This is a genomic window from Trichocoleus sp. FACHB-262 (assembly GCF_014696035.1).
Taxonomy (GTDB): Bacteria; Cyanobacteriota; Cyanobacteriia; order FACHB-46; family FACHB-46; genus Trichocoleus.
Genome location: NZ_JACJPK010000086.1, coordinates 460,685 through 573,940 on the forward strand (window position 1 = coordinate 460,685; position 113,256 = coordinate 573,940).

The following is a 113,256-nucleotide window of genomic DNA, read 5'->3' on the forward strand; positions in this document are numbered from 1 at the left end:
CACATGCACGCCTGCCTGTAAACAAGCCATACCCACGGCATGGTGGAGTCGGGTGGGCACAGCCACACAAACTGCATCTACGTGCTGGAGCAAGTCGTGGTAGTCCTCGAAAAACCTTACTCGGTATTTACTGGCTGTGTCTAAGCCTCGCTCCACGTTGACATCGGACACACCGATCAGTTCTACATCTTTTAGCAAACTCAAGACGCGAGTATGATGCTGTCCCATGTTGCCAACCCCAATCACCCCCACACGAATGGGTTCTGGCTGGTTGCGTTGCGAACCGACATTCGAATGCGTCGATGACATGTTGTTCTGCACTCCTATACCTCCACCACCACAGGGATCAAGCAGATTGGCTACACTGAGCCGCCTCAAACCATCCAGATAGTAGCACAGCGGCTCTCTTTATGAAGAATTCCAAAGTTTAATCTAGGTTCCTGAAACTCAGGTAAAGTTTTGCTCAAATCGTGCTTTTCTATCGTGCATAGTAGAATTTGGCAATCCCTGGCTATCTCTAAAGGCACGAATGCACGCTTTTCTTCGGTCAAAGTGGCTGTATCCAGTGAAGCAACGATCGCTCCTCGTAGTCTGGGCGATGCTTTTGAGCTTTCTACCTGGAGTGAGCGCGATCGCCACTACTCATATCGCTACTGCCAGCCCAGTTCCGAAAGCCACTGCCACTGCCAGGGTAGAGCAACGGCAAAAGCAGGTCCGCTTAGTCCAGCCAGAAAACTACGACCTCAACCGCTACCCCGTCACCGATGCGAATGAGTGGCATTGGCGCACAGTGCTTTGGGCTACGGCGCTGAGGGAACCGCAACCAGCCCAGGTAGCCCAGGCGTTGCAGGGGATTTTGGCTCTAACCAGTCGCCCCAAGCTCTCGCAGCCCCAAATGCGTACCGTAGATATGGCCATGCAGGTAGGAACGCAGATGTATCTGCACTTCCCGGCTCGGTACGGTAGTTTAGAGTTGGCATTTCGCCAAATGATTGAGCGCAGCCCTGACCCGCAGTGGGTAGCAATGGCGCTATCTGCTCTGGCTCAGGGAGACTCAGCTCCAGAAGAGTTGCAATCACTCAGCGATCGCGTGCAGCAGCGTTTTCCTCGGTGGTCGCAGGATGTGTGGCTGCAAACAACTTTACGAGACGTGGCGGAGCGCGTTAATCCTCCTGCTATGCCGCCGTTACGAGATTTGTTGCAGTGGACGATCGCGCCCCAACAACCTCATCTGTATGTGCTCTGTCCTCGCGATCGCGGCTTACTCTGTCGTGCCGTTTTGAAAGATCAATCAGGGCAATTTGTGCAGCAGTCTAGTCAGCTTTGGTCGGTGCCTCTGTTGTCGCGATCGCTCCACGATTTAGCCTGGAACTTTGAACGCGGGGAAACACCGCAAGGCATTTATCGGATTGAAGGTGTGGTGCCGCAACCAGATTTTGATTTTTTTGGCGCTTATGGTCAGTTTGCTTTAGTAAAACTATTCGTGCCTTTTGAGTCAGGCGTGCGATCGTTTCTTCCTGGTCAGCAAGGACAATTCAAGGGTACGTTAGCTGCTTATCAAGCTTTACTGCCACCTGCTTGGCGCAACTATTTTCCCATTCAGCAAACTTACTGGGCTGGCAAGGCAGGGCGATCGCTGTTCCGCATTCATGGCAGTGGGGAAGCGACTAATTTCTTCAGCGGCAAGGAACGCTATCCTGCGAGTGCTGATTGGAATCCAACGATTGGTTGCCTATCTGCTTTAGAGATCTATGACGAGTCTGGTCGTTTGCAACAAGCTGATATGCCCAAGATTTTGGCTGCCCTGACTGCAACAGGCGGCAAAAACTTCTCCGGTTATATGGTCGTGGTTGAGGTTCCTGATACCATGCAAATCTCCTCAACCGCAGCGATCGCCGCAGTGGTCAACGAAACTACCAGCCCCAAGACGAGGAGATGATTTCCTTCATCTAGCAATCTGAATCTAGAGATTGCTGTAACTTGTCATAACTCTCAAAAATTACTTCCGCCAGAGCTACTGATGCTGAATCATAGTTGAGATGGTTGAATGCGAGGTGCGGAGATTGACTGTGAAAGCTGTAATTTTGTTGTCGGGAGGGTTAGACTCCTCTACCGTGCTGTATCAAGCCAAAGTTGATGGCTGCGATTGTTATGCTATCTCCTTTGACTACCAACAACGACATCGCCGAGAACTGGAATCGGCTGCTGCGATCGCCCAGGTTGCAGGCGCAATCCAGCATCAGGTAGTGAGTTTTGATCTGCGTCTTTGGGGCGGCTCTGCTCTCACGGATGACAGCATTGCAGTACCGAGCGATCGCTCCTTAGTAGAGATGGCCTCTCACATTCCTGTTACCTACGTGCCTGCCCGCAACACCATTTTCTTGAGCTTTGCCCTCGCTTACGCCGAAGCTATAGAGGCGGAACGAGTTTACATCGGGGTGAACAGCCTAGATTATTCTGGCTATCCAGATTGCCGCCCCGACTATATTCAAGCCATGCAGGAAGTCTTTCGTTTGGGCACGAAGCAGGGGCGCGAAGGACAACCGATTCAAATTGTCTCACCCCTGATTGAGCTAAAAAAGACTGAAATTATCCAGTTAGGCGATCGCTTGGGAGTGCCTTGGGAAAAAACTTGGTCCTGCTACACGGGTGAAGCAGTAGCTTGTGGTATCTGCGATTCTTGTCGCTTGCGTTTAGCGGCTTTTTCCGAGCTGGGACAAGTTGATCCACTTCCCTACAAAGCTTAATTGTCTTGATCGAAACCAAACTCTTGACCGGAAGCATCTGAGTTTGGTCTATCCACCTGACGACTGGAACGGGGCGTTTCGTTTGCTGCCGTCTCTGAAGCCGCGATCGCTTCATTTAGCTCCTCCAAGAATTGCTCCGTTTCCGGTTCTTCTAACCGCCGAATCCGAATTTGGTCTAGGCGAGGGCCTTCAGCCGAGACCACAGACAACTCCAAGCCCTTGTAGATCAGCACCTCACCTTCCGTAGGAATTTTCTGCATTTGATCAATCAAAAAACCGCCCAAGGTTTGGTAATCATCTGTGAGCGGCAAGCTCAGATTCAGAAGTTCATTCACTTCTTCGAGATCCATTTGAGCCTGGACTAAAAACGTCTGGTCTTCTAAGATTTGCACCGTTAAGTCTTCACTGCTCTCAGATTCAGGCGTCTCACCAATAATCTCAGCCACCAAATCGGTTAAGGTGACCAGACCAGAGGTGCCACCAAACTCATCCACCACCATCACCATCATTTGCCGCGATCGCTGCATCATGGTCAACAGCTCGCTCAACAGCATGTATTCTGGGACAAATCGCGCCGGATGGATCCAAGGCTCAATTTTAGTTTCAGGAGTGAGCAATCCCTGAGCCATCGGTTCGGCTAATTCCTTGAAGGAAAGAATGCCGCGAATGTCATCCAAAGACTCTCCCATGACCGGATAATAAGAATGCCTCGATGCAGCGACTTCTTCTAGGACTGCTTGAAAGGTGGCATCGCAGGAAATAGCGGCAATGCTGGTTCGAGGCACCATTGCTTCTTCCGCCAAGACTTCACCAAACTCAAACACATTGTTGAGCAGTTCCCGTTCCTCAGCCTCTAACCCTGTGGACTCTGACGAAGTGGCAATGATCAGTTGCAACTCCTCTGGGGTGACTTGGTTGTACCAACCTTGTCCAGTGTATTGAATCCCTACAAGCTTCAGTAGCCAACGAGTTGATTGATTGAGAACCCAGATAAAGGGATTAAAGAAACGCGCAATCGCCAAGCTTGGTGGACCTAGAAATCGAGCAAGTTGCTCCGAATAAAGCAACGCTACCGACTTCGGACACAACTCTCCCAATACGATTTGCAAATAAGCAATCAGTAGAAAAGCCACTGGCACCGCAAAAGAATGAGCTAGCGTTTGGCGCAGAGCCGCAGGGGCAGGTAATTGAGCTAACCAATCTGCCATTAAAACGGCCATTGTGCTCTCACCAATCCAACCTAAGGCCAAGCTAGACAACGTAATGCCGAGTTGGGTAGTGGAGAGTAGGCGATCAATACTTCTTTGCAGGTCCTGGACCGTCTTAGCCTGCACATCCCCTGCACCGACCAGTTGATTGATGCGCGATCGCCGGACAGAGACAATCGAAAACTCAGCCGTAACAAAAAAGCCATTAATCGCAATTAGCAACAAAACTGCCAACAAGCGCAGCAGGGCCTCTCGCCCTGTGACAGGTAGGGAATTACTCGTCGCCAGCGCAAAGACAATAGGGGCAATCATCTGTAAAACCGGACCAACGGGCTATAGCGACTCCAAAACTTACCTGGTAATTGGAATACTAGATAGCTTCAGCTGTAGTTTTTGCTCTGGGTAGTCAGTTAAAGTCATCGAGAGCTTGTCAGCTCCGTCCAACAAAGACATGGGGACACTTACAGTACCAGAAAATGGACCACTAGCGGGTGGTAACTCTTCTGGCAACCCTTCAGCGGTAGCACTCAAAGCTCGTCCCCGCTGATCCGTTATATTCAAAAAGCTGTAGAGAAACCGCACGTTTTGCTTGCCCTCGTTCCGCATCTTGACGTTGAGCAGCAAAGAACCACCTTGTTTCTGTACGGTATCGACTTCTAAGCTGACATCTTGATCTCGACCCACAACCGGGAATCCAGGCTGGGCGATCGCAGTCTTAGAGCCTGAATCAGAGCTAGCCCCATCACTCAACGCTTTACTGCGGTCTTTGTTAGCAGGGGCATCCTCCGCCTTATCCTTGCCCTCAATGCGACCTTTAACCCGTTTCAAGATGTCCTCTTCTTTGAGAATCATCACCTCTTCCCGGCGCAGTGGCTTATTTTTATCTCGACCTACCAACTTGCTTGTCGGTCGGACATCGGGTTGAGTAATTCCCCTGAGGGCTTGACGACCAAGCGCAAATCCCCAAGCAGCACTAACTAAGCCTGCTCCAAACATCAAAGTCAGCAGAACTAAGGTAAGGGCCACATTTGCATTTAGTTTCATTGCTAATGATGGGGGTACGTGATTACAAGATTGATGCCACTGAAAAAATACGTTAGAAGAATTAAAAAAGATGCAAATTGAGAGAAGATTATTTCATAACATAATATGGATAGAAGATACCAAAGGCTTCGATACAGAAGGTTGGGTATCAGGATACAATCAAAAAGCTTAACCAGGGTTGGCCGAGCGGTTGAGGCAGCGAACTCATAATTCGCGATAGGCAGGTTCGACCCCTGCACCCTGGATCAATAAATAAATCCTATTTCTAAACCCACTGCAACTACTTGGATATGAATTTCTAATGGGTTGAGGTTTCAGCCGTTTAGAGGGAGATTCAGCATCGTCTGTGTCAGTGCCGAATCTCCCTTGCCAAACCCTATAGCTTAGCGAGGCGGTAGTGTTTCAAACTGTAACTCGCCACCCTGAGGAAGAGCATCGGAAGTCAGGCGGTTGACGTAGATAGTCGGGTTGACCAGTACCGATGTATCGTAAGGACTTGCTAAGTCTGGAGTGCGAATCAAAGGGCCGTCAGAAGCTTGTTGCTCTAACGCATCCCGATACAGAATATTAACGAGTCGGGCGTCCCGGGTAATCCGATTCTCGGCAAAAGAGTTACGAACAATTGACCCTTGACCTAGAATCGTATTCGTCTGGTTGAGTAATCCTTGCTCTCTAAAAAAGTTACCTGAATTGGTGTAGAGAGCTCGATTAAAAGCATCGTTAAGCTTTTCTGTGCTAATGCGATCGCTAACTGTTACCTGCTCTTGTGCCACTGCGGCAGAGGTAAAGACTGTGGACGCTGTAGCAAGCACTAATAGACTAACTAGACCTTTAAACCTCATACCCATAGCACTACTCCTCAATTTTTCGGTTAAATACTAACTCACCCTTGAGTTTAAGATCATTAGCTACAGACCTTGGTGATCTGCTGCATCTTACGGTTCTTCAACTCTACCTGCTCATACCATGACTGACGGAATTTTAGTGCAAAATCGCGAGTTTTCTTCACTAGTCACTGCTGATTTACCCCAGGTGCGTCAGCAGTTGTTAGACCTCCTATGTGAAGTTGCTTACAAAGAAGGTAATTTCACCCTTTCTTCAGGGCAGCAGAGTTCTTATTACATCAATGGCAAGCAGGTGACGCTTCACCCCTATGGAGCGGTTGGCGTGGGTCGAATTTTACTTTCATTGCTCCCAGAGGATACCCAAGCTGTCGCGGGATTAACGCTAGGAGCAGACCCAATTGTGACCGCAGTGAGCGTGGTCGCAGCCTACGAGGGACGGGCAATCGCGCCGTTGATTATTCGTAAGGAGGCTAAAGGGCATGGCACTCAAGCTTATATTGAAGGCTTAACCCTACCTGCCAACAGTTCTGTCGTAGTTTTAGAAGATGTAGTAACGACGGGTGGCTCGGCGATGAAAGCTGTGGAGCGGTTGTGGGATGCGGGTTATTCGGTTGAGCAGGTGATTTCCCTAGTCGATCGCCAGCAGGGAGGTGGGGAGCTATACGAGCGTGAAGGCTTAAAGTTCCAAGCGGTATTTACAATCCAAGACCTCCAAGCCCACTGGAAACAATTGCAGGCATAACAGTAAGGGTGCCCCTTGTAGGTACCCTCTTCCCATCAATATTGCTGCAAAGAAAAAGGGCAGGCACGAGACCTGCCCCTACGTGAGACGTAATGTATTGAACAGGCTAATTAGCCTTGGGTCACGGGTTCTTTGGCAAGGAACTTCTCTAGCTCGGTGAGGGCATCTGCATCGACCTTGGTCTGCATGGGGCAGAACTTAGGCCCACACATGGAGCAGAACTCAGCAGTTTTGTAAATATCAGCGGGGAGAGTTTCGTCGTGGTACTCTTTGGCTCGCTCTGGGTCAAGCGACAGCTCGAACTGGCGGTTCCAGTCGAAGTTGTAGCGAGCTTTAGAGAGTTCATCGTCGCGATCGCGAGCACCCGGACGATGACGAGCAATATCTGCCGCGTGAGCCGCAATCTTGTAGGCAATCAAGCCATTCCGCACATCTTCAGCGTTGGGCAAGCCCAAATGCTCTTTGGGGGTGACGTAGCAGAGCATGGCTGTGCCGTACCAACCCGCCATTGCGGCTCCAATTGCGGAGGTGATGTGGTCGTAACCAGGGGCAATATCGGTAACGAGAGGACCGAGTACGTAGAAGGGCGCTTCTGAGCACTCTTCCATTTGTTTGCGCACGTTGAACTCAATTTGATCCATTGGTACGTGACCAGGACCTTCTACCATCACCTGGACATCATGCTCCCAAGCTTTCCGAGTCAGTTGGCCTAGGGTTTTGAGCTCAGCTAGCTGTGCTTCATCGGAGGCATCGTGGGCGCAACCGGGACGCAGCGAGTCACCCAAGCTAAAGGAGACATCGTATCGCTTGAAAATCTCAATGATGTCGTCGAAGTGAGTGTAGAGGGGATTCTGCTTGTGGTGCGCCAACATCCACCGAGCCAAGATACCGCCACCACGCGACACAATTCCCGTAATCCGATTTCTCACCAAGGGCAAGTGCTCAATCAGAATTCCGGCGTGAATCGTCATGTAGTCCACACCCTGCTGGGCGTGCTTCTCAATGATGTGCAGGAAATCATCGGGGGTGAGCTGCTCAATATTGCCGTGGACCGATTCCAATGCTTGGTAGATGGGAACGGTACCAATTGGTACGGGCGAAGCATTGATAATGGCGGTGCGAATCTGATCTAAGTTGCCGCCCCCGGTGGACAAGTCCATGACGGTATCAGCGCCATACTTCACTGCTAGGTGCAGCTTGGCAACTTCTTCGTCCATGTTGGAGGAGTTGGGCGATGCACCAATATTGGCGTTGACTTTGCACTTGGAGGCAATGCCGATCGCCATTGGTTCGAGGTTGGTGTGGTTGATGTTGGCGGGAATAATCATCCGACCCCGTGCCACTTCATCCCGAATTAGGTCTGCTGGAAGATTTTCGCGCTGAGCGACGTAGTTCATCTCTTCCGTGATCATTCCCTGACGGGCAAAGTGCATTTGAGATACATTGCTCTGCCCGCGACGCTTCGCGACCCATTCTGTCCGCATATTAAGTTCCTCGATAAACAGCTTCCCTCCGCTGGTATTACCCAGGTTCAGGTTCTAAGGGTCTGATCTCAGCCTGTCGCTCCAGGCACCCCTAGCTTGGTTAACGATTGTATCACCTGGGTCTGAGACGGATCGCCGAGTTCTCAAATCTACGAAAACCTCAGCGTTTTGTAATCAAGGGCGATCGCAACTCATTTTTTGTCAACCTATTTTGGTTGAGCCTCTACGACTTATTTGAGGTTAAGTATAATCTTCTACTAAATTTATTTTTGGCATGTTGTATAAAGCGGTAGTCATCTCTACCTACGGGTAGATGATTTCGTGAAAGCTGTGGGCTCAAAAACATAAATATTTGTTATTCTCAGTACATTCCAGATTTTCTAAGTGTAAAAAGTTTTGGAATCGCTCTAGACCTCTAGCGCGATCGCAACTACTCATAGCATCTATTTGTCCTCGGCCCCTGAAAGCCACTTCTGCGTGATTGCTACCCCCTGAAACCGCATGAAGTGAATTTGCTTTTTAGTCGTTGCAACCGAGAGCCGATCAGTACCAGAGTCAGCGCGATCGCTAGAGGACAACTCCAGCTACCTGTAAGCCAAAATCACAATGAAGAAAGGACTTTGGAGCCTGCTACTTGCGCTACTCATACTTTGGTCATTTTCGTTGCCAACCTTTGCATCTCCAGCTCCGGGGCTGAGTCAAGCTCAAAACAATACTTCTGAGAGCCTTGCTCAGGGCAATTGTTCTAGGCAGCTCCAAAGTGCGATCGCTTCAGAACCACTGTCAGCAGCTCTTAGGCTCAGTCCTGAAGTTTTGCCTCGCATTGGCGTAGCTCGAATTCGCTCTGGTATTCTCCCCGGTGTTGTCATTGGGGGACATCACGAAGGCGTTCTCAAAATTCTGCAACAGCACTACACCGCTTCTGGACAATTGGATGAACAACTAGAAGATGCAGCTTTACAAGCGATCGAGGATGAATTGGTGGATGCTGGCTACAACGTGGGCAGATCAGAGCAGCATTCGTTGTTTGATGAGCAACTGATGGAAGAATCTGAACCCGTTAGATTCTTAGTAGGAGGCAAGATTACCAAAGTAGAACTGAATTCTTACAGTTCTTTCTTCAACAGTAGAACGGCAGACCAAAGAACGATTCAGTGGGAAATCTTTGATCGCGACACCAACAAAGTGATTGTGCGACAGGCAACCACAGGTCAAGCTGAAGCTGAGGGCATTGATAATCCTGCGGCCACCTATGAAGCAATTCGAGCCAGCTTTAAGACCCTCCTCGCTCAACCCAGTTTCACAACCTCACTCCAGCAGGTTGTGGGACGAGATTTAGCCCCAACTTCCACCAAAACTTACCAAATTGCGGCTCTGCCTAGCTCGCAACTACCGCTTTCTACAGAGCAAATTGCTAGCCATACGATTCCTTCTGTGGTTTGGATTCGCACGCCAACGGGACGCGGTACAGGTTTTGTGATTGACTCATCGGGTTTGATTTTGACCAATCAACATGTCGTAGGTTCCTCGTTCTCAGTCAAAGTAAAGCTGTACGATGGCTCCACCCAAACGGGACGAGTGCTGAAGCGCAACGCTGCTTTTGATGTCGCGTTGGTCAAGCTCGAAGGGGAGGTTAGCGATATTCCCGCCTTGCCGATCGCGGATCTTAGCGCGGTCAAGGTAGGAGAAGAAGTAGTGGCGATCGGCAATCCTATCGCTTATTCCAACACAGTTACCAAAGGCATTGTCAGCGGTATTCGGACTATTGGTAGCCGAGACCTAATTCAAACAGATGTAGCCATTAACCCTGGCAACAGTGGCGGCCCGCTCCTCAATCAGCAGGGAGCTGTAATCGGGATTGTGACCGAAAAAATGGTGAGTCGAGGCATTGAAGGACTGGGCTTTGCCCTCCCGATCAGCGAGTCCTTGCAGAATCTAGATGTGTTTGTGAAACCATCGAGATCTGTAGGTTCTATGGCGATGTAGGGGCTGTGGCTGAGTAATCTAGCTGAGCGCGATCGCTCCCCAGCACGGCCTAACGCTGCCAAGTGATCGGCACGTGGGGTTGAGAGGGCCAATTGGCAGAGGGTCTGGTTTGGGTTTCTTCGTCTAAAACTTTGACCACTCGGTTGTAGATGTCTTCTGCTTGCTGAAGCGAGTTGCCAATGCTAGTGACTCCCACTTTGCCAAACTCAGACAACGCTCCCATGAGGTGGAATACAGTTCCCGTTTCGGTGCTGCTGTCAAAGTGCAGCTGATGGTGAGCGATGATGTCCATCAGGTCGTTGGGGAGCAACCCGCGATAGCGTTCTTTTTGCAGGTTGTCGGTGGCCATGTAATACTTAGGGCGCCCTTGTTGGCTGTAGAACAAGCCACTAGAGAGGTCATAGCGACCGTTGGTGAGAAACTTTAGGGTCATGAAGGGGTGAGTCGTTCCCCCTTTACGCAAATTAATTTCGATCGCCTGCAAATCCCATTGGGTCTGTTCGGTCCGGGAGTTGTAATGCGGCACTGCCAGGAAATCAACCCCAAATCGCTCTAAAACCCCTTTCGCCGCTAAATTCTTGCCTACTTGCCGTCCTAGCTCTTGCAGTTTTAAGCGGTAAGACTCATCGGCGGGAAAGCTACAACCTAGATAAATTTGTCCATCAGGGCCACCGAGAATTTGGTCATGGGTCGAGAGAATTTCCACCTCGCCTGTGGGAGTAATGCGACCTTGTACGCTGGGCGATCGCTTTTCCTCCCCTTCAATAAATGCTTCAGCGATCGCTCCTAGTTCTGGAATGCGGGTACTAAAGTTACTCCAGACCTCAGACTTTGCTTGAAAGCTCATGCCCTCAAAGCGATCGCGGATAGCACTCACTCTTTCTGCGTGAGTTGCCTGTCCCGGAGCTAAGCTAAGAATGGGTCGAAGATCTAGCAGGGCATTGCCTTCACCTGAAAAGCCCTCATTCAGCTTGATTACCATCCGCTTTAAGAGAGGTTGGCGCTCCCACAACTCTGCCGCCACCACGGCTAGTTCATCCACGCTCCGTACTAACTCACTGCCATCCGGGCAAGGAACCCCAGATTCCGCAAAGATTTGGCGGCTGCCGCTTTTTGTCCCCCAGTACAACAAATCTGGATCAAGGGCATACAGGGGTACATTAAGCTGACAAGACAAATCCCGCTCCAAGGGGCTGGAGTTGTAGCAGATCATAAAGGTCTTGTCGGGCCGCAATGCCTGCCGAATCCGCTCCATCAATCGCGGACGCTCCAAAATCTTCTGAGTCAACGAAGTGGACGCAGAATCGTAGGTCGAAAACAGCAACAGGCGATCGCGAGCATGGGAGAAGGGAATCCCAGGCAGCAGTTGTAGATAGTAATCAATAATGCTGGGATGCAGCGGCTGCGACGTGACATAGATCAAACGAGTCCGGGGGTTACGCAGCCGAATTAGTGAGAACAGTAACCGCTCTTCGTAGTGGTGTACCCCTTGAATTTTTAGCAACTCTCGCTGATCTAAGCTGAGGGAGGGAATGACAATAATATCCGCATCGCTGGGATCAAACGATTCTATCGCCTGCCAGCGATCGGACAACAAAGCCTGTAGATGACGAAACTGCTCTGCCTGCTCGGAGGAGGAAAAATCAAGAGTTTGCATGAGCTTCTAAGGCTTGCCCTGCCTCAGCGATTCTTACACCTGCGATTTTAGCTGGATAAGGCAAATTACACCTCTATCAATCGACTGGCAGAAGTGATGAAACGCTAAAATTTATAGCTCAGAACCCGGACGACAGAACCTTCTGGGGGCAGGTCACCCGGTTTGATGGTGATGGCATCATTTTGCACTTGGCGAATATTAGCGCCCTCCATCAAGGCCAGAAACTCATCTACAGAAGTTAAGTCGCAGCTTGCGCCATCGGCAGCAGCCGTACGGTAATGAGTCGGAATAATTACCTTCGGATTTAGAATCTGCACTGCCTGCTTAGCTTCCTGTGGATTGTAAGCTTTAGGGCCACCCCCGACTGGAATCAGCAACACATCAGGCCGACCCATCAGAATTTTTTGCTCAATGGAAATGGGAGCCGCTGCTCCACCAAGATGCATAACGGTGATGCCGCCTTGCTGCCAGCGCCAAGCCACATTAGTACCAAAGCGCTTTCCTCCCCGGCGATCGTGGTCAATGCTAATGCCCTGGAGCTGAAGACCCGCTACCTGATAAGCCCCTGGTTGATACAACAGCTTGGGGTTGCCGGAAAGTTCCTCAACGGCTCCTTCATCCAAAAGTTGACTGCTGATCAACACTAAATCCGCACTCACTTTTGGGCTGCGATAGCCTGCTGTGCAACCCAGTTGTCGAAACGGATTAGTCAGGATACGCTGGCCGCTACCTGTAAATAAAAATGCGGTATGCCCTAGCCACTTAATTGACAAGCCATTGCTGGTTTGGGCTTGATAAGCTTCAAAACCAGAAGCTAAACCTAGGCCCCCAGCAGCCAACAAACCCGCCTGCGCGTAGCGCATGAACTGTCGCCGTTTCATCTTTCTCCTCACGTCCCCTGTGTTTGCATCTAAATCGCAATTAGCAATCAACTGTTAGCGATTCGTGGGTAAGCTTAGCGCCATCGCTGGAGCAGGATTAAGGATTAATGATCCTCAATTCGCCTCCGTAAATAGGCTACAAGATTTTCTGGCCCTAACTGCTAAGCGTTAGTGGCTAAGCGCTAATTGGCGATCGCCAACCGACAACAGAAAGTTCCGCAATAGCTGCTTACCCGAATTAGTCAGAATACTCTCTGGATGAAACTGGACGCCCTCAATGTGAGGATAGTTCCGATGTCGCACCCCCATAATCGTGCCGTCATCCACCCAGGCTGTGACTTCTAGCGTGTCTGGGCAGGTTTGTGGCTCAATCACCAAGCTATGATATCGGGTTGCTGTCAAGGGATTTTCTAAGTCCCGAAAAACTCCTAGCCCTGTGTGATGAACTTGCGAAGTTTTGCCGTGCATCAACTCTGGAGCGCGGACAATATTGCCGCCAAACACTTGACCAATACTTTGATGGCCTAAGCAAACTCCCAAGATAGGTAGGGTGGGGCCTAGCTGACGAATCAGCTCTAGCGAAACGCCTGCATCCTCTGGGCGACCTGGCCCTGGAGAAATCACCACTGCATCAGGTTGGAGTTGCTGCACTTGCTCTAGAGAAATTTTGTCGTTGCGATAGACTTGGACTTCAGCCGCGACAGGTAATTCGGCACCAAGTTCACCTAGGTACTGCACCAAGTTGTAGGTAAAACTGTCGTAGTTATCAATAACAAGAATCAAGATTGACTCCTAGGAGTAAGAACTAGGGATGCATTAGCTAACCAACTGCCGCTGGTTTTGCCGATCTCTAGCGTAAAGTAGATTGCAGCAAGGTTAGGAGTGGCGGCAACAGCAGGGAACCCGCGACCAAAATGGCAGCGATCGCCGAAATCAATACTGCGCCTGCCGCACAGTCTTTGGCAATTTTAGCGAGCTCATGGTAGGACTGCTTCACCGTTAGGTCAACCACTGACTCTAGGGCTGTATTGAGCAGTTCCATCGCCAGTACAGCTCCGATCGTCAAGCTAATGATTGACATCTCCACTGCACTCAGCCGTAAAAAAGCACCCAAGCCGATCGCTAGACTGCCGACGATGACATGGATTCTAAAGTTGCGTTGGGTGCGGAAGGCGTAGCTCAAACCCGCCCAAGCATATTTGAAACTAATCCACAAATTAGCAGCAACCCGCCAGGATAGATCCCGATTCGGTTTGGCAATTACCTTATCACTCACTTTGTTAGAGGTTTGAGTTGAGAGATCTGGGGACATAGGCAGGGAAGCACAGGTGTTAGTGGAGTTGGGCAACAGGCTCTCCTTTGGAGTAGCAGTCTATCCTGTTCTAGTAGCAAAACCAACCACTTGCAACAGAGTTTCTTGCTGACTTAACATTCGCACCAAACTGTCATCGTCAGGATGGTCCCAGCCTAAGAGATGCAATAAGCCGTGAGCAGCTAGCCACGCTAATTCGTAAGTCACTTCATGCCCTTGTTGTTCTGCTTGGCGCTGAGCAGTATCTACAGAAATTACAATGTCTCCTAGGTACAGAGGCAGCGATCGCATCTCCTCCGACTGTGGGCTGTCTACTTCTAGGGCGGCAAATGCTAGCACATCGGTTGGCCGATCGATTTGGCGATACTGAGCATTCAGAGTTTGGATTTCAGCATCATCCGTTAATCTCAAACTCAATTCATAAGCTTGGTCTAGCTCTAGCAGAATTTGATCTGCTTGATCTATCTGGCTCAAAGTTTCCAGCCAACTCTGAAACCAAATGTCCCACTTTTCGGTCGCAATGGGGTTGTTGGCGATCGCCCCAGTTTGATTCGCTTCCGGGTGATCCAGTTCTGGCAATTTGGACTCTAGCTCGGCACTTTCAGGCTCAGGAGATGAGTAGAAGCAATCCTGAACACTCACTTCAACTTGCACGCTTGAGTCTCCCCATCAATCCCAATCAGTGGATAAAAATTCTTTAGCGGGTCAGATAAGCCAAACCAATCAGAACGGCAAATAAACCAACGGTGGTCAAGGTAAAGTGCCACAAGGACTTACCCCGTTTGCGGACCATGTTACGCATGGCTAATTTGACGTAACTAGGCTTCGGAGAAGTTTCCGCTTCCGGTGATGCGTTGTCAATTTCAGCATCAGTAGCGGGCGGAATACTAGGTTCGACAGGCAAAGGATCTGAATTCATAGGGCTCGTCAAAGCAATGTGTGTCAGTTCAAGTGACTGTTGACTGTAAAACTAGGGGTGACCTGTAAAACAGCCACCAGCCTATTGCCTAAATGTAACAATTTGTTTGCAGATTGATCACAATCATCGTTGCTCAGGCAACAACTCCTAACTAAGCACTTTGCCTCTACTGGGACAATTCCTGCACAAAGGGCGCGATCGCTTGGACAAATTCGGTGGTTGTTTCATAGGGCATGACATTGCGACCTGTCATCTTGAGGCTACGGCCTTGAGGGAGATGGGCGAGATAGTCAGCAATGCGTTGATCGGGAGTTTCCTGTTTGCCAGAGCGGCTAATGCTGGAGGCAGTTTCCCCGACTACAACTAACGTGGGTTGCTGAATTTTGGCGATCGCCTGCTCGTAATTTTGCCGCCAAAAGCCCGCGAGGAAAGCAAACACCGCATGACGACTGGCGGGATCTTGAGCGCCTTGTACTAGCATATCTACCCATTCTTGATCCACCGCTTCAGTGCGATCGAACAGTTGTTTGGTAGAGAACGATCGCAAAAATTGCGGACGACGAGCATACCGGAAGAAGGCTATACCCAAGGGAGAGTCAAAGAGATTCCAGGAGAGTCGTTGCTGCCAAGGCTTGGAAGCTTTAGTCATCACGGGCCAAGCTGGAGGGCCAGAGAGCACTAAACCACGAATCAGATTGGTTCCGGTTTGTAGCTGGGTCAAGGCGATCGCAACTGGAAATAACGCTCCCTGCACCACCAGAATTACAGGCTGCTGAATCACTGTTTGCAAAAAGTACTGCAATTGCTCCGCCCAATCTTCGGGGGTATAAGTCACGTGAGGCATATCACTGTTGCCACAGCCCAACAGATCAGGGTTGTAGATAGGGTTACGATGCTCCGCTTGATACCACTCTCTCCCAAAGCGCTGCCAAAAGTGCCGTGACAAGCCCACACCGATCGGATGAATTAATAACAAGGGTGTTCCAGTTCCCGTGGATGCGTCAGGGGGAGTTTGCACCTCATAAGCGCAACGATATCCTTTCCAGGTATAAAGCTGCGTGGGAGAGACAGTCTGGTTTCCAGGGGCTGAAGTTTGAGATTGCATAAAAAATTCTGTAGGGGGCTTGAAGCCCTCTCCGCGTCGGGGAGGGTTGGGAGGGGTTATTCTTCCCGCATTCTAGAATCAATATCCGCTCAACAAACCTCGTTGTTTAGCTCGGCGTTCGGCTTGCCAAAACAGCAGCACCCCAACTACTAGATATACAGCTCCGTTGATAAAGGCGATCGCCAACTCGTTCCAATCTAGGGCTTGTCCTTCTGCCATCAGTTCTCTCAGCACACCTGCCCCAGTCGTCATCGGCAAAATGTTCGCTAGAACTTGTTGGGAACCTGTCCACTTTTCGGTGGGGGTTGCAATTAGGAACAACAGCGCGAACTGAAAGATGCCCAACAGTTGTTGCACCCGTTTTAGCAAGAGGGATAAAGCGCCTAGAGCAAACGCCAAACCGTAAGCGCCCAACAGGATGGTTCCCAACGGTAGCAACATCGTAAAGCTGAAATTAGGCCGAGCGCCCGTGATCGCCAGAATGATCAACAGTATAGTGAGGGTCAAAACTAAGCGAAGGGTGAGGCTGGCGATCGCCCGCATCAAGAAGACTCGCGCCGCTCCAAAGGGAGATAGAAATAATTGTTCTAATGTCCCTGTTTGAGCTTCTGACTGTAAGCCAATGGCGATGTCGTTCATGATGAAGATCAACAGCGTCCACAGCACATAGTCAACGATCGCTGAATCTAGGCGATCGCCAAACTGGATAGTAGGGCCAGCAATGTAACGAACACTGGAAAACAGCCCGTAAAACACCAGCGTGATGATGAAAATTCCGGCGATCGCGTCGGCAGGGTAACGAATGAACTGAATCCAACTCCGCCGTAATTCTGCCCAAAACAAATTAAGCATCTCGCCCCTCCCGTACCAGTTTCAAAAAGATGCCTGTCAAATCAGCTTGGTCTTTCTTCACCCGCAGAATCGGCAAGGGCTGCAAAATAGCAAACACCTGATACAACGTTTCAGCACCCTGAACATATACGGTTTGTTCAGTTTCCAATACTGCCCCCAGATCTGCGATCGCCTGACTCTGCTTGGCATCCATTGGGCTTTCGAGTTCAACAGTGTAAGCAGAACCGGAGAACTGCCGAATTAGCTCACGAGTGGGTTCCTCAGCAATGATTTCACCTGCTTGAATAATCGCTACGCGATCGGAAAGCTGTTCGGCAATGTCGAGTTGGTGGGTGGTGAGCAGAATGGCTCGTCCCTCCTGGGCAATCTCCCGCACCAAAGCTTTGACGTTTTCTGTGGCTTCTACGTCGAGGCCGAGGGTGGGTTCATCTAATAGTAAAAGCTGCGGTTGATGTACCAAAGCCACGGCGATTGCTAGTTTCTGTTGCATTCCTCGTGACAGCGCTTGCACTGGACTCCGACGTTTATCCATCAAGCCAAAGCGTTCTAGCAGCGATCGCCCATACCGTTTCGCCTGACGTTGATCCAGCCCCCGCAACATACCAAAGTATTCCAGATTTTCTTCCGGGCTGAGTCGCCAGTAGACATTGCGGTTGCCTTCCAAAACTGCACCAAGCAGCTTTAAGGCGTGGGGGTCGCGGTGGGGGTTACTGCCAGCAATTTTGACAAAGCCAGTGTCGGGACGAATTAAGCCCGCAATCATTTTGATCGTGGTGGTTTTGCCTGCCCCGTTTGGTCCTAGAAACGCGAGAACTTCTCCGGGTTTGATGGTTAAGGAAACGTCGCGCACGGCTTGAATCTGTTTGCCGCGATCGCGATAGGTTTTGCTCAGGTTGTAGGCTTCGAGTGCAATCATGTCGCTTACACTAACCAACCTGTCTCGTCGCGTTCGTGGCGTTCGTGCCGAGCTTGGGCAAACGCTAGTCGTTGTTGAGCGGATTGTTTTTCGCACCACCAGCGCAAACCTTCAGCAATGGCGCGATCGCGATCGCTGGTCAGTTGGTCTACCTGTTGCACCAGTGCTGCATCTAAGGTGACAGAAATTGTCTGCTGTGAAGAATCCACCGAGGACATGGTCGAGAATGCCAATAAGGGTCAGGGTTCGCGATCGCTTTGTTACTATATCAACTCAAATGGCATCTCCGATTTAGCTCTTAGCCTTAGGTGATGTAGATATTCTAGTATTAAGGATATTGACAAATGCGCTGTTGGTTCTAGCAAGGGATCTTGAGCGGACAGAACTGAGTTGAATAAGTTAAGTTTTTATTTTGAAATTAAGTTAATAAGTTTTTATTTTGAAATTAAGTTAATCCTTGTTGTCTAAACTGTATTAATTTGGCTGATTATGCTCTTGTATCATGCTGGCGGCGCACGTGACGTTGAATTAATTCGTAAGCAATTTTCTGCTGAAAGTTGGACTAAATTGCGTGATAGTGTTATACGACTTTTGAAGTCAAGAAACCTGGATTACCCAGCAGAACTGCTTGAAACAATTCCTTTCGATATTTATGAGGCAACTAATGGATTTCAAGATAAATTTTCAGTGCTAAATGCAACAGTAGAGCTTGACCTATATACCAAGCTTGTACATCTAATGGGCAATTCAGGGACGAAGCTTATTTTTAGGACAATTGCAGAGACAGTTACTGAGGTGGGTTCTTTTATTCGCTTCATTATTGTTGATCTAAAGGTAGAAAATGAAATCAAACCTGTAGCATCACCATCTCCCCAGATTACCTCAGAAGTCCTGGAGTATACGCTTGCTGATGCAGAACAACTTATTCAAAGTCGAAGCGCAGTAAGCGGTGTTGATAGAGTACACACCAGCTTCCATGCATATCTTCAGGCAGTTTGTACTAGTAGCGGGTTGCCGATACCAAAAGACGCTAGTATTACGCAACTATTTAAAGTTATACGTACTCAACATCCAGCGCTTCAAAGCCATGGGCCACAAGCTGATTCTATTGAGCGAATTGTTCAATCAACTGCCACAATTCTAGATGCTTTAAATCCAGTGCGAAATCGCGCCAGCCTAGCTCATCCCAATGATCAAATCTTAGATGAGCCTGAAGCAATGCTTGTAATTAATAGTGTTCGTACGCTCCTGCATTATTTAGATAAAAAAATCAAGTGAATGTAACTAGTTGCTTGGCTCAGGATAGGCTCTTGTGCTCGCTGAACGATAATCTACTGCAATATTAACGTTGAGTCTAATAGCTATTAAAGATTCATGAACCTAAAATCGCATTTCCTCACGATCGCAAAATATAATGCTTGGGCAAATGCCAGACTCTACAAAATGGCTCGTGAATTGCCCGATGAAGCTTATTGTAGAAACGTGGGTGCGTACTTTGGCAGCTTGCAAGGAACCCTCAACCACATCCTTACTGCCGATCGCATTTGGATGCGGCGCATAACTGGAATTGGAGAGCATCCTGATAAGTTGAACGCGATCGCCTTTGATGACTTGCCTTCCCTCCAAACCGCCAGAGAAACCGAAGACGATCGAATTCTGCAATTTGTCGAACAGTTAACCGAAGCAGACCTTAATCAAGAGTTGAGCTACCACACCCTTGATGGCGCACCTCACCGCCAACCTCTGGGCGAAATTCTCTCTCACTTCTTTAATCACCAGACTCACCATCGTGGTCAAGCTCATGCCATTCTCACCATCCTCGGTGTTGCTGAGCCCGTATCCCTTGACCTTTTAATGATGTTCCGAGAGGCTAAGGGTTCGTAAAGCGATCGCCATGCATAAAGCCAGCAGCATGAGATGAGCAGAAATAAACCCAGCTTCTGGTTGGTTAGAACGTGTCCATCGCCATTTATAGTGGAATTGCAGTCAATTCTTAAGCGATTGTGAAAGCAATTACTCTCCTCGGCTCCACTGGCTCGATTGGTACGCAAACGCTAGACATTGTTTCCCAATATCCCGATCAATTTCGGATTGTTGGGTTAGCGGCTGGACGGAATGTCGAACTACTGGCGCAACAGATTCGGCAATTTAAGCCAGAAATTGTGGCCCTGTGTGACGAGGAGAAACTCCAAGAGCTGAAAGAGGCGATCGCAGACCTCAACCCCCAACCGATTTTGCTCACCGGGGATGCAGGAATTGTCGAGGTGGCACGCTATGGCGACTCAGAAGCCGTCGTCACTGGGATTGTTGGCTGTGCAGGTTTGTTACCCACGATCGCCGCGATCGAAGCAGGGAAAGATATTGCCCTTGCGAATAAAGAAACCCTGATTGCAGGTGGCCCCGTAGTGCTGCCCTTAGTCGAGAAGCATGGCATTAAGCTCTTGCCTGCCGACTCGGAACACTCCGCCATTTTTCAATGTTTACAAGGGGTTCCCAAGGGTGGACTGCGACGGATTTTGTTGACTGCTTCCGGTGGAGCTTTCCGGGATTGGCCTGTCGAGAAACTGCCTCAGGTGACGGTCGCTGATGCGCTCAAGCACCCAAACTGGTCAATGGGGCGGAAGATTACGGTAGACTCTGCCACGTTGATGAACAAGGGCTTAGAAGTCATTGAAGCGCACTACCTTTTCGGCATGGACTACGACGACATCGAAATCGTCATCCATCCCCAAAGCATTATTCACTCGCTGATTGAACTGCAAGATACGTCTGTCTTGGCCCAGCTTGGTTGGCCCGATATGCGCCTACCTCTGCTCTACGCTCTCTCTTGGCCCGATCGCATCTACACCAACTGGGAACGCCTCGATTTAGTCAAAGCAGGCGACCTCACCTTCCGCGCTCCCGATCACCAGAAGTATCCTTGTATGCAGTTGGCTTATGCTGCGGGTCGTGCGGGTGGCTCGATGCCAGCGGTTCTCAACGCTGCAAATGAGCAAGCAGTGGCCCTGTTCCTCGACGAAAAGGTTCGCTTTTTAGATATCCCTCGCCTAATCGAAACCGCTTGCGATCGCTACCAAACCCAAAACTCAGCAACTCCGACCTTAGAAGATATCGTGGCGGCTGACCAGTGGGCTAGACAAGCCGTTCTGCAAGCAACAGAAGAACTCAACCAAGGCGATCGCCTGATTTCTCTGCGCTAACATCGACTCATTCCAGTCATTCATTAGCAACAGGCAGGCTCAGGCCGATCTAAGTTTGGGCGATGCCTGAAATTGGAGGTGAGATGATGGGTGGAGAACTGATCCTGATCCTCGCTGCCCTCATCGTGGCGGCACTGGTTTTTACGGCTTTAATTAACCTTGTCAAAACCACAGTCAAAACGGCCATCTTGGTCGCTTTAGTGATTTTGGCTCTGCAACTGCTCTTTGGTATTGGTTTCCAAGAAGTATGGGATCAAGTTCTCCAAATCGTTCAGGCTGTTTGGCAGTTCCTGTTTGGCAGCTAATTGCAAGCTCGTTAGCTCACACCTACCAATCGAGCCAAGGCATCTTTGACAGCGGGCGGCAGTCTCCGCATAATTTTGCCTTTTTCCCGATCAACCGCTACCAAGATCACCCGCGCTGTCAGGTACAGTTCCGCGCCGTCCGGAGATTGAATCTGATAATCCCAGTTAATTCGCACTCCATCGACATCGGCCATCCGAGCTTTAACGATCGCCGACATGCCTAGGCGGAGGGAGCGATGATAGCGCACTGACAAATCCACTACAGGTAAGTCACAACCCAACGCAACTAGGTCAGCATAATCAATGCCGATCGCCCGTAGGCATTCAATCCGAGCTTCTTCCATCCAAGCTACATAAGCACCGTGCCAAACGGCTCCAGCATAGTCAGTATGGTTAGGATGAACCCGCACCGGGTACTCAAACCAACTTCCCGATGCGAACAACGGTGGGCTTTGAATTGCTCCCGAAGCAGGAACTTGAGGTTGTATTTGTTTACTTTCCGACACGTTGCGATCGCCTAAAAAATCTAAGTTTTACATTAATTTCTAAACTAATTTTTACACTAATTGTTCAGATTATTTAAGTTCGCCTAGACCCAATTTTGCTGAATCAATTCAAACTGTCGATTTTTACTTCCAACCCAGAATGAAAACTGAGTTTGATTACTACAAATCCTTTACACAGGTACTTTTGACCTAATAATCGTGACACTTCTTAACAAGAAGTTGGAATCACAAATCTTTAAGAGAATAGGACCATTCACTATCCGTAGATATGATGATCTTGTGAGAAGAAGGCTAAAGTTTTTGAGCCATTCGATCATTCAACTTAATGAATGATTAAAAGGTGTTACCAATCACTGAACTGTTCAGGCATCAATTTAAGAAACTAGACAATTTTGTTGGGCACGAGGCGAAACCATGATTGAGAGAATTTTGCTGGCTGATTCCGGAAATGGACACTCTGAAGAGATGCTCAAGGCTTTAATGGCCATTCCGTCCATGCAACGGGCATCTGTTACAGTTCTCCACGTAGTACAGCCCCAAATTACGGCTGAAGCAATGGCTGCAAAGCGGGAGCAAGGCCAACAGCTCCTAGAGGCGGCTGTGCAATCCCTGCACCTTGATTCGGGCCATGTTACGACGATTCTACGGGAAGGCAATCCTAAGGATGAAGTCTGCCGTGTCGCTGACGAGATTGATGCCGATCTCGTGATTATGGGTTCCCGTGGCCTCAAGCGCCTAGAGGCAATTTTAGAAGACTCTGTCAGCCAGTATGTGTTCCAAGCTTCTTCTCGCCCCATGTTGTTCGTCAAGGACGACATTTATGTAAAGCAAATCCATCGCGTCATGGTAGCAATGGATAACTCTGACTCGGCTAAAAAGTCACTCGACTTAGCGACCTTCTTGCTGCGTGATGTGAAGGGAGGACAATTGCTCCTAACTCACGTTAATCCCAAGAAAGAAAGATCCGGTGTGACCATGCACAATCCAGAGCAAGATCCTGTCTTGGCCCCTGCTGTAGCAGCGGCGAAAAAGTGGGGCATTGCCTACCGTTGCATTTCCACCAGCGGTAAGCCCGGAGAAGAAATTTGTCGCTTAGCCGAAGAGATGAGCGTTGACCTGTTGATGTTAGGCTCTCCCGATCGCCGTCCTGCAATTGGCAAAGGCTTGCCTGATCTCGATCGTCTGCTAGGCGGCTCCCTATCTGATTACGTGCGGGTTTATGCCAATTGCCCGGTGCTGCTAGAGCGTACAGTCGGTTAAGTTTGCAGTTAATTGAGTTGAGTTAACCAACCTGGGCTAGAGGCAGGCACTCCTGAAATCTAGTCCAGGTTGTTGCTTTGTGAAGCAAAACTTCTGAGCGGTTTTGCAGACGCTACTCTAGAGCCAAGCCTGTTTAGAGGGTGAAATGTGGCAGAGAGAGTCAGAGCCGCTCGAAATCGTACCCTGACGTTGACAGAAGCGGAGCGATCGCATTACCAATCCCAACTGTTGCAGTTAAGTGGTCCAGTTACCACTGATACGCTGCTTAACCAAACCATCTGCCAAGACTTGTTCCAAGTTCTGGACTGGTTACCAGATCAATTTGTGGATTTATTGGTGGTTGATCCTCCCTATAACCTCACCAAGCAGTTCAATCAGCAATGGGTGAAGCAGCGATCGCTAGAAGACTACAGTGATTGGGTGGATAGCTGGTTGTCTCGCCTAGTGCGGGTGCTGAAGCCCACAGCTTCGGTTTATCTTTGTGGTGACTGGCAATCTTCTCTAGCCCTCTACACGATCGCCTCGCGCTATCTCACAGTCCGCAATCGCATCACCTGGGAACGTGAAAAAGGTCGGGGAGCCAAAGCCAATTGGAAAAACTGTGCCGAAGATATCTGGTTTTGTACCGTCTCAAAAGACTACTACTTCGATGCTGAGGCAGTGCAACTGAAGCGTCAAGTTCGCGCTCCTTACACCGATGGGTCAGGGCAACCCAAAGATTGGCAAAATACCTCAGAGGGAAACTTTCGGTTGACCGCAGCCTCCAACCTCTGGACCGATATGACCGTGCCCTTCTGGTCCATGCCGGAAAACACCGACCATCCCACCCAAAAACCAGAGAAGCTAATTGCCAAAATTATCTTGGCTAGCTCACCCGTGGGTGCTGTGGTTCTCGATCCATTTCTTGGCTCTGGAACGACTTCTGTGGTCGCGAAAAAGCTGGAGCGGCAGTTTGTAGGAATTGAGTTGGATGAATATTATGCTTGCTTGGCAGCTAAACGTTTAGCTCTAGCAGAGAGCGATCGCCACATTCAGGGCTACTGCGATCGTGTCTTCTGGGAGCGCAACAGCCTACCCCACCAAAGAACTTTGCTCAAACGAAGAGTTTGATCGCAGCCATAGCAAAAGCGCCACACTCCATAACAAGTAGGCGCTTAGCAGTATCAATCCAATTCAGTTGATCAGAAACGTAAATTACCCCAAGTTTTGCAGCCGTCGAGAGGAAAGTAAAAGCACAACCCAACGTCTCTACGATCTCTCAAGCAAACTATTTGTCTTGGTCTGCTGATTGTCGGCTGGCAGTTTGGATATAGAGAATCAGCAAAAAGACTGCTGGAACCAACACAAACAGAATACTTGCGACAAAGCCTAATTCATTAACTTCCATTACCCAGCCTCAAATTCATTTCAAAGTTACTGACAGGCCCAGCTCACTCAAGTAAACAAGTTGCCGCCACTGGCAATGCTGTTGTTAGAACTGGGCTTTGAAAGAGCCTTCAGTGCTCTGTCTATCTTGTATCACAGATAGGTTGCCTGCCAACACCTACCCTCAATCTCTCCTTAAGAGCTTTTAGGCTTAGTGTTCACGCTCACAGGCCCATTTACGAGGGCTTGGCAAGCTAGTCGATAGTTATCAGGCTTCTTTTTGAGTTTACGATCCTCCACCTCAGTGCGAGGAGAGAGATGATCTAGCCCTTCTACAACCTCGACGATACAAGTACCACATTGGCCATACCCGCCGCAGTTCGTCATCTTACCAATGAAGGTATAAATATCAATCCCATTCTCGATCGCCTTAAATCTCAGGTTGGCTCCATCCGCTGCGATGATCTCTTTATTCTCTTTAATGAACTTAATATTTCCCATACCCGATACCCGTTCCCCTCTTTGTCCCTTCGTTACATTCACCCATCATCACAAAAGCTGCTCTATCCAAGTGGCATGGGCATTGCAGCAAAAATGTATCAGCTTAGCCATTCAAGGTTCAAGAAATGCAAATTCTTTCTCAGAATCAAAGCTTCCCGTTTCTAAGCTAACAAATGACTTGCTGCTGATCTGACCCAGGAGGCCCATTCTGCCAGCTTCTAGTTAGAAACCGGAAGATGTCAGGATCTGGAAGGCTGTTACAAGTCACGAAGGACTATTGCGGAACCATCAACTTTGCTTGCATTAGGCTCTAACACTGGTTACACTTCTTTATACATTTCATCTTTATAAGCGCATTGTCAAACTGCTTAAGCTGTCTTGTTTAGAGGCAATTTTGGTAGACAGTGCTAAACGGCAAAAGAGTTACAGCGGTTCTAGATCTGGTAGGTTTATCAGTATCCGGCACCTTAACAAAATGCTGAAAGAAGCGTTGAAGTAGGAATATCTAGAGGAGGAGCGTAGTCAATGGGACTACCCTGGTACCGAGTACACACAGTCGTTCTGAATGACCCAGGGCGACTGATTTCTGTACACCTAATGCATACTGCACTTGTGGCAGGCTGGGCCGGTTCAATGGCGTTATATGAACTGGCTATTTTCGATCCTAGCGATGCTGTCCTGAATCCCATGTGGCGTCAGGGCATGTTTGTTCTACCCTTTATGGCTCGCTTGGGCGTCACCCAATCCTGGGGTGGCTGGAGCATTGCAGGTGAAGCGGCAGCCAATCCTGGTATCTGGTCATTTGAAGGTGTTGCAGCTGCTCACATTATCCTTTCCGGTCTGCTATTCCTCGCTGCCTGCTGGCACTGGGTTTATTGGGATCTAGAACTGTTCAGAGATCCTCGGACTGGTGAACCTGCCCTCGACTTGCCAAAAATGTTTGGCATTCATTTGTTCTTGTCGGGTCTACTCTGCTTTGGCTTTGGTGCATTCCATTTGTCAGGCTTGTTTGGACCCGGAATGTGGGTTTCCGACCCCTATGGCTTAACAGGCAGTGTCCAGCCTGTAGCTCCAGAATGGGGACCTGCTGGATTTAACCCCTTTAACCCTGGTGGTATTGTGGCTCACCACATTGCTGCTGGAACAGTTGGAATTATTGCTGGTTTATTCCACCTCAGTGTTCGTCCTCCAGAGCGTCTTTACAGAGCGCTGCGGATGGGTAACATCGAGACTGTACTCTCTAGCAGTATTGCGGCTGTTTTCTTTGCTGCCTTTGTGGTCGCAGGTACGATGTGGTATGGCAATGCTGCCACCCCCATTGAGCTGTTTGGGCCAACTCGTTATCAGTGGGACCAAGGTTACTTCCATCAAGAAATCAACCGTCGTGTTGAAGCCACTGTTGCTGGAGGCGGCAGTCTCGAAACAGCTTGGTCAGAGATTCCTGAGAAGCTAGCGTTCTACGACTATGTGGGCAACAACCCTGCGAAGGGTGGTTTGTTCCGTACAGGTCCGATGAACAAAGGTGATGGAATCGCTCAGACTTGGCTAGGCCACCCTGTCTTCACAGACTCTGAAGGTCGCGAGCTGTTTGTGCGCCGTATCCCTAACTTCTTTGAGAACTTCCCAGTTGTCTTGACTGACAGCGAAGGTGTAGTTCGGGCAGATATCCCATTCCGTCGGGCTGAATCTAAATACAGCTTTGAGCAGACTGGTGTAACTGTCAGCTTCTACGGTGGTGAATTGGATGGTCAAACATTCAATGATCCTGCGACTGTGAAGCGTTATGCTCGTGCGGCTCAATTGGGTGAGCCCTTCCAGTTCGATCGCGAAACTCTAAACTCTGACGGGGTATTCCGGACTAGCCCTCGTGGTTGGTTCACCTTTGGACATGCCGTCTTTGCGCTCTTGTTCTTCTTCGGTCACATCTGGCACGGTTCTCGGACTCTGTTCCGCGACGTGTTTGCTGGGGTTGAGGCTGACCTTGAGGAGCAAGTTGAGTGGGGTCTGTTCCAGAAAGTGGGTGACAAGAGTACCCGCCGGAAGGAAGCTGTCTAAGACTCTGGAGAAATTGCTGAGAATGGTCTAACGACGTCTCAACCTATAGAGGTTAATTCGTTAGGCCGTTCTTCTCCTTCTGTTGATAAACTAATAGTTAGCTAGATTGCTCAGGAATTTTTGACATGGAAGCCGTTGCTTACATTTTGATTTTGACTTTGGCGATCGGAGTGCTGTTCTTTGCGATCGCTTTCCGCGAGCCACCCCGGATCGGTAAATAGCTTCAGATTCAGTAAAATTACATTACTGATGTAAAATTCTCCCAGAAGCAACAATTCAAAGTTTTTGATGACCTGAGCCTCGGCGCTGTTCTTAAAGAGTTTTACTTCTCTTCCTCTGAACAGCTTGCAGTTGAAGCGGCTCAGGTTTTCACCTTTGATTCTTTTCCTGCTCAAAGGATTGGGTAAGTATGCGGTGTCCCTTCTGCCAGCACCCCGATAATCGCGTTCTTGAGTCTCGCTCTGCGGAGGCGAGTCAAAGTGTGCGGCGGCGGCGGGAATGCTTGAAGTGTGGTCGCCGTTTTACGACATACGAACGCATTGAGTATGTGCCGATTGCAATTATTAAACGAGATGGCGATCGCGAATCATTTGACCGTTCCAAGCTGCTTCGAGGAATTGTACGGGCTTGCGAAAAAACAGGCATCGGCTCAGACCGCCTAGAAGCTTTAGTCGATGAAATCGAAGCTGAACTACAGCAAAGAGCAGTACGCGAGGTGCCGAGCACCGAGATTGGTGAATTAGTATTGCAGCGCCTACAGTTTCTGAGTGAAGTTGCTTATATTCGATTTGCCTCGGTCTATCGTCAATTTCGAGGGATTCGAGATTTCATTGATACGCTCAATCACCTGCAAGGATGTCTCAATCAAGGAGAGGGGACTAGTGAGGCTGCTGAGAGCAGCATTGATGTTGTAGCTGGCGCTGAGGCAGGATCTGAACAAGAAACACCCGCTGCCTTTATGACCCATTCCTAACCTTATTCCTAAGAATTATAAAACTGTTATAGAAATTCATAAAAACCCCTCTAAAGATATTAGCGGGGGAAGCTATTGCGTTATGATAGTTCTTCTGAACCCACAAACCATCTAGAGCAGATCTCCTACAATAGTGCTTGGGGGGGATACAGGTGTAGGCTGCACATTAGTAAACGTGCGTGTACATCGATAGGAGACGAAACTTACCAAATAGATTAGACACTGGGAAACAATTAGCATGGTCAATCAGGAAACAACGGCTAAGGACATTGGCTTTACACACGACGATTTTGCAGCCCTACTCGACAAATACGATTATCATTTCAGCCCTGGCGATGTGGTCGCCGGCACAGTATTCAGCTTGGAACCGAGGGGCGCTCTGATTGACATCGGTGCTAAGACGGCTGCTTATATTCCCATTCAGGAAATGTCAATTAACCGCATTGACGCTCCTGAAGAAGTATTGCAGTCGAACGAAACTCGCGAATTTTTCATTTTGACGGATGAGAATGAAGATGGACAGTTGACTCTGTCTATTCGTCGAATTGAATACATGCGAGCTTGGGAGCGAGTCCGTCAGTTGCAAGCAGAAGATGCGACGGTTCGTTCTAGCGTATTTGCGACCAACCGGGGTGGCGCGCTGGTCAGAATTGAAGGATTGCGCGGCTTTATTCCTGGTTCTCACATCAGTACTCGTAAGCCTAAAGAAGAGCTGGTTGGCGAAGAGCTACCCTTAAAATTCTTAGAAGTAGACGAAGATCGTAACCGCCTAGTCCTCAGTCATCGTCGGGCGCTGGTTGAGCGTAAGATGAACCGCCTGGAAGTTGGTGAGGTGGTCATTGGTACTGTGCGCGGTATTAAGCCTTATGGTGCATTTATCGATATCGGTGGTGTGAGCGGTCTGTTGCACATCTCTGAAATTTCTCACGATCACATTGACACCCCCCACAGTGTTTTCAACGTCAATGATGAAGTGAAGGTCATGATCATTGACTTGGATGCTGAGCGTGGTCGGATTTCCCTTTCCACTAAGCAGTTGGAACCAGAACCCGGCGACATGGTAAAGAATCCTCAGGTTGTCTATGAAAAGGCAGAGGAAATGGCCGCTAAGTATCGTGAGCAACTCCGAGCGCAGCAAGAGGGCGTGACCATCGAAGAGGTTCCTGCCGCAGTTGAGGAAGCTGAGGAAGAAGTGGTAGAAGCAGCAGCTCCTGAAGAAGTGGCAGAAGAGCAACCTTCAGCTGTAGAAATCTAGACTTTCAACGACTAGATTTCAGTTACTGGGTTAGTGCTGCTACAGATTGTTTTCCTCTGTGAGCTAGCGATCAATTATCTAAGTGTTTTTGAATGAAGAGGGGCTGACTCCTCTTCATTTTTATTGCCTTTATTTTGTTGCTTTAATAAGTTCGCAGGAGGGATAGATTTGGCGATCGTTCGCTGCCAGCACTTAACCTTCACCAATATTGAAGCGGTGATTTTCGACAAGGATGGGACGCTGGCGAATTCAGAATCTTTTTTGATCAAGTTAGGTCAGATGCGATCGCACCTGCTAAATCTAGACGTCCCAGGCATAGAAGCATTGCTGTTGAGAATGTTTGGTTTAGTAGGCGATTGCCTCAATCCTGCTGGCGCTTTAGCAGTGGGCAGTCGTCGCGAGAATGAAATTGCTGCTGCCGCTTATGTTGCGGCTACAGGTCGAGATTGGGTGCAGTCGTTGGCAATCGCTCAGACAGCCTTCAAAGCAGCAGATCAGCATTTTCAGCGTAAGGCTGACTACACAGCCGTTTATCCAGATGCATTGCCTTGCTTGCGATCGCTCAAAGCAATAGGCGTGAAAGCCGCAATTCTTTCTTCAGACTCTACTGCCAATGTCCAAGATTTTGCCCAGAGATATGAGCTAGAGCCATATTTTGACTTGCTGATGGGTACTGAGTCAGGACTTACAAAACCTGACCCCAAATTGCTTCAGCAAACCTGTGTAGCACTGGAAGTAGAACCTACGGCAACGCTTGTGGTGGGTGATTCTAGTGCAGACTTAGTCATGGCACGAACGGCGGGAGCAGCAGGTGGAATTGGAGTAACCTGGGGGTGGGCTGAGTCCTTTGATTTACCAGATGCAGATGTAGCGATCGCGCGGTGGGAAGAAATTGAAGTATTGAGCGCAGAATAAAAACTGCTTGCAAACCATTGATCTCAGTCAGAAAAGCACTTTGCCTATGGGAGCCTAGGTCGGGGGGCTACGAGCATGACCACAAGTGGTATAATTCCGGAACTTAACCCCTGAGCGCTAGTCCGTTTAGCTAAAGAGAGGATATTTCCTTGTCTCGTCGCTACCTTTTTACATCTGAATCAGTTACCGAAGGCCACCCCGATAAGATTTGCGACCAAATCTCGGACACCATCTTAGATGCCCTCTTGGCTCAAGATCCCACTAGCCGAGTTGCGGCTGAAGTGGTTGTCAATACAGGTTTGGTTTTGATTACTGGCGAAATTACTTCCAGAGCCAACGTCAACTACATTGAACTAGCTCGCCAGAAAATTGCCGAGATTGGCTACACAGGTGCCGAGAACGGCTTCTGTTCCAATAGTTGCTCCGTCTTAGTAGCTTTAGATCGGCAATCCCCCGACATCGCTCAGGGTGTGAACGCGGCACAGGAGCGCCGTGAAGAGTCCAGCACAGAAGACCTGGATGTCACCGGAGCAGGCGACCAAGGCATTATGTTTGGTTTTGCTTGCAACGAAACACCAGAACTGATGCCCTTGCCGATCAGTCTGGCTCACCGAATTGCCCGCCGCTTAGCAAGCGTTAGAAAAACGGGGCAACTGTCTTACTTACGCCCAGACGGTAAAACTCAAGTCACGGTTGCTTACGAAGATGGCCGTCCAGTTGGCATCGATACTATTTTGATCTCTACGCAGCATACAGCTACCATTGGTGACATCACTGATGAGGTTGCGGTGCAAGCCAAGATCAAGGAAGATCTCTGGTCTTTGGTCGTAGAACCGATCTTTGCAGATATTTCTGTGGAACCCGATGAGAACACGCGCTTCCTCGTAAATCCTACAGGCAAGTTTGTCATTGGTGGCCCTCAGGGTGACTCTGGTCTGACGGGACGCAAAATTATTGTAGATACCTACGGTGGTTACTCTCGTCACGGTGGCGGCGCTTTCTCGGGTAAAGATCCTACCAAAGTAGACCGTAGTGCTGCTTATGCTTGCCGTTATGTCGCTAAAAACATCGTGGCGGCTGGACTAGCGGAGAAATGTGAAGTGCAGTTGAGCTATGCCATTGGTGTGGCTCGCCCGGTCAGCATCATGCTGGAGACTTTTGGTACGGGCAAGGTAGATGATGAGAAACTCCTAGAGCTAGTGCAACAGCACTTTGAGTTGCGTCCAGCAGGCATCATCAAAGCCTTTAATTTGCAAAAGCTCCCAGCTGAGCGGGGTGGTCGCTTCTACCAAGATGTAGCTGCTTATGGTCATTTGGGTCGCACTGACCTAGAGTTGCCTTGGGAGAAAACCGATAAGGCAGAGCTACTAAAGGAAGCTCTGACCCTGTCTAGCGCTTTAGCTTAGTCCTAAGTTACCTATCAAGCGATCGCCACTCTTCATCGGGTTGCGATCGCTTTGTTTTTTCAGCATTCAGGGTTCTAGCCTCAGAAGTGTTAATAACGGACTTGTAACGTTACAATCGCTGCAACTTCCTGCTCTCCACCGATTATGGGCGTAGGCACTTTGCTGTTTTGAGTTAGTTCTCCGGCGATCGCCATTGGCATCGGTGGGGGCATTTGGTTACCACCCATTACTTGAACGTTGAGAATTTCTCGCTGTTGCAGCCCCAAAGCTTCTAAAGCTGCACTCACTTGAGTTTTAGCTTTGGCAGTGGCTTCCCGAATTGCATCTTGTTGCGCTTTGGCGATCGCTTCGTCGGAGGCAGCAAAGGAAACGCTATCAATCCGGGTTGCGCCTGCTTTGACGGCATCATCTAGTAAGGTGCCAACTTTGTCTGTTGGCATGCGAAAGCTGACCATGTTTGCCCCCGAGTAGCCTTTGATGCTCTGTTCTCCATCTTTATAGCTGTACTGAGGATTGAGCCGAATGCCAGTGGTTTCTAGCTTTTCGACTTGACGAGACTGAAGGAGCTTAACCACAGCTTGCGATCGCTGCGCCACTTGTTGTTGCACAGCCTCAGCCGTTTGATTCTGGACTTCCACTCCCAGTTGGATTTGGGTGAGGGTGGTTGGAATATTGACTTCACCTTTACCCGAAACCATTAAGGTTCTGGTGAGTGGGCTAGTGCTAGATGGGGCTTGACAAGCGCTTAGACCGATGGCACCCAGTAACAGGAATGCAGCTCTTAAATAGTAATTTCTGGTTCTAATAAAACGACTTAGATGGGCACAGTTCATATATCCTCAACACTGGAATCGAGCGGATATATCTACTGTGTCACTGGCGTCCTTGGGCAGGGTGGCAAGTTACAGTTTTGGAAACCTCAGGTTTTGGGGTTCAGTTTTTGCGAAATCCAGCTAGCGGCTCCACTGACTAAAGCTCCTGCCATCAGAATTCCTAGCGCTGGGGTAAATACGGGGTCCCAGAGCTTGTACCACAAATCTAAGCCTAGAGGAATGCCCGCAGAACGTCCTATCACCGCGATCGCGAGCCAGAAAAAGCTAAATAGAACTAAAAATAAATCAGCAACAAGCGCCAGATTAATCCACTTTAAAAGATTGTCTTTCATTAATTGTTTAGGCTCAGAGCCACAAAAAATAGATTACAAAAAAAGATGGCCGTACTTGCAATGAGTACAGCCACAATTGTAGAAGCAGAATTGATAATTTTGAAATTAACTATCTAAAAGCCTGCTTAGTCCAGATCATTCATCGCTTCTCCGGGCATGCTCAGATCATCTGGATCTACATAGTGGCAAACTGCATCATCAATACAAATCAAAGCCCAGCCTGATTGATCCATCCCAACCAGCCTGTAAGAAGTTTCTTGAACAAAAAATCCTTTGTGATTCCGAGTTTCTGGCTTAACAGCGACATTCTCAATGATCATGGCGGCCTAACTCCGTGAATGTTAAAAATGAACCAGCGATAAAGCTAAAAGCTCAGCTTATCGCTTAGTTCATAAAATCTTATCATTAGATTTTCGGATTTATCGTTAAGTTGTTTGAGTAATTGTTGAGCGATATAAATAGACAGAGAGTTTTATATCTCTAAACGCTCAATTCATTACCCCATGCAGCTCCTAGGACTCGAATAGCCACTGCTGAACTCGCTGCAAACTCTTCCAATCGGGTTTTCTGCTTAACCCTTCTTCAAGATTTTGTTTAACTTCGTCCTCTAATTCTTTAGCCACCATCATGATCTGTTGAGCTAACTCAATATGATCACGGACGCCTTTTTTGGAGGTTTCCAGCATGGCGATCGCTAAATTTACTTGAGCTTGCGGATCTTGCGGATTGAGTTTGACTGCTTTTTGCGCTGCATTGTAAGCCTGGGTAGGTTTGTTATCTAAGAGATACAGCCAAGCTAAGCAAGTCCAAGCAGGGCTACTTTTGCGGGCCCGCTCGCAAATGTCTTTGAACACAGGAATCAGGGTGTCTGGGCCTTCTCCTGCCTTGTAGCGTTCAATGCTTGCATCAAAGAGATCTTCAATGGTCTGAGTCATATCAGTTCAAAACTTGAATGGTTGAGATGGCAGCAATAAATTAAACCATGCTGAGGGGAGCATGGTTCGTAGTTTTGGACTAATTTTGGGCTACGGTTCTAAACTCAAAGCTAGCTAATTAAGCTGAGAATGACTTCCCGCAACCACAAGTCTGAGAAGCGTTCGGATTGGTGAATTGGAAGCCACCGCCAATTAAGGCATCATTGTAGTCCAGCACTAAGCCATAGAGATAAAGCAAGCTCTTGCGATCGCAGATGACTTTGAAACCGTCATAGTCAAACACGTCATCGTCTTCACGAATATCCTTGGGGTCAGCGAAATCCATCAGGTAAGACATGCCAGAACAACCGCCATTGCGCACTCCTACCCGCAGGCAGAGATCTTGACCTTGCTTTTCTCGCAGCGCAAGCACTTGGCGGAGGCCATTTTCCGTTAGCAAAATTCCTTGTTGAGACTGAGTTGCTTGTGTCATTGCTCGGTGTGACTCCTTATGCTTCTTAAAACGTAGATTGCTTCAGCTTTTCAGTCTATTTTCTGAAGGGTATTTCAGCTAAATTGGTTGTACCAGCCAAACCCCTCAAACTCGCTGTGATGGTTCTACTCTAGATCTTAACCTCGATAGCCGATTGCTCGAACGCGATCGCAGCTGAGCGATTGCAAACTAGCCATGTCTGCTGTGCTTTTCCCTATATGTTCTTAATGGCTTAGGTTAAGCCAGATTTAGTACGATAAATTCTCTAGCAGAAGTTTTTTGCATGGGGCGTTAGCATTGCCATTGACGCTGCAACGCTGACTGGGCAACAACCCTTGAATTTTGTTCGCTTCTCAGCTCAGCCTAAAGAGCCCCACGTTTCAGCTTTAATATGGCTACCATTGAGCTTTCCCCTTTGTCCTAGCCTTCTACAATCACTGGTTCGGTCTATGACTACTCTGACTCCCCCCACCTGTCGTCGCCTGCAAAACTTGCAACAAATTCCTAGTGTTTGGGAGGGCGACCGCCGTCCATTGACCGATAGCGCAGCGGCAAGTGTTGGGGCAGAGCTGAAGGGGGAAGGGGAATGCATTCTCTGGGTAGACGGTTCGCAGGCAGTGGTGCGAGCGATGGATATTGTGCCCTTAGAAACAGGTGCAGAGGCGGTGGTTCGAGCCCTTTTGCAAGCAATGGAACATCCTCATAGTCCTGCCTTACCGGGTCGTCCGCAAAAGATTGTGGTGCGCGATCGCGAACTTCAGTTTTTCCTCCGGGGTGTTCTCCAAAATCTGGACATTGTGATTGATTATGTGCCAGACCTACCCCTGATTGATGAAATCTTTAAGGGCTTTCAAGAAGCTGCTAGCGTCCGCCCTCCTCAACTGCCTCCAGCCTATGCCAAAGCTTTGACTGAAAAAGCTTATGAGCTTTGGGACGGTGAGCCTTGGGAAATTTTAGGCGAGCATCAAATTCTAGCGATTGAGATTAATCAATGGGATGTGGAGACCCTCTATGCTTGCGTCATGGGCATGATGGGCATGGAATATGGCATTCTGCTCTATCGTTCGCTGGATTCCCTAAAGCAATTTCGTCAACAGATCCTAAACCAAGACTCAAGCGATCACATGGAATCTGCGTTCCTAAAGCAAGATTGCATGTTTATCACCTTCGAGCAGACGGAAGATGAAACTGACGACGAAACGCTTGATTTGTCAGAATTGCCACCTTCGGAAGTACAACCTAGCTTTGGCAATCTGCACCCACTGGAGCGCATGCGATCGTATTTGTATGAGGAAGAAGCGATCGCCTGTTCAATTGCCGCAGAAGCGCTCCATCGCTTTTTTCGGCAGCATGGCAAAAAACTATCGCTCGATCACTTCCCGGCTATTAGTAGCCGCTACCGCATTCCGTTGGCTGAACTAGGCATAAAATCCAAGCAACCACAGCTTTCCGTCCAAGTTTCTACCTTGCCCGATGTTGCTGCTGAATTAGCGGCATTGACAGATGACGAAGACGAGGATTTAGACTTTCCAGTGCTGCGCGACGATTTGGTGCCCAAGGATTGTCTACGCTGGTTAGAAATCTTGCCTTGGGAAACCGTCGAACTCTTGAGAAAAGACTCAGGCTTTTCTCAGCTCGCTGATACCCGCGTTGAAGCAGTAGGTGAAGGTCTCCCTGTCGTCTTCATTCAAACCTCCCAGCCTAAAGCCAAAGCTTTAATCCAAGGTTTAGAAGCGGCAGGTGGCCTAAACGCTATTTGTTTTAACCCTGGTGAAGATCCGTTTGCGGGGACAACCTACGACTTAGGGGTTCTGCAAACTAACAACGGAGAATTGCATTTATTCGAAGAGTTTATTGAGGAGAATGCTGCTTACACAGCCGCCCGCAAAAAATGGGAGCGAGTTTGTAAAAAAACGAAAGGCTATTGCGGCTTAGTGATTGCTAAAGGAGTAACTGGGGCTTCCCGTGGCAAACCGCCCGTCAAAGACATGCTGGCACTGATGGAAGCGCGATCGCTCTCCGCCGAAGAACTAGGCATTGGCCCAATGGAGCTGAAGTTAGAGATTGATTGGGTCTGAACCTCACTTGCTCACTCTGTCTTAAAATATGTAAAGCAATTATCAGGAAAGGCAGAATGCGAGTTGCGATCGTTGGGGCGGGGCTTGCTGGCATGGCCGCAGCCGTCGATTTAGTCGATGCAGGGCATGAAGTAGAGATTTTTGAGTCTCGTCCGTTTGTGGGTGGCAAAGTCGGCAGTTGGGTAGACGCTGACGGCAACCACATCGAGATGGGCCTGCATGTGTTCTTCTTTAACTACGCCAATCTGTTTGCGTTGATGAAAAAGATTGGGGCGTTCGAGAACCTACTACCCAAGCAACATACGCATACTTTCATCAATCGTGACGGTGTGGTGAAGGAACTCGATTTTCGCTTCCCCATCGGTGCCCCCTTCAATGGGCTCAAAGCCTTTTTTACCACCGGACAGTTGTCGCTCCTCGATAAGCTGCAAAATGCGATCGCCCTCGGCACCAGCCCTATGATTCGCGGCTTGATCGACTACGAAGGCGGCATGAAACAAATCCGGGCACTCGATCGCGTCAGTTTTGCCCAGTGGTTCCGTAGTCATGGTGGCTCGAATGGTAGTCTCAAGCGGATGTGGAACCCGATCGCCTATGCCTTGGGTTTCATCGACACGGAAAACATCTCGGCTCGCTGCATGCTGACGATCTTCCAGATGTTCGCCACCAAAACCGAAGCTTCTAAGCTGAACATGCTCAAAGGCTCTCCCCACGAGTATTTGCTCAAGCCGATTGTAAATTATTTAGAATCGCGGGGCACCAAGATTCACACCCGCCGGGGTGTCCGCAAAGTGCTGTTTGAAGATGCAGGCGATCAAACCAAAGTCACTGGGTTAGTGATCGCCAACGGTGATAACGAAGAAACTGTTACCGCTGATGCTTATCTCTGCGCCTGCGATATACCTGGAATTCAACGCCTCCTACCCTCCCAGTGGCGGCAATGGTCAGAGTTTGACAATATCTATAAGCTGGACGCGGTTCCTGTAGCGACGGTTCAACTGCGGTTTGATGGTTGGGTGACGGAACTACAAGACCCCCAAGCTCGTAAACAATTAGAGCACGCCGCCGGAATTGATAACCTGCTCTACACGGCTGATGCAGACTTTTCTTGCTTCTCCGATTTGGCGCTGTCTAGTCCTGCCGATTACTACCGTCCGGGGCAAGGGTCATTGTTGCAGTTGGTGTTGACTCCGGGCGATCCGTTTATTAAACAGAGTAACGAGGCGATCGCTCAGCACGTCCTCAAGCAAGTGCATGATCTGTTCCCCTCCTCGCGAGAACTAAACATGACCTGGTATAGTGTCGTCAAACTGGCACAATCGCTGTACCGCGAAGCCCCAGGCATGGACCCCTACCGTCCACCTCAAAAAACTGCGATCGCCAACTTCTTCCTGGCAGGGAGCTACACCCAGCAAGACTACATCGATAGCATGGAAGGAGCCACACTGTCCGGGGGACAAGCCGCTAAAGCAATTTTGGCTAGTTTTTCTCAAGTGACTGAGAACCGCCAACCTATCGCAGTTAACGCTTAACTCACTAACCCCCTTAATAAGGGGGGTTGGGGGGATCTAACTCACCTTCATCAGCGAGATCCGAGCATGTCTGATTGGCTAGAACATAGCGTCCAAGTTGAAGTCGATGTCCCCATTGAGTTGGCCTGGAGTCTCTGGTCTGACCTGGAGCAAATGCCCCGCTGGATGAAGTGGATTGACTCAGTGAAAGTGCAGGAGGACAACCCAGATCTGTCTCGCTGGAAGCTAGCTACAGGCGGTTGGACCTTTAGTTGGCAATCGCGCATCGTCAAAATTGTGCCTCAGCAAATTATTCAGTGGGAATCGGTGGATGGCTTGCCCAACCGAGGAGCAATTCGTTTTTACGATCGCGGTAACAGCAGCATCGTCAAACTCAGCGTTTCCTACGCCATCCCTGGCATCATTGGCAAGCTGATGGACAATCTATTCTTAGGGCGTGTGGTGGAATCCACGATCCAAGCCGATCTAGAGCGTTTCAAGCAATACGCACTGCAAGCTAAAACCCAGGTAGAAGCCTAATCGTGTCGAGCTAGCGTTAAGCAGTCGCGATCGCCCACCTCAAATTGCTTTGATTCTCTGGCTGACTGGAGACTCTAAGATAGTTCCATTCCTATCTCTACTATTTCTACTGAGTAGAGGGACTTAAAAATGGAGCGTTCAATATGAGTACGACAAAAGGCAAAGCCGCAATTTTGAGTGGTGCGATCGCGACACTTGGCCTGTTTACCGTAGTGGTAAGCTCTGCATCAGCGGCTGAGCAAAACCAAACTCCCACGAAAGTAACGGCTGCCGACAAGATGAGTGAGTCAATCACTCAAAAACCGATGAATCAACCTGCTGTTCGGCAAAAGTCAACAATGCAGCCAGCTAACGAGGGTGGGTGTAGCTGTTGTAAAAACATGATGGGTGGCAACATGTCAGGCATGATGAATCACAACAAAAAAGACATGATGCAATCCATGCCAGGAATGATGAGAATGCCGAGTACAGCTAAGTAAATAGCTAAAATTTTTGATGGCGTGGGCAAGATGTCCGCGCTCCAAGTTCTACCTACGCTGTAGCTTTACCGACTAGGTGACGGTAGATGCAACAAAGATAGAACACAGGGTTTGTCACCTAACTGGATGGGTAGCGCCTCTACATAACAGTGAAGCGGGCCACAGCCAAAGTCTAGGGCTTCCGTACCTATTTGAGGTTGTCCGCTGTGAAACGCTTCGGCAATGAGGGAGTCGTGGGGGATTGACTTGTTTTTGGGAATGAAGCCGCTGCTCCAACCTTGAGCCTTGGCCCGCCACCACACGCGCAGTTTCTTTTTAGGTTGTGGTTTCGTGGGGAGGCAACCTTCTGCTTCCCCACGACGTAGAGCTCGGTGCCACATTACTACCGCGTAGGCTCCAGATTCGTGTTGCACCATGCGAAGTAGAGTAGCAAGCAACGAGGTTTGGTAAAGATTTGCCAGAATTTGTCCGGTGCGGAGGGAAAAGCCGAGACTGCGGAGTTGGGGTAGAAACGAAGAGGTAGGCATCAACAACTCGGCGGCTCCGCGATCGCACAACTGCTCTTTTTGCTCAGCCTGCCAGGGCATTTGGGTGTTGGTGCCTTGCAATAACCGCTCCTGAGCATCAAACAACAACTCCATCAGCTCATGACCTTCGGTGAAGCGCTGCCGCACCAAGGGGTCATCTTCTTTAATCAGAATCAAACCTGCATCGCTATCCACCAGAATGCCTTGCTGATCGGCTAGCGGTGCCCGCAGAGGCGTAGGCATGCCGAATTCTTGGTAGATGCGTAAGAGATCGATCGGTGGTTCGTCGCCAAGCCCTGCTGATTGCCGCAAAAACTCGACATAGCGGAACACATCATGCTCAGTTTGCAGCAGCCCATGACGGGACAGGAAAGCTTGTCCAGGATGCCTGTACTGCATGGAACCGTTTTGCCTCACTCACTGGATTAATGGCGAATCTATTTACCAACAGTCATCTTAATCACGTTATAGAGCAATTCCCATTTTTCCGGGGTCGTGGGTTGCTGACCTCGGTACTTGAGCCGCGCCAACATTAGCACATCATCCGGGGGGAGGTCGGCGGTTTTGGCAAACTCCGCCAAGCTGGACGGCAAATCTGCCATTGCATCTAAGGTTCCTGTTTGTTCTTGCTTCAACCCCAATACCGAGGTGAGGCGTTCCATCACTTGCCAGGACAGATTGGTGGCCTGCCCGCGCTCGATTTGTGACAGGTAGTTGCGGGAAATTCCTACCTGCTGTGCCAATTCTTCCTGGCTGAGTTTTTCTTCTCGGCGGCGATCGCGCACCTTCTTACCAAAGTCATCAGTTTCCATTGCATTGACAGTTAGGACAAGTTTTTGACAACTATAGTTTGCAAATTTAGTCTGCTGGCTTTACATTTTCCGAAGTAAATGCCATAATAGTGTTCAGGAAATGTAAACCACAGTTTGCAATCCTGATTTCACTTTAACAGAAATCCCTCCGAAACATTCCCCGCCGCGAGTTCGAGTTAGTTCAAAACAAGTTCTTTCCAGATTCAGTGATTCACCAAGAAGGTTTATGTGGAGCGGGCAAAGCCTGCTTCATATAAACCCCACCAACAAGATTCAAGTTCTAGTTCTAGGGGATGTTTCATGACCTCAGGTGCCGTCAAAGACAGCAAAGCCAAGATTTTAGAAGCATCTCAACAGATTTTGGCGGAGCGGCAAACCGTGAGTCCAAGGCCGCCACCAAGGAAGAAGAAGCTGAGCGATCGCGCACCATTGCCACCGACGATTACGAAGCTAAACAACGCCAAATTGAGCAAGAACTTTAGGAAACAGCTCAGGCCAAAGAAAAAGATTGGTCAGAACGGGAGCAGATTTTGCTAGCGAACCAAACGCAGCTAGAAACCTATCGCCAAAAAGCCGAATCTTTCCCTACAGAATTAGAGGAAGGAATTAACAAATCTAGAGAGGAAGGTATTCGCGAAGTTAATCAAGACGCGAAGGTCAAAGCGGATTTGTTCGAGAAAGAATGGGAAGCACAAGCAATCCTACGAACTGCAAATCCAATCTCTCGAAGCCAAAAGCCAAAAACAAACGGAACAAATCACCGAAATTTCCAATCAACTTCAAGCTGCAATGCGTCAGGCTCAAGACCTGGCCATGCGTGCCTTTGAAAGCTCCTCCAATCGCATGAGTGCCTAAATATTACGCACCGTAGGGGCGAAGCATTCGACCACAATTCTTTGATCGTTGAGTTAATGCTGCTATCGAATGCTTCGCCCCTACAAAGATTTCTCCACAAGCCATCGATTTTGGTGCAATTCATGAAGCAATTACTTTGCGGTCATACCTCACATCGCAATGAGGCGATCGTAGAACATACCTTTTATGTCAGCGATGAACACCGAACTTATGCCTGGAATGGTCAATCTCCTTTAGATGTTCGCATTGATGCTGTGATTGACGTAGCATCTGCCTACATTCATCAAATGAGCCACCAAAAACCTAAATTTCAAAAACTAGAACTTTCCTCTCAAGTGCTGAGGAATGGTGAAAATTATTACTACTTTCTCGTGATGTTTGAGCCTCCCTGGTGGGACGATCCAGACGCAGAGATTTCTGGAATGACAGAGGCGATCGTGACGCTAGATTACAAAGTTATTGAGCCAGAAATTCATCATTTCACAACTGAAGCAGAATACCAACGACATCGAGTTCTGCAACGGTTACAACATCAACTCGGAAGCCTGGAACCAGCCTTAGAACAGCAAGTTTCTCGCCTTTCTACCAACGTACTTTGGAGTTTAGACACAGCTCTCTGGGATTTCAATAGTGAGGTTGATTTGACAAATTGGTTGGAAACTCACACTTCACAGAGCCGTAAGCGCAAGAAATGAGCGTTGGCGATCGCACGAACAACAGCGGACCGAGCAAGAAACCGCGATCGCTGAACAGGAGAAATAATTTGCCGAGCTGAAAGAAAAGGTGGAAGGCTTACCCAAAGATTTGGAGTCGGCAATCAAACGCGCCAAGGAAGAAGGCAGGGGCATTGCTCATCACCAAGCCAAGGTCAAAGCAGATTTGTATGCCAAAGACGTGGAAGGGAACAGGCGCAACTATGAACTACGCATCCAATCCCTACAGGAGACCCTACAAAATTAGGAGACCCGGATTCATGCGCTCTCATGACAGCTTAGTGCTGCCCTCAAACAGGTTCAGGATTTGGCAGTCAAAGCGATTGAAGGCGCAGCAAATGTCAGTTCCTTCCAAGCCATGCGCGAAATCGCGATTGAGCAAGCGAAGACTCAGACCAAGAACAAGTAACTACACCTCAACGTTCTATACGCTGTTGCTCCGTTGTTTGCGATCGCTCTCCAGTCAGTTTCCCGCTTCCTAACCCTGCGTTACTCAGTGATTCAATGGGATTCAATGGGTCAACTGGGATATTGATCTAGAAGCACTTGCCGTCCAAATGTGAGTTATTGATCCTCTTGCAACAGTTGATACTGCACTCGCAACTCTGGTGACTCGGTAGCGGGTGCATCCTGAACCAGCAGAGGCGTTGTTTCAACTACCGCACCGGACGAGCGGTCGAGAATCACGTCCACGCGATCGCCCACTGTCCAATTTCTTGGTAGTGGTTCTAGCGCTAAATCTGCTTGCGGGCTAGAAGTGGTGTTAGTGTTGGAACTAGTGGATGATACTAACGGTCGGGGCGATCGCCCAATGGGGAAATCTTGGCTGATGCTACGACCTTGAACACCGCGTAGTGATTCTCCGGAGAGCGTAAAGTTACCAGTCGCCACTTGCCTAGGAGTTTGGGCAGAAGCCGCAGGCAAGAAGCTTAGGGTGAGTAAACTTGCTCCCAAAATGGCGAAACCCTTGGGAATCATGATTCTTGATCTCCTAATTAGTACTGTTACCAATCAGGGTAAGCAGCAAAGAGTATTCCTTCGTCTCTCAGGAGAGGCAAGTGATTGTTAGCTTGGCATCTCCCCAAGGAGATACTTTCTCTACAAAAAGAATTTACCAGCTAGGATCGGAGAATAGTTGAATGGTGAGTTGCGATCGCCCTGGTGGCACTGCCGAAATGCAACTTCGTATCGTTTCCCCGCCTTCAATTTCTACCTCACAGGCATGGCAAGACCCCATCAGACAGCCCGTCGGAATATCAACTCCTGCTCTGTCAGCGACTTCTAGCAGGGATTCTCCTGGTTCTGCCTCAATCGTGACATCGTCGGGTAGAAAGCGAATGCAAACACTCATGACAAAACCCTAAAATAAAGCTAAATCTAACGGCATTCTGACGTGCCAGCCTTTACTGTATAGCTTAAGGACAAATGGGTACGTTGCACCCAAAGGGTTAGGGACATTTAGCGCACCTTGAATAGAGGGTGCGCTTATTTTTTTAGCTTGCTCAGAGAAAGGTTGACTGTGCTCTCTAGGGAAGAATGGGGCCTAAGTCTAGGTGTGATTCAACCTGAGTAGCCAGAGCATCTAAAAGGGCTTCTCGTTGTTCTCGGTAATTGGAAATTCCGGTTGGCAAAGACTTCAGACCGCGTTGCTGTCGGAGGCGATTTAGCCAAGCTCGCCGCCAGGGGCCATTGTCGAACAAGCCATGCAGATAGGTGCCCCATACAGACAAGCTCTTGTCCACTACTCCCAAATTGGCATCTTCAAATAATAACTGTACCCCTTCCCCTTCCATCACCTGGGTTCGGCCTTGATGGATTTCATAACCTGAAACAGGCAGTCCAGTTTGAGGAAAGTTGGAACTGACTAGACGCTGGCGAGCTACTTTCTGCCCTGTAATCACGGTTTTGAGAGGTAACAGCCCCAGACCTTTATAACGACCTTCATGCCCCTCCAGCCCTTCGGGGTCTGCCAAAATTTTACCCAGCATTTGAAAGCCACCGCAGACTCCGAGGACGGTGCCACCGGCTGCGGCATAGTTTTGAATTTCTTCGGCCATGCCAGTTTTTTGCAGAGTCAGCAAGTCAGCGATCGTGGCTTTGGAGCCAGGAATAATTACCGCATCTGGATAGCCTAAAGAATCCTTTGGACCTACGTACTTCACGGTGACGGTTGATTCTGACTCCAGCGGGTCAAAGTCAGTGAAGTTAGAAATCCGAGGCAGGCGGACCACGGCGATCGTTAGATCACGATTGCTTTGGCTGGTACGGCGCTCGAACAAATCTAGCGAATCTTCGGCTGGGAAACCGGAGTCTTCCATCCATGGAATCACACCGATGACGGGAATGCCTGTGCGCTCTTGCAGCCAATCGATCCCGGATTGCAGGAGCGATCGCTGACCGCGAAACTTATTAATGACAATGCCGCGAATTAAGGCTCGTTCGTCAGGCTCTAGGAGTTCCAGAGTGCCGATGATATGGGCAAATGCGCCACCGCGATCGATATCCACGACTAAAATGGTGGATGCATTCAAGTGTTTTGCCACCCGCATATTAGTCAAGTCGCGGTGCTTGAGGTTGATCTCGGCAGGGCTACCTGCTCCTTCGCACACCACTAAGTCAAATTCTTCGCCCAGCCGTCGCAACGATTCTTCGATCGCCTGCCAGCCTGGTTCAAAGTAATGCTCGTAATAGTCAGCTGCACTAACTTTGCCTACTGCTCTACCTTTGAGAATCACCTGGGAAGTCATATCTCCCTGAGGCTTGAGCAAAATTGGGTTCATCTCAATGCGAGGGCTGACCCCTGCTGCCCAAGCTTGTACGGCTTGAGCGTAGCCAATTTCCCCCCCGCTTGAGGTTACGTAAGCGTTAAGAGCCATGTTCTGGCCCTTAAAAGGAGTGACCCGCCAACCGCGACGGCTCAGAATTCGGCACAAAGCCGCAGTCAGTAGCGATTTTCCAGCGTGGGACGTAGTGCCCACGATCATAATGGCTTTCATCCGAGGTCCTCGCTGGCTATCCCATTTCAATCATTCATCAGCACCGACTAAATAGGTAGTCTTACCCAACGGTTCAAGGCGTTATAGAGGTGGTCCCATAGCGTTGCACTAGGCCAATTTCCTCCTTGCAGTTGCCACTGCTCTACGATTTGCCGACCGAGGGGCGTGAGCCGAAAACTATCCGTCAAACCCTGACCATCTACTTCTCGCCGTAGCACTCCCACTTGGATTAACCATAGCAAAGCACTCTCAGCCTTCAATTCTGATAGTGGCTGGCGTGTATATTGCTGCTGTACTCCAGTGGACCCCGCGATCGCCTGTAGGGAGACGCTTTGCTGGTGCATGGTGACAAACAAGTAGCCCCGAAATGGAGCACAACGCATGGCCTGCTTAGCTCGCTTGACGGTTCGGCTGGGATAGTGAATGGTTCTAGAACGGTTGGGATTGACTACAGTCATTGAGAAGCACAAGGATGTTGAGTCAAAGATCAAGCTGTAACGCAGCTAACTGAAATTACAGTTGCTTGCATTATCTCCTAATCTTAGATTCTCAGCGATATCGCCACCAGTCCGGAAGGTCTGTCAGATTGCCTTCAGGTTTCGCGATCGCGAAACTTTGTATTTTTCAATACACAATTGCTTTTGTGCTGTTGCTAGAACTATCACAACAATTTAATTGCTTCTAGGGTTCCGGTTTTAGTTTTGATGGCTCAAACGTCTGGTCCGAGAGAGGCAACCAGTCTTTAGTATTTCGGCAATTTTGTAGAAACACTAGCTGGTCACACGGCGGGAAAAAAGCCCGGGAGGTACGTAGCAGAGTTGAACTGCTATGGCTCTCCTGGGCTTTTGTGTTGCAATTTTCTCTGTTTTTTAGTCCACTCGCATCGCCACAAACCATGACTGAAGATTCACTTTTTCGAAGTCCTAATGGCGACTCACCGCAGCGCCAAACTGAAGCCAATCGTGCCCTAGAACTGGAGACTCATCTGCCCCTGACTGGCTGGCAACAAGAAGTCTCTAGAGGCTTGGAGTATGGTTTAGAAGCTGCCGAAAGTATTCGCGATCGCACCATCCCTACTTTTTCTCGCGGAGAATTGCCGCATTATGCAGGCATCAATACTTTTCTCAAAGCGCCTTATTTAGAAGATGTGAGAAGAGTTGGGGAATATGATGTCGCGATCGTGGGAGTACCGCACGATTCGGGTACGACCTATCGCCCCGGAACCCGCTTTGGCCCCCAAGGAATTCGCCGAATTTCAGCGCTCTATACCCCTTACAACTTTGAGCTAGGCATTGACCTGAGAGAGCAAATTACGCTCTGTGACGTGGGCGATATTTTCACGATTCCGGCGAATAACGAAAAATCATTTGATCAGATTTCTAAGGGCATTGCCCACGTTTTTAGTTCGGGTGCTTTTCCCATCATTATGGGCGGCGATCATTCGATTGGTTATCCTACGGTTCGGGGCATCTGTCGGCACCTAGGGGATAAAAAAGTTGGCATTATTCACTTCGATCGCCATGTGGATACCCAAGAGACTGACCTAGACGAGCGCATGCATACCTGTCCTTGGTTCCATGCCAACAACATCAAGAACGCGCCCCCCAAAAACTTGGTGCAGTTAGGCATTGGGGGCTGGCAAGTACCTCGGCAAGGCGTGAAAGTTTGCCGCGAGCGGAACACCAACATTTTGACCGTCACAGACATCATGGAAATGGGCCTAGATGCAGCCGTAGAGTTTGCTCTAGAGCGGGCTATGGATGGCACTGACTGCGTATACATTAGCTTTGACATTGACTGCATTGACGCTGGGTTTGTCCCTGGTACAGGTTGGCCCGAACCCGGTGGCCTCATGCCGCGCGAAGCCCTCTATCTCCTCGGCAAAATTGTCCAGCGTGCCCCTGTTTGCGGTCTTGAAATCGTAGAAGTTTCCCCTCCCTACGACATCAGCGACATCACCTCTTTAATGGCGACTCGCGTCATTTGCGACACAATGGCTCATCTGGTCTTGTCCGGGCAACTACCGCGTAAAGAAAAGGCCAGTTTCATTCATCCCGAGGCAACCCCAGAATTGGTCGCGGAGTGGAGCTAAGGTATGCACGAAACTGATATGACCAAAGCCCTCATTCTCACAGTTAAGGACTGGTGGGAAGCGCAGCCAGAACAACCTAAGGTAAGCCGAGTTCACCTAACTGTGGGCAAATGCACTTGTGTGGAACCTGTCAGTCTGCAATTTGCCTTTGAAGTGCAGACTCGCAACACCTTTCTAGAAGGCGCAGAACTGGCGATCGCAGAAACTCCTCTAATTGCTTTCTGTCACCGTTGCCAAGCAGAATACGCCCCTGAGATTGGTCTGCAATATGCCTGTCCCCAATGCCAATCCCCGATGGAAGACATCCGATCTGGCCGCGAACTCAAAATCGATCGCATTGAATACTCTGCTGATACTGCTGATTCTGACCCTGCTGATGTAGCGATCGCCTAACCCTTCCTTCTGACCTCTCACTCCTCACCCCTTACCCCTCACTGAAACTCATGCACCAAACCTTTGACGCCGCCCTCGGCATCAATCTCCTCCACGCCAACCAAGTGGGAGCTGACCATAACCGGGCTCATTTTGATCAGTGGGGCATCACCTGCTTCAACTTAATGAGCAGTCCTGGCGCTGGCAAAACAGCTTTACTAGAGCGTACTCTAGCCGCTTTAACTAGTGAGCTAAAAATTGCGGTGATTGAAGGCGACATGACTACCGAACTCGATGCCGATCGCTTGCGACAATATGGGGTTCCGGTAATTGCCATTAACACAGGGCGATCGTGCCATCTTGATTCCAAAATGGTGGCGGGTGGTTTGCATCAGTTTTCTCACCAATACAATCCCAGCGAATTCGATTTGGTTTTAGTGGAAAACGTAGGGAATCTAGTTTGCCCCGCTGAGTTTGAAGTGGGTGAACATGCCAAGATCGCGCTGCTCAGCATCACCGAGGGCGAAGACAAGCCGCTGAAATATCCGGTGATGTTCCAAGAAGCTGACTGCTTGCTGATTACCAAGATGGATTTAGCGCCCTACTTGGAAGTGGATATTCAACAGATTGTGGCGAATGTGCGGCAAATGAATCCTCATGCCACCATCATTCCGGTTTCCACCAAAACTGGGGAAGGCTTGGAGGCTTGGTTTGAGTGGGTACGCACTCAAGTATCACTCCTTAAACCCAGTGATAGTGATAATGATGTGGAGACTGTAGAGCTAGCCGCTACTCATTAGCGTCGGCTGAGCATTGGATGAGGCGATCGCGTCCCTTCGAGTCCACTGTAGTTACTTACAGAGTTACTTCCAGGGAAGCCTAAGCGAATTAAGCAGCGCGATAAAACTGATTGACGTGCAGCATTACTTCACCGTGCTCGGGTACCCAAGCTAGCCATTCATCTTCAGACTGCTGACAAATTAGCAAAGCTTCGTCATAGCTAAAAGTGCTGGGAGGCTGGAGCAAATGCACCCAAGTAGAAGCCTCGGCTTCAGTGGGGGCGGGAGCCAGACCAGGGAGCCAGCAAAAGTTAGCAGTCTGAGCAAAAGCAGTTTGGGAATATTGCATTTGAGCTTTCATAAGTCAGTTTCCTTAATTTGAGTCTTAGCCTGGGCCTTAGTTTGAGATTGAGTAGCAACTGCTAAATCAACTGGCAGATTGCTATCAGTCAAGCGACTCTGCTGCTAAGAACTAAAAAATATTTCTGTAACAAAGACTACAGAATATCAAAGTACTTGATCAAGCGCCTGAAGTATAACTTTACGTTTTACGGTTCAACCTCAAGGAATAGGCAGCGATCGCCCCCTTTTGGAATCACTCCCGCTAGGGCTGTAAAAAGCTCGGTAAGTTACAATCTGGAACTGAACCTAGAAACTAGAAGGAAGCCAAATCTATGCCTTTATCTGTTGGCGATACTGCCCCCGCATTTACAGCCAAAGACACCAACGGTAATACTGTTTCGCTGTCTGACTTTGCAGGCAAGGCGGTTGTGCTGTACTTCTACCCCAAAGACGATACGCCCGGTTGCACCAAACAAGCTTGCAGCTTCCGAGACAACTACAGCCAGTATCAAGGCAAAGACATTGTGGTGCTGGGTGTCAGCATTGATGACGAAACCTCTCACCAGAAGTTTACAGAGAAGTTTAATCTCCCCTTCCCTCTCCTCGCCGATGTCAACGGTGCCATCACGAAAGCTTACGATGTCGATGGGGGTGGTTATGCCAAGCGTGTCACCTACGTCATTGGCAGCAACGGCACCATCAGCAATGTCTACACCACTGTGAAGACCGACACCCATGCAACTGATATTTTGGCTGACTTGGGTGTATAGCCCCTAGCACTGCGTTAGTGATTTTTGATTAGTACTGTTTAATTTCATTTATGTTGTTAAGTCCCAAGGTTGCCATCATCTTGGGACTTTTCTTTTCAGCCTTCTGCCAGATGGGTGTCAGAGCAGCAACAAGTAGCTTAGCGCTAGGAGTGCCTGACCTAATTTTTGGCATGTGTCGGAAAGTATTCCATTCCAACTGTAGTTGCCCTGAGTGCTTTGCCTCTGCCCCCTGCCTTGAGTGAGCAATCAGAAGCATAGCCATTCAGAATTCAAGTTGAAGGGTGCCACTTCCATAGGATGAAGTCGCCACTCTAGACAGAAGACTAGAAGAAAGAGTCATCCACCGACTGAGGACACTATGACCAACCCCCAAGCCCAAAATCCGCCCAGTACTCCAGCCGTTGCTTCTGCCCCACCCGCACTCACCTACAGTGGCCCCAGAGAAGTTCTGATCAATCAAGCCATAGTTTTGAAGGGAACCTACGACCCGTTGCGAATTGCCAAAGTCTCGCTGGCCGCAGAAGACAAGTATCCCTTAGAAGTGACGGTGGATGCTCAAAAGCGCACTTGGCAAGTGAACTTGAACCAAGGCTTTAAGGCCGCAGGCTCTCGCTGGTTAAAACTCAAAGGCACCGACAGCGCTGGCAAGCTGGTTGACGATGAAGTGATTTACCTGACTGTCAGCACCGACCCGATGACGGTAGGTCAGTCGCTAACCTTAAAAGTCTTGCGGGATACCTTATTTAAGTTTCGTGCCATCGACTCAGCTCGCCTCAACGCTCAGCAGAAGGTAGCTGTAAAGGCAGGCCAAACTTTCAAGGTTAGTCGCTATGGCTCAGTGGATGGACATCTCAAAGTGGTGCTTGACCCGCCTATTGCCCCGATTGGAGAATTTGGCTATTTCTTTGAGGAGCATGTGCAGCTCAGCAAGGGAGCACAGGTTTTCAAGTTTAATATCAGCGATGTTCCTAACACACCTTTAAGCGCTCAGGTTCTGGTTACGCAAACCACCTTAATTAAGGCTCAGCCTGCTGATTCTGCCTCATTAGCAGCCAACCAAAAAGCTGAGTTGTTACAGGGCCAAACTTTACAAATTACTGGATACGCTGCGATCAAAGGTCACTTCCGGGTGTCTCTGGCTACTCCGATTCAGGGTTTGGGGCAAACGGGCTATATCTATTGGGAGCACATTCAGATCAAGCACAACAATAAAGTTGTGTCTTTTGACCCAGACGCCCTCACAGCCACGGTGCTCAAAACCACTGTGTTCAAAAAACGTCCGGTTGATTCCGCCAGTCTGCAAGCTTCAGAAAAGTTCGCGCTAACGGCAGGTAGTGTTTACGGGGTGGCAGGTTACGCGATCGCCGATGGTCATATCAAAGCCTCCCTCACTGAAGAATTGCCTCAGTTTGGCAACACGGGCTATATCTTTCCCGACTTTATCCAGATGAAGCGGGGCACCAAGCCTTTCAACCCGATGCCTCCCCAGGTGGAACTGAATGTTCCTTACTTTTCCCAACGGGACAATCCGCGCTATTCCTGGGCAACTTGCAACGTCACCTCGATCGCGATGATTTTTTACTATTACGGACGGCGATCGCAAGGTGGCCAATTAGAGGATGAACTCTTGCAATGGTGCCTCAACCGCTACGGCCAAGGATCACAAACCGATAATGCGGTTCTCTCAGAAATGATTAAGGCCTATGGCTTCAAAACCAGCTTTAGCACCACTCGCAACTGGGCAGCAGTCAAAGACGAACTGATCAATGGTCGCCCTGTCGTAATGGGGGGAGACTTCACAGCGACTGGCCATATTGTTTGCGTGGTAGGTTACACGGCGCAAGGCTTCATCGTAAACGATCCTTGGGGCGATGCTCTGTCTGGTTACTATGACACCGAAGGCCGCAAGCTGCTTTACCCCTACAGCTACATGGATCGAGTCGCAGGTCCAGATGGCAATGTTTGGGCGCACTTCATTGCTCGGTAATTTATAGCGATTGGTGGTTGTTTGTTAGCGGTTGAATTTGGCTAACTGCTAATCCATAACTGCCAATCGCTCTCCAAGCTAAAATCTGGGTACTGTTCAGCGATCGGAGTCAGCGATGCCTCGGTACAACCCCTACACCCTGCAAATGCAAATTACGCGCATGTTTGAGCAGGGTCAATCGCTTTTTGCCACCATGAAGGTGCAAGATTGGCTACGGGAGCGCAACGAAGATCCTGCTGCCTACGAGGTTTTGTTTCATCAAAAGCCTGCCCCTCCAGGTTCCCAGGAAGTTTTAGTCATCGAAATTGAGCTAAAGCGACGAGACGGTCAACCTGTAGATGAGTGGCTGCAACAACAAGTTAACGAACATGGCTAACCGACTTAGCTTAAAGAGGCGATCGCTCATCACCGCTGAGATTGTTACGCTCAGGAGAAACAGTCATGGTACAGACAATTCGAGCTGAAATTAAGTCAACTCAAGGGAGAAGTAGTTACCTATGATGGATAGATAAACGCTTCAGTTTTCATCCCCATGCAATTCATTGATCAAGCAGAAATTCAAGTTCAAGCGGGTAACGGCGGTGATGGCTTAGTTGCCTTCCGGCGTGAAAAGTATGTACCTGCAGGGGGGCCTTCTGGTGGCAACGGTGGCAGAGGTGGCTCCGTGATCTTGAAGGCAGATCAGAATTTGCAAACCCTGCTTGATTTTAGATACGCACACATCTTTAAAGCGGAAGATGGCGAGCGAGGTGGCCCCAACAACCGTACAGGGGCATCAGGGGATGACAGAATCATTGAAGTTCCTTGCGGCACAATGATTTATGATGCCGTAACGGATGAAATAGTGGGCGACTTGATTACACCTGGGCAAACCTTCTGCATTGCTCAAGGTGGCAAAGGCGGGCTGGGTAATAAGCACTTCCTCAGCAACCATAACCGCGCTCCTGAAAGAGCCTTGCCTGGCTTACCTGGCGAGTCCCGCTTGCTGCGACTGGAGTTAAAACTGTTGGCGGAAGTAGGAATTATTGGCTTACCCAATGCGGGCAAGTCTACTTTGATTTCGGTTTTATCTGCTGCCCGACCCAAAATTGCCGACTATCCCTTTACGACCTTGGTGCCCAACTTAGGCGTGGTGCGTAAACCAACGGGAGACGGCACAGTATTTGCCGATATTCCTGGCTTAATTGAAGGAGCTCACCTGGGTACAGGTTTGGGTCACGACTTCCTGCGCCACATCGAGCGGACTCGACTTTTACTCCACCTCCTTGACGCAACTTCTGAAGATCCGATCGCGACTTATCACGTCATTCAAGATGAGTTGCAAGCTTACGGTCGGGGGCTCAGCGATCGCCCGCAGATTATTGCCCTCAATAAGATGGATGCCATCCAGAATCAGGAGGAAGCTGCACAAACCTTGGAGGCTGTCGCAGCCCACTTAAGAGAACTGAGTCAAGTCCCTGTTTTTCTGATTTCAGCCGTAGCGCGCATCGGTCTAGAGCCTTTGCTGCAAGAGATTTGGCAGACTCTAGACCAAATGGCGGCGGAGGAAGCAGCAAGCCTTTCAGAGGATCTCCCCCCGGATCTGGCTGAAGATCTTTCCCAAAGTCTCTCGGAAAGTCTTATTGCTGATTAAACCCTGGTGGTTGGTTAAAAGTGCTGGGGACAGCAGGAGCCATGGGACGGCCTTGACCTGGGACATTGGCGGGATTGCCCAGTGGCATATCTCCTGCTGGGTTGGGCATACCTACTCCTGGACCCGGAGCCATAGTGGACCCCGGCAGAGTGTTCGCAGCTCCCCCCGATTGGCTGAGATTGTTGTAGGTGACGCGGGAAATTTGGCGAATTAACTCTGAAGCTTGCCCGTCGTTGAAGGGACGTTTGACTAAAGCGGTAATGACGTATCGCTTACCGTTGGGCATGTCAATTAAACCGACATCTCCAATCAGCGAACCAATATCTCCAGTTTTATGGGCAATGGTGGCACCTTCTCCTAGACCGCGGGGCAGCAAGGTATCGGTTACGGTGCGCCGCATAATGTCAAGCATGCGATCGCGCGATCGCATCGACACCAAATCCCCTTGATTCACCCAGGCCATCAAGGTGGCTAAATCCCTAGGGCTGGTGGTATTGGTGCCTTGTAAGTCAGGTAGGGGGTTGTTAATTACCGTCGCTGTGAGGCCCCAAGATTGAAAGCGTCGGTTGAGAGCCGCAACCCCACCCAAGCGAGCAATTAGCATGTTGGTTGCTGTATTGTCGCTAATCGTGATCATTCGGGATGCGGTGTCTAGGGCACTAAATTTTGTCCCTGGAGGTTGATACTGCATATCGCCTGACCCAGAGCCAATCAACTCAGGCTTCATCGTCAGAAGCTCGTCTAGGCGAATTTTGCCAGCATCCACATCTTGAAAGAAGGCTACTAAGACTGGAACTTTGATTGTGCTAGCTGCTGGAAAGACGGCAGTTCCATTCAGGTCTACATAGGTCGTCGTATCCAGATCGATCAGAAACACGCCTGGGGTTAAACCAGAGGTTTGTCTGGTTAACCCTTGAATCTCGGTTTTCAGGGGGGCAGCTTCTTGGCTTAACTTCAACGGCATCGGAAGTTTAGCTGAGTTACCCACTTTTGCCTGTTGTTCAGTCTGGCTCTTAGCGTTGATAGCCGTTTGAGAAGCTCCAGCCATAAAGCGGCTGGGGTCCAAGGTAGACAGCAAAGTGCCAGCAATTACCCCAATGCCTAAGCCCAAAATCAACAGGCGAGTGCCATACAGCAAAGGAGATACTGACCGCCGAAGCTGCGATCGCTGAGTGGCTTTACGCTTCAACTCAGCAATTGACTGAGCTGTAGGTTGAGGGCGGTGCACTTTAGGACTGCGTTGTCGAGTCCGCTTGCCCGATCGAGTTCTGGAACCCGATGAATTGCCTGGAATGGGGCTGCTAACTTGAGTTTGTCGCTCCGAGAGTGGGGAATTTTTTGCGCCTATTCCTCTGGCTGCTTCTCGGGTGGCTGCTTTAGGGGTAAGTGGCAGTAAGCGATCGCGCCAAAGACTATCGTCGATTGATTTGGTATCTCGCGGTCCGGGGAAACGCTGAGCATTGTTAGACGTGCGTAAACCGCTTTCTCTGGCTGAACGGCGGGTTGTAGGTGCGATCGCGCTACTTCTTGATGGCGATACGACCAGTTGCCCGTTTGTCCTAGCGGGGGGCAGTAAACGGCGCTCTGGTTGGCCTGACAACAGTTGCTTTAAGTTGAGCCGTAAGTGTGACTGAGACCCCGCTCGATGGCTAGCCCGCTGCTGCGATTGCGTGGGAGCCTTGGGCATGGTGCCCTGAGTGGAAAGCAAATTTTCGGGTTGGCTAGGCGGTCTTTTCGCAACTTCTTGCTGCTGCGATGCCTGCAACATTTGGCGACGACGGTGCCGACGGCTCATAGTGCTACCTTGATCTGTCATTAGCGAGCCTCCCGACACAACACATTAAACTGTAAACCTCTAGCCACACCAATCCCCTCATTTCTCATTGCGGGCGTTGAGCAACGCTGCCGTTAGGTTAATCGTATTTGCGGTTAATTGCACAAATTTGGATGAATTTTAACCTTGTTCGGCTGTAACTGCACATCATGACTCGCGATCGCCCCCTCTTGTCTAGGTTGTGCCTATGTTGAGAGGACTCCAGGAGAGCCTTCGGCTCATACCTCTTCGTACTTCTAACTTTGCTGAAGCGCCCATTCCATTTGACTGAGAATACCCCGCAACATCGCTACTTCAGCAGCCGAAAGCTCAGCTCGATTAAATAATCGCCTAAACTTCTCCATGCGACTGGTTGCAGTATGCGGGTAAAGATAACCAATTTTCAAGAGCAAAGTTTCTAACTGTTGGTAATACCCTTCTAAGGATTCTAGGGGAGCCATCACTGGGGTGTTTGCGGATTCAGGTGTTGCTAGGGCGGTTGGTTTGGGGGCGATTGGCGGGATTCCACTGAGTTCTGCGCTGATCTGAATAGATTGATACAGCTCATAACAGCAAACTGCTACTGCTTGAGCTAAGTTCAGCGAAGGATAAGTTGGGCTGGAGGGAATGCGAATGAAGCGCTGTGCATAGTTCAGTTCCTCGTTACTCAGCCCGCGATCCTCTGGCCCAAAAATTAAGGCTGATTGCCAAGTATCCGTTGGTGTTGCGTCTAAGCTGTTTTCCAGCTCTGTTTCCTCACGTGCCCTAGCTCCGGGTAATAGCCAAGGGAGAGCGGTTCGGGGATGCTCCAACTCAGTTTCTAAGGTGCGACTCCGGGCTGTGGTTGCGATCGCCCGCTGGCATCCTTGGAGAGCAGTCGGCAAATTCGGGACTACATGAGCTGTGGTGAGAAGATCTACTGCATGAACGGCCATCTGGCGTGCTTCTGGCCCTAGGGGATCGCAATGCGGATGAACTAACACCAACTGTTGCAGACCCATATTTTTCATCACACGGGCGATCGCACCTATGTTGAGCGGCCCTGCGGGTTCCACCAAGACAATTCGAACTTTGGTTAAGGCACTTTCAGACATGTAAAACCAGGAATAGAGGGTAAGCAGCCAAGGTTTTAGTAGACTAAGCCTGGAGTTGTAGGTTATTTCCTAAAACAGCCTAATCTACAACCGTACCCTACGGCTCACCGTTTGATTTCTAGATGCTTTGACTATGGGACGTGCTCGCTCTAAATCCGATTTACCGACTAAAATTTGTCCGGTTTGCCAACGTCCCTTTACCTGGAGAAAGAAATGGGAAGGCTGCTGGGATGAAGTTAAATACTGTTCAGAGCGGTGTCGCCGTCGTCGTAGTCAAGCTCAGTCGCTAGATTTATAGATCGGGGAGTTGTTGGCTGGGCTAGCGATCGCGCCAGCTTCGCCAGTTTCAGGCAGTTGAGTCTTATCTAATTTACTAAAGGTGCTAGTTATGTCACGGGTGCAGCCAAAGCTAATTATTCATGGAGGGGCGGGTAGCTCCTTAAAAGGCAAAGGGGGAGCAGACGCATTACGACAAATTCTTTACGGCATCGTGGAAGAAGTTTATGCCCTCCTCAACCAAGGAGCCAGCGCCCAAACTGCTGTGGTTCGGGGTTGTCAGCTTCTAGAAAACCATCCCCGTTTTAATGCTGGCACTGGCTCGGTGCTGCAATCCGACGGCCAAATTCGCATGAGTGCGGCGCTCATGGATGGCGCAACTCAACGCTTTAGTGGTGTGATTAACGTTTCTCGGGTAAAAAATCCGATCAATCTGGCTGAAACCTTGCAAAATGCTGCCGATCGCGTGCTATCTGATTATGGAGCCGCTGAGTTACTACGTGAACTGCAAATTCCTCCTCATGAGCCTTTAACGGAGCTACGGCTACAAGAGTGGATTCAGGAGCGGCAAGGCAACTTTTCCAAAACAATGGCAGGTGTCGTCGCAGAAGAACTCGTTGCCGATAGCAATGCGGGGCGCGGCACGATTGGAGTAGTCGCGCTCGACAACCAAGGTCATCTAGTAGCTGGCACCTCAACTGGAGGCAAAGGCTTTGAGCGGGTGGGCCGAGTCAGCGATTCTGCCATGCCTGCGGGCAACTACGCTACAACGCATGCAGCCATTAGCTGTACAGGCATTGGGGAAGACATTATTGATGAGTGCCTCGCCGCGCGGATCGTAGTGCGGGTTACCGATGGCTTACCGCTACAAGCTGCCTTTGAGCGCTCCTTTACTGAGTCTCAACAAAATCAGCGCGACTTGGGTGCCATTGGAATTGATGCCAATGGTGCGATCGCCTGGGGCAAAACTAGTGATGTTCTCTTGGCTGCTTACCACAACGGCGATCGCATCGGCGACACCTTAGAATTAGCGTCTGGAATGGTGGTAGGTACGACGTGAAGAGAGGCGAAGACTAAGGAGTAGGAGGAAAGATGAAGGAAGTCAAGACTTCAGACTCCTCACCCCTCACTCCTTACTCTTCACTTTCAGCCTGCGGTTTCATCCGCCAACCTGCTCTCGTCACTTGACGGGCACGGGCAATCACCAAGGAGTCATCGGAGACATCTTTGGTCACGACGGAACCTGCTGCCACAGTGACATCTGCCCCCAAGGTGACGGGAGCTACTAGTACGCTATTGGAGCCTGTCTTGGTGCGATCGCCAATTACGGTCGGATGCTTGTTCACTCCGTCGTAGTTGGCGGTAATCGTTCCCGCACCAATATTCACTCGTTCACCTAGCGTCGCGTTACCGATGTAAGACAGGTGAGCTACGTTGGTGCGATCGCCCACAGTACTGCTCTTGATCTCGACAAAGTTACCAATACGGCAGCCAGAGCCTACTTCCACATGGCCCCGGAGATGAGCATAAGGACCAATCCGAGCCCCAGATTTCACGGTGCTGTCCGTCACGACTGAGTAGAGCGCTGTTACATTCTCAGCAATCTCGCTGTTCTCAATCAAGCTACCAGGGCCAATACGAGCGCCTGCGCGAACGATAGTTTTGCCGCGTAAGTGCGTTTGGGGTTCAATCACCACATCCGGTTCAATCTGTACGGTTTCATCGATGGTGATGCTGTCTGGATCTACCAATGTGACTCCGGCAGCCATCCAATCGTCTTTTACCCTGGCCTGCAAAATCTCATAAGCGCCCGCCAACTGCTTACGATCATTGATGCCCAAAATTTCTTGATAATCTTCTACATCTACCGACATGACTGGCTCTAGGAAGCTTACGGTGTCTGTCAGGTAGTACTCTTGTTGGTCATTGTTTGCTTTGAGCTGGGGCAGTACCCGCTCTAGGTCAGGCCACCGGAAGCAGTAGACTCCCGCATTGATGCGATGATTTTGCTTCTGGGCAGGACTACAGTCTCGGTCTTCTACAATTTGCTTCACAATGTTTTGGCTATCGCAGAAAACCCGCCCATATCCTTTAGGATTGGGCAGTTGAGCCGTCAAAATTGTGGCAGCATTTTGGTGCTGCTGATGTGTTTTTAACAACTGTTGCAATGTTTCTGGCCGCAGAAGTGGCACATCTCCATTCAGCACCAGCAAGTCATCTTGGAACCCTGCTAGATGAGGCAACAGCTGCTGAATTGCATGCCCTGTGCCCTTTTGCTCTGCCTGTTCCACAAACTCGACATCGCTAAAAGATGCTAAAGCTTCCTGGACAAGATGCCCTTGATAGCCGACGATGATGATTCGTCGAGATGGCTCAATATCAGACAAACTATTCAGAACCCGTTCCACCAGCGATCGCCCACCCAGACCATGCAAAACCTTGGGTAGGTTCGACTTCATGCGTGTTCCACGTCCAGCTGCTAAAATTGCTACCGCTACCATTCCCTTCAGATTCCATCTGTTCCACCGGAGTATACCGCGGTTCTACACGATTAACTCACAGGTGATTCTACAGGGTGAGCAACCACTTCAGTCCGAGGCACTGAGAGCAACGGCTTAATCTCACTTTGATGGATAAAATCCTGAAACTGCTGCACTAACTTGGGATTCCGCCAGCCTCTGTCTCTCTCCTCCAGCAAAATAGCGAGAGCTTCTTCTGGGGTATAAGCTCGCTTGTAAGGTCGCTCGTGAGTCAGGGCATCGTAGATATCAATCAATTGAAAGACCTGCACCAGCAAGGGAATGTCGTCACCCACCAGCCCATCTGGGTAGCCTGAGCCGTTCCAGCGCTCATGGTGATTACGGATAATTGGCAACACACCCCGCATCGTTCTCAGGGGCTGACAGATTCGTTCTCCAATCAGCACATGCTGCTTCATCACTTCCCATTCTTCGGAGGTAAAGCCCGCTGTTTTGAGCAAGACGGCATCTGGAATTCCAACTTTTCCGATGTCGTGCAGGTACCCGCCCCACATCAGGTCTCGCACCTCACTCCGAGATAGATTTAGGTATTCTCCAAAGGCTTTAACCCTCATCACTAGCCGTTCGCAGTGGTCGCCAGTATTAGGGTCGCGGCTCTCTACAGTGCGAGCAATGGAAAAAAGGACTTGCTCTGCGTGGTCTAAGTCTTCGTTCAGGCGCTTCTGACCCACCAAAGATTTCACACGAGCCGATAGTTCTAATTGGTCAAATGGCTTTGTGAGAAAATCATCCCCCCCTGCCTCAATCCCTTTTAGACGAGCTCGTCGATCGTTTAGGGCGGTAATAAAAATAACTGGGGTGAGTCGGGTTTGCTCATCTTGTTTTAAGCGACGACAGACTTCAAAGCCATCCATTCCTGGCATCATTACATCCAAGAGAATCAAGTCAGGATTGCCCTCAGTGACACAAGTCAAAGCTGCTGGGCCACTGTCTGCTTCTAAAACGTCATATCCTTCCACTGAGAGCAGGGCCACAGCAGTCATCCGACTTGCTGGGTGGTCATCTACGACCAGAATTTTAGGTCGTTCTAGGTCAAGACCGTTCACTGGAAACCTCATGTTAAAGGGGGGTAGATAAACCCAGTCAAGCTAAGCGGGTGAGCATTTAGGGGTCAGCTTAATATCTGGGATTCAATTTCTGTGCTGAACCCTACCAAAATTAGATATCTATCCGCTTGTGAAGAGTTTATAAATTGATCGGGTGGAGTGCCATGCTTATCAGTATGTGCAATTGTCCCGATCCGGAAATCGGGCTTTTTACGGAGATTAAATTAAGATTTAACGAGTTTAGTGAATTGAGCAGTGCAGTAAAGTTCTTGCCGATAACCAACAACTCTAAGGTCAAAGTTCTTACTGATTTTGCTTCAAATATTTCAATTAATAGCTTACCTCTGTAGCAGGGTGAGAAGTCCCAAAAGCTACAGAGGTTTCAAAAAAGCTCTGAATTCTTGAAAGTTAGCAAGGACTAGCGGTAGTCTCTGGTACTAGTGGCTACTTCTCCTAGGTCTTCAGCCATGTCCTCACCAAGTGCATGAGCAGTCAATTCCTCATCGAGTAAGGGTGCAACCGACTGTACGGGGATGTCTACACCATTGATGATGGCTCCCAGTAGCCGGAAATCTGACTCCGCTAACTGGTCAGTAGCTTCAGCTAGCAGGCTATCTTCGGTATAACCTGGCCGAGTCACTAGTAGCATGCCATCGCTATAGGGTTCTAGAAGGAGGGCATCATTGCAGAGGCTGAGTGAGGGGGTGTCGAGAATCACCATATCGAAGCGACCCCGCACATCCTCTAGGAGGCGACGAATTTCGCTTGACTCCAAAATGGCGGCGGCTTGACGCTGAGGGCCAGGGCTAGGAACGATATAGAGGTTTTCGACATCGGGGACCAAGCGGATGCAGTCGCCGAATTGTCCGTAGTAGCGTAGTGGCTCGATCGCGCTGTCTGGGTCAGGAGCGACTTTGAGAGACTTAGCTTGGGAAGGCGATCGCAAATCTGCTTCTACTAGTAGAGTTCGTCTGCCAGCTCTAGCGGAGGCGATCGCTAAGTTGTAGGCGCTCAAAGTCTTGCCTTCTTGACCTACCACACTCGTCACTAAAATGACCTTTAGCGTCTTACCTTCGGCACGACGTAGATTACTTCGCAGCCGCTCATAAAAGTCCCCATAAGGAGACCCAGGATCGACCACAACGGGAATGTCGTCGCTATAAGGATCAAGGTTTGGTAGTAGCGGCAAGACACCCAAAATCGCAATTTCTCGCTGACGCAAGGCTTCGCGCACGTCTTCAAGGGTGTAGAACTTGCCTTCCAGGGAATCTAGCAGCAAGATTAATCCACCACCCACGAGCAGCCCGACTAGCGCCCCAATGCCGAGTGTCAACGGAGCATTTTTAGCAGGTTTGGCATCCTGGGATACCTCTGGGGCTTTCGCGATCGTCAAGCTACTAGCCGTTTCTGCTTCGGCGGCCTTGGCATCTACCAAAGCAGCCTGCATTCGGTCGTAAAAGGTGCGCTTCAGAATTGTTTGTTGTTCTAGGCGAGTGCGCTCTAACTGTTTGTTTGGTAGAACCGCATATTCACGGCGCATTTCTTGCTCGGTGCGAGCTGCCGACGCCATCTGCTGCCGCATCGTATCTAGCTGAGTTTGCAAATTAGTAAGTTGGTTAGCTAGCTGCTGCCTAGCTGGGTCCAAGCTACTATCTCTGCGAATTTGGTTGCCACCAACCAAGGGCGCTGCAACTTGGTTGCCACCTACAACTTCACCAGCGCGTTGTTGCAACAATGTTTCATAGGCTTGTTGCTGATTTCGCAACTCGATCATCGTTGGGTGTTCGGGCCGCAATGACTGACTGAGCAGCGCTATTTGGGATTCGTTTTGATAAAGCTGCGATCGCAAATTGGCAATGATTGGATCGGCACTGAGGGCAGAAGAAGCATAGGCCTGCTCAGGATTCAACCCTAATCTTTGTTGTAGGCTCCGCATTTGAGCCATCGTTCCTTCCATTGCCAAGCGGAGTTGCCGTTGCTGCTCCTCGGCATTTTGAATCGCTGTAATCACATTGCCATTCTGAGCCGCTACTAGGGCAGGACCTTCTCTCCGGTCGTACTGCTCTAGCTGCTGTTCCGCGGTTCTAAGGTCTTTAGTTGCTTGGGGTAGACGCTGATTCAGTTCCTGAATGATCGCCCGTAAGCGTGCTGTATTAATGAGGCGGCTCTGCTCCACCATGCCATCCATCAGCACCTTCGCCGTTTCAGCAGCCCGCTTAGGATCGTTTCCGTCACGATAGGTGATGATGAACGAACCAGCACCTGCATTATCGTTTTTGCCCTTCTCCTTCTTGGGTTCTTCTACTGTTGCATTGCGTCGCACCTCGTCTGGCTCAGCATCAACCTGCTTAGCAGCGGCCTCAACCACGTTATCTGCTAGTAAGATTTCTGGACTCAGGACTTGTCCCTCAGCTTGGATCTGAGTACCTGTTTCAGAAAAGGTCACAGGCGGGCGATTGTTCGCTAGCGTTCCTTGGGCCACGTAAGTCGGTGGTTCTTCTGGTTGGGCTGCCACCAATACAGAGGCACCCATAATCAGGGCAAAACCCGCAAGTCCAGCCCATTTATGTCGATCCAGAGCAATGAGATAACGTTTAACAAAGGGGGGAGTCATAGCAGCAGGAAAACGCGTAGATGGGAAGGGGGCGCTGAAACAGCAGGTTAGCTTCTAAGGTAACTTAGCATTTCCGGTGAATTGCAGCTTTTGCTACGCTTTGTTACCTAATCATCATCATCGTCATTATTGTCATCATCGTTAGAACCTGGGCCAAAAAGGTCGCTGGCACTATCGGAGATTTCACTAAAGAACAATAGAAATCCTAAGACATCGCGGAACGGTTGAGTAAATGTATTGAGAGCGTAGGTAATTCGAGCGACCAAATTACGACCCACAATAATGACATCATTATCTTGAAGTGGAACATTTTGCGAAACATCACCCATCAAGGCTTTCTTGCCATTTAATTCTTTGGCGATCGCCTTCCCTTGCTCTTGATCGAAGCGGATCAAAGCAATTTTCTTGAGTCTGGCGTTCTGCAAATTAGGGCTAATGGCAGTTAAAGCATCTAAAAAGGTACTGCCATTGGGTAGGTTAATGTTGCCGATGCCATTACCGGCATAACTTAGAACTCGCACCGTAATTTGTTGTTTGGCAAGGGTAGAACGAGCGACCAAGCTACGGTCGTAATCCTTGTCCTCACCCACATCCAGTCTAGGGATCACGATCGCATCTCCGTCTTCTAGACGCAGATCTGGCAGTTGTCCGCCATTGGCGATGGGAGTAAACAAGTCAACTCTTTGTTCAATAACTGTGCCGTCAATCAAGGTCCGACGCACTTGCACTTCCCTTAAATCGGCTCGATTCGTAGCTCCCCCCGCAGCGAGTAGGGCGTTCGAGATTCGGGGCTGGGCTCCAGCTACTGGGTAGAAACCTGGCTTGGTAACTTCTCCTAGGATGGTTACTTGCACCGGGCGTTGATTTCCTAAGGTGACGATCACCATTGGATCGATCACATACCGATTAAAGCCAACCCGTAGCCGTTCCTGAACTTCTTCTAAAGTGAGACCCCTGACAGAAATCGTACCTAGCAAGGGTGCGGTGATATTACCTTCGGGGTTGACGTTGGCCGTGAAACTCAAATCTGGAAAGCGATTGACGTTTACAGCAATTCCATCTCCAGGCCCTAAGCGATATAAGTCGAACTGGGTTCTGGCGTTGGGTGGCGTGGCTGGGAAAGTGTTGGATAGTGGGGGTGGGGGAAACGAGTTAGGCAGCGGTTGTACAACTGGGTTAACTGGAACTGTTGGGACAACCGTAGGTAAAGTTTGGCGATCGCTGGCTGGTTGATTGGTCTGCCCAATTGCTGCTTCTGGCAAAAACCTAGCATTGGCCGCCCACAAGAGAGCTGTAAACGATGCCGTAGTTGCGACGGAGTACAGACCGGTTAGGGTGAAGGCACGAAACTGACGTATCCGAAAACAGGCTTGGGACATAGGGCTTGAAAGAGTTGCGAGCGTTTTTATACTGCGATTGGAGCGAGGTCACTAAAAACGTTAGGGCAAAGCAAGAATTGAACTTTGAGTTTGGCTGGTCGTCCGCTGGTCGTCTAGTGGAGACTTGACCTAGTTTAGGAGAGGACGACGAAGTGAGATTTTTTCGGTTCCCATACCTAGAGTATTTATTACTACTTACCTGACGATCGCAGCTCAGCTGTGAGGGGGCCTTTGATTAAGGCAGCTTGCACCGTTTGAGCGAGTGATTCCGCCATAGGCCAAACAGTATCAATCTCACCAAGAGGTTCAATGGGAATCAGTAGACAGACAGCGACCCAAGGTTGGCGAGCATTGCGCAGTTGGGCAGCTCGATCAGCCCAAAACCAATCACTCGGGGCTGGACTACCACCTGCGGGCCAAGCATACCATTGCAAAACCGCAAAGGTTTGTTGTTGATTCCAGCCGCGTAAAAATCGGGCTTTCACGGGAATGGGAGACTTTGCTGAGGTCTTACTATCTGAACCCAACTTGGCGGCAGCAGAATTTTCTACGTCTACAGTAAATCGAGACAAACGAGCAGAGTCTGTGGTCCAACGCTGAAACCCATTGATGTCCATCCACTCGACTTCCGGTTGGTTTTTTTCACTCCTAGGAGCAGTGAGTAGCAATACTGCTCTTGCAGGCTCAGGGGCAGATAAGCGGCTCGCTGCACCATTAAGTGATTGAGGCGGTGATAGCACTAGGGATTCAGCTTCAATCTCTTGGGCTAGCCATTCATGCCCACCGATAGGTATTGTTTGTCGCTTTAGGGTCTTCCAGCCAGGTAAGTTTAATTCTGTCTTTTCTAGATTCCGCAATTGTTTGAAGGCTGCATCCTTGGGCGGATGAGCCCACCGCCAGTGACCAGTCAAGTAGCTGGGGGCGGCTCCAATTCCTAGCAGCAATAACAACAGCAGTAATAGAGCAAGTTTGGGTAACTGCATCTGCTGGAAGGATTTAGGTAAGAACCGCATGATGGCAGGAGAATGAGTCACTTTTGCAATTACTCAAGGTAGGAATACAGTGTTACTCAGCCACGCCCTCAGCACCATCACTTTCAGGGTTGCTGGAGAAAAACTGATCAATTTTGGTCAAGAGCAGGACAGTCAGCCCTAGCATACAGGCAGAATACAAGTCACCGCCCCAGCCTGCATGCAACCACTCAAATGCTTTTTCCTGTCCAGTGCCATGAAAAAAGGTCAAAAGTGTGTTGCGCAAAATATTGGCGCTGACACTAATGACCACGGTGCCAAGGAAAAACAAGCTAGTTTTGGTTCGTGATGTCCAAGTGCCTGTCCAGTAAACTAGCATCAGGCCAACATAGAGGCTGGTAAACAGCATCTTTAAGCCAGCGCAGTAAGGGGCTACTTCCACAATGCGATCGCCCACATACAGATAAATCTGCTCAACCGTTACGTCCATCCCAAACTGATTGAGAATAAACCCGGCGATCGCGGCAATGAAGTGTTGTAGAGGTAAGGTGTAGGGCGCAATTAGGTAAGGTAACTCAGTGGGGGTGGCAAGCAGGACTAAGATCAATGGAAAACCTTGCAGCTTCAAGCCTGGCATGCCTTTTAGCCACAAGCACAACCCCACCAAGATGGCAGGTAAGGATAAATTGACTAGATCTGAGAGACCACTGAGGTAGAAAACGGCTCCTAAACTCAAGAAGGCAATTCCGAGCGGATGGTTGGCTTCGGGTAAGCGCCGCCACTCGTTTCGTTGGTTCCAGGCAATGTAGGCAGCAAAGGGTAAGCCAATCAGCCCGTGACTAAAGTATTCATGTTCAGTGCTGATACTTTTGTTGAGCCAGCCATCTACCCAATGCCACAGTAAGGGAGCGTAGAGCAACGCCAGTAGACCTAGAATTGCGCCATTGAGGACATAGCGCTCGATCGCAATGGGAACTTTACGCCTGATTAGCATGGTTTTAGTTTGCCATTACTGGAGTACATAACTGGGTGTTGGCCGCCGGAGGATACGCTTGGAGTAAACCTTTCAAGGTAGCCACGACTCGCTCTACTTGAGCTGGAGTCAAACCAGGATACATAGGCAGGGAAAGAATTTCTTGGCAGAGCTGCTCTGCTTGAGGAAAGTCACCCATTTTATAACCTAAGTTTTGAAAAGCAGGTTGTAAATGGCAGGGAATCGGGTAGTGAATGCCTGTCTGAATATTTTGGGCTGAAAGTTCTTCTTGAATTAACTCACGAGTCAGGGGGCAGTCTTGCACACGCAGGACGTAGAGGTGGTACACATGACCGCTGCTACTTTGATTTGTGACAGGGACTAACCCCACGGACTGGAGCGGCTGCAACAAAGCATCATAGTACTGAGCAATCTGATTGCGATCGCGGTTCCACTCGGCCAAGTGAGGCAACTTCACATTGAGGACAGCCGCTTGCAAGGTGTCTAGGCGGCTGTTGGTGCCATATTCCGTATGAAAATATTTGCGGGGTGCTCCGTAGTTGCGCAGCGATCGCATGGTTTGAGCCACACTCGCATCTTGCGTCACGACCATGCCACCATCTCCAACGGCTCCTAGGTTCTTACTAGGGTAGAAGCTAAAGGCTGCGGCAATCCCCACAGAGCCAGCTCGGTAACCATCTCGCTCTGCCAGGTGAGCTTGAGCGGCATCTTCAAAAATTAGTAAATTATGGGCATCAGCCAAGTCTAAAAGCTGCCGAGGCGACACCATCTGGCCGTAGAGATGTACTGGCAGCAGCACCTTGGTTTTCGGCGTGATCGCTTTGGCAGCAGCAGCTAAATCCATCAGCCCTGTTTCTAGTTCACAGTCCACCAGGACTGGAGTTGCCCCTGCCCGTAAAACTCCAATCAACGTGGCAACAAAGGTATTGGCTGGTAGAATCACCTCGTCACCTGGCCCAACGCCACAGGCCTGTAGACCCAAGGCGATCGCATCAGTACCACAAGCAACCCCAATTCCATGCTCGGCTCCACAAGCAGTGGCAAAGGCCAATTCAAACTCTGTCAGTGCTTGACCCAACACATAATCTCCCTGCCGCACTACTGCTTGGATCGCTTGTTCAATCTGAGTTTGAATGGGTTGATGCTGAAGGGTGAGATCGACAAATGGAATGGTTGCAGCGGCGATGTTCATAAACGGCAATATTCAAGAGGGAGAGTAGGGACGAAATCTAGAAACTGAGCTGAATCAGTACAGGTCTACTCTAGTTATGGGCGAATTACTGAATTTTGAACATAGTGAAACGGTGAAGAGTCTATGAATGTCCCTAGGTAATCAATGAACTTCCAATAACTTCCGCGATCGCACCGCTGCAATTAAGGTGAAAGCTCCGGAGGATCACTTTAATTTCAAACTAACTTTATTGATTTTTTAAGTAATAGGTTTTGCTGAGAACTTGGCATTAATCGCCAGATACGATAGCTTTACAGCAATTCCGCTGCTTTGCAGTTTTTAGGTGGGCACTCTTAAACAGCATTCCTGGCAGAAGCGATGTTTAATCGAAGTCCAACTCCTTAAATCAGCAAATTCAGTGACAAGCCCTATCATTTTTTGAACGGCATGGATTACGAAACCGCTCGTAGTTTTTTAATCAATCAAGCGCGATTGCTCAACCCAAATCAAGATACGTTTTTATCTCGTCTCCAGCAAGGAAAACCGCCAGTTCCAGGGCAGGTTACGTCCATATTACTCGCCCTGAAAGTGGTATTTGAGGCACTGCGAGCCGCCCCGAGCCTAGACCGAGAATTAATTTATACCTTGCATATATTGGCACTAGAAAGCCGACGACAGTACGATTCGCAGCGCAAATTAGGAGTGGTTTGGCCACCCCTACTTGATGAAGACGTTGCGCGAATTTCAACTGCCGTAAAAAATATTTTTTCAGATGAGTGGAAATCAGCCTAGCTTAGGCATCGGTGATCAGCCTAGCGATTTCGCAGTTCAGTTTCTAGTTTGTTGAGGTCACTCTTAAGGAAAACCACAACGTGACCTGCGTAGGCACTTCCATTTCGCGTTTGAGCGATTTCGGTCCAATAGGCATAACGATTGCCCGTGCGGAGTTCTCCCTGCAAAGCTGACATCAGAGGGGTAGCGCGGCGGCGAGCTTGGTACGCGGTGGCTTCTCCGGGATAGCTGTACACCAGATTGGCACGCTCGTAGTCTTGATACACATCTAGGCCATAAATTACTCGCAGTGATTCGTCTAGGCGATTGCGAGTCACACCATTGATCATGTCAAAGATGGACAGGCGCTCAGAGCGAATGATGCTGGGGTCCCCAGCCGGAATCACTTTACCAGGAGCAAGCACAGAGGCTTGAAAAGTAAACCGTTGAGCGGCGCTATCATTCTTGCGCACCAGTAGCTTTTCCCCACTGGCAGGCCGCAGAGTCGGGTGAGCTTGAATCCAAGCCCCAACTTCTTCAGTCGTCTGTCCAGGTAGCGCCTCCGCTCGCCCGCCTCCTAGCACTAGCATCAATCCAAAAGACAGAACAGCTCCCAGTTGCACTCTACTCATCACAAGCCTCTTGTTGACACATGACAACCGCCCCAGGTAATTGGGAATGGGTAATGCCCTAGTATTGGCGATTTGCGCCCTAAATATATCAGTTTGCGATCGCGACTTTAATCACTTTGCGATCTTTCATGTCTTGAAACACTTGTTCGAGTTGTTCAAGGGGTTGGCGATCGCTAATCAACAACTCAAACGGCACGGTGCGACTAGCTAGCAGGGACAAAGCCGCACGGACATAGTGAGGCGTATTGTGAAAAACACCTTTTAGCGTGAGTTCGCTGTAGTGGAGTTGTTCGGTATTGACGGTAATCGTGGTATCGCGAGGACAACCGCCAAATAGATTCACTGTTGCACCGGGACGGGCACAGGCGATCGCTGTTTCCCAAGCTGCCGGAACTCCCGTGGCTTCGATCACCACATCAGCGCCCCAACCATCGGTTAGCTCTTTTACGGTTGTAGGTAGGTCAGGCACTTGTCGATAGTTAAAGATTTGGGCAGCGCCAAACTTGGAGCCAACTTGCAGGCGTGAGTCACTACCCCCAAACAGAAATACTTCTGCGCCTTGGTTCGCCAAAGCTGCCACAAACATCAGTCCGATCGCGCCATCTCCTAGCAAAGCCACGCGATCGCCAGGTTTAACGTTAGAGCGAGCCACACCATGCAAGACACAAGCTAGCGGTTCGGTCATCGCCGCCAACTCGGCTGGCAAATCTTCCGGAATCGGCAGTAAGTTTTGCTGGACAATCGGCGCGGGAATTTTGAGATATTGAGCAAAAGTGCCGTTGTTAAAAGTTAAGTTGGGGCAGAGCGAATATTCTTGACGGTGGCAGAAAAAACAGTCGAGACAAGGGGCGGAGTTATTGGCCACTACGCGATCGCCAATCTTCCAGTCTGTCACCTCTGATCCAATGGCGACAATCTCTCCAGCTGCTTCATGGCCAAATAGAGTTGGCGGACGCAGCATTCGGGCATGACCTCCCCGTCGCCATACTTTGAGGTCTGTGCCACAAGTTGTTGCGGCTGCCACTTGAATTACTACTTCCCCAGGGCCAGGAGTGGGATCGGGGACTTGTTCTAAGCGTAAATCTTCTTGACCGTAGAGGAGAGCTGCTAGCACAGGAATTGCCTAAAACCCTTGATTTCTCTCAATCTTACAAGATTGGGTTCCAGCAATCTGCCCGCTGGCTCAACAGAAAACCCTACCTTAATACTAAGGACAGGGCTAATGGCTCTATGCGACTCAAACTCGGTCTGCCTAAAAATCTCTCTTATTGTCCAGAGCGATAAGCAGAGGTGGCTTTGTTCGGTGTTAGAGCAGTCATAGGAGTCTCACTTCGCAGAACTGCACTAGACAGGGAAGGGACTTCTTGCCAGCAGGAGGTGCAGAACCAATAGACTCCTTTTTGACGCGCGTGCCGTAGCAAAGGACTATCGCAATAAGGGCACTTATTAACATCGCTATTCATGGCACTTAGCTCTCCAAACAGTTTAAAAATTGTTAATTAAAGAAATACAAGGGCTGAGCTTAATTGGTTCATTCAATTAGTCTTAGCTATTCGGTCTGTTACCCCTGGTCTAGGATTCAAGGATGTCTGAAGCAAAAGCTAAAAACTTAGGTTCTCTGAACTCTAAGGTAGAGCTACTGGGCGATCCCCGCCATCCATCTTGGGAGACAAATTAAATTGTCAGTAGCGAAACGGCATTTTTTAGCACGAAATTTTTGTTTTTTAAAGTCGGGGCAAACTTCAGAAACTTAGTTTAAGTATTCAGTTTAGAGATTGATCCCCAGATAGATAAATCAAAATCCATTGCACGTAATGCAGTACTAGTTAAGTTTCAGCTCTAGAGAGCTAAGCAAAATGGACAATTAACATTAATGCACTAGTTTGCTGCTAGGAAAGTAACGATCGTCACTAGCAGACAGATTCGGGAAAATGAATTAGCAAAAAAGCGATCGCCCCCTCTACCTCGGCCAATCCAAACTCTAAGAGAGGATTGCAGCGGAAGTGAGGAGGCGATGGTTTAGTAAATTGCGAAGAGTTGAGAACTCAGGCGTTTAATATTCAGGCACAGAAGGATCGATTTCCCGACTCCAAGCTTGAATACCACCCTTCACATTGGTTCCAGTGATGCCTGCTTGCTTCAGGATGCCGAGAGCCTTAGCCGATCGTCCGCCCATTTTGCAATGAGCGATCAAACGATGACCATTCAGGGCTTCTTTGACTTTAGCCACGCCTTCGCCGCTTTCAATGTCGGGGAGGGGCACCAAAATAGCGCCAGGAATCTGGGCAATTTCGTACTCATTCGGGTTGCGGACATCGATCAGCACAAAGTCATCCGCACTGCTGTCGAGCAGTTGCTTCAGGTCTTGCACCGTCATCTCAGGAATTTCCGCTTGTTGCTGGGCTTCCGCTGCCTTAGCTTGGGGAATGCCACAGAACTCTTCGTAATCTACCAGCTTCTCGATTACGGGTCGCACCGGATTGGGCCGCAGCTTCAGCTCCCGGAATTTCATCTCCAAGGCGTTGTAAAGCAGCAAACGACCGCTCAACGTTGTCCCTTTACCTAGAATGATTTTGACCGTTTCGGTGGCTTGAATTACGCCAATGATTCCAGGCAGAATTCCTAGAACGCCGCCCTCAGCGCAGGAGGGTACAAGTCCTGGCGGTGGGGGTTCGGGATAGAGGTCACGGTAGTTGGGGCCGCCTTCGTAGTTGAAAACCGTCGCTTGGCCTTCAAAACGATAGATGGAGCCGTAGACGTTGGGCTTGTTTAGCAACACGCAAGCATCATTGACCAGGTAACGAGTGGGGAAGTTGTCGGTGCCATCCACCACAATGTCGTAAGGTTCAACGATATCGAGGGCGTTTTCAGAACTGAGGCGGGTTTCGTACAAATCAACTTGACAGTTGGGGTTGATTTCGAGAATTCGGTTCTTGGCCGACTCGATCTTGGGCTTACCCACCCAAGAAGTACCGTGAATCACTTGACGCTGGAGGTTTGAGTGGTCTACCACGTCAAAGTCCACAATACCAATGCGGCCAATTCCTGCTGCGGCTAAATAGAGCAGCAGCGGCGCACCCAAACCACCCGTGCCAATGCAGAGAACGCTGGCAGCTTTTAGGCGCTTTTGGCCTTCTAGACTGACTTCTGGCAGGATTAGGTGACGGGAATACCGTTCGTATTCGTCTTTTGTGAGTTGGATCTCATCCAAATTGGGATTGAGCATAGCAATGAATGCAAGGAGAGATGGGATAAGCGAGTTGGGAGAGGCTAAAACTAAGCAGCCTCAGCAATCCAAATATCTTCTGACTGGAACCGATGGTCTTCGGTCAGGCTCCAGCTACGCAGATCTATAACTTTACCGTGTTGAACGGAAACAATAATATACGAGTAGTGCGCCCAGGCGCACATTCGGTCCATCTCCGAAGGTGTAGCGGGATGATCGGGATGGGAGTGGTACACACCAACAATGTCGAGGTGGCGATCGCGTGCTTCCCGCTGAACTTGCAATATCTCGCGGGGGTCAATCCAAAAATGCTTGTGTTGGGTCACATCCCAATTGTTTGGCAACTCGATCACGTCCCCTAAATCCTGAGCCCAAACATTCTCAGTGGCGCAAACTTCAATCACAGTTCGAGACTCACTAGAATCTGAACTCACTTTTCCCAATAGCAAACCGCAGCACTCTTCTGGGTAAGTGCGCTCAGCCTGAGCCGCGATCGCTTGAATGTGGTGAGAGTCGAGTTGCAGAATCACGAACCAGTTGTCAAAAATTTTTGCTGAGCTAGATTATTTATTCTAAGTCAGAATCAACTCACCTGAGCGATGAAGTGAGATTTAGTGTGCTTTGCCTGCCCCTAAATATAGTTCACCCACTTTCGGGTCATAGAGCAAGTCACGTCCTGGACCTTCAAAGCGATCGCGCCCTGCCTCCAATACATAACCGCGATCGGCCATTTCCAGCGCCTTACGAGCATTTTGCTCCACCAGCACGATCGCCGTCCCGTTCTGATTAATTTGCTTAATTTGCTCTAGCACGTTGTTTACCAAAATCGGTGATAGCGCCGCCGAAGGCTCATCCAATAACATCAAACTTGGTTGTAGCATCAACGCTCGCCCCATCGCCAGCATTTGCCGCTGACCACCCGACAGAGTGCCCGCCCGCTGCCGTCGCCGACCCGCCAAATCAGGAAACATGGTGTAAATGCGATCCTTAGTTGCATCCAACGGCTCATTGCAGATAAAAGCCCCCATTTCTAGGTTTTCATCCACACTCAGCGATCGAAACACATTAGAAATTTGCGGCACATAGCACATGCCTCGCTGCACAATCTGGTTCGACTTCAAACCCGCAATACTTTCCCCCTGGAACGTAATCTTGCCGCGATTCGGGGTCAACAACCCAAAAACTGTTTTCGCCAGCGTAGACTTACCCGCCCCATTCGGCCCAATCACTGCCACCAACTCCCCCGGATACACTCGCATATTCACGCCTTGCAGAATATTCAGATCCTTCACATAACCTGCATAGACATCTTCAACTTCAAGCAACGGAGCAGAATGGGTCATGGGTAGGGGTTAGGAGTTAGGGATTAGAGAGTAGAAAGTTAGAGGTTGTCAGCTAAATTAAACCACCTTTTGGAGGGGGTCTGGGGGACGCAACCGTCCCTCAGCGGGGGTTTGGGGGCAGGTGCCCCCAAAGGTTCAGCTTCCTCAAGTCAGGAACTAACAACTAAGGCGTCTTCTGCAAATCAGGCCGCTCCTCCGGCACGATCGCCCCCTCCACCGGACAAACCTGCAAACAAATCCCGCAGTCAATACAGGTAGAAAAATCGATCCAATACCAATCAGTCCCTTTCGTGTTCTTACCAGGACCCTCATGAATACAGGCCACTGGGCAAGCATCTACACAATCGGCAACGCCTTCACAAATATTCGTAACAATCGTATGTGGCACAGTGTTCTCTCTCTCAAAAACGCAAAACAAATCAATCTGATTGCTTCTTCTAAGCTATCAGGATCAACCTAAAGATTCAGGACGAGATTAGGTGAGTGACTCTACCTCAGCAGAACCATCCACCTTAATCCAAACCACCTGGGCAATCCGGCGATCGCGCGCATATTCCCGCACCGCTTCTGGGGAGAGGCGATCGCCCAAATCTACCTCAACCCGCACCAACTCAGCCGACTCCCGCAACTTTTGGGCATAAGCAAAAGCTGCCGTATAAGCTTGAGCGCTTTCTGGCACCACCAACCAATCACTATTCGGTGTTTCCTGAGGCAATTGCTCGGTGGGCAACAGCACTTGATGCAAATCCTCGATATTGAGCGAGAAACCAATCCCAGGATACGTTTCTCCTTGAGGATGATACAGACCTAACAACTGGTCATAGCGTCCACCCTGGCCCAACACGCGCTGCCCCGTCTCCGCCTCACTCACCACTTCAAACACAATGCCTGTGTAATAGTCGAAGGTTTGAATCAAGCTGAGATCGAGAATTAGGGGAGATCGGCCTGGCTGTGTAGCAAAACTATCGCTCAGCAGTTCCACCAAAGACTTGAGGTTGTTTACCGCTTCACGCTGAGCCGCATCTAGGTCTAAACTCGACACCTTTTGCAGCACATCCGCTGGGCGACCGCGCAGATCTACTAAAAACAGCGCCCGTTCCCGCAGTTCTGGCGAGAGTGGGAGAGTTTCTAGGGCAATGCGGTTTAAGTGGGCGATCGCTTGCCGCACCGTATCTTGCAGGTGGCTCGGAAACGGCGAGAGGAGCGATCGCGTTAGTCCTGCTTCTCCTAATACCAAGTGCCACTGAGCTAAACCGAGATTTTTCAGGCAGTCAGCCAGCAAAAGCAGAATCTCAGCATCTGCGACTAGGCCACCGCCGCCCAACAGCTCCACGCCTGCTTGGTAAAACTCCTGCTGACGGTTGTGATTGGCTTGAGCCGCCCGTCGGAACACATTGGCGTTGTAGTAGAGCCGTTGGGGATAAGCAGCACCCACCATCCGAGTCACTGCCGCCCGCGCGATCGAAGCTGTCAGTTCTGGCCGTAGCCCCAATACTTCATTCTCGGCATCTTGAACTTGAATCACCGTAGAGCGCTGCACCGCTCCCCCAGCCATCAGGGTATCCAGCCGCTCTAAGGTTGAAGTAATAATGCGGTGATAGCCCCAGCGATGAAACACTTGCTGTAGACCCTTCTCAATCCAGCGCTTTTGAGCCACATCGAGTGGCAGGAGATCTCTAGCTCCAGCAGGTGGTTGATAAACCATTATTTTTTCTTTCCACCAAACAAACCAAACAAACCACCACCCGAATCACGGGGTTTCTCGGACTGACCAGCCTTGGCTGGTTTAGCTTTACCGCCAGTCCCAGCAGACAGCTTATCTAATTTCTGCTTCGCTTCCAAAGCTATCTCGTCTTTGGGATTTAACTGTAGTGCTCGCTCAATATGAATCTTAGCCATTTTGGCCTGGTTTTGCTTCAAATACACCATGCCCAACAAGCCATGACAGCGGCTGTTATTTGGTTCTAATTTCAAACCGTCGCGGAGTTCCAAAATTGCTTGAGCAAAAGCGTTTCTAACAATCAGTTCTTCGGCCCGACGGCAATATTGTTCTACAGCGGTTGGCTTGGCTTGTGAAGCCGTAGAAGGTGCTGGAGCAGCATTCGCCGCTTGATTAGATTTACCTGCTTGATTAGAAGTTGCAGCACCCCCCGCAGCCTGATTTTTAGTCTGTGAAGACCCTGGAACGGCACCACCTTTGCGTAGGAGGTAGACAAAATTTAACTCACTAATTTGACCAGTCAGTTCCAGGATCTGATCTAGAGTTTGATACTGCTTAGTTGCTATCTCTTGTAGTGCCGTTTTGTAGGCATGGTCAACATCATTAGCTTTAGAGAGTTGTGTCGCTACTTCACTAAAGATTTGAACAGAATCTTTTTCTTTAATAGCCTGTTGACCTTTTAGCCGTACTAAGACTTCGTATTCGGCTCGTTCGCGATCTTGAGATAACTTCTCGTAAGCTGGATTAACGAGCTTGGATAATAACTCTGTGGCTTGCTGCTTTTCGTCCTCAGATTCGGATGAAAAGCTATCTGGATGGAGGTTACGCGCGATTTTAAGATAGCGTTTCCGAATCTCCTTAGCGTCCGAGTTGATTGGGACTCCCAAGATGGCGTAGTAGTCAGTGAAATCCAGCTTAAATAGCCCTCGGTCAATTTGAAAAGACATGGTTTGTGGTCTCACTTCCTACTACGTAAATGCTTCTAGTCTACTTTGCCTCGCAGGGGATGCATGCCTTAGGAGGGGTGGCTAGCATCCTGACTTAATACATTGTTATCACTTCTTGCGGCTGATGCAGCGCTCACCTGTAACAGTTCGCTGCTCAAAGCGCTGTGAATTTGCTGATTCGTGGCGAGAATCCGACCGGAAGGGATGACTACAGGACTTTGGTCGTAAGCTGTAACCTGTCCACCCGCTTCGCGAACCAACACAATGCCTGCTGCCATATCCCAAGGAGACAAGCCCCGCTCCCAATAGCCATCGAAGCGACCACAGGCGACATAGGCGAGATCCAATGCGGCAGAGCCGCTGCGACGCACCCCTTGAGTCAGGTGGGTGAGATGACAAAATTCGGCGTAATTATTGTCTGAGGTTTCACGGCGATCGTAGGCAAAGCCTGAGACTAAAAGGCTCTTGCTCAGTTCAGCGGTTTTTGAGACTTGAATGGGGCGGCGATCGCGAGTGGCTCCCAATCCTATAGCGGCTCGAAATAGTTCTTGGCGGAAGGGGTCAAAAATAGCTCCGACTTGCGGCATCCCCTCAATTAACAGCCCCACCGAAACTGCGGCGACAGGATATTGGTGGGCATAATTCGTGGTGCCATCTAAGGGATCGATCGCCCACAGATATTCGCTGGCCGTGTTGTCGAGCTGCCCTGATTCTTCAGCCAAAATCGGATGGTCTGGAACATGGCGACGCAGCACCTGAAGGATCGCTGCTTCTGCGGCCTTGTCCGCTTTTGTGACTAAATCTCCGGGACGACCTTTCTCCTCAATCCCTTCTAGGTGGCCCCAGTAATCTTGCAAGATGACTCCTGCTGCCAGCACTGCTTCCGTGGCAACGTCTAAAAAGATTTGGAGTTGTTCAGGCGATGGGTGGCTCATCTTTAATATTTATTCACAGTTTCTTATTGAATCACTGTTTTGCCACTTTCATGCCCTGAATATAAGGTTCTGGATCTTCAGCGACCCACCCTAAATTGGAGTTGTAGCGCACCTCGAAATGTAGATGAGTTGCTTTTGAACTAGGCGTTCCAGTGGTGCCGACCGTACCAACTAGCGCGCCCTTCTTCACGGTCTGGCCCGCCTTGACTTTGATGCTGCCTAACTGCGCATAGCGGCTCTGCCTTCCACCCGCATGATTAATCACAACTAAACTGCCATAGCTGCCTTGCTGATCGGCAAAAGCTACCACACCATCGCCTGCCGCTAGAACATTGGTGCCGACTGGAGCTGCAAGGTCAATGCCGCTATGAAAAGCCACTTGAGCGATCGCAGGCTGTAGCCGCCAACCGTAGCCGAGCAGCACCGTCGCCGTGGTGGGCAGCGGGTAGCCTGTCAAGCCATAGTTATCGCGATCTTTGGGACTGATGCTGGGTGGAGCAGAGCCGACTGGAGACCAATTCACGCCAGGGACAAAAACGGTAGCAGGTTTGGCTGAGCAACCATTGACTTCAAACAGCACATCAGCCCGCACTTTGTAGGTAGCCGCGACATCCCGCCAAGTTTGGCCTGCCGGAACGCTTACCTGCACCCCGTTGTAAGGCGGAATCACAATCTCTGCGCCAGGAGTTGCTTTGCCACTCCTTAGGCTGGGATTGAATCCCATCAAAGTTGCAGGAATCAAATTATATTTCTGGGCAATACTCTCTAGCGTTTCACCCGACTTAACCTTGTAGCGAGTCAAGCGCTCTAATGCAGGCTTTGGACAAAGACTGGAGGTTTGAGCGATCGCTCCTGGCCGTATCCCTGAACTGACTTCCGGCGTTGCAGCACTACTGTTGAGGGGATACCAAGTGAGCCAGAGCAGAGTGGGTAGAGCAAACCAGCGAGAAAAACTCATGGGTATCATATCTGGGGGAGTCAGAAGTTAGGAATTGGAAGTCAGAAGAACTGCATCTATTTTGACTCCTGTTTTCTGACTGCTGTTTCCTAGCTTTATTGAATCGCAATCATGAGCGATCGCCTAGCTCGGTCCGATTTTCCTGCTCAGAAGCACCATCGATTACAGTAGAGGTATGTTTTCCTGCGCCACTGCCATTCAGTGTTGAGACTATGAGTTTGTCGTTCAAACAACTAACGATTTACCTAGCTTTATTAGCCATTGGCGGTGGTGCAGGAGCGTGGGGTAACCGCTACCTCACCGCAGAGCGAACTACTTCATCTGGCGGGCTAGCACCTTTTCTTCAACCACAGACTCAGAAGCCGTCTGCCCGTACCACTGCTAGCCTACCCATCTCCCCTACCAGCCCTAACTTTATTGCCGCAGCAGTCGAAAAGGTAGGGCCTGCGGTGGTGCGAATTGATTCAGCCCGGACAGTGACGGGTAATGTGCCAGAGGCGTTTAGAAACCCCATGTTCAAGCGCTTCTTTGGTGGTGAAGCTCCTATTCCAGAAGATCGTGTGGAACGAGGGACAGGTTCTGGCTTTATTTTGAGTGCAGATGGCCGCTTGATGACCAATGCCCATGTCGTGGCTGAGGCTGATACTGTAAAAGTGACGCTGAAAGATGGTCGCAGCTTTAACGGCCAAGTGGTTGGGACTGATCCAGTGACGGATGTAGCGGTGGTCAAAATCAGTGCTTCTAGCTTGCCTGTGGTCAAGTTGGGCAAGTCTCAATCTTTGGTGCCAGGACAATGGGCGATCGCGATCGGCAATCCTTTAGGTCTAGATAACACCGTCACCGCTGGCATTATTAGTGCTATTGGCCGCTCTAGTTCGCAAGTGGGAGTGCCCAACAAGCGGGTGCAATTTATCCAAACCGATGCAGCGATTAATCCGGGCAACTCCGGCGGACCTTTGCTGAACGAGCAGGGAGAAGTGGTGGGTATCAACACAGCCATCCGAGCTGATGCTCAAGGGTTAGGCTTTGCCATTCCCATCGAGACAGCAGAGCGCATTGCCGAGCAACTATTTCGCAGTGGTCGTGCTGAGCATCCTTACTTAGGCATCCAGATGGTTGACCTAACGGGCGAAATTAAAGAGGAAATCAACCGCGATCGTGAGTTGGGCATTAAGGTAACGCAGGATCAAGGCGTTTTGATTGTTAAGGTTTTGGACAACTCACCCGCTGCCAAGGCAGGTTTAAAGCAGGGAGACGTGATTCAAAAAATTAACGGCAAGTCGGTTAGAACTGCTTCGGAAGTGCAAGAGATGGTGGAAGCGAGTGTCGTAGGGGCCCAGCTCAATCTCGAAATTAACCGCAACGGCAAAGCTCAACGCTTGCGGATTCAACCCAGCGCTTTTCCGACTGAAGAAATTGGCTGATCTACTATCTCTCTCCCCCTCCCTGGCAGGGAAGGGGCCGGGGGTTAGGTCAATCTTCGCGATCCTAAAAATTTCTTTTTGAGCTTGTCGGCTATTGGTTAGAAGGGGGGTCTTCGTGAAGAGACATTGAACCCGCTAAAACGCCTTCCAGTTCCATGCGTTGCTCCATCTGGCGCAGGAAATAGCCCGTCATCATGGCAGAGGCGAGCAGCCCTGCTAAGTTGTCACGATCGGTCGTAATTTGAACGTTAAAGCCTTCACTGGGCAACATTCCCACTAAACCCTGAACGTTATGGGAAATAATTTGTTTTACCTCCGGGCTGACCGACTTGGCAACCCGTGCTAGCACCTCAGGTGACTGATGTTGCAGGTATTTCAGCAACGGATTTGCTTGAGCATTTTCGGGGTCAGAGCCAAGGAACTTAGCACTTTCAGGGTTAAAGACCATAAGGACGCTAAAGGGTTTGCTTGCTTATTTGTACTATTGTGGCACTTCCACCCACCTCTGTGACCAGTCTCAAAAAGGTGAAAATTCCGAACCTCTAGGGACGGGTAAGGGGTGGTTGTCGAATGGCAAAATTTAGGATTCGTCAGCAGGCTCTTGAGTTTGTGGCTCTAAGGCGATCGGGAGTTTGTCTACCTGGAAATACTGGTGGAACTTCTCGGTGACTTGTAACCAATAGGATCGACCATCTGATTGCCGCCGTTTCCGCACAAAGCCTTGCTCGACTAATTCTGGCACATGCTGATAGGCACCTGAACCGCGCAAATTCACCAAATCCGCCTGAGCAATTGGCCCCCGTAAAGCGATCGCCGCTAAAGTTCGTAAAGCCCCCACCCCTAAATCTACTGGAATTAAGGTTTGCACCAGTTTGTGAAACGCTGGACGCAGTTGCAAGCTGTATCCTTCGGGCGTTTCTACCACTTCTAAGGCACTGTCGCGATGAGCATAATCGGTCATGAGCTCGATCAAACCTTCTTCTGCCGTAGCGCGATCGCAGCCTGCATATTTGGCAATCTCACTGAGCGCCAGCGGTTGGGCCTTTAAGTAGAGAATCGCTTCGATGGTGCTAGCGAGTCCCGTCTGTTTTGGCGGTTCTTCCCACAGCGTTGGTTGATCGCTCAATCCAGATTACGTCCTGTCAATTCAACAAAAATATCTTCTAAGTTGGAAGGTCGCACCATCATACCAGTCTTGTTTGGTTGCCGATCCAGATAGATATTCGCTTGCTCTAGATCAGGGAAAAATTGGTAATCCCACTTGTCGCCTTTCTGGGTCATCACCAAGCCTTCGCCATACTTCTGCTTGAGTTCGGAGAGCGTGCCTAACTCGATCAACTTGCCCGCATCCATGACGCCGATGCGATCGCACAGATACTCCACTTCATCCATGTAGTGCGTGGTGAGCAACATCGTCATGCCCTGCTTGTTCAAGTCGCGGATGATTTCCCAGAGGCGGCGGCGAGTTTGTGGGTCTAAACCGACAGTTGGTTCGTCGAGAAACAGAATTTCTGGCTCATGTAGCAAGGCACGGGCAACCTGTAAGCGCCGCTTCATCCCTCCGGACAAGGTTTTGACCAAATCATTCCGGCGATCGCTCAGTTCTACATACTCTAGCCAGCGATCGATCCGTTCTTGCCGGACTCGATTGGGGATATGGTGCAAACGGCCATGAAATTCCATGTTCTCCCAAACGCTCAGATCGCCATCTACGCTGGTTTGCTGCAACACCACACCAATCCGTTGCTTCACCTGAGCCGCATGACGCACCACATCAAAATCAGCAATCTGAATCTGGCCTTGGCTGGGTTTAGTCAGCGTCGTTAGCATGCGAATTGTGGTGGATTTCCCTGCACCATTGGGGCCGAGTAGGCCAAACATCTCCCCTGATTTGATCGTGAGTGAAAGATCCTGAACGACCGGGCGATCGCTATAGGTTTTGTAGACGTTTTGCAGGGAGATCGCAGCAGACATGAATAAGCGAAATGAAACCAATCTTTACCCTAGCACCGATGAAAGCCTTAGACCTCTACAGGTTGGCGATCGCGACAGGTTCAACCGAATCGGCCAGCTCAAAACCAAATACACGCGAGTAGAAATAGAGTTCGCCGTCCAGCGATCGCTTAATGTTTTCGGCTTTGCGGAAGCCATGCTGTTCGCCTTCAAAGGCAATGTAGGCGACGGGTAAGCCCTTCGATTGCAGCACTTCTACCATTGCTTCGGCTTGGCTAGGCGGCACAATTTTGTCCTCCAAACCTTGGAAGAAAATCACTGGGCAAGAAAGCTGATCGCAGAAATGGACAGGCGATCGCGCTTGATACAAATCTTGCCGTTCGGGATAGGGGCCGATTAAGCCATCGAGATAGCGGGATTCAAACTTGTGCGTATCTCTCGCCAACGCCTCCAAATCGCTGACTCCGTAGTAGCTCGCGCCTGCCTTGAATACATCGCGGAACACCAAAGCACAGAGCGTCGTATAGCCTCCAGCGCTTCCGCCATCAATCACTAAGCGATCGCCATCTGCCAAACCTTGCTCAGCTAAAAAACGGGCTCCATTCACACAGTCATCGACATCGACAATGCCCCACTGCCCTTTCAGCCGCTCCCGGTATGCGCGACCATATCCGGTGCTGCCGCCGTAATCTACATCTAAAACAGCAGTCCCCCGACTCGTCCAATACTGAATGCTCAAGCTCAAAAGCGTAGAAGTGCCAGCAGTGGGGCCACCATGACTTTTGACGAGTAAAGGTGGTTTTTCTCCGTCGGGTGCGGTGTAGTCTTGGTTGTTCGGTGGATAGAAGAAAGCGTATGCAGTCAAACCATTCTCGGTCGGAAACTCGATCGCTTGTGGTTCCGAGAGATAGCCTGGATCAACCTGAAGGTGGCTGGCGCGCTGCAAAACAGTGGTTTCGCCTGTAGCTAAATCGAGTCGGGCGATCGCCAGTGATTCGGTGGGGGAGCCCGTCAAAAACACCGCTTGCCCCGCTGCTACTTGCAACCCTCGCACCACTGTATAAGGAATGGTGATTGCCTGAAGTTCTTGAGTGGTTGGGTTTAGCCTAGCGAGATGGGTAGTGCCCTTCTCGACATAGGTGCAGATAATTTGCTCACTGCCACTACTCGTATCAAACCCGTAGGTAGACTGACCAAACACCCATTGGGGTTCACCAAACTCAGCGGCGCGATCGCATAACGCTTCTACCTGACCCTGCTGCCAACGGTACAGATTCCACCAACCTGTGCGATCGCAGATAAAGTGCAGGATGCCGCTCGGAGACCATTCTGGCTGAAAGATCGATTCTGTGATGCCGCCTGCTACTTTTTCAGGTTGCCTCAGAGAACCATCGGGATTAAACGCAGCGACCCACAGCTCGGTACCATCCCAGGGCATATTGGGGTGGTTCCAGGTCAACCAGGCTAAGTGCGAGCCATCAGGGCTGAGGCGTGGGGAGGAGTAGAAATCATTGCCAGCTACTAGGATTTGTGGTTCTGAGTTGCCCTCCAAATCTAGGCTGGCAATTGTGTTGACGGGCTCCTGTTCTCCAGCCGTATGGTCTTCTTGCACACAGATAAAGCGCTGCCGTGATTCGTCTACCACGCCATCGGCATAGCGCCAGTTGCCTTCCGGTGTCAGAGCTTGCGGTTCTGAACCTAGCGTTTGGCGATAGAGGCGTTGATCAGCAAAGTGACTGAAGTAGACGGTGCCTTGGTGAACCACATAAGCTCCCCCACCATATTCATGCACTCGTGTCCGCACATTGAAGGGAGCGGGTGTGACATCTGAAGTTTGCCCATCGGGAGTCCGGCGCACCAGCACTGTTCGGCCTGCCTCTGTGGGTCTTAGCTCTAGCCAGTAGATATCCTCTCCGTCTAAGGCTGCCTGACTGAGGCCAATGGTACCTGTAACAATCAAATCTGAAGTAATGGGGGACTTCCAGGTACCGTAAGCGGCAACTTGGGATGAGGGCATGAGTATTCTCCAAAGGCGGGTCAGCGGTTCCTAAAATTGAGGATAGAAGCTTTTTCGCCTTCCGGATCGTCTTAACCCAGAATCAGCCCCCAAACCAACCATGAGAGCCAAAATCGTTGATGACATTCTGTTCCTCCACCATGAGGATGTCCCGCCTTACAAGAAAGGTGGGTCGATGGTGCGGAATAGCTACTTCTGGGCCTTACGCTCGATCGCTGGGAGAGCGAACCGCGATCGCGACTGGGAATACGAAGCCGAAATCTGGCCTGCCCTGCAACGAATGCTGATCTCGTTTAGTGAATCTGGCTATCTAGGCTTGTCAGAAACTATTTTGGAGTTTCCCTTAGACCAAGGTGAGCTTCCAGCGGTGCTGCGCCCGGTTTCCACTTGGCAAACCGAGTTGCCCGATGAGCCAGAAGATGAGCTTTACGAATCTGGTTCCAGAACCATCTGAGGCGCTAATAGCGTTCCTTCCGGTTCCTGAATCTGCTGCGATACGCCCAAAAGCCGTCCATCCTCATGGTGAATCCGTACCGCCAAACTTGCCTCTGCGGACGCAACCGATTGAAATAAATATTGGTCTAGGGGCTGAAACACTCGTTGCCCCCAACACCAGCGCCGCGCCAATTCAGGTGAGAGGGTGATCGAGGGTAGATGCTGCAAAACGCTCAGGGGAGCGATCGCTTCAAAGGTGCCTGCCTGTAGCTGCGCTTCTAAATCGGCAAAGGTGAGGCTCTCCGCTAACGTGAGGCCACAACTCTCCGTACGACTCAAAGCGGCCAACGTGCCCCCCACCCCTAAGACTTCGCCTAAGTCCCGCGCGATCGCCCGGATATAAGTGCCCGGACCACAAGCAATCGCCAAATCGAGTTCGGGAAAGTCACCCGGTCGCCAATCCAGCACTTCAATAGCAAACACTTCCACGGCACGAGGCTGCACTTCAATCAGGGTTCCCGCCCGAGCCAAGCTATAAAGCCGCCGACCTTCAACTTGGACGGCACTGTAAGCGGGAGGAATTTGCTGCAACGGTCCCTGGAACTGCGGTAGAGCTGCTTGCACCGCTGCCAAGGTTAAATTCGGCGTTGCTTGCGCTGACAGGGTTTCTCCCTCTAAGTCATCGGTTGCAGTTTTAACTCCCAATCGCACAGTGGCGCGATACGCTTTATCCGATCGCAGAAATTGCAGGAGACGAGTGGCTCGCCCAATTGCGACTGGTAATACTCCAGTAGCTGCGGGGTCGAGAGTGCCGCCATGTCCCACCCGCTTCAGCTTCAGCAAGCGACGCAGCTTAGCCACACAATCATGGGAAGTCATTCCCGCTGGTTTATTTAAGTTCAAAAACCCTTGCACAGTCTCAGTTCAAGCTCTCATTGTGGTGTACGGTCATGGGTCGGCTAGCCAACCTATTACAAGTTCAGAATTAGTTAATCTTTCTAAGGAGTGAGACACTGAGTGTCGCTTGGTTTTTGCGCCACAAACCAATAATTCTGACAGAACGGGGAGAAAATGTAGCTCAAAGTTGTATCCGCTAGCTGCCAGCCTTGAGCGATCGCTGCCGAGGTGCGAATCCTTCCAGGCAAGTTTCCCCAAAAGTTGCGAGGCAAAACTCCATAACGCTGCACCTCTAACAGGTCATAGCCGGCTGCTTGACACAAAGCTTGAATAGACTGGCGAGTATAGCGATAAAGGTGGTGGTGTTTGTTGGGGACTAGCGCGGCGATCGGATCAATCCAACTGAATTGATTGGGCAAGTGATAGCAAATGAAATAACCGCCCGGTTTAAGCAGGCGAAAAATCTCTTTTAAGCTGGCGATTTCATCCCCTCCGGTTTCTCGTACATGCTCTAAAACGCCCACAGAAACCACCGCATCAAATTGTTGGTCGGCGTACGGGATGGCGATCGCATCCGTTGGGGTGCCTTGCTTAAATTCGTAAGCCAATTGATCTAATTTTTGTCGTAAGTAAAAGTCTTCAAAAGCATAACCATAGGCTTGATAATCAGAGCGGGCGAGGAAATAGGAGAAGTGACCATTGCCACAGCCCCAATCTAAAACCGCACTTTTTGGCGCTACATATTGCTGCAATAACTGGTAAAGCTTTTGGTACTGCTCGGCACTGGTGATGCTTCTAAATTGGGATAAATTACACTGACGATCTTGGGCTTGCAGTGCAATTAATTCCCCGATAATTTGTTGATGTTTAGGCTCAAGTACTGGCACAGATAAATTATCTTAAGAGAGACAAAAATTGCGTTCCTTTAGAACTGTATGCGCTTTGGTCAAGTCTTGAACAGCGCGATCGCGGTTCATGCGCTCAGAAGAAGCTTAATTTTAGGGAACCGTGGGGACTAGCTCCTCCAGTGGGACGGGCGCGGGTAATGGCTCCGAGGGAGAGGTTGCAGGGAGAGCAGGGCCAGGTTCTGGCGGTACGGTTGGTTCTTCTGTCTCACCATCTAGGGCTTGGGCCAATTGAGCAGCAGTAAAAGATTGTACTAAATCTAGTTTTAGGGGCGCTCGGCTGATGTTAGCGGCATAGGCAGAAGTTAAGTAAGGTCGAAATTGCTCTTGATTTGTGATGTGAGTTTTAAAGAAAGCCACGCTTAAGGCTTGGATATAGCGGTAAGCCAACGCTGGAGCTGCTCCAATCACTGGGGTCGGAATGGGCACAACTTCACTATTGGTAGCAGAAGCGCCAATGGCCGAGAAGTGAGTAGCCCCATTCATCAGCACTAGATACTTTTCTGGCATGGTGAGCCAAGTAAACGGTCGAATTTGCTCCGGCAAGGCAGGCGCAACTGTGTCGGCATTGGCAGCAATCATCATCAACGGTACTTGGATTTGGCTCAAACTCGGTTCTCCAAATACAGTGCTATCAACCGGATTAATCGCGATCGCGGCTTTAATGCGAGGATCTCGCAACTCGTACTGCCGTCCTGCCAATTCCCGCGCCCGACATTGCAACAACAGCGATAAGTTCAAAGACTCATTGCTGCGCTGACAGTTCTCGGCCAATTGCTCAAAGTTCAACGTTGCCCCAGCTACGGAGAGGGCTGTGTAGCCTCCGAAGGATTGCCCTACTACTCCCACTTGTTGTAGATTAAGCCGCCCTCGAAACAACGGCTCAGACTGAGACCGCCGCTCCAACTCATCCAGCAAATATTTAACATCCAAGGGGCGATCGACAAACTCAAAGGATTCAGCGACATCAGTGGCTGTACCACTCAAGAGTGCCTGCAATCGACCCGCATTACTCCCCAAATGCTCTGGCAAAGCTACCACAAAGCCGTAGGAAGCCAGATGCTTAGCCAAATAATCGAAGGTCGTGCGATCTGACCCCAACCCGTGAGAAATCACAATCACTGGAGCTGGGTAAGGTCGGGCCTGGTTTTGTGCGGCGCTGGCCAAAGGCATGTAGATATCAACTGGAAACACCCGTTCTCGAGGAATTTCTATCGGCGGGCGATTGGGAAATCGTTGAATAGTTTTGCGGGTGCGATCGCTCAAAGTAATGGTGGTTTTCTCCCACTCAAATTCTCCCGTTTGACGCAAGTCCGCGAGGGCAGAAAAATCAGTCACAGGTGCCAAAGCCGCTTCTGCCGTTGCTTGTTGGCTAATTGCGACAGAGGCTTGCCTTGTTTGCTCCACAAATTCATCCAAGGCATTAGCAATTTCTAGGCTGCGACCCAAGTTCACTCGAATGCCATCCGTGGGAAATTGCCGCATCACATTGAGCAAGGTCAAGCCCTCCGGCTGAGCTGCTGCCAAAATCAAGGCCGAGCGAATGGCATAAAACCCAGTCTGACGCGCCTCTGTTTGAATCACTTGGCCCAAGCGCATGAGTAACGTTTCTGCTTGGGGGGTGTAGAGGAACTGAGAAACGGCGACCGACGAAAGTTGAATTGGTGTGAGTAGAACTTCTCGTAAATCTTGCAGCTGTTTGGGGTCTGCATATTGAGCGTAAGCCGCTAAATCATCATTGATGGTGCCCGTTCTGGCATAAGTCTCTAATGTGTCTATGGAAATGGAGCGTTCGACGGAGCCATAGGAGACGTAAACACGTTCTGCCGCCGCCGCTGGGTGAGTGAGACTGGGTAGTAACAGCCCACTGCTCAGGGCTCCCAGTCCTAAAAGAGTCCAACGTTTTACAGGGTGAGTCTGAACAACGCGATGGTCAGGAGAAACGAATTGCAATTGCCACCGCCGCAGGGTCAGGGCCACAAAACTAGACAATAAGAAATTCATGGGGTTGCACTCAGGGCTTCTCGTCACACCACGCAGGGTGAGCAGTCAGTTGGGCAATGATTTTTTAGGTAGCGACTGGGTACCTGAAACCTTATACGCTCATATGTGCGATTGATCCAGTACATTTCCCAATTTCTAACCTTAGCAATTGAGACTGAGTTTGCTGCTCAATTGTTCAAGGATTTGGCAGCCTTTGACTCCCTAAGCTAGATTAAGAGCGATCGCTAGAGGTCTGAGATCATGGGTGCTTTCACACCTCAATCAAAGCAAGCCCTACACAAACAAGCCAAAACTCCGGGTTCAGGTTCACTGCGATCGCCTCAGCAAATTGTCGTCTTGGCTGGCTCAGGCATCCTGCTATCTTTAGGACTTTGGGTTGTCTTAGTGGTGGGGGAATATGTGACGATTGGAGGCGTACCCTTCTCGGTCATTGTCAGCTTTCTTCAAGACAACACCGCCAGAACTGCCTATTTTGAGGGCAACAGTACCCAAGTGCACGATCGCCTCAGCGAAATGGGCGTTGAGGAGCAAATGAAAGGCTATTATCGCGATCGCATTGCCGATGAAGTCAAGCTAGATCAACATATCCATCAAGTGTTGTACGATCGCACAGGCTATGTGGGTCAAGCTTACCGGGTGAATGCTCAAGGAATTTTAGTACTGCGGCAACCTGTCATCAGACCTTAGAGCCTTCGTCATGCTGCTGTTTTATTCAGCACCAACAAAAAAGAGTGCCAACAAAAATCCGACTCTCGAACTTAAAGCATTCAAGAATCGGATTTTGATTTTGCTCAGAGGCTAGAACTAATCTGAGGCCCGACGCTTAGGAAAGCATGGCTCGGCTATCTTTGCCGATCTCGCTGATATCCTTGCCGAGGAGTTGCGCGATCGCTTGCCGTTCCAGCGCTGGCTGAGAGGGAATTTCTTGGCGAGCATCGGTGATCAACCAGTCGAGGGCTGCCGCTTGGACATCAATCGTTGCCCCGGTTTTATCAACACAGTAGCGACCAAAGACCAGCTTATCTACCAAGCGTACCCCAGGACCTAGCCGTGAGTATTCAAAGATCACGCTGTTGTCAACGGTTGCCCCACCACAAATGCGGCAGTTAGGGCCAATGTAGGTGGGACCAACAATCTTGGCTCCATCTTCAATTCGAGTCATGCCGCCGATATAGACTGGGCCTTGAATATCAACTTTGTCCCAGTTCACGGCTACATTTAATCCGGTGTAGATGCCTGGTGCGACTTCATGTCCTGGAATTTGCACATTCTTAACGTCGCCCTGCAAAACTCCACGCACCGCGCGCCAGTAGTCAGGCACCTTGCCGATGTCCACCCACTCAAAGTCCATTGTGACGCCATAGAAGGGCGCAGCCATTTCTACGAGTTTGGGGAACAACTCACCCCCAATGTCAAACTCGCAGCCTGAGGGAACGTAATCTAAAACTTCAGGCTCAAAAATATAGATCCCTGTGTTGATGCTGGTGCTGAGGGCTTCATCTACAGCAGGCTTTTCTTGGAAGGCTTTGATGCGACCTGACTCATCAGTTACCACAACCCCGTAGCTGGAGACTTCTTCCCTGGGCACGGATTTCATGATTACAGTGGCGATCGAACCTTTTTCTCGGTGCCATCTCACGGCCTCGGTAAGGTCAAGATCAATCAGGGCATCGCCACACATCACCACAAAGGTGTCGTCGAAGAAAGGGGAAAAGTCTTGAATTCGGCGCATGCCTCCTGCCGAGCCTAGCGCTTCACCGACCAACTCACCATCTACAATGCGCCCTTCAAAAGAGTAAGCAATTTGGACGCCAAACTTCTGCCCGTCTCGGAAGTAGTTTTCAATTTCATGGGCTAGGTGGCTGACATTGACCATAATCTCGTCAAAACCATGCTGGCGCAGGAGTTCTAAGAGAAATTCCATCACTGGCTTTTGCAGGATTGGAATCATGGGCTTGGGAATGGTGTAGGTAATCGGACGAACGCGCGTACCTTTACCAGCTGCCAGGATCATGGCTTTCATAAATATTTATCTCTCACCCTAGACCACTACACTGTCAATAATCGATACATTGTTTGGCGGTTGAGTTCCAGTGCTGTGGCACTCGCTCTCCTCCCCCTCTCATTACCAAACGGCCTCAATCAGCCGCTTTGGAAAAACTCGTATTGATGCAACCCAATGGTTTGTAGATAATCTACCAACCATTCTCTTCATTGATCTCAACTTGACTGCCCAACCCGGCAAAATTTATCACTACCAGACATAACTGGCTGGGAGTCGCCAAGATGCTAACAGATCTTTTACATTCTTGGTGAAACTGGCTTGGTAAAACTGGTGATCTGTTTTGCTAGGATGCCCCGCTTATTCGGATACCGCAAAAATAGGCAATTCTGCGAGACTCCGAACTTTTAAGTCTTGGTAAAATTCCTCCTGCGATAACTCTACTTTGGACTGAGCGGACAAAAATAGTAGCGCCCAGAAGATGGCGACGCGATCGCTAGTGCTGTGATGCGAGCCATTAGATAAGCCAGGAAGATCTAATTCTTGCTGAGCAGCACCCGACCATAGTTTTATCAACAAATCAAAGTCTAGCCAATCTTCTCCTTGGGAGATTTTTAGCCATTGGGTCGCCAGAAACTGGTCTAATGCGGCTGCCACTTCGGAAAGGTTTTCTTGGTGCGCTAGTTGCGCGATCGCTCGGACTGCTTGGCTGCGCGATTGGGGACGGGGGCGACGGGGGCGAGTGCGGGGAGCGGCTTCGACCATGCTTGCGGCCATCAGTTCCAGTTGCTCAATCAGCTCCTGCAAGGTGACTCGGCGGTTTTGCGGCGGTTTTGCCACCGCTCGTCGCCGTAAGCGCCGTTCTAGATGTAGTGGCATCTGAGTTTCCATCAACCCATCTGGCTCTAGGAATTCCCCCTCGTCGAGCACTTCAACTTCAGAAGATTCGGCCCGGACTAACGTGTCAGCTTTGAGGAGCACCAACATGGAGGCGTATAAAAAAGCCTGCCCAGAACGAGACAGATCGGCTTCGTAGGTGGCTCGGTTCATTTCTACCGTGTCGCTGGGAGTCAATTCACTCAAAAAGCGATCGATCACCTCAATTACTTGGACATCCCAAGGGTCAATTTCACCCCGCTCTGCCAACTCGGTCAGTAAGGCGATCGCGCTTTGGGCCAGAGACAGAACCATGCCACCAATTCCTACTTGCTGTTAATGCGAACAAAGGCAACCGCCGCTAAGACAATCAGGCCCAGCAAGAACACTGGCACCACCAAACTCCAGAGACTATCAGGGTTAGTCAAATCAGCAGTCCACATCCCAGCCAGCCTCCCAGCAGTCTAGACTTCTTGGGCCATAGAATCAACCGCAGGCAGTAGGGGTTGCTGGTTTTGAAGTTCTGCTTTGTAGCGATCGAGGTCTTGTTCTAGCTCTTCAATGCGTTGCTCCCGCTCTTGAACTTGTTGCAAGCCTTTGCGAATTTCCAGCATGTGTTGTAGTTGGGCCCAAACGCTGAAGACCCAGGCCAGTACTGCACCCACGCCCAAGGCCAAAATCAGTTCTACGGCTAGGGGAGCCTGAATTTGGATATCTCGAACAATATGAATGGTGGCAGGTTCGGTATTTTCTAAACTGAACAAGACCAAAGCTAGCGCAATGACAAAGATGATTAAAAAGTTAATCTGGCGCATTCATCAACTCCTCAATTTCACAGGTCTGGCTAACTTCACAAGTTTTTTAAGCATCATCAGGACTGTAACTTAAATCTCAGACCCGATATCTGAAGAAAAGCTTAGCAGCCTGCTCACTCGATCGAATGGTTCTGTATGGTTCAGTGAATTAGCGGCGCACCTGGTTCTCTTCTGGCAAAACTTCTGTAGTAACTACTTTGGGGCGGTTGATCTCCCGAATTGCGTCAATGGTGCTCTTAATGGTGCCTGCGATCGGAACTGCGACTAAAACGCCGAGTAATCCCGCAATTTGCGCCCCCATCAATATGGCGATAAAAATCCAAATGGGGTTTAGTCCGGTGAAATTGCCCATCAATCTAGGAGCCAAAACATTGTCCTTAATCTGCTGCATCAAGATTGCGGCAAAGGCCACCTGTAGCGAGAGCCAAAAGTCTTGAAACATGACTAGCAGGATCACAATTCCAATTCCCAACGTCGCTCCAATAAAGGGAATTAGCTCAGCCACGCCAATCAACAGGGCAAAGAGCAGCGCAAAGGGCACCCTCAGCCCGATGAAAATGGGAATCAGCGTTGAGAACATAAAAAATCCCAACAACAACTGACTGATGAAAAAGTTTTGAAAATTCAGGCGCAGAGAGGCGCTGAGCGGTAAACCAATGCTGGCTGGCAACAAGTTGACTAAGCCTTGCCACATGCGATCGCCGTAGAGCAGCATATAAAAGGCCAGCACCACCACCAAAACCAAGTCGAATAGCCCCGAAACCGTTATGATTGCCAAACCCAATGCTTGACTGGCTAAGGCTTGTAACTGATTTTCGATTTGGTTGTTAATCCGAGTGCTAAAACCTTGGAGGTCTAACGGGAGACGATGTGCTTTCGCCCAAATGTCTAAAGAAGCTACATGACGCTGGCTATCCGCTAGCGACGCAGGAAGCTTGTCCACAAACTGAGCGGCTTGCTCCACCAAAATCGGGACCAAGGTTACACCCAGCACGACTAACAGCGCCAGTGCCAGCAGCAGAACCGCGATCACGGCTTGAGAACGGCTAATTTGAGTCCGTTCCAAGATCTGCACTGGATAGTTGAGCAGAAACGCCAAAATTGCCGCCACTACTAGCAGCGTGATCGAGTGCTCAAAGTAGCGAAAAACCTGCGACAGAATCCAAACGTTCAGAGCTACAATTGGGCCGCTCAAACCCAATAGAAACAAACGCTGGAGATTGTTTGAACGGCGCATTGTAGATAATCCGTGAGTCAGCAGCTAGCAGGGTTTGACTAACCTTCTGAGGCAGGAACTTGAGTCGAACCCGCTGTTTGTCCAGGCAGAGATTGATACTTCAAGTACCACCCACCCAGCACTAAAAAGACGATGATCACAGTGCCAATTCCTAACGGACTCGGTAGCCAAAAAGCTGCTTCTAAGTGGTTGATCTGGCCTGGCTTCAGCGTCCAGATCAATTCATGACCTTGCTGGCGACGCTCCGCACTAATGGCATTAGCTGCCGTATCGATGCTGCGGGCTCCCCAAGGCGTGTTGAGCCGAAACTCTAAGTCTAATAATGAGCTAGGACTTACCAACAAATCTCCATTGGCACTCGTGACACCGAGCGATCGCAAGTCGAGAGTATAACTGAGGCGATTCCGTAGCAGGAGCAAGAAGTTACTTTGCGACAGCTGAAAGTCTGACGTAATCTCAGGCAAAACTGGTTCGGCTCGTTTCGCCGTACCTTTTTGGGTTGACGGCTGCAAAAACTCGTTGAATTTAGTATTCAGATCAGCGCCACTACTGAAGGGGATGATGGCTGTGACTTCTTGGTTAGAGTTGCGGCGGATTTTGCCACCTAAGCGCCGAGTCCGCTGTTCGACTGTCTCTAGCCACTGTTGGGCGCTGGCTCCACTCAAGCTGGTCAGGCGATCGTCCAACTTGATGTGTTGGACGATTTCACCCCGGTTGGGACTCTCGAAGTTGATGCCGACATCATACTGAACGCAACCAGAAAGCAGTAAGGAAGCTAAGAGCATCATCCAAACCACTCGAAAGCGCCTAAGCTGCTGTCCTAGCTTTTGGGCGATCGCTTTTGTGACCGTTTTTGTGATTATCTGAGTTGGCCGACTTGAATGGCGAGTTGTGAGCGATGACTGCTTGATCGTTCTACCCACTGGCTTGACTCCCAGGTTGATTCCCATACTTGCTCATCCTATCTGTATCTGTTGCAGCGGCACTAGTCTGTAGTTAAGGTATGCAACAGCTTTTAGCTAAACCACCACAAACTGCCCAAGATTAGCGCCATCAGCCCTAAGGCGAACCAGAAAAAGTTGGCATTTCTAGAGCTAGCTTGACCGAGATTAAAAGGAGACTCCGGTTCTTCGGCTGCGGTTACTTTGCGCGGCGATCGCGCGGGTGCCGTTCCCGCACTGCCTCGCCGATCTTTAGGATCGCTTTCCGCTAAGGTTACCAAATCGGGAATCTGGGTCAACCATTCAGGGCGAGTATTTAGTTTGGGGGCTTCTAGGATATAGAGTAAGCGCTTACTTTGGGTGCGAGTTTGCCAGTCGGGGTGCCGAGTTAATTGCTGACACAGGGCGATCGCTTCGGGGCGCTGGTCTGCGGCTTCATAGGCTGTCACCAACCACATTTGCACCTCTCCACCCAAAGGAGATGTGCGGTTGACCAAAGCACTAGCTTTTTCTAAATGCTGCACCGACTGGCGATACTGTCCTCGCTCAAAGGTAGCTTTGCCAGCCTCGTATTCAGCTTCAACGATTTCTAGGTTTTCTGAACTCACGCTTCTTAAAGTTAGATCAGGACTGGGACTGGGCCAAGCATCAACATGCTTAACTTATTCGCCTTAAATCACACTACAAATCTGGAAGCTGCTACATTTCTGAGCAGCTTCGATGCTTTTTCTACCATCTAAAGCTACGGTAAAGCACCTTTCAAGATCCTAGCAAAGGGCGTTAGTCTAGATCTGAGAGCTAGCGATCAGTTGCTTTGAGAAATTCATACCTGTCAGGGTGTCGCCACGTTCAGCCTTGAGGTTCAGCTTTGGCTTAGTCAATCGCTCCTACTTTCGGGTCACCCTTATGTCTCACTCTTCTCAGTTACAGTCTGCTTTCCAGTTCAGTTTAATTTCAACCTTTGCTTTAGTAAGCATTGGTGGCTCTTTGCTAAGTGCCGCTCCGGTAGTAGCAGGTCAAAAAGTGACGATTAGGCGCGTGATTTTAGTCAACCAAGCACCTAATTATGTGATTTACCATCCACCTCAGATCGACCCCCTATTCTTGAGTCCCGCGATCGGCTCACCTAGTTTTTCTAATAACTATGGTTCCGTGGGTTATGGCTGTTTTCATCCCTGTATTACACCCTATCCTGCTGTGGGTGGAACGAGCCAGAACATTCTCAACGGCAGCGTGGTGAATTCTACCTTGGTGAATCCGGTGGTAGTCAACTCGCCCATCTACAACTCCACCTTGGTCAATCCCGTGATTATCGAGCGACCTCGGTATCGTCCTGGGGTGCGGGGGTCTTTTAGTATTTCGTTCTAGTCAGCGCCAACATCAGCCTTATTGCGGGCCAGGACAATTTCTCGCTTATCTACCATTGTCATCATGGCAGGCATGTCTGCCGAGACTCGTTTCTGCCAGTTCAACTCAGCTACTACTGCGTTAAAGGTCTTACCTTGAGTCATGCGGTAGCCAATTTCTTCTACGTCCTTCCAGCCCAAGCTGCTTTCGGTATAGGCCTTGGCCATCGTGATCAGTAGGTTTTGGTACTCGTTGCCTTCCTGCTTGGTCATCATGGTGTGGGGGATGTCGAGGACGCGATCGAAGCGGTGGTACCAAGTTTTTGGTTGCCGTGGTAGAACAGCGCGAAACATGGCTCTGTGATCGTTATTGCCGACAGCGCGATCGCTCTCGCTAGAAATGATCAGCATGGGAGCCACCGGATCTAGAGACTTGGAGCGAGTCAACACCTCTTGGCCAATATTCAGAAAAACTCGTAAGTTCGGCAACAAAAATCCAGAATAACCAACGGGAACGCTCCCTGGTTTGCTTTCCCACTGAAAATAGGAACTGGCCTTTTGCACGAACAAATCTATGACTTTGCTGCTGCTACTGAGGTAGGGAGCGAATAGCAGTGTGCGATAAATCTGCTGCGATCGCTCGAAGGCCAGCCAATTTGCTAGTGTCCCTCCCCCTGAAAGGCCACCGACAATCACCTGCTTTCCTAGTGCTTGTGCCTGCTGGAGCCATTGCAAGGCGAATTGCTTATAAATTGCTGGATCGCTTGGGAGCGGGGGAGGATTGTCAGGCCCCCAATTGCCAGTGACGCCATGCCCTGGCATTAAAGGAACCAACACGTTGTAACCCGCTTTGTAAAACGCCTCAGCTATGGGCTGAAACTGGTAGGGTGCGGCTGTAAAGCCATGAAAGAAGAGGCAAACTCGCTGGGTGGGTTGGGGGTGAAACCAGAACTTGGAGCGGCAGGCTTCATGACGCAGGGGTAGAGCATCTTCCCGCGCTTTTGCTTGCTTGGCGATCGCGGCAATCGTAGCAGAGTAATTGGGCATAAAACAGCCAGTTTGGTTTCTTTAGGGTTTGAGTTCAGCCTGGTGCGCTGCAACAATGGCCTTGAGGTCGAGCAATGCCATCATCACAGACAACTCCGCAGCCGTGCGTTGCTGAAGATTTAGCTCAGCTACAGCACCATCAAACGTGTTTCCGTGCAGCAAGCGATCGCCAATCGCCAACACCTCCGACCAAGTTAAGTTGCTTTCCACAAAAGCTTTTGCCAAGGTGATCAGCAAGTTTTGGTAATCATTCCCCTCCGCTTGGGTCATCATCGTATGTGGAATATCTAGGGCTTCGTCCAGACAGTGATACCAAGTTTGAGGCTGAAGCGTTCGGGCAGCTTGCGCCAAGGCTTGGTGATCCTGAGGGTTAGTAGCGCGATCGCTGGCACTAGAAATCACAAACATGGGTGCGGCTGGGCGATGAGCCACGCGGTCGAGCAACTCTTGGCCTAGATCCAAGAACAGGCGCAGCGTGGGAATCCGGAAGCCATCATAGCCATGATGCCCAGGCTCGTCTTTGTTCAACCATTCAAAGTAGACAGGCAGAATTTCTACCAAAAAATCGACTAATCGATTCGTGCCACTCAGATACGGCGCAAACAGCAGGGCACGAGCGATCTGCTGCGGGTACTCAGAGGCTAGCCAAGCCGCTAAGGTGGCTCCGCTGGAGAGTCCGCCCACTATGACTTGCTGCCCTAAAGACTGGGCCTGCTGAAGCCAATCCACGGCAAAATTTTGATAGATGAGCACATCTGTCGGAAGCGGTGGCGGATGATCGCGATTCCAGTCGCCAGCAATGCCGTGCCCTGGTTGTAGGGGCACCAGAACGTTGTAGCCTGCTTGGTAAAAGGCCTCACCCATCGGCTCAAATTGGTAGGGGCCTGCCGTAAACCCGTGGAAGAACAAGCAAACCTTAGAAGTGGGCCGCGGGTGAAACCAAAAGCGGGAACGGCAAGCAGGGTCTCGTACAGGCAAAGCATCTTCGCGTGCCTGGGCTCGGTGAGCGATCGCGGAAATTTGCTCAGAATAAGTGATCATTCGTCTTACTTCATAAACTCAGAAGCCACGAGCATGGAGCCAATACCAGCATCAGTAAAGATTTCTAGCAGCAGGGAGTGAGGCAGACGGCCATCAATAATGTGGGCCGCTTTTACACCTTGAGCCAGCGATCGCACACAACAATTGACTTTAGGAATCATGCCCCCAGAAACCACTCCAGATTCAATTAGCTGGCGCGCTTCTTGGATATCCAGCTTGTCAATTAAGGTGGAAGGGTCATGATAATCGTGCAAGATTCCGGCTGTATCGGTCAGCAGAATCAGCTTCTCGGCTCCGAGAGCCGCTGCTAGCTCTCCCGCAACTGTATCCGCATTGATGTTATAAGCTTGCCCCGTGTCGTCTGCTGCGACGCTAGAGATGACCGGAATATGTCCTGCCTTCAGCAGCGATTCTAAAATCCGTACGTTGACGCTATTCACCTCACCGACAAAGCCAATGTCTGCTTGACCTTCGGGACGTGCCTTGACCAAGCTGCCGTCTTTGCCGCAGAGCCCGACTGCACAGCCGCCCGCTTGATTAATCAAAGAGACAATTTCTTTATTCACCCGACCGACTAAGACCATCTCCACCACGTCCATCGTGGCAGCATCGGTGACTCGCAGACCATTCTTAAACTGAGGTTCAATCCCCAGCTTATCGAGCCAAGTGTTAATCTCTGGGCCACCGCCATGCACCACTACAGGCCGAATCCCGACGCAAGCCATGAAGACGATGTCCCGCATCACCTTCTCTTTGAGATTGCTATCTTTCATCGCGGCCCCACCGTATTTGATCACGATGGTGCGTCCGGCAAACTGTTGAATGTAAGGTAAGGCTTCACTGAGGATGCGGACGCGGGTTGCATCCTCTTGCCGAAAATATTCGCTGTCGTTAACCATGAGGGCTGGATTGGGCGAAAAGTCAGGTCTAGTAGAGCTTAATATCCCTAAGGGTGGGAATGAAAGCCGTGGAGTCTAACGAAATGCGATCGCTCATCAACAATCGCTGACTAATTTAGCTCAGTGACTGGCCTTCGTTCTGGGCAAAGCACTGTAGGAATTTCTGCTATGACTCTGGCAGTGATTTGCTCTGGAGTTTCTCCCGGCTGCAAAGTCAGATGCAAATCAGCCTGGGCATAAAGAGCTTGGCGCTGCTCCAGTAAGCTTTGCAACTTTACCTTTAAGTCAGTCTCTCGTAATAAGGGGCGAGTCGCATCGTTTTGCAATCGGCTGTAAAGCACCTCTACCGGAGCATCTAACCAGACAACTAAGCCATGCCTCAGATAGCTCCAGTTTTTGCGCTGGAGTACAATCCCTCCGCCTGTCGCGATCGCCAATCTGACACAAGACGATAGCTCGGCCAATACAGCAGTTTCAATATCCCGAAATGCCGCTTCTCCGGTTTCCGCAAAGATTTCGTTGATCGATTTTTTCTGGGACTGCTCAATCAACGTGTCTGTATCGAAGAAGTGGTAGCCTAACTCCTTTGCAAGTAGGCGTCCTACCGTTGTTTTGCCAGCCCCCATCATCCCAACGAGGTAGAGATTGACTCCTTTTAGCAACTGATTCATGAGATTAATTTCATGAGGTTAAGAGGAATAGCAAGACCACCCTTAAAGCACCGCTTGATGAGATTTACTTCTGTGGGGTCTTCCTGTAGCTTACTGCTTTCAGTAAAACAAACCGTTAAAATCTCGCCTCACCTGAGCGCCGACTGGCTGGGGCGATCGATTACTGAAACCTAAAGTCTCTACTGCTCTGCTTGAAATGTGATATTACTAAAAAGATTCCTACGTAATTTTACTCAAACTACAATAAAATCTTTAAGGTAATAGATGAGCTTCGATATTTTTGACGAGCGGTACTATCTTGCTACTAACCCAGACGTAGCCAATGCGGTTCAAGCAGGCTTCTTTAGTTCTGGACTACAGCACTTTCAACTATTTGGGATTACTGAAGGGCGCGTTTCTGCTTCACCTCTCTACAACGAAGGCCTGTACCTAGAAGCCAACCCAGACGTGGCGAATGCGGTTGCCACTGGCAGCTTAAGGTCTGGATTGCAGCACTACATTTTGTATGGCGAAACAGAAAGCCGGTTTGGATTATTGGGCTTGTATAACGAGCAAGCTTATCTGCAAAGATATCCTGATGTCGCGAATGCAGTTCAGTCAGGCATTTTTAGTTCTGGGTTTCAGCACTTAGTGCAGTTTGGTCTTGAGGAAGGTCGCTTTGCTGCTCTATTTAATGAGCAGTATTACTTGCAGAAGTATCCAGATGTCGCCAATGCGGTGCAGACAGGTATTTTTAGTTCTGGATCGCAGCACTTTTTGCAATTTGGTTTCACTGAAGGGCGATCGGGCGGAACTTTATTCAATGAAGGTTTCTACCTACGTAGATACCCTGATGTGGCAAATGCAGTTGCTGCTGGAATCTTTAGTTCTGGTTTGGCCCACTTTGCCCAGTTTGGAGAAACCGAGAATCGTTCTGGTACTACATTCAATGAGCTAGCTTATCTGGCTCTCTATCCAGATGTGGCGGATGCTGTTAAAACTGGAGCCTTTAGCTCTGGTCTAGAGCATTACTTGCAGTATGGGCAACTTGAAGAGTTTAGAAGCCCTCTCTTCAGTGGCAGTCGAGGCAATGATGTTGTGACTGCTGACAGCAATAACTTTGGCTTCGAGAATACCTTTATTGCCTCTATTACGGGAGTTGAGGTGGGCCAGGTTGCAGCTAGTGCTGGAGACTTACAGGATGCTATTTTAGGCAGCTTTGGCGTCGGTGAAGTGGATACTTTAATCGGCGAGGCTGCGGTTGATGAGTTTTATCTGGGGTTTGGCATGACTCCATCCAATTCGACTCCTACAACCTTTTATGTCGGGGGCGGTAATGCTGACTTTGCGCTAATCAAGAATTTTGATGTAGCTGAGGATGCTATTGTTCTGGCGGGTGAGCCTAGTCAGTACAATTTTCAAGTTGTTGACGGAAGCTTGAACATTGCAACCGCGACTAATGATTTGATTGGCATTGTTGAGGGCGTTGGTTCGCTTGCATCCATTGGCCCTGGAGCTATCTCTGGCACTTTCTTGTTGGGGTTGGTGCAGGTTTAGCGAGATTGTTGATACCCAGAGCAAGATCACTGCTTAAGCGCAATAAAGGAGCGATCGCTTACGCAAAACTATATTTGTGAGATTGCGTAGGCTCTGCAAAAATTCCTCCGTAAATTCCGAAATAGAAATATCTAGCTTTGATGTCTTAATCAGTACTTTCGGGTGACATCATGACCTTTGATATTTTTGATGAGGAATATTATCTTGCCACTAACCCAGATGTAGCGGATGCCGTTGCTGCGGGATTTTTTGAATCTGGTGCTGACCACTTCAATACATTCGGATTTGCCGAAGGGCGGGTTTCCGTTTCCCCGCTGTATAACGAGAGCCTGTACTTGCAAGCAAATCCAGATGTAGCCAATGCGGTTGCCTCGGGTTTCTTTAGCTCTGGTTTAGTGCATTACATGGCCTATGGTGAAGACGAAGGACGCTTTGGCTTGTATGGGACATTCAATGAGCAAGCTTACTTAAGCAGATATCCCGATGTAGCAAATGCCGTTGCTGCGGGCTTCTTTAGTTCTGGTTTCAGTCACTTCGAGCAATTTGGCTTTGATGAAGGCCGCTTCGAGGCATTGTATAACGAGCAATATTATTTACAAAAATATCCCGACGTAGCAAATGCCGTTGCTGCGGGCTTCTTTAGTTCTGGGTTACAGCATTACCTGAATCATGGTTTAGGTGAGAATCGCTCCGGCGGCACTTTCTTTAATGAAGGCTTTTACCTGCGTGACAACCCGGATGTAGAGAATGCCGTTGCTGCGGGCTTTTTCAGTTCTGGGTTGGCTCACTTTGCTGAATATGGCGAAGAAGAAGGCCGTTCTGGCACTAGCTTTGATGAATACCTCTATCGTTCAGCTAATCCTGACGTGAATAATGCGATCCAAGCTGGCGCGTTTAGCTCTGGTGAGGACCACTATCGCATCTTTGGCCAATTCGAGCCACACCGAACAGGTTTCTTCACGGGAACGGATGGAGACGATACTATTGTCAGTTTCGGTGTTAACTCTGAATTGCTAGGAGTAAGTGAAGACCCAGGAACAGGTATAGTGCAAAGCTTAGGAACTGGCGAGATCGATTATTTAATTGGAGGTAGCGAATCTAATACCTACATTCTTGGACTGGAGGACGCATTTGGTCCTGTGCAGTTATACCTCGGAAATGGCAACAGTGATTATGCCTTTATCCGAAGCTTTGACATCCAAAGCGATTATATCCAGTTAGCAGGCTCTCCCGAAGTGTACGTTCAGCAAGTAGTGAACGGTAGTTTAACCCTCTCTACTACATCCGGTGACTTGGTTGGTGTTGTGGAAGGTTACACAGATTTCTTATCGGTGATTTCCGAGGGCCCTGGAACGTTTCTAGTAGGTTAAGGAACTTGAACTATGGGTTAAATTAATCCTAAATTGCCTAAATTGAGTGAAAAAAAGCGATCGCCCTGCCTGGATTTAAGCCAAGAGCGATCGCTTGCTGAAAAAGGTAAATTTATCTAGAACTAGTGGCTATAGCCACCTTGAGGGAAAGCGGCTGCATCTTTTAAGCCATTTTGTGTCGCTTCTGCTGGATCGTTCGTCACAGAATCTAAAAACTCTTTGGTGCTCTCAGGCAAAGGCTCATTCAAGTTCAGCTTTTCAGTTACGTTTTCAGCCGCATCTTTGATCGCGCCGACGAAGCCACCTGCCTCTTTGGTGTTTGCCTGAAGGTTCTTTTTGGAATTTTTGGTATCAATTTGGATGCCGCTAGCCGTCCCAGTGCTGTTGCCATCCGGGTTGTATTGAGCAGCTTCAGGGGTCGCAGCAGCTTGAGCAGAAGGGATATAGCTGATTTGACCTAGAGCAGCGCTCAAAAAGAATGTCATTCCGACTAGAAAAGCACTGAGAACTTGGCGTAATTGAATTTGTTGTAAACGACGAATAACTCGAATCATAAACATCCTCATATAGAGCAACGTCATCAGTGTTGCTTGTTTATGCAGGACGAACATCAATCCGCCGATATAAACTCGCCGCTGTAGAAATAGCCAATGGGTGGATTGGGGATAGGGGGTAAGCCGCTACCAATCAGACTTTGAGCGATCGCCCCAACCTTTGTCTCGCCAGGTTTGATCCCCCCAATCATCGTTTTGGGAGTCTCCCCGGTCTTGCCTGTCGGGACGCTCTGCCCAGTCACGGCGTTCAACATCACGAGGCGTTTCATCCTCAAAATCTTCATCTTCAAAGCCGTAGTCATCTTCTGTCTCTTCCAGCGGTTGGGGCGGTGGAATAATGACTCGGTAATCAGCATCATAGACAGATTCAGATCGGCCTACGCCAGAGGTGTTTGGCTCTTTGTAGCTATAGGAGTAAGATGACCCAGAGCGATAACTAGAGGTTGGTTCTTGGGGCACTTCGTAGTTTGTGCGATCGCGCTGATCGCTGGAACTATAGTCAGAGCGATCTACGGGGTCTGTTTCCTCTTCCTCGTCCCCAAAGTCTGTTTCATCAGTAAAGCGATCTGCTGTGGGACTGGTATAGCTAGTTTGATCGCTAGCTGAGCGACTGCTGCTATCCCAACTAGAACGCGAGGCGGCGGCTTCCGTTTCTAGCCGCGAAGCAGTAGCGACCCGCGATCGCATTTTCTTGACAGCTAGAGTGTTGGATAACTGGAAAAGCCCCGTTAGCAGCAACGTCGTAAGTGCTCCAGCCGCGATCGCCCCTAAAACCCAGACTGAGAGGGGTAATAGCAAGGTCTGCTTACCGAGAAAGACCAGCGGCAGTTGAGATACCCAATTTTGCAGGGTAAATGCAGCTAACGCTACTAAAATCAATAGCAGTAGTAAGAGGCGGATCACAGGCATGCTATTCAGCACTCAGCTCTAAATTGTCTTCTACTTGTTAATATTGCCAGCTCGACCTTACACACCCTATACCCTACATCCTATAGCTTGCCTAGCGCCAATGATGGCGGCATCAGTGCCCCTCCCAGCGCTTTAGCGGTACACAATCCAGCTCAAACTGATCTAGGGCGCGAGCTACGACAAAATCCACTAAATCTTCGATCGTTTGAGGCTGGTGATACCAAGCGGGGATAGCTGGGACAATCCTAGCGCCTGCCTCCGCTAAAGTGGTCAAGTTGCGGAGGTGAATTAAGCTTAGGGGGGTTTCACGAGGAACTACTACCAATTTGCGGCCTTCTTTGAGCTGGACATCGGCAGCTCGTTCTAACAAATCCGAACTCAACCCCCCAGCTAATTTAGCGACAGTACTCATACTGCAAGGCATCACCAACATCCCTAAGGTGCGAAAAGAGCCGCTGGCAATGTTAGCTCCCACATCGCCCGCTGAGTGACAAGTCAGTTGACCACCTGTTAAAACCCCCGCTTGCTGCCGCCAGAACTGTTCTTGTTGCAAGGGTTCGGCTGGCATCCGGATGTCTTGCTCGGCTTGCCAAACCATGTAGGTAGCTTTAGAGGCTACCAGTTCAATGGCATAATCTGCGCTCAAGAGAAACTTGAGTGCCCGTACGGCATAAATGAGACCCGATGCCCCTGATACGCCGAGAATCAGAGGCCGAGGTAGGGCTGAAGCCACAGAATTAGACACAGGTTTTTGAACTCAGCCTTACTCTTCAAGATGACGGGCACCAGGGTCAGCGTCGTAACCCAGGTCAGCATTACTGCTTCCGGGTTCGTCGGAGTCATCTTCAGACGCTTCGCTACCACCACCGACAGCAATCAGGTCAATTTGCTGGCGATAGTAATCAACGCTTTTCACTTGGACTTCCACGCGATCGCCCAAACGGTACTGCTTCCGGTTCTTCCGACCCACTAGCTTCTGCTGCCGCGATCGGTACTCATACCAGTCATCCTTCAAGGAACTGACATGTACCAGACCTTCGACTAGTAGATCTTCAATTTCGACGAAGAAACCGTAGGATTGCACTCCAGTAATTAAGCCCTGGAAGATTTCGCCGGTATGTTCTTTCATGAACCCAGCTTTTTTCAGACCTTCTAAGTCGTCTTCCGCCTCTTGCGCCACTTTCTCCCGCTCGCTCAAGTTGTTGACGATGGTGGCAATATGACTCTCTAGGTCTTGGTGCAATTCTGGGGGCAACACATTCCAGTTAATTTTGCCGTAGCAAGAACCGTCTCGGAGGTTGACGCTGTCCTTAGCACGGGTAGAACGGCGATCGCGGCCTTGCTCAAACACACTCTGTAGCACCCGATGCACCAACAAGTCTGGGTAGCGCCGCATGGGAGAAGTGAAGTGAGTGTATCCCTGCTCTAGCGCCAAACCAAAATGCGGTCGGGGATGCGTGGTATAAACGGCAGGCTTGAGCGTAGACAGCAGCAGATAAGTGAGCACCTTTTCGGCTCGCGACTCCGCAAACTGCTGAGTAAAGTTTTGGTAGTCTTGCGGCTGAATGGTATCTTCCTGCTCCAAGCGCAAGTTAATGCCCATGTTGCTGACGAGCTTCATGAGTTCTTGCACCTCCCCGACATTGGGCGTGGGATGCACTCGATAAATCCCAGGTACACCCAGAGCTTGCAAATGTGCTGCTACGACTTGGTTCGCTAGCAGCATAAACTCTACTACCATCGCTCGCGCCGAGAGGTCGGAGGAGACGATGACTGCCCCTAAAGCTCCCTCGTCGTCGTAGTGGAAGCGGGTTTGCGGCAAGTTAAGTTCAAAGGCACCCCGCTGGCGACGCTGAGTTTTTAATGCCTGACTGAGCAACGCCAATTGATCGACCATCTCCCTGACTCCATCAGGCAGTGACTCGACAAAAGCCGCCGTTTGGCTATCTAGCGACTCAGACTGCGGCTGCTGGCGCTCTAGAATTGTCTGCACTTGCTGATAACTGAGTTGATGGTCCACCTGGAGCACAGTGGGTTGCAGCTCATGCTCAACCACTTGGCCTTCAGGACTAACGGTAAAGAGTAAGGAGATGGCAAGGCGATCTTGTCCTGGTACTAGGCAGCACAATTGCGCCGCTGCATCGGGCAACATCGGTAGCACCACGTCTCCCAAATAAACTGAAATGCCCCGCTTCTGCGCCTCAATATCCAGCGGTGAGCCAGCCTGGATATAGTGAGACACATCTGCAATATGCACCCCTAAGCGCCAGTTGCCTTCCTCGGTCTTTTCCAAAGTGAGGGCATCATCACAACCATCGACAGGTTGCTGGGTGCTGTCTGCTTTCAAGGCTAAGGCTAAGCGATCGCGGAGATCTAAGCGGTTTTTTAAGTCGGCGGCTTTGAGCTTCTTAGGTAGCGCTTCCGCAGCTTTCAGGACTGCGGGGGGAAACTCTCGACGCAAATCGTACTTGCAGCTGACAATATCGGTATCTGCGGCTGACTGAGCATCACTGCCTAGAACTTGCGTCACTTTTCCTAAGGGAGGTTGCTGTCCCAAGGGGTAGCGCTGCACTTCAACATGAACTAGATGATCCAGGGCGGCTTCTAGATCTACTCCATTGGTCTTCAAGTGCAATTCAAACAGCAAGCGATCGTCTAGGGGCACCGCTTGATAGCCTTTTTCCGATTGCTTTACCCGCGCCAGCACTGAGCTATTGGCCCGCTCTAAAATTAGCCGCACTTCCCCTTCCGGGCTGCGACGACGGCTGCCTTCCTTGGTGACTCTGACCAAGACGCGATCGCCGTTCCAAGCGTTGCTGAGTTGGCTCTCGCGGACGTAGATGTCTTCTGCTCCTTCTTCATCCTGAATCGCGAAGCAAAACCCTTTGCTAGAACAGCGCAGTTTGCCCTCAACGACGCCTTCTTCCCAGACCCGACGGTATTTGCCTCGCTCTTTTACCAAAATGCCCACCTTTTCCAGGGCATCTAGGGCAATTTGGAGCTTACGCAGACCCGCATCGTCTTGGCAGTTCAGCTTCTTTTCCAAGACTTTAGGGGCAATCAGTTTGTCATCCGCGAAATTTGCTAACAGTGCCGCGATCGAAAATTCCATGTAGCGATAGGTCCTTAAATTTCTGTTGATTCGGTTCTCTCACCCTTGCTGTGATGACCCAGGCATCGCTTAGCCTGTGTTATCCCCGATTTACCTAGAACCTATCCGAAAACCCCGGAGGGGCTTTGAATTTCAAAAACTCAATAGAGTTTTCGAATAGGCACCTAACGATGTCACTTGCTGTAAACCTGCATCAATACAACGCTTCGCATTTATACAGGCAATACAGCTTACATCGCACGCCAACCCATGCCTTGCAGCTCAGGTATGCCAGTCACTCAGCTCCTTGCATTTACTAAGCCCTAGGTCATCCACAGCTGATGAACCTCGATCCTGCCCTAGACATAGCAGCCGCAACAGCGCGAACTTGCTTTTTGACAGGGTCTGGGGAATACCATCTCTTCATTGATTAGTGCTCTAGAGTTACGTTTCTGGAGCTACCAGCTAGATGAAAGGACAGCCATAGTACATCGAGACGTTGTAGGAGGCAGGAGTAACGAACGCTAGATTCGGGTTGACAATGTTCCAGTGCTTTAATTGCGTCTACCTTGGCACTGTACACACTCTATTTAATACTTTCGCACTGAATGTAAACCTGTCAAACGCTATTCATCAAATCTCTCATCAGAATTACGTCTTTAGAACCAAGAAACACTCTTTTTCATCAGACTATGGCAGTCCTAAATGATTCCTTGTCCAGTTCCTAATAACGCTGTCCAGTCACAATGTAAGCGACACGCTTGCCAATATTAGTTGCGTGATCAGCCATTCGTTCTAAGTGACGAATCACTAAAACCAACAAAACCGTTGGCTCTACGACGCCTCGAAGATCAGTTTGATGCGCTAGGAGGTCGTATAAATCTTGGTAATCTGAATCGACCGCATCATCCTTTGTCTTCAAATCCAGACCTGACTCTGCATCTAGATCAGACAAAGCAGCCAAACTCATGGCGAGCATGGCTTGGCAGCGGTCTAGCATGAGTTGCACTCGCTCCATGCAGGGATGAATTGGGTAAGGGAACAACTTAACCGCAATTTCCCCCAAGTCCTCAGCGTAGTCGCCGATCCGCTCCAAGTCTCGCACCAACTGCATTAAGGCACTAATCATTCGTAAGTCCTGGGTCACAGGGGCTTGTAGTGCCATCATGCTGACGCAATCTAGTTCTATTTGGCGGTAGAGCTGATCAATCTGTTTGTCTTGCTGACTGATCCGCTCAGCGGCTTCTAAATCTCGCTCAAATAAAGCCTGGCGGGCTAAGCGACAGGATTTTTCTACCAAGGCACCCATACGTAGAACGTCCCGTTGCAGGCGTTTAAGCTGGCGATCGAAATGGGTTCGGACAGATCTTTGGCTTTCCAACGAAACAGTTACCAATCTTAAAAATATGTAGATTTTATTAAACTTTGCCTCGAAGGCTGGGCTTTCGAGTTTTGCAAAGATGATTTATCTCATTGAAATAGCTTAAGTATAGCCACCTAAAACTTAGAAAGATGTAGTCACGATCGCTCTAAATCAAAGCATTTTGGCTCCAGCCGCTATAAGCAGCATTTGTAAGCATGCAGTTTCTCTTCAGCACTAACTGTTCATTTAGAACTCTTTGTTGAGAGTGTATCGGCTGTGCTTCTGCGACTAGTTGCAGAACCGACTGGAGCTAGGTTTTGCAGCCTTAACTATGCTTAGAAGTAGACCAGGCTGCGATCGCAGCTTTAGCTGATTTTTTGTTACATCATGTAACAAGTTGTTCCAGAAGCCAGGAATTTGGCCGAAATTGGTGAACTAGCAACCTCAAAATATGGAGTTTTCAAACATGTCTATATCAGATACCCAAGTCTACGTTGCGCTAGTCGTTGCTTTGATCCCAGGGATTATGGCTTTCCGGTTAGCCACCGAACTGTATAAGTAAGCTCGCAAATTGAGCGATTGGAGCCTATCTTAGGGGTGGGGTCAAAACCTCCGGGCAATCTTAGAAATTTAGTGTAGATTGTCTGATAGCAACTAGGCTTTGCTGCTGAGATAGTCTCCAATTGGAGCTTTTGGGTGCTATGGAATTGGTTGATCTGAACCTACCATTGAGCCTGGGTAGCAAAGGTGCGTCACATTCAAGGTTTTACGTCACCCCACTCCGTATGAACGCGATTCAACCCTCAAGCCCCCCTTTAAGAACTAGCAACCATTTGCGGCTGGCTACTCCGCCTAATCCGCGCCAGCGGCGCAAACCTGCCAAAGCAGCCACGAAGCTACCTGTTGGTCTTGTGATGGAAACAACGCTGAAGTTAGCTGTGAACGTCACATTATCTGTTGCTGCTGTCTCTACGTTGATGCGGATTTTGCCTTACCAGTTATCGCAGCAAGAGAAGTTGCAAGAAATTCGAGCTGAAGTCAATGTGACTGAAGGGCGAGTGAATCGCTTACGAGACGACTTTAGTCGCCACTTTGATCCACAGCAGACAAAAGCACTTATGCAGGAACAAAGCAATCGGGTAGACCCAAAGCAGCTACAGGTCGTGTGGACGAATGTGGCCGATTTGGCTGATACCGACGAGGTTACTCCCTAGAGGTGGAGTCGCTGGAGTCTGGGGTTTAACTTAGCTAGATCGCGAGGAGGTAGCTTTGGCTACGCTCTTAGGGGACTGAGAAGGTCGTTGAGCCAATTCTCCACTTGCTGGCGGAGTCGCTGTGCAGATTCGGTATGGGTCAGAAGCAGAATTTGTAGAGCTTTCTGGTAGTCAGCGATCGCGCAGTTCCAATCCCCCATGATGTGGAACGTGCGGCCCCGCTCGGCGTAAATGTGGCCCTCGAGCTGGCCGAAGTGCAGCGCTAGCTCAAAGTTGCCGATCGCTTGCTCATACATCTCTAGCTGCCGAAAAGTAATTCCTTGGTTGATCCAAGCGCGAGTGTTGCCCGGATTTAGGTCAATAGCAACTCCGTAGTCTGCGATCGCCTCAGCTAATTGACCTTGAGCTGCATAGTAGTTGGCTCGATTGTTGTAGACGCTAGCGAGCTTGGGATTTAGTTCAATGGCTTGGTTGTAGTCTGCGATCGCTTTTTCGCTTTGTCCGCTTTGAAAGTAGACCAAACCCCGGTTGTTGTAATCTGTAGCACTAGCTTGGTGCCGCTCTAGCAATTCACTCAGTAGATCAATTGCTACCTCGTAGTAACCTTGCTGCGCTGCGGCGATCGCTTGCTGTCGTAATTGTTGGTCTTGCTCATCAGTGTGTACCTCAGGCCTTCCGCTGGAACGAGGAGATGGAGTCCCGGTTAGACGCAGTTGGTTGCCTTGCCGCCGATGAGGACCCACCTGCCCGACGCCAGTGCTAATATTTGCTTGCCCAGCCACAGAAGCTAGAGTTGAGCCCTGACGCCGACGCTGAGCGCTGCCTTGAGGGTTGAAAGCCGAACGACTACTCATACTCTTCTCCTGAATCAGTGACCGTATCTCTGGGCTTGTAGACTCACGATATCCAGTTGGCCGCAATTGTTGCTCTATCCGTGTGTCACTTACCGATGTGTCTTAAGTCATGATTTCCAGACGTTAAACTCGCAAGCCTTAGCTTTGAAGCTGTCTCCTAAGACTGATGCCGAGCAAGTGACAGAATAGACACCCTTAATACTGAAAACAATGCTGAGAACTTATAGCAAGACTACAAGAGCAACTCAGCCAATTTCTGAAGTGCCCCGCATACCTTGCCTGAACACAGCATTAGCAGTTAAAAATCTAACTGTTCGACACGCCTCGGGGATGGACGTGGCCAGAAGGCTTAACCGAGCTAAAATTCCTATGGAGCTTACCTGCGATCGCACTTTAACGAACTGTGATGCGTAGCTCCTTGAAATTTTTCAATTCCGTTGAAATTGGCAGTGCCAATCCAAATCTTCCATGACAACCGCTACCTCCCATCCTCAAGCCCCCGACCTCTCCACAGATGAATATTTAGTCATTGGTTTAGCTACTTGTTTTCTCAAAGAAGATGGCAAACTGCACGAAGTGAGAATTCTGGAGCCGATCCCCTCAGCCGCGATCGAAGCCATTGTGAAAGGAGTGCCCACCTCTTACGAAATGGCCCTTGCCACGACTTTAGGCACAGTCCTAGCTGGAGAAACCCCACAAAAGCCAGATGGGTTCCCGGAAGATGCCCAATTCTGTGATGAATTTGTGCAGCGTGCTATTGCTGCCGCTCGTACCTACAAAGCCAAGACCGCAGCACAAGCTCATGTCCCTCCTGGAACGACTCGTCAAGACTTCAACTACTCTACCGAACGCAAGCGAGTGCTAAACTCCCAGCGCATTGTCAGAGCTGAAGACAATGTGAAACAGCATAAGTACACGCACGAAGTTCTCTAATTTGAGAGGGCTGAAATGGGGGCTGTCCACCAATGGTGGTCTTGTACCAAAGTCTGAACTTGCCAGTGCGGCTCGGGCTGCGGAAAGTCAACCCGATAGTGACCACCCCGGCTCTCAGTGCGAAACAAAGCGCTTTTCAAAATCAAGTAGCCAACATCCAAAAGATTTTGGGTTTCGCTCCAAGTGCGGATGGCTGAGTCAGCATCCGGCAAGCCCACGCTAGCGGCTTGAGTTGGTGCTAAGTTCAGCAGGAATTGGCTTAAAGGCAGGGCAGCAAATTCTGCTTGCCAGGTTTCTACTTGAGCGATCGCGGCCAGAAGGGTAGTTTCTTCGCGGCAAATTCCGGCGCTTTGCCACATTAAACGAGGTAATTCTTGACGCATAGTGGCGATCGCCGCCTGCTGACGCTGCCAATCTGTAGGCTCAGGATAATAGCCCTCAGATTCAGGGACGCTTGGCTCTGAGCTTGAGTCAAGGGCGTTCCATTGGCCTAACTCTAAATGGGCTAACTGAGCCCCATAAACCAAACACTCTAGCAACGAGTTGCTGGCTAAACGGTTGGCTCCATGCACGCCAGTACTGGTCGTTTCCCCCACCGCATAAAGCCCTGGAATCGACGTCCGACTCATCGTGTCAGTTACCACACCTCCCATCCAGTAGTGGGCCGCAGGTGTCACGGGAATGGGCTCCTGAAACACATCTACGCCCCACTGTTGAGAGACTTGAATAATGTTAGGGAAGCGATGCCGAGTCGTGTTTACAGGAATGGGCCGGAGGTCCAACAAAACGTGGGCGCTGGCGGGGTCTGCTTCCGTCTGTTGTAAGTGATTGAAAATTGCTCGACTGACTACATCTCTAGGAGCCAGTTCTCCCGCTGGATGGTACTCGAAGGCAAACCGCTGGCCTGCCGTATCCACTAAGTGCGCTCCTTCCCCGCGTACCGCTTCACTAATCAAAAACCGGGGGGCTCCAGGCTTGCTTAACGCTGTGGGATGAAACTGGATGAACTCTAAATCCCGCAACAAAGCCCCGGCTCGCCAAGCGATCGCCACTCCATCTCCTGTACTCAACTCGGGATTAGTCGTCTGGGCGAATACCTGCCCTCCCCCACCTGTCGCCAAGACCACGGCTGTCGCTCGAACCCAAACAACTTGCCCTTGGTGGATCAAGCTAATTCCCTGGCAACGTTGAGTTTGGGGATCAATCCATAAGCTCAGAGCAAACGTTTGAGGAAATACTTGAATATTTTTGCGCTCCAGCACCTTCGCCGTGAGCGTATTGACCACAGCCCGTCCTGTGGTATCTGCTGCGTGCAAGACTCGTCGCCGAGAATGGGCTGCTTCCAAGGTCAAAGCGAGTTCTCCATCGTGGCGATCGAATGCCACCCCCATCTCTACCAAGGACCGAATGCAATCAGAAGCGTTCTCAGCCAAAAACTCCACTGCTGCGGGATCGCAAAGCCCTGCACCCGCTTTGATCGTGTCAGTAATGTGGAGAGCTGTAGAATCATCTGGAGCGATCGCGGCAGCAATCCCACCCTGAGCCCAATCACTCGCCGAAAGAGATAAGGTGTCTTTGGTAATTAAGCCGACTTGAAACGACGGCGGCAGACAAAGGGCGGAATAAAGCCCTGCGGCTCCCGCCCCTACCACTAAAACATCAAAAGGCTGAGTGAAGTCAGGACTCTGGGCTGGAGCAGGGGGTGGAAGAGGTAACGAAGTGTCCAATAAAAATTGCTCCCTGTCATCAATCGCGCGTAAGGATTAACCTTACTGTACAGAGAGCAAAGATATTATTGCAGCGTTTAACCACCCAGTTCTGACCCAGAAGCTGTAGAGACAAGGGCAACTAAAGTACCGGGCTTCTACAAACTCAGTCAACAGTGGCAGAGCTGGAGGCAGATTTAGCGGTAGATACCGTTGTTGAAGCGATCGTCTCCCTCGGTCAAGGCAGAATCTGGATCGGTCACGGTAAAGTTCTTGAAATTTGCTTGCAACGTCTCTTTCTGGCGATCGCTGATGCCAGGTAGATCAAGAACATCTTCCACCTTTTCATAAGGTGCGTGCTGGACGATCGCACGCGCTAAGGTGGGGTACAAGCCAGGATATTGCAAGAAAGCCCGAACATTGGTGTTGTTGAGATCGATCTTGTCCCCGACTTTGGCCCGCTTATCATCGACTGCATTGCGAGGAGCGACCTCAGCAGCTAAGACGGGGATCGGTTGCAGAACCAAATGGCTCAAGTTTGCAGCGATCGCTTGTTGAGGCAACCCTAGCCATCCTAGGCAGCCCACTAACAAACTGAGAACTGATAGCCAGCGAACAAAGCGTTTCATCGATTTATACCTTCCTCTGAGCAGATAAAATCCACACACAGCATTTATAGAATTGGCACAAGAATACCCAACCCTGGAAAAGCGCGATGCTCTCTAAGGTCGTGCAAAGCAGCAAATGCCACAAATTTTCTAAAGTCTAGGGTAGCGTACCCAGGTACCCTGGAAAACCTCTAAACTTTGCGTTGCTCGGCGCTGATGCGCTTTACCGCCTTAGATCTTAAAGCGTAAACCTAAACTACTAGTACTCTGTGACAGCAATCTTGACAACGCTCTAGAGAGGTTCAGGGCTTTCATTACCCAGCACTAGACTTTCTTCCTGCATTTGTAGAAAGCGATTTAAGTCAGCGAAGGTACAGGCATGGGTAACAGTGGGTACGTCGTAACCTTTTAAGTCCACTGTATGAGTCTGAAACAAAGCTTGATAAGTTGGGCCCATCGGCACGTGCTTATAGGTTGTTTCTCCTAAGGCTACATCCAGACGGATTTCTTTCGTGGCAGATTCTAAGCGGAAGGCAGCGTTAACTGTGTCTCCTAGGGCGGTATAGTCAGGGCGATCGCCACTCCCCGTATTCCCCACCATCGCAAACCCAGTATTAATTCCTGCCCCAATGCGTAGCGGAAATGGCAGGGGATACTGGTCGTACAGCTCACTCGTCATCTTATGCATGGCGCTGAGGGCACTAAAAATGCGTAGCATCTCTTCGTCACTGACCCCTTGGGTGCCGTGAATCCAGACTGCCATCACCGCATCCCCAATATATTTATCGACCCAACTGCCGTGTTCGCGAATGATATCGCCGGCTCGCCGAAACCAGGTGCCGATCACCTCAGAGAGGATTTTTTCGTCCAGTTGCCGAGTCAACCCCGTAAAGTCACGAATATCCACCACCAAAACTGAGATCAGGCGGCGGACATGCAAGGTTGCGGTCGCGGTAAATTCTTTGGAGTCCATTCCCATCGACGGATCAGTGAGGTGCTCTGGGGAAGGACAGTAAAACTCTAATTCGATCTGACCAAAGGTGAGTTGGTCTCCGTTTTGTAACGTTACCGGAACACTAACTCGGCGGCCATTCACAAAGGAGCCATTGCGGCTTCCCAAGTCAATGAGATAAAACTCGCCTGTTTCCATGCATTGAAGCATCGCGTGGTTCCGGGAGATCCAGCGATCGGGCAGCACAAAGTTGTTGTCATCGCTTCGACCAATCGTCCAGCAGTTGTTGCCGACTAATGGAAGATATCGATCACCTGCCTCGGAACGGAGCACTAAATGAGGAGTGGATTGAAAAGTCACCACAGGCTAAGAAATCACTGCATCTTTCCCTATGATGCATCCTGACACATCTATCTACGACTATCCATGACACATCTACTTATGCCAATGAATGCTTTCGAAGATTTAACTAAGAATTGTAAGCAAAATCTCGTTGCGCTTGAAGTTTGCCCTGAAGTCCAAAGAAGTTAATCTTGGAAATGCTGACTAGCAGCTCAGGAACTTAAGCCGCAGAAGCTACCAACCAGAATAAACCATCTACTAAAATTGTGCTCAGCACAGCTCCGCCAAAGGCCCACCAGTGAGCTTTCTGAGAGCGTAGTGGCAACAATCCCACCACCAGCAAAGTTACCCCCAGCACCGCTGCCCAAGCTGCTCCCCAGGGTGTCC

At 49.8% G+C, this 113,256-nt stretch carries 120 protein-coding genes, 1 tRNA gene and 2 riboswitches (2 of these 123 only partly in view); of the genes, 44 read left to right on the plus strand and 77 right to left on the minus strand.

All coding sequences use genetic code 11. From position 1 onward, the window contains the following. On the minus strand, positions 1–309 hold the beginning of the coding sequence (locus H6F68_RS19615; RefSeq protein WP_190433877.1) for a Gfo/Idh/MocA family protein. Its footprint begins 759 nt before the window's first position; 309 of the gene's 1,068 nt are visible here — the first part of the coding sequence; it begins with the start codon at positions 307–309; its stop codon lies beyond the left edge, outside the window. Positions 310–529: 220 nt separating this feature from the next. Between H6F68_RS19615 and H6F68_RS19620 the strand changes: the two genes are divergently transcribed. Together H6F68_RS19620 and queC are read left to right on the plus strand one after the other, a co-directional pair. After that, positions 530–1,939: a hypothetical protein gene (locus tag H6F68_RS19620; RefSeq protein ID WP_199300172.1), complete on the plus strand. Its 1,410-nt coding sequence runs from the start codon at positions 530–532 to the stop codon at positions 1,937–1,939. A gap of 130 nt (positions 1,940–2,069) precedes the next feature. Then, complete coding sequence (gene queC, locus H6F68_RS19625) at positions 2,070–2,747, plus strand: 7-cyano-7-deazaguanine synthase QueC (RefSeq protein WP_190561525.1); 678 nt, start codon at positions 2,070–2,072, stop codon at positions 2,745–2,747. Here queC and H6F68_RS19630 read toward each other — a convergent pair. Then, on the minus strand, positions 2,744–4,267 hold the full coding sequence (locus H6F68_RS19630) for a hemolysin family protein (RefSeq protein ID WP_190561527.1): 1,524 nt from the start codon (positions 4,265–4,267) through the stop codon (positions 2,744–2,746). The two genes, queC and H6F68_RS19630, sit on opposite strands and share 4 nt — an antisense overlap. A 39-nt stretch (positions 4,268–4,306) precedes the next feature. Continuing rightward, the gene (locus H6F68_RS19635; RefSeq protein ID WP_190561529.1) at positions 4,307–4,999 is read right to left on the minus strand and encodes a hypothetical protein; all 693 of its coding nucleotides are present in this window, start codon (positions 4,997–4,999) and stop codon (positions 4,307–4,309) included. 172 nt (positions 5,000–5,171) lie between these two features. On the opposite strand from H6F68_RS19635, the gene H6F68_RS19640 reads away from it, so the two are divergent. Further along, positions 5,172–5,244 (plus strand) — tRNA-Ile (locus H6F68_RS19640). Between the two features lie 138 nt (positions 5,245–5,382). Here H6F68_RS19640 and H6F68_RS19645 read toward each other — a convergent pair. Continuing rightward, complete coding sequence (locus H6F68_RS19645) at positions 5,383–5,847, minus strand: hypothetical protein (RefSeq protein ID WP_190561531.1); 465 nt, start codon at positions 5,845–5,847, stop codon at positions 5,383–5,385. Positions 5,848–5,965: 118 nt separating this feature from the next. On the opposite strand from H6F68_RS19645, the gene pyrE reads away from it, so the two are divergent. After that, a complete protein-coding gene (pyrE, locus tag H6F68_RS19650; protein ID WP_190561533.1) occupies positions 5,966–6,586 on the plus strand; it encodes an orotate phosphoribosyltransferase in 621 nt (206 codons plus the stop codon). A gap of 110 nt (positions 6,587–6,696) precedes the next feature. On the opposite strand, the gene thiC is transcribed toward pyrE, so the two are convergent. Further along, a complete protein-coding gene (gene thiC / locus H6F68_RS19655) occupies positions 6,697–8,070 on the minus strand; it encodes a phosphomethylpyrimidine synthase (protein ID WP_190433867.1) in 1,374 nt (457 codons plus the stop codon). A 6-nt stretch (positions 8,071–8,076) separates the two neighbouring features. Beyond that, positions 8,077–8,173, minus strand: a riboswitch (TPP riboswitch). A 503-nt stretch (positions 8,174–8,676) separates the two neighbouring features. On the opposite strand from thiC, the gene H6F68_RS19660 reads away from it, so the two are divergent. Continuing rightward, entirely contained in the window at positions 8,677–10,056 is a 1,380-nt protein-coding gene (locus tag H6F68_RS19660; RefSeq protein ID WP_190561535.1) for a S1C family serine protease, read from the plus strand. Positions 10,057–10,105: 49 nt separating this feature from the next. Here H6F68_RS19660 and H6F68_RS19665 read toward each other — a convergent pair whose 3' ends face one another. From H6F68_RS19665 to H6F68_RS19710, 10 genes are all read right to left on the minus strand, one after another. After that, a complete protein-coding gene (locus H6F68_RS19665; RefSeq protein ID WP_190561537.1) occupies positions 10,106–11,713 on the minus strand; it encodes a peptide ligase PGM1-related protein in 1,608 nt (535 codons plus the stop codon). 104 nt (positions 11,714–11,817) lie between these two features. Next, positions 11,818–12,594, minus strand: coding sequence for an MBL fold metallo-hydrolase (locus H6F68_RS19670; protein WP_190561539.1), 777 nt, complete (start codon positions 12,592–12,594; stop codon positions 11,818–11,820). Positions 12,595–12,762: 168 nt separating this feature from the next. Beyond that, the gene (locus H6F68_RS19675; RefSeq protein ID WP_190561541.1) at positions 12,763–13,377 is read right to left on the minus strand and encodes an aminodeoxychorismate/anthranilate synthase component II; all 615 of its coding nucleotides are present in this window, start codon (positions 13,375–13,377) and stop codon (positions 12,763–12,765) included. Between the two features lie 67 nt (positions 13,378–13,444). After that, positions 13,445–13,942 (minus strand): diacylglycerol kinase family protein, encoded by a 498-nt coding sequence (locus H6F68_RS19680; RefSeq protein ID WP_370588084.1) that lies wholly within the window; start codon positions 13,940–13,942, stop codon positions 13,445–13,447. Between the two features lie 24 nt (positions 13,943–13,966). Further along, entirely contained in the window at positions 13,967–14,560 is a 594-nt protein-coding gene (gene ybeY, locus H6F68_RS19685) for an rRNA maturation RNase YbeY (protein ID WP_190561543.1), read from the minus strand. A gap of 43 nt (positions 14,561–14,603) precedes the next feature. Continuing rightward, positions 14,604–14,825, minus strand: coding sequence for a DUF3285 domain-containing protein (locus H6F68_RS19690; protein WP_190561544.1), 222 nt, complete (start codon positions 14,823–14,825; stop codon positions 14,604–14,606). Between the two features lie 166 nt (positions 14,826–14,991). Beyond that, positions 14,992–15,930, minus strand: coding sequence for an alpha/beta fold hydrolase (locus tag H6F68_RS19695; protein WP_190561546.1), 939 nt, complete (start codon positions 15,928–15,930; stop codon positions 14,992–14,994). A gap of 78 nt (positions 15,931–16,008) precedes the next feature. Further along, complete coding sequence (locus tag H6F68_RS19700) at positions 16,009–16,782, minus strand: ABC transporter permease (protein WP_190561548.1); 774 nt, start codon at positions 16,780–16,782, stop codon at positions 16,009–16,011. Beyond that, positions 16,775–17,698, minus strand: coding sequence for an ABC transporter ATP-binding protein (locus tag H6F68_RS19705; protein WP_190561551.1), 924 nt, complete (start codon positions 17,696–17,698; stop codon positions 16,775–16,777). Before H6F68_RS19705 ends, H6F68_RS19700 begins: the two co-directional genes overlap by 8 nt. Before the next feature lie 5 nt (positions 17,699–17,703). Continuing rightward, complete coding sequence (locus H6F68_RS19710) at positions 17,704–17,916, minus strand: hypothetical protein (RefSeq protein ID WP_190561553.1); 213 nt, start codon at positions 17,914–17,916, stop codon at positions 17,704–17,706. A gap of 271 nt (positions 17,917–18,187) precedes the next feature. Here H6F68_RS19710 and H6F68_RS19715 point away from each other — a divergent pair, with 271 nt between their 5' ends. The 4 genes from H6F68_RS19715 (at position 18,188) to H6F68_RS19730 (ending at position 21,203) form a co-directional block, all read left to right on the plus strand. Next, the gene (locus H6F68_RS19715; protein WP_190561555.1) at positions 18,188–18,976 is read left to right on the plus strand and encodes an abortive infection family protein; all 789 of its coding nucleotides are present in this window, start codon (positions 18,188–18,190) and stop codon (positions 18,974–18,976) included. A gap of 96 nt (positions 18,977–19,072) precedes the next feature. Continuing rightward, positions 19,073–19,582, plus strand: coding sequence for a DinB family protein (locus tag H6F68_RS19720; RefSeq protein WP_190561557.1), 510 nt, complete (start codon positions 19,073–19,075; stop codon positions 19,580–19,582). A gap of 119 nt (positions 19,583–19,701) precedes the next feature. After that, entirely contained in the window at positions 19,702–20,898 is a 1,197-nt protein-coding gene (gene dxr / locus H6F68_RS19725) for a 1-deoxy-D-xylulose-5-phosphate reductoisomerase (RefSeq protein ID WP_190561559.1), read from the plus strand. Positions 20,899–20,960: 62 nt separating this feature from the next. Then, a complete protein-coding gene (locus H6F68_RS19730) occupies positions 20,961–21,203 on the plus strand; it encodes a hypothetical protein (RefSeq protein WP_242065571.1) in 243 nt (80 codons plus the stop codon). An 11-nt stretch (positions 21,204–21,214) separates the two neighbouring features. On the opposite strand, the gene H6F68_RS19735 is transcribed toward H6F68_RS19730, so the two are convergent. Further along, on the minus strand, positions 21,215–21,709 hold the full coding sequence (locus H6F68_RS19735) for a thioesterase family protein (protein WP_190433843.1): 495 nt from the start codon (positions 21,707–21,709) through the stop codon (positions 21,215–21,217). A 414-nt stretch (positions 21,710–22,123) separates the two neighbouring features. Here H6F68_RS19735 and H6F68_RS19740 point away from each other — a divergent pair, with 414 nt between their 5' ends. Both H6F68_RS19740 and H6F68_RS19745 read left to right on the plus strand, forming a co-directional pair. After that, entirely contained in the window at positions 22,124–22,969 is an 846-nt protein-coding gene (locus H6F68_RS19740) for a universal stress protein (RefSeq protein WP_190433841.1), read from the plus strand. A gap of 147 nt (positions 22,970–23,116) precedes the next feature. Next, positions 23,117–24,079, plus strand: coding sequence for a site-specific DNA-methyltransferase (locus tag H6F68_RS19745; protein ID WP_190561561.1), 963 nt, complete (start codon positions 23,117–23,119; stop codon positions 24,077–24,079). A gap of 157 nt (positions 24,080–24,236) precedes the next feature. Here the strand turns inward: H6F68_RS19745 and psbM are convergent, their stop codons facing one another. Beyond that, positions 24,237–24,356: a photosystem II reaction center protein PsbM gene (psbM, locus tag H6F68_RS19750; protein ID WP_190433838.1), complete on the minus strand. Its 120-nt coding sequence runs from the start codon at positions 24,354–24,356 to the stop codon at positions 24,237–24,239. A 173-nt stretch (positions 24,357–24,529) separates the two neighbouring features. After that, entirely contained in the window at positions 24,530–24,877 is a 348-nt protein-coding gene (locus H6F68_RS19755; RefSeq protein ID WP_399314599.1) for a 2Fe-2S iron-sulfur cluster-binding protein, read from the minus strand. A 483-nt stretch (positions 24,878–25,360) separates the two neighbouring features. On the opposite strand from H6F68_RS19755, the gene psbB reads away from it, so the two are divergent. The 6 genes from psbB (at position 25,361) to metK (ending at position 31,439) form a co-directional block, all read left to right on the plus strand. Continuing rightward, positions 25,361–26,890 (plus strand): photosystem II chlorophyll-binding protein CP47, encoded by a 1,530-nt coding sequence (gene psbB / locus H6F68_RS19760; protein WP_190433834.1) that lies wholly within the window; start codon positions 25,361–25,363, stop codon positions 26,888–26,890. Between the two features lie 125 nt (positions 26,891–27,015). Further along, the gene (locus H6F68_RS19765; protein WP_190433832.1) at positions 27,016–27,111 is read left to right on the plus strand and encodes a photosystem II reaction center protein T; all 96 of its coding nucleotides are present in this window, start codon (positions 27,016–27,018) and stop codon (positions 27,109–27,111) included. Positions 27,112–27,299: 188 nt separating this feature from the next. After that, positions 27,300–27,863, plus strand: coding sequence for a transcriptional regulator NrdR (gene nrdR, locus H6F68_RS19770; RefSeq protein WP_190433830.1), 564 nt, complete (start codon positions 27,300–27,302; stop codon positions 27,861–27,863). 238 nt (positions 27,864–28,101) lie between these two features. After that, positions 28,102–29,118, plus strand: coding sequence for a 30S ribosomal protein S1 (locus tag H6F68_RS19775; RefSeq protein WP_190433827.1), 1,017 nt, complete (start codon positions 28,102–28,104; stop codon positions 29,116–29,118). A gap of 168 nt (positions 29,119–29,286) precedes the next feature. After that, a complete protein-coding gene (locus tag H6F68_RS19780) occupies positions 29,287–30,033 on the plus strand; it encodes an HAD family hydrolase (RefSeq protein WP_190561580.1) in 747 nt (248 codons plus the stop codon). A 149-nt stretch (positions 30,034–30,182) separates the two neighbouring features. Then, entirely contained in the window at positions 30,183–31,439 is a 1,257-nt protein-coding gene (metK, locus tag H6F68_RS19785) for a methionine adenosyltransferase (protein WP_199300174.1), read from the plus strand. 89 nt (positions 31,440–31,528) lie between these two features. On the opposite strand, the gene H6F68_RS19790 is transcribed toward metK, so the two are convergent. The 5 genes from H6F68_RS19790 to H6F68_RS19810 all read right to left on the minus strand — a co-directional run bounded on the left by H6F68_RS19790 (position 31,529) and on the right by H6F68_RS19810 (position 34,011). Beyond that, the gene (locus H6F68_RS19790; RefSeq protein WP_242065572.1) at positions 31,529–32,137 is read right to left on the minus strand and encodes an SIMPL domain-containing protein; all 609 of its coding nucleotides are present in this window, start codon (positions 32,135–32,137) and stop codon (positions 31,529–31,531) included. Positions 32,138–32,358: 221 nt separating this feature from the next. Next, the gene (locus H6F68_RS19795) at positions 32,359–32,604 is read right to left on the minus strand and encodes a hypothetical protein (protein WP_190561584.1); all 246 of its coding nucleotides are present in this window, start codon (positions 32,602–32,604) and stop codon (positions 32,359–32,361) included. 125 nt (positions 32,605–32,729) lie between these two features. Further along, positions 32,730–32,924, minus strand: a complete 195-nt coding sequence (locus H6F68_RS19800; RefSeq protein WP_190561586.1) for a hypothetical protein — start codon at positions 32,922–32,924, stop codon at positions 32,730–32,732. 192 nt (positions 32,925–33,116) lie between these two features. After that, on the minus strand, positions 33,117–33,539 hold the full coding sequence (locus tag H6F68_RS19805; RefSeq protein WP_190561588.1) for a tetratricopeptide repeat protein: 423 nt from the start codon (positions 33,537–33,539) through the stop codon (positions 33,117–33,119). Positions 33,540–33,657: 118 nt separating this feature from the next. Further along, positions 33,658–34,011, minus strand: coding sequence for an iron-sulfur cluster assembly accessory protein (locus H6F68_RS19810; protein ID WP_190561590.1), 354 nt, complete (start codon positions 34,009–34,011; stop codon positions 33,658–33,660). 449 nt (positions 34,012–34,460) lie between these two features. Between H6F68_RS19810 and H6F68_RS19815 the strand changes: the two genes are divergently transcribed. The 4 genes from H6F68_RS19815 (at position 34,461) to H6F68_RS19830 (ending at position 38,619) form a co-directional block, all read left to right on the plus strand. Continuing rightward, complete coding sequence (locus tag H6F68_RS19815; RefSeq protein WP_190561592.1) at positions 34,461–36,089, plus strand: DUF6930 domain-containing protein; 1,629 nt, start codon at positions 34,461–34,463, stop codon at positions 36,087–36,089. Between the two features lie 56 nt (positions 36,090–36,145). Beyond that, entirely contained in the window at positions 36,146–37,621 is a 1,476-nt protein-coding gene (zds, locus tag H6F68_RS19820; RefSeq protein WP_190561594.1) for a 9,9'-di-cis-zeta-carotene desaturase, read from the plus strand. 66 nt (positions 37,622–37,687) lie between these two features. Beyond that, on the plus strand, positions 37,688–38,140 hold the full coding sequence (locus H6F68_RS19825; RefSeq protein WP_190554666.1) for an SRPBCC family protein: 453 nt from the start codon (positions 37,688–37,690) through the stop codon (positions 38,138–38,140). A 143-nt stretch (positions 38,141–38,283) separates the two neighbouring features. Next, positions 38,284–38,619 (plus strand): hypothetical protein, encoded by a 336-nt coding sequence (locus H6F68_RS19830; RefSeq protein ID WP_190561596.1) that lies wholly within the window; start codon positions 38,284–38,286, stop codon positions 38,617–38,619. A 65-nt stretch (positions 38,620–38,684) separates the two neighbouring features. Here the strand turns inward: H6F68_RS19830 and H6F68_RS19835 are convergent, their stop codons facing one another. After that, positions 38,685–39,545 (minus strand): ImmA/IrrE family metallo-endopeptidase, encoded by an 861-nt coding sequence (locus H6F68_RS19835; RefSeq protein WP_190561598.1) that lies wholly within the window; start codon positions 39,543–39,545, stop codon positions 38,685–38,687. Between the two features lie 38 nt (positions 39,546–39,583). Next, positions 39,584–39,958, minus strand: a complete 375-nt coding sequence (locus H6F68_RS19840) for a helix-turn-helix domain-containing protein (RefSeq protein ID WP_190561600.1) — start codon at positions 39,956–39,958, stop codon at positions 39,584–39,586. A gap of 293 nt (positions 39,959–40,251) precedes the next feature. Between H6F68_RS19840 and H6F68_RS19845 the strand changes: the two genes are divergently transcribed. The 3 genes from H6F68_RS19845 (at position 40,252) to H6F68_RS19855 (ending at position 41,773) form a co-directional block, all read left to right on the plus strand. Next, positions 40,252–40,440, plus strand: coding sequence for a hypothetical protein (locus H6F68_RS19845; protein WP_190561602.1), 189 nt, complete (start codon positions 40,252–40,254; stop codon positions 40,438–40,440). A 429-nt stretch (positions 40,441–40,869) separates the two neighbouring features. Next, positions 40,870–41,508: a DUF4351 domain-containing protein gene (locus H6F68_RS19850; protein WP_190561604.1), complete on the plus strand. Its 639-nt coding sequence runs from the start codon at positions 40,870–40,872 to the stop codon at positions 41,506–41,508. An 88-nt stretch (positions 41,509–41,596) separates the two neighbouring features. Continuing rightward, positions 41,597–41,773 carry a hypothetical protein gene (locus H6F68_RS19855; protein WP_190561606.1) on the plus strand — a complete coding sequence of 59 codons (177 nt, stop codon included), beginning with the start codon at positions 41,597–41,599 and terminating at the stop codon, positions 41,771–41,773. Between the two features lie 317 nt (positions 41,774–42,090). Here H6F68_RS19855 and H6F68_RS19860 read toward each other — a convergent pair whose 3' ends face one another. The 4 genes from H6F68_RS19860 to H6F68_RS19875 all read right to left on the minus strand — a co-directional run bounded on the left by H6F68_RS19860 (position 42,091) and on the right by H6F68_RS19875 (position 44,980). Then, positions 42,091–42,504 carry a hypothetical protein gene (locus H6F68_RS19860; RefSeq protein WP_190561608.1) on the minus strand — a complete coding sequence of 138 codons (414 nt, stop codon included), beginning with the start codon at positions 42,502–42,504 and terminating at the stop codon, positions 42,091–42,093. 133 nt (positions 42,505–42,637) lie between these two features. After that, positions 42,638–42,877 carry a 2Fe-2S iron-sulfur cluster-binding protein gene (locus tag H6F68_RS19865; protein WP_190433797.1) on the minus strand — a complete coding sequence of 80 codons (240 nt, stop codon included), beginning with the start codon at positions 42,875–42,877 and terminating at the stop codon, positions 42,638–42,640. A 175-nt stretch (positions 42,878–43,052) separates the two neighbouring features. After that, positions 43,053–44,522 (minus strand): cobyric acid synthase CobQ, encoded by a 1,470-nt coding sequence (gene cobQ, locus H6F68_RS19870; RefSeq protein ID WP_190433795.1) that lies wholly within the window; start codon positions 44,520–44,522, stop codon positions 43,053–43,055. A 47-nt stretch (positions 44,523–44,569) separates the two neighbouring features. Beyond that, positions 44,570–44,980, minus strand: a complete 411-nt coding sequence (locus H6F68_RS19875; RefSeq protein WP_190561610.1) for an Npun_F0494 family protein — start codon at positions 44,978–44,980, stop codon at positions 44,570–44,572. A gap of 212 nt (positions 44,981–45,192) precedes the next feature. After that, positions 45,193–45,329, plus strand: a riboswitch (guanidine-I (ykkC/yxkD leader). 88 nt (positions 45,330–45,417) lie between these two features. Here H6F68_RS19875 and H6F68_RS19880 point away from each other — a divergent pair. Genes H6F68_RS19880 through hypB form a run of 3 tightly spaced genes read left to right on the plus strand, consistent with a single transcriptional unit; the run spans position 45,418 to position 47,786 of the window. After that, entirely contained in the window at positions 45,418–46,614 is a 1,197-nt protein-coding gene (locus tag H6F68_RS19880; protein ID WP_190433790.1) for an agmatinase family protein, read from the plus strand. A 3-nt stretch (positions 46,615–46,617) separates the two neighbouring features. Then, the gene (gene hypA / locus H6F68_RS19885) at positions 46,618–47,007 is read left to right on the plus strand and encodes a hydrogenase maturation nickel metallochaperone HypA (RefSeq protein WP_190561612.1); all 390 of its coding nucleotides are present in this window, start codon (positions 46,618–46,620) and stop codon (positions 47,005–47,007) included. 50 nt (positions 47,008–47,057) lie between these two features. Then, complete coding sequence (gene hypB, locus H6F68_RS19890; protein ID WP_190561614.1) at positions 47,058–47,786, plus strand: hydrogenase nickel incorporation protein HypB; 729 nt, start codon at positions 47,058–47,060, stop codon at positions 47,784–47,786. 88 nt (positions 47,787–47,874) lie between these two features. Here hypB and H6F68_RS19895 read toward each other — a convergent pair whose 3' ends face one another. Then, a complete protein-coding gene (locus H6F68_RS19895; protein WP_190561616.1) occupies positions 47,875–48,126 on the minus strand; it encodes a hypothetical protein in 252 nt (83 codons plus the stop codon). Positions 48,127–48,439: 313 nt separating this feature from the next. Between H6F68_RS19895 and H6F68_RS19900 the strand changes: the two genes are divergently transcribed. From H6F68_RS19900 to obgE, 4 genes are all read left to right on the plus strand, one after another. Further along, complete coding sequence (locus tag H6F68_RS19900) at positions 48,440–48,877, plus strand: peroxiredoxin (RefSeq protein WP_190433784.1); 438 nt, start codon at positions 48,440–48,442, stop codon at positions 48,875–48,877. 358 nt (positions 48,878–49,235) lie between these two features. Then, on the plus strand, positions 49,236–50,864 hold the full coding sequence (locus H6F68_RS19905; protein ID WP_190561618.1) for a C39 family peptidase: 1,629 nt from the start codon (positions 49,236–49,238) through the stop codon (positions 50,862–50,864). 115 nt (positions 50,865–50,979) lie between these two features. Then, on the plus strand, positions 50,980–51,240 hold the full coding sequence (locus H6F68_RS19910; RefSeq protein WP_190561620.1) for a hypothetical protein: 261 nt from the start codon (positions 50,980–50,982) through the stop codon (positions 51,238–51,240). 156 nt (positions 51,241–51,396) lie between these two features. Further along, entirely contained in the window at positions 51,397–52,497 is a 1,101-nt protein-coding gene (obgE, locus tag H6F68_RS19915; RefSeq protein WP_190561622.1) for a GTPase ObgE, read from the plus strand. Here obgE and H6F68_RS29095 read toward each other — a convergent pair. Both H6F68_RS29095 and H6F68_RS19925 read right to left on the minus strand, forming a co-directional pair. After that, a complete protein-coding gene (locus H6F68_RS29095; RefSeq protein WP_242065573.1) occupies positions 52,484–54,313 on the minus strand; it encodes a serine hydrolase in 1,830 nt (609 codons plus the stop codon). The two genes, obgE and H6F68_RS29095, sit on opposite strands and share 14 nt — an antisense overlap. A gap of 254 nt (positions 54,314–54,567) precedes the next feature. Continuing rightward, positions 54,568–55,404, minus strand: a complete 837-nt coding sequence (locus H6F68_RS19925; RefSeq protein WP_190561624.1) for an RNA methyltransferase — start codon at positions 55,402–55,404, stop codon at positions 54,568–54,570. A gap of 133 nt (positions 55,405–55,537) precedes the next feature. On the opposite strand from H6F68_RS19925, the gene H6F68_RS19930 reads away from it, so the two are divergent. Both H6F68_RS19930 and H6F68_RS19935 read left to right on the plus strand, forming a co-directional pair. Then, positions 55,538–55,702 (plus strand): DUF2256 domain-containing protein, encoded by a 165-nt coding sequence (locus H6F68_RS19930; RefSeq protein WP_190433779.1) that lies wholly within the window; start codon positions 55,538–55,540, stop codon positions 55,700–55,702. Between the two features lie 90 nt (positions 55,703–55,792). Continuing rightward, on the plus strand, positions 55,793–56,740 hold the full coding sequence (locus tag H6F68_RS19935) for an isoaspartyl peptidase/L-asparaginase (RefSeq protein ID WP_190561626.1): 948 nt from the start codon (positions 55,793–55,795) through the stop codon (positions 56,738–56,740). Positions 56,741–56,813: 73 nt separating this feature from the next. Here H6F68_RS19935 and glmU read toward each other — a convergent pair whose 3' ends face one another. The 7 genes from glmU to H6F68_RS19970 all read right to left on the minus strand — a co-directional run bounded on the left by glmU (position 56,814) and on the right by H6F68_RS19970 (position 66,416). Continuing rightward, a complete protein-coding gene (gene glmU, locus H6F68_RS19940; protein ID WP_190561628.1) occupies positions 56,814–58,181 on the minus strand; it encodes a bifunctional UDP-N-acetylglucosamine diphosphorylase/glucosamine-1-phosphate N-acetyltransferase GlmU in 1,368 nt (455 codons plus the stop codon). Positions 58,182–58,231: 50 nt separating this feature from the next. Further along, positions 58,232–59,266, minus strand: a complete 1,035-nt coding sequence (locus H6F68_RS19945; protein WP_190433776.1) for an HD domain-containing phosphohydrolase — start codon at positions 59,264–59,266, stop codon at positions 58,232–58,234. A gap of 418 nt (positions 59,267–59,684) precedes the next feature. Beyond that, positions 59,685–61,880 (minus strand): tyrosine-protein kinase domain-containing protein, encoded by a 2,196-nt coding sequence (locus tag H6F68_RS19950; RefSeq protein ID WP_190561630.1) that lies wholly within the window; start codon positions 61,878–61,880, stop codon positions 59,685–59,687. Positions 61,881–61,987: 107 nt separating this feature from the next. After that, the gene (locus H6F68_RS19955; protein ID WP_190554687.1) at positions 61,988–63,259 is read right to left on the minus strand and encodes a polysaccharide biosynthesis/export family protein; all 1,272 of its coding nucleotides are present in this window, start codon (positions 63,257–63,259) and stop codon (positions 61,988–61,990) included. A gap of 191 nt (positions 63,260–63,450) precedes the next feature. Next, positions 63,451–64,293, minus strand: coding sequence for a cyanoexosortase B system-associated protein (locus H6F68_RS19960; RefSeq protein WP_199300175.1), 843 nt, complete (start codon positions 64,291–64,293; stop codon positions 63,451–63,453). A gap of 31 nt (positions 64,294–64,324) precedes the next feature. After that, a complete protein-coding gene (gene crtB, locus H6F68_RS19965) occupies positions 64,325–65,224 on the minus strand; it encodes a cyanoexosortase B (RefSeq protein ID WP_190561632.1) in 900 nt (299 codons plus the stop codon). 4 nt (positions 65,225–65,228) lie between these two features. After that, on the minus strand, positions 65,229–66,416 hold the full coding sequence (locus H6F68_RS19970; RefSeq protein WP_190561634.1) for a DegT/DnrJ/EryC1/StrS aminotransferase family protein: 1,188 nt from the start codon (positions 66,414–66,416) through the stop codon (positions 65,229–65,231). A 426-nt stretch (positions 66,417–66,842) separates the two neighbouring features. Between H6F68_RS19970 and H6F68_RS19975 the strand changes: the two genes are divergently transcribed. Further along, positions 66,843–67,187 carry a Dethiobiotin synthetase gene (locus tag H6F68_RS19975; protein ID WP_190561636.1) on the plus strand — a complete coding sequence of 115 codons (345 nt, stop codon included), beginning with the start codon at positions 66,843–66,845 and terminating at the stop codon, positions 67,185–67,187. A gap of 20 nt (positions 67,188–67,207) precedes the next feature. Here the strand turns inward: H6F68_RS19975 and H6F68_RS19980 are convergent, their stop codons facing one another. From H6F68_RS19980 to H6F68_RS20030, 11 genes are all read right to left on the minus strand, one after another. Next, positions 67,208–67,798: a hypothetical protein gene (locus H6F68_RS19980; RefSeq protein WP_190433770.1), complete on the minus strand. Its 591-nt coding sequence runs from the start codon at positions 67,796–67,798 to the stop codon at positions 67,208–67,210. 88 nt (positions 67,799–67,886) lie between these two features. After that, positions 67,887–68,912, minus strand: coding sequence for an alcohol dehydrogenase catalytic domain-containing protein (locus tag H6F68_RS29635; RefSeq protein ID WP_190561638.1), 1,026 nt, complete (start codon positions 68,910–68,912; stop codon positions 67,887–67,889). Between the two features lie 151 nt (positions 68,913–69,063). Beyond that, positions 69,064–69,261: a hypothetical protein gene (locus tag H6F68_RS19990; RefSeq protein WP_190554693.1), complete on the minus strand. Its 198-nt coding sequence runs from the start codon at positions 69,259–69,261 to the stop codon at positions 69,064–69,066. A gap of 590 nt (positions 69,262–69,851) precedes the next feature. Further along, positions 69,852–71,024, minus strand: a complete 1,173-nt coding sequence (gene moeB, locus H6F68_RS19995) for a molybdopterin-synthase adenylyltransferase MoeB (protein ID WP_190554694.1) — start codon at positions 71,022–71,024, stop codon at positions 69,852–69,854. 50 nt (positions 71,025–71,074) lie between these two features. Next, positions 71,075–71,554 carry a M67 family metallopeptidase gene (locus H6F68_RS20000; RefSeq protein WP_313930196.1) on the minus strand — a complete coding sequence of 160 codons (480 nt, stop codon included), beginning with the start codon at positions 71,552–71,554 and terminating at the stop codon, positions 71,075–71,077. Between the two features lie 81 nt (positions 71,555–71,635). Further along, positions 71,636–72,367: an ABC transporter ATP-binding protein gene (locus tag H6F68_RS20005; RefSeq protein WP_190561640.1), complete on the minus strand. Its 732-nt coding sequence runs from the start codon at positions 72,365–72,367 to the stop codon at positions 71,636–71,638. Between the two features lie 163 nt (positions 72,368–72,530). Continuing rightward, positions 72,531–72,755: an indolepyruvate ferredoxin oxidoreductase subunit alpha gene (locus tag H6F68_RS20010; protein WP_190433761.1), complete on the minus strand. Its 225-nt coding sequence runs from the start codon at positions 72,753–72,755 to the stop codon at positions 72,531–72,533. Between the two features lie 87 nt (positions 72,756–72,842). Further along, positions 72,843–74,072, minus strand: coding sequence for an ATP phosphoribosyltransferase regulatory subunit (locus tag H6F68_RS20015; RefSeq protein ID WP_190561642.1), 1,230 nt, complete (start codon positions 74,070–74,072; stop codon positions 72,843–72,845). Further along, entirely contained in the window at positions 74,072–75,034 is a 963-nt protein-coding gene (locus H6F68_RS20020; RefSeq protein WP_190433757.1) for a J domain-containing protein, read from the minus strand. The genes H6F68_RS20015 and H6F68_RS20020 overlap by 1 nt, the downstream gene beginning before the upstream one ends. Before the next feature lie 68 nt (positions 75,035–75,102). Then, positions 75,103–75,969 (minus strand): inositol monophosphatase family protein, encoded by an 867-nt coding sequence (locus tag H6F68_RS20025; RefSeq protein ID WP_190561644.1) that lies wholly within the window; start codon positions 75,967–75,969, stop codon positions 75,103–75,105. Between the two features lie 31 nt (positions 75,970–76,000). After that, positions 76,001–76,927, minus strand: a complete 927-nt coding sequence (locus tag H6F68_RS20030) for a M23 family metallopeptidase (protein WP_190561646.1) — start codon at positions 76,925–76,927, stop codon at positions 76,001–76,003. Between the two features lie 212 nt (positions 76,928–77,139). Between H6F68_RS20030 and H6F68_RS20035 the strand changes: the two genes are divergently transcribed. Beyond that, entirely contained in the window at positions 77,140–78,351 is a 1,212-nt protein-coding gene (locus H6F68_RS20035; RefSeq protein WP_190561648.1) for an HhoA/HhoB/HtrA family serine endopeptidase, read from the plus strand. 91 nt (positions 78,352–78,442) lie between these two features. Here H6F68_RS20035 and H6F68_RS20040 read toward each other — a convergent pair whose 3' ends face one another. The 4 genes from H6F68_RS20040 to H6F68_RS20055 all read right to left on the minus strand — a co-directional run bounded on the left by H6F68_RS20040 (position 78,443) and on the right by H6F68_RS20055 (position 82,321). Continuing rightward, positions 78,443–78,799: a DUF760 domain-containing protein gene (locus H6F68_RS20040; RefSeq protein ID WP_190561650.1), complete on the minus strand. Its 357-nt coding sequence runs from the start codon at positions 78,797–78,799 to the stop codon at positions 78,443–78,445. A gap of 132 nt (positions 78,800–78,931) precedes the next feature. After that, the gene (scpB, locus tag H6F68_RS20045; protein WP_242065574.1) at positions 78,932–79,477 is read right to left on the minus strand and encodes an SMC-Scp complex subunit ScpB; all 546 of its coding nucleotides are present in this window, start codon (positions 79,475–79,477) and stop codon (positions 78,932–78,934) included. Continuing rightward, positions 79,474–80,325 carry an ABC transporter ATP-binding protein gene (locus tag H6F68_RS20050; RefSeq protein WP_190561652.1) on the minus strand — a complete coding sequence of 284 codons (852 nt, stop codon included), beginning with the start codon at positions 80,323–80,325 and terminating at the stop codon, positions 79,474–79,476. Before H6F68_RS20050 ends, scpB begins: the two co-directional genes overlap by 4 nt. 55 nt (positions 80,326–80,380) lie before the next feature. After that, positions 80,381–82,321: a S9 family peptidase gene (locus H6F68_RS20055; RefSeq protein ID WP_190561655.1), complete on the minus strand. Its 1,941-nt coding sequence runs from the start codon at positions 82,319–82,321 to the stop codon at positions 80,381–80,383. A gap of 100 nt (positions 82,322–82,421) precedes the next feature. Between H6F68_RS20055 and H6F68_RS20060 the strand changes: the two genes are divergently transcribed. After that, positions 82,422–82,775: a hypothetical protein gene (locus tag H6F68_RS20060; RefSeq protein ID WP_190561657.1), complete on the plus strand. Its 354-nt coding sequence runs from the start codon at positions 82,422–82,424 to the stop codon at positions 82,773–82,775. On the opposite strand, the gene truB is transcribed toward H6F68_RS20060, so the two are convergent. The 3 genes from truB to H6F68_RS20075 form a co-directional block, all read right to left on the minus strand. After that, positions 82,748–83,671: a tRNA pseudouridine(55) synthase TruB gene (gene truB / locus H6F68_RS20065; RefSeq protein ID WP_190561659.1), complete on the minus strand. Its 924-nt coding sequence runs from the start codon at positions 83,669–83,671 to the stop codon at positions 82,748–82,750. The genes H6F68_RS20060 and truB overlap by 28 nt on opposite strands. An 83-nt stretch (positions 83,672–83,754) precedes the next feature. Further along, positions 83,755–84,540 carry a class I SAM-dependent methyltransferase gene (locus H6F68_RS20070; RefSeq protein WP_190561661.1) on the minus strand — a complete coding sequence of 262 codons (786 nt, stop codon included), beginning with the start codon at positions 84,538–84,540 and terminating at the stop codon, positions 83,755–83,757. 111 nt (positions 84,541–84,651) lie between these two features. Further along, positions 84,652–86,562: an alpha/beta hydrolase gene (locus tag H6F68_RS20075; protein WP_190561663.1), complete on the minus strand. Its 1,911-nt coding sequence runs from the start codon at positions 86,560–86,562 to the stop codon at positions 84,652–84,654. A gap of 240 nt (positions 86,563–86,802) precedes the next feature. Between H6F68_RS20075 and H6F68_RS20080 the strand changes: the two genes are divergently transcribed. Continuing rightward, positions 86,803–87,249 carry a hypothetical protein gene (locus tag H6F68_RS20080; RefSeq protein WP_190561665.1) on the plus strand — a complete coding sequence of 149 codons (447 nt, stop codon included), beginning with the start codon at positions 86,803–86,805 and terminating at the stop codon, positions 87,247–87,249. Between the two features lie 136 nt (positions 87,250–87,385). Here the strand turns inward: H6F68_RS20080 and H6F68_RS20085 are convergent, their stop codons facing one another. After that, the gene (locus tag H6F68_RS20085; RefSeq protein ID WP_190554707.1) at positions 87,386–88,585 is read right to left on the minus strand and encodes a sugar phosphate nucleotidyltransferase; all 1,200 of its coding nucleotides are present in this window, start codon (positions 88,583–88,585) and stop codon (positions 87,386–87,388) included. A 70-nt stretch (positions 88,586–88,655) separates the two neighbouring features. Here H6F68_RS20085 and H6F68_RS20090 point away from each other — a divergent pair, with 70 nt between their 5' ends. After that, on the plus strand, positions 88,656–88,829 hold the full coding sequence (locus H6F68_RS20090; protein WP_190561667.1) for a hypothetical protein: 174 nt from the start codon (positions 88,656–88,658) through the stop codon (positions 88,827–88,829). A gap of 95 nt (positions 88,830–88,924) precedes the next feature. On the opposite strand, the gene H6F68_RS20095 is transcribed toward H6F68_RS20090, so the two are convergent. The 5 genes from H6F68_RS20095 to H6F68_RS20115 form a co-directional block, all read right to left on the minus strand. Continuing rightward, on the minus strand, positions 88,925–89,755 hold the full coding sequence (locus H6F68_RS20095; protein ID WP_190433730.1) for a segregation/condensation protein A: 831 nt from the start codon (positions 89,753–89,755) through the stop codon (positions 88,925–88,927). Between the two features lie 149 nt (positions 89,756–89,904). After that, the gene (locus H6F68_RS20100; protein ID WP_190433729.1) at positions 89,905–90,255 is read right to left on the minus strand and encodes a lipopolysaccharide assembly LapA domain-containing protein; all 351 of its coding nucleotides are present in this window, start codon (positions 90,253–90,255) and stop codon (positions 89,905–89,907) included. Positions 90,256–90,403: 148 nt separating this feature from the next. Then, positions 90,404–91,492: an AI-2E family transporter gene (locus H6F68_RS20105; protein WP_190561669.1), complete on the minus strand. Its 1,089-nt coding sequence runs from the start codon at positions 91,490–91,492 to the stop codon at positions 90,404–90,406. Positions 91,493–91,530: 38 nt separating this feature from the next. Next, positions 91,531–92,442: a DUF3153 domain-containing protein gene (locus tag H6F68_RS20110; RefSeq protein ID WP_190554709.1), complete on the minus strand. Its 912-nt coding sequence runs from the start codon at positions 92,440–92,442 to the stop codon at positions 91,531–91,533. A 65-nt stretch (positions 92,443–92,507) separates the two neighbouring features. After that, complete coding sequence (locus H6F68_RS20115) at positions 92,508–93,041, minus strand: hypothetical protein (RefSeq protein ID WP_190433726.1); 534 nt, start codon at positions 93,039–93,041, stop codon at positions 92,508–92,510. A gap of 298 nt (positions 93,042–93,339) precedes the next feature. Between H6F68_RS20115 and H6F68_RS20120 the strand changes: the two genes are divergently transcribed. Beyond that, a complete protein-coding gene (locus tag H6F68_RS20120) occupies positions 93,340–93,801 on the plus strand; it encodes a hypothetical protein (protein ID WP_190561671.1) in 462 nt (153 codons plus the stop codon). Here H6F68_RS20120 and H6F68_RS20125 read toward each other — a convergent pair. The 4 genes from H6F68_RS20125 to H6F68_RS20140 form a co-directional block, all read right to left on the minus strand. After that, the gene (locus tag H6F68_RS20125) at positions 93,798–94,826 is read right to left on the minus strand and encodes a carboxylesterase (RefSeq protein WP_190561672.1); all 1,029 of its coding nucleotides are present in this window, start codon (positions 94,824–94,826) and stop codon (positions 93,798–93,800) included. The two genes, H6F68_RS20120 and H6F68_RS20125, sit on opposite strands and share 4 nt — an antisense overlap. Positions 94,827–94,847: 21 nt before the next feature. Beyond that, positions 94,848–95,867 carry a carboxylesterase gene (locus tag H6F68_RS20130; RefSeq protein WP_190561674.1) on the minus strand — a complete coding sequence of 340 codons (1,020 nt, stop codon included), beginning with the start codon at positions 95,865–95,867 and terminating at the stop codon, positions 94,848–94,850. Positions 95,868–95,872: 5 nt separating this feature from the next. Continuing rightward, positions 95,873–96,766 (minus strand): acetylglutamate kinase, encoded by an 894-nt coding sequence (gene argB / locus H6F68_RS20135; RefSeq protein WP_190433721.1) that lies wholly within the window; start codon positions 96,764–96,766, stop codon positions 95,873–95,875. Between the two features lie 110 nt (positions 96,767–96,876). After that, a complete protein-coding gene (locus H6F68_RS20140) occupies positions 96,877–97,437 on the minus strand; it encodes a shikimate kinase (protein ID WP_190554713.1) in 561 nt (186 codons plus the stop codon). A 264-nt stretch (positions 97,438–97,701) separates the two neighbouring features. On the opposite strand from H6F68_RS20140, the gene H6F68_RS20145 reads away from it, so the two are divergent. Continuing rightward, positions 97,702–98,973, plus strand: coding sequence for a hypothetical protein (locus tag H6F68_RS20145; RefSeq protein ID WP_199300178.1), 1,272 nt, complete (start codon positions 97,702–97,704; stop codon positions 98,971–98,973). A gap of 170 nt (positions 98,974–99,143) precedes the next feature. Beyond that, positions 99,144–100,343, plus strand: a complete 1,200-nt coding sequence (locus tag H6F68_RS20150; protein ID WP_190561676.1) for a hypothetical protein — start codon at positions 99,144–99,146, stop codon at positions 100,341–100,343. Positions 100,344–100,465: 122 nt separating this feature from the next. Here H6F68_RS20150 and H6F68_RS20155 read toward each other — a convergent pair whose 3' ends face one another. The 5 genes from H6F68_RS20155 to phoU form a co-directional block, all read right to left on the minus strand. Beyond that, positions 100,466–100,897: a hypothetical protein gene (locus H6F68_RS20155; RefSeq protein ID WP_190434389.1), complete on the minus strand. Its 432-nt coding sequence runs from the start codon at positions 100,895–100,897 to the stop codon at positions 100,466–100,468. Positions 100,898–101,023: 126 nt separating this feature from the next. Continuing rightward, a complete protein-coding gene (locus H6F68_RS20160; RefSeq protein ID WP_190561678.1) occupies positions 101,024–101,806 on the minus strand; it encodes a LapA family protein in 783 nt (260 codons plus the stop codon). A 112-nt stretch (positions 101,807–101,918) separates the two neighbouring features. After that, positions 101,919–102,551, minus strand: a complete 633-nt coding sequence (locus H6F68_RS20165) for a flavin prenyltransferase UbiX (protein ID WP_313930197.1) — start codon at positions 102,549–102,551, stop codon at positions 101,919–101,921. A gap of 18 nt (positions 102,552–102,569) precedes the next feature. Beyond that, positions 102,570–104,918 (minus strand): ribonuclease R family protein, encoded by a 2,349-nt coding sequence (locus H6F68_RS20170; protein WP_190561680.1) that lies wholly within the window; start codon positions 104,916–104,918, stop codon positions 102,570–102,572. A gap of 703 nt (positions 104,919–105,621) precedes the next feature. Continuing rightward, a complete protein-coding gene (gene phoU / locus H6F68_RS20175) occupies positions 105,622–106,278 on the minus strand; it encodes a phosphate signaling complex protein PhoU (protein WP_190433708.1) in 657 nt (218 codons plus the stop codon). 448 nt (positions 106,279–106,726) lie between these two features. Between phoU and psaM the strand changes: the two genes are divergently transcribed. Then, positions 106,727–106,822, plus strand: a complete 96-nt coding sequence (gene psaM / locus H6F68_RS20180; RefSeq protein ID WP_190433706.1) for a photosystem I reaction center subunit XII — start codon at positions 106,727–106,729, stop codon at positions 106,820–106,822. A 223-nt stretch (positions 106,823–107,045) separates the two neighbouring features. After that, positions 107,046–107,474: a hypothetical protein gene (locus tag H6F68_RS20185; RefSeq protein WP_190561682.1), complete on the plus strand. Its 429-nt coding sequence runs from the start codon at positions 107,046–107,048 to the stop codon at positions 107,472–107,474. Positions 107,475–107,533: 59 nt separating this feature from the next. On the opposite strand, the gene H6F68_RS20190 is transcribed toward H6F68_RS20185, so the two are convergent. Beyond that, entirely contained in the window at positions 107,534–108,328 is a 795-nt protein-coding gene (locus H6F68_RS20190) for a tetratricopeptide repeat protein (protein ID WP_190561684.1), read from the minus strand. Between the two features lie 468 nt (positions 108,329–108,796). On the opposite strand from H6F68_RS20190, the gene H6F68_RS20195 reads away from it, so the two are divergent. Beyond that, entirely contained in the window at positions 108,797–109,261 is a 465-nt protein-coding gene (locus tag H6F68_RS20195; protein WP_190561686.1) for a hypothetical protein, read from the plus strand. On the opposite strand, the gene nadB is transcribed toward H6F68_RS20195, so the two are convergent. From nadB to H6F68_RS20215, 4 genes are all read right to left on the minus strand, one after another. Further along, the gene (gene nadB, locus H6F68_RS20200; RefSeq protein WP_190561688.1) at positions 109,258–110,988 is read right to left on the minus strand and encodes an L-aspartate oxidase; all 1,731 of its coding nucleotides are present in this window, start codon (positions 110,986–110,988) and stop codon (positions 109,258–109,260) included. The two genes, H6F68_RS20195 and nadB, sit on opposite strands and share 4 nt — an antisense overlap. 176 nt (positions 110,989–111,164) lie before the next feature. After that, entirely contained in the window at positions 111,165–111,596 is a 432-nt protein-coding gene (gene psbU / locus H6F68_RS20205) for a photosystem II complex extrinsic protein PsbU (RefSeq protein WP_190554721.1), read from the minus strand. Between the two features lie 271 nt (positions 111,597–111,867). Next, a complete protein-coding gene (locus tag H6F68_RS20210; RefSeq protein WP_313930198.1) occupies positions 111,868–112,887 on the minus strand; it encodes an adenylate/guanylate cyclase domain-containing protein in 1,020 nt (339 codons plus the stop codon). Positions 112,888–113,089: 202 nt separating this feature from the next. Continuing rightward, positions 113,090–113,256: the end of a DUF3120 domain-containing protein gene (locus H6F68_RS20215; protein WP_190554722.1), read on the minus strand. 520 nt of this gene lie beyond the right edge of the window; the window shows 167 of its 687 coding nt (coding positions 521–687); the start codon falls outside the window, past its right edge — the gene reads right to left on this strand; its stop codon occupies positions 113,090–113,092.

Bases quoted from the DNA above. Each gene is read 5' to 3' on its own strand.
- H6F68_RS20105 (WP_190561669.1), bottom strand. From the start codon at position 91,492: ATGCGCCGTTCAAACAATCTCCAGCGTTTGTTTCTATTGGGTTTGAGC.
- thiC (WP_190433867.1), bottom strand. From the start codon at position 8,070: ATGCGGACAGAATGGGTCGCGAAGCGTCGCGGGCAGAGCAATGTATCT.
- hypA (WP_190561612.1), top strand. From the start codon at position 46,618: ATGCACGAAACTGATATGACCAAAGCCCTCATTCTCACAGTTAAGGAC.
- H6F68_RS19690 (WP_190561544.1), bottom strand. From the start codon at position 14,825: ATGAATTCAGATCCTTTGCCTGTCGAACCTAGTATTCCGCCCGCTACT.
- nrdR (WP_190433830.1), top strand. From the start codon at position 27,300: ATGCGGTGTCCCTTCTGCCAGCACCCCGATAATCGCGTTCTTGAGTCT.
- H6F68_RS19700 (WP_190561548.1), bottom strand. From the start codon at position 16,782: ATGCTTAATTTGTTTTGGGCAGAATTACGGCGGAGTTGGATTCAGTTC.
- H6F68_RS20160 (WP_190561678.1), bottom strand. From the start codon at position 101,806: ATGCCTGTGATCCGCCTCTTACTACTGCTATTGATTTTAGTAGCGTTA.
- zds (WP_190561594.1), top strand. From the start codon at position 36,146: ATGCGAGTTGCGATCGTTGGGGCGGGGCTTGCTGGCATGGCCGCAGCC.
- H6F68_RS20120 (WP_190561671.1), top strand. From the start codon at position 93,340: ATGTCTCACTCTTCTCAGTTACAGTCTGCTTTCCAGTTCAGTTTAATT.
- H6F68_RS19635 (WP_190561529.1), bottom strand. From the start codon at position 4,999: ATGAAACTAAATGCAAATGTGGCCCTTACCTTAGTTCTGCTGACTTTG.
- cobQ (WP_190433795.1), bottom strand. From the start codon at position 44,522: ATGAAAGCCATTATGATCGTGGGCACTACGTCCCACGCTGGAAAATCG.
- H6F68_RS19900 (WP_190433784.1), top strand. From the start codon at position 48,440: ATGCCTTTATCTGTTGGCGATACTGCCCCCGCATTTACAGCCAAAGAC.
- H6F68_RS20145 (WP_199300178.1), top strand. From the start codon at position 97,702: ATGAGCTTCGATATTTTTGACGAGCGGTACTATCTTGCTACTAACCCA.
- H6F68_RS19705 (WP_190561551.1), bottom strand. From the start codon at position 17,698: ATGATTGCACTCGAAGCCTACAACCTGAGCAAAACCTATCGCGATCGC.
- H6F68_RS19710 (WP_190561553.1), bottom strand. From the start codon at position 17,916: ATGTCCTCGGTGGATTCTTCACAGCAGACAATTTCTGTCACCTTAGAT.
- psbB (WP_190433834.1), top strand. From the start codon at position 25,361: ATGGGACTACCCTGGTACCGAGTACACACAGTCGTTCTGAATGACCCA.
- H6F68_RS19695 (WP_190561546.1), bottom strand. From the start codon at position 15,930: ATGCAATCTCAAACTTCAGCCCCTGGAAACCAGACTGTCTCTCCCACG.
- H6F68_RS19830 (WP_190561596.1), top strand. From the start codon at position 38,284: ATGAGTACGACAAAAGGCAAAGCCGCAATTTTGAGTGGTGCGATCGCG.
- H6F68_RS19775 (WP_190433827.1), top strand. From the start codon at position 28,102: ATGGTCAATCAGGAAACAACGGCTAAGGACATTGGCTTTACACACGAC.
- H6F68_RS19905 (WP_190561618.1), top strand. From the start codon at position 49,236: ATGACCAACCCCCAAGCCCAAAATCCGCCCAGTACTCCAGCCGTTGCT.
- obgE (WP_190561622.1), top strand. From the start codon at position 51,397: ATGCAATTCATTGATCAAGCAGAAATTCAAGTTCAAGCGGGTAACGGC.
- H6F68_RS20150 (WP_190561676.1), top strand. From the start codon at position 99,144: ATGACCTTTGATATTTTTGATGAGGAATATTATCTTGCCACTAACCCA.
- H6F68_RS20035 (WP_190561648.1), top strand. From the start codon at position 77,140: ATGAGTTTGTCGTTCAAACAACTAACGATTTACCTAGCTTTATTAGCC.
- psbU (WP_190554721.1), bottom strand. From the start codon at position 111,596: ATGAAACGCTTTGTTCGCTGGCTATCAGTTCTCAGTTTGTTAGTGGGC.
- H6F68_RS19970 (WP_190561634.1), bottom strand. From the start codon at position 66,416: ATGAACATCGCCGCTGCAACCATTCCATTTGTCGATCTCACCCTTCAG.
- H6F68_RS19840 (WP_190561600.1), bottom strand. From the start codon at position 39,958: ATGGAAACTGATGACTTTGGTAAGAAGGTGCGCGATCGCCGCCGAGAA.
- H6F68_RS20055 (WP_190561655.1), bottom strand. From the start codon at position 82,321: ATGCCCTCATCCCAAGTTGCCGCTTACGGTACCTGGAAGTCCCCCATT.
- H6F68_RS20020 (WP_190433757.1), bottom strand. From the start codon at position 75,034: ATGTCTTTTCAAATTGACCGAGGGCTATTTAAGCTGGATTTCACTGAC.
- H6F68_RS19955 (WP_190554687.1), bottom strand. From the start codon at position 63,259: ATGTCCCAAGCCTGTTTTCGGATACGTCAGTTTCGTGCCTTCACCCTA.
- H6F68_RS19930 (WP_190433779.1), top strand. From the start codon at position 55,538: ATGGGACGTGCTCGCTCTAAATCCGATTTACCGACTAAAATTTGTCCG.
- H6F68_RS19720 (WP_190561557.1), top strand. From the start codon at position 19,073: ATGAACCTAAAATCGCATTTCCTCACGATCGCAAAATATAATGCTTGG.
- H6F68_RS20025 (WP_190561644.1), bottom strand. From the start codon at position 75,969: ATGAGCCACCCATCGCCTGAACAACTCCAAATCTTTTTAGACGTTGCC.
- H6F68_RS19935 (WP_190561626.1), top strand. From the start codon at position 55,793: ATGTCACGGGTGCAGCCAAAGCTAATTATTCATGGAGGGGCGGGTAGC.
- H6F68_RS20040 (WP_190561650.1), bottom strand. From the start codon at position 78,799: ATGGTCTTTAACCCTGAAAGTGCTAAGTTCCTTGGCTCTGACCCCGAA.
- H6F68_RS19980 (WP_190433770.1), bottom strand. From the start codon at position 67,798: ATGAGTAGAGTGCAACTGGGAGCTGTTCTGTCTTTTGGATTGATGCTA.
- H6F68_RS19800 (WP_190561586.1), bottom strand. From the start codon at position 32,924: ATGATCATTGAGAATGTCGCTGTTAAGCCAGAAACTCGGAATCACAAA.
- H6F68_RS19950 (WP_190561630.1), bottom strand. From the start codon at position 61,880: ATGACTCCCCCCTTTGTTAAACGTTATCTCATTGCTCTGGATCGACAT.
- H6F68_RS19620 (WP_199300172.1), top strand. From the start codon at position 530: ATGCACGCTTTTCTTCGGTCAAAGTGGCTGTATCCAGTGAAGCAACGA.
- H6F68_RS19790 (WP_242065572.1), bottom strand. From the start codon at position 32,137: ATGGTTTCGGGTAAAGGTGAAGTCAATATTCCAACCACCCTCACCCAA.
- H6F68_RS19805 (WP_190561588.1), bottom strand. From the start codon at position 33,539: ATGACTCAGACCATTGAAGATCTCTTTGATGCAAGCATTGAACGCTAC.
- pyrE (WP_190561533.1), top strand. From the start codon at position 5,966: ATGACTGACGGAATTTTAGTGCAAAATCGCGAGTTTTCTTCACTAGTC.
- H6F68_RS29095 (WP_242065573.1), bottom strand. From the start codon at position 54,313: ATGACAGATCAAGGTAGCACTATGAGCCGTCGGCACCGTCGTCGCCAA.
- H6F68_RS19730 (WP_242065571.1), top strand. From the start codon at position 20,961: ATGCCTGAAATTGGAGGTGAGATGATGGGTGGAGAACTGATCCTGATC.
- H6F68_RS19670 (WP_190561539.1), bottom strand. From the start codon at position 12,594: ATGAAACGGCGACAGTTCATGCGCTACGCGCAGGCGGGTTTGTTGGCT.
- H6F68_RS19860 (WP_190561608.1), bottom strand. From the start codon at position 42,504: ATGATTCCCAAGGGTTTCGCCATTTTGGGAGCAAGTTTACTCACCCTA.
- crtB (WP_190561632.1), bottom strand. From the start codon at position 65,224: ATGCTAATCAGGCGTAAAGTTCCCATTGCGATCGAGCGCTATGTCCTC.
- H6F68_RS19810 (WP_190561590.1), bottom strand. From the start codon at position 34,011: ATGACACAAGCAACTCAGTCTCAACAAGGAATTTTGCTAACGGAAAAT.
- H6F68_RS19765 (WP_190433832.1), top strand. From the start codon at position 27,016: ATGGAAGCCGTTGCTTACATTTTGATTTTGACTTTGGCGATCGGAGTG.
- H6F68_RS19740 (WP_190433841.1), top strand. From the start codon at position 22,124: ATGATTGAGAGAATTTTGCTGGCTGATTCCGGAAATGGACACTCTGAA.
- H6F68_RS19715 (WP_190561555.1), top strand. From the start codon at position 18,188: ATGCTCTTGTATCATGCTGGCGGCGCACGTGACGTTGAATTAATTCGT.
- H6F68_RS20005 (WP_190561640.1), bottom strand. From the start codon at position 72,367: ATGACCCATTCTGCTCCGTTGCTTGAAGTTGAAGATGTCTATGCAGGT.
- H6F68_RS19925 (WP_190561624.1), bottom strand. From the start codon at position 55,404: ATGTCTGAAAGTGCCTTAACCAAAGTTCGAATTGTCTTGGTGGAACCC.
- H6F68_RS19795 (WP_190561584.1), bottom strand. From the start codon at position 32,604: ATGAAAGACAATCTTTTAAAGTGGATTAATCTGGCGCTTGTTGCTGAT.
- H6F68_RS19975 (WP_190561636.1), top strand. From the start codon at position 66,843: ATGGATTACGAAACCGCTCGTAGTTTTTTAATCAATCAAGCGCGATTG.
- H6F68_RS20085 (WP_190554707.1), bottom strand. From the start codon at position 88,585: ATGAAAGCCATGATCCTGGCAGCTGGTAAAGGTACGCGCGTTCGTCCG.
- H6F68_RS19665 (WP_190561537.1), bottom strand. From the start codon at position 11,713: ATGCAAACTCTTGATTTTTCCTCCTCCGAGCAGGCAGAGCAGTTTCGT.
- H6F68_RS19630 (WP_190561527.1), bottom strand. From the start codon at position 4,267: ATGATTGCCCCTATTGTCTTTGCGCTGGCGACGAGTAATTCCCTACCT.
- argB (WP_190433721.1), bottom strand. From the start codon at position 96,766: ATGGTTAACGACAGCGAATATTTTCGGCAAGAGGATGCAACCCGCGTC.
- H6F68_RS20050 (WP_190561652.1), bottom strand. From the start codon at position 80,325: ATGTCTGCTGCGATCTCCCTGCAAAACGTCTACAAAACCTATAGCGAT.
- H6F68_RS20100 (WP_190433729.1), bottom strand. From the start codon at position 90,255: ATGCGCCAGATTAACTTTTTAATCATCTTTGTCATTGCGCTAGCTTTG.
- psaM (WP_190433706.1), top strand. From the start codon at position 106,727: ATGTCTATATCAGATACCCAAGTCTACGTTGCGCTAGTCGTTGCTTTG.
- H6F68_RS20095 (WP_190433730.1), bottom strand. From the start codon at position 89,755: ATGGTTCTGTCTCTGGCCCAAAGCGCGATCGCCTTACTGACCGAGTTG.
- H6F68_RS19660 (WP_190561535.1), top strand. From the start codon at position 8,677: ATGAAGAAAGGACTTTGGAGCCTGCTACTTGCGCTACTCATACTTTGG.
- H6F68_RS19645 (WP_190561531.1), bottom strand. From the start codon at position 5,847: ATGGGTATGAGGTTTAAAGGTCTAGTTAGTCTATTAGTGCTTGCTACA.
- H6F68_RS19850 (WP_190561604.1), top strand. From the start codon at position 40,870: ATGCTGCTATCGAATGCTTCGCCCCTACAAAGATTTCTCCACAAGCCA.
- H6F68_RS20015 (WP_190561642.1), bottom strand. From the start codon at position 74,072: ATGGTTTATCAACCACCTGCTGGAGCTAGAGATCTCCTGCCACTCGAT.
- moeB (WP_190554694.1), bottom strand. From the start codon at position 71,024: ATGCTCAATCCCAATTTGGATGAGATCCAACTCACAAAAGACGAATAC.
- H6F68_RS19865 (WP_190433797.1), bottom strand. From the start codon at position 42,877: ATGAGTGTTTGCATTCGCTTTCTACCCGACGATGTCACGATTGAGGCA.
- H6F68_RS20075 (WP_190561663.1), bottom strand. From the start codon at position 86,562: ATGAATTTCTTATTGTCTAGTTTTGTGGCCCTGACCCTGCGGCGGTGG.
- H6F68_RS19895 (WP_190561616.1), bottom strand. From the start codon at position 48,126: ATGAAAGCTCAAATGCAATATTCCCAAACTGCTTTTGCTCAGACTGCT.
- hypB (WP_190561614.1), top strand. From the start codon at position 47,058: ATGCACCAAACCTTTGACGCCGCCCTCGGCATCAATCTCCTCCACGCC.
- H6F68_RS20130 (WP_190561674.1), bottom strand. From the start codon at position 95,867: ATGATCACTTATTCTGAGCAAATTTCCGCGATCGCTCACCGAGCCCAG.
- H6F68_RS20195 (WP_190561686.1), top strand. From the start codon at position 108,797: ATGACAACCGCTACCTCCCATCCTCAAGCCCCCGACCTCTCCACAGAT.
- H6F68_RS19880 (WP_190433790.1), top strand. From the start codon at position 45,418: ATGACTGAAGATTCACTTTTTCGAAGTCCTAATGGCGACTCACCGCAG.
- H6F68_RS19990 (WP_190554693.1), bottom strand. From the start codon at position 69,261: ATGAATAGCGATGTTAATAAGTGCCCTTATTGCGATAGTCCTTTGCTA.
- H6F68_RS19845 (WP_190561602.1), top strand. From the start codon at position 40,252: ATGTTTCATGACCTCAGGTGCCGTCAAAGACAGCAAAGCCAAGATTTT.
- H6F68_RS19825 (WP_190554666.1), top strand. From the start codon at position 37,688: ATGTCTGATTGGCTAGAACATAGCGTCCAAGTTGAAGTCGATGTCCCC.
- H6F68_RS19835 (WP_190561598.1), bottom strand. From the start codon at position 39,545: ATGCAGTACAGGCATCCTGGACAAGCTTTCCTGTCCCGTCATGGGCTG.
- H6F68_RS20110 (WP_190554709.1), bottom strand. From the start codon at position 92,442: ATGGGAATCAACCTGGGAGTCAAGCCAGTGGGTAGAACGATCAAGCAG.
- H6F68_RS20185 (WP_190561682.1), top strand. From the start codon at position 107,046: ATGAACGCGATTCAACCCTCAAGCCCCCCTTTAAGAACTAGCAACCAT.
- H6F68_RS20080 (WP_190561665.1), top strand. From the start codon at position 86,803: ATGGGTGCTTTCACACCTCAATCAAAGCAAGCCCTACACAAACAAGCC.
- H6F68_RS20170 (WP_190561680.1), bottom strand. From the start codon at position 104,918: ATGGAATTTTCGATCGCGGCACTGTTAGCAAATTTCGCGGATGACAAA.
- H6F68_RS20190 (WP_190561684.1), bottom strand. From the start codon at position 108,328: ATGAGTAGTCGTTCGGCTTTCAACCCTCAAGGCAGCGCTCAGCGTCGG.
- H6F68_RS20060 (WP_190561657.1), top strand. From the start codon at position 82,422: ATGAGAGCCAAAATCGTTGATGACATTCTGTTCCTCCACCATGAGGAT.
- H6F68_RS20140 (WP_190554713.1), bottom strand. From the start codon at position 97,437: ATGAATCAGTTGCTAAAAGGAGTCAATCTCTACCTCGTTGGGATGATG.
- H6F68_RS19875 (WP_190561610.1), bottom strand. From the start codon at position 44,980: ATGACTGTAGTCAATCCCAACCGTTCTAGAACCATTCACTATCCCAGC.
- glmU (WP_190561628.1), bottom strand. From the start codon at position 58,181: ATGGTAGCGGTAGCAATTTTAGCAGCTGGACGTGGAACACGCATGAAG.
- H6F68_RS19815 (WP_190561592.1), top strand. From the start codon at position 34,461: ATGACTACTCTGACTCCCCCCACCTGTCGTCGCCTGCAAAACTTGCAA.
- H6F68_RS20030 (WP_190561646.1), bottom strand. From the start codon at position 76,927: ATGAGTTTTTCTCGCTGGTTTGCTCTACCCACTCTGCTCTGGCTCACT.
- psbM (WP_190433838.1), bottom strand. From the start codon at position 24,356: ATGGAAGTTAATGAATTAGGCTTTGTCGCAAGTATTCTGTTTGTGTTG.
- H6F68_RS20125 (WP_190561672.1), bottom strand. From the start codon at position 94,826: ATGCCCAATTACTCTGCTACGATTGCCGCGATCGCCAAGCAAGCAAAA.
- H6F68_RS20155 (WP_190434389.1), bottom strand. From the start codon at position 100,897: ATGATTCGAGTTATTCGTCGTTTACAACAAATTCAATTACGCCAAGTT.
- H6F68_RS19910 (WP_190561620.1), top strand. From the start codon at position 50,980: ATGCCTCGGTACAACCCCTACACCCTGCAAATGCAAATTACGCGCATG.